The 115,343-nt window shown below is 57.5% G+C and carries 97 protein-coding genes, 1 tRNA gene and 1 riboswitch (2 of these 99 running past the window's edge); of the genes, 52 read left to right on the top strand and 46 right to left on the bottom strand.

From position 1 onward, the window contains the following. Positions 1-56: the 3' portion of a transglycosylase SLT domain-containing protein gene (locus tag ACYQ15_RS18190; RefSeq protein ID WP_459938913.1), read on the top strand. Its footprint begins 1,933 nt before the window's first position; 56 of the gene's 1,989 nt are visible here — the last part of the coding sequence; its start codon lies beyond the left edge, outside the window; the stop codon is at positions 54-56. 7 nt (positions 57-63) lie between these two features. On the opposite strand, the gene ACYQ15_RS18185 is transcribed toward ACYQ15_RS18190, so the two are convergent. The 9 genes from ACYQ15_RS18185 to ACYQ15_RS18145 form a co-directional block, all read right to left on the bottom strand. Beyond that, positions 64-294 carry a ferredoxin gene (locus tag ACYQ15_RS18185; RefSeq protein ID WP_459938912.1) on the bottom strand — a complete coding sequence of 77 codons (231 nt, stop codon included), beginning with the start codon at positions 292-294 and terminating at the stop codon, positions 64-66. A 510-nt stretch (positions 295-804) separates the two neighbouring features. Further along, a complete protein-coding gene (locus tag ACYQ15_RS18180) occupies positions 805-2,214 on the bottom strand; it encodes an aspartate kinase (protein WP_459938911.1) in 1,410 nt (469 codons plus the stop codon). A 231-nt stretch (positions 2,215-2,445) separates the two neighbouring features. Continuing rightward, entirely contained in the window at positions 2,446-3,507 is a 1,062-nt protein-coding gene (gene mqnE, locus ACYQ15_RS18175) for an aminofutalosine synthase MqnE (RefSeq protein WP_459938910.1), read from the bottom strand. 139 nt (positions 3,508-3,646) lie between these two features. Continuing rightward, the gene (gene sppA, locus ACYQ15_RS18170; protein ID WP_459938909.1) at positions 3,647-4,480 is read right to left on the bottom strand and encodes a signal peptide peptidase SppA; all 834 of its coding nucleotides are present in this window, start codon (positions 4,478-4,480) and stop codon (positions 3,647-3,649) included. 46 nt (positions 4,481-4,526) lie between these two features. Continuing rightward, complete coding sequence (locus tag ACYQ15_RS18165; protein ID WP_459938908.1) at positions 4,527-6,260, bottom strand: 30S ribosomal protein S1; 1,734 nt, start codon at positions 6,258-6,260, stop codon at positions 4,527-4,529. A 130-nt stretch (positions 6,261-6,390) separates the two neighbouring features. After that, positions 6,391-7,746: a 30S ribosomal protein S12 methylthiotransferase RimO gene (gene rimO / locus ACYQ15_RS18160; protein ID WP_459938907.1), complete on the bottom strand. Its 1,356-nt coding sequence runs from the start codon at positions 7,744-7,746 to the stop codon at positions 6,391-6,393. Between the two features lie 121 nt (positions 7,747-7,867). Then, positions 7,868-9,934 carry a PAS domain S-box protein gene (locus tag ACYQ15_RS18155; RefSeq protein WP_459938906.1) on the bottom strand — a complete coding sequence of 689 codons (2,067 nt, stop codon included), beginning with the start codon at positions 9,932-9,934 and terminating at the stop codon, positions 7,868-7,870. Positions 9,935-9,953: 19 nt separating this feature from the next. After that, a complete protein-coding gene (locus tag ACYQ15_RS18150) occupies positions 9,954-11,183 on the bottom strand; it encodes a D-alanyl-D-alanine carboxypeptidase family protein (protein WP_459938905.1) in 1,230 nt (409 codons plus the stop codon). After that, complete coding sequence (locus tag ACYQ15_RS18145) at positions 11,170-12,987, bottom strand: ABC-F family ATP-binding cassette domain-containing protein (RefSeq protein ID WP_459938904.1); 1,818 nt, start codon at positions 12,985-12,987, stop codon at positions 11,170-11,172. Before ACYQ15_RS18145 ends, ACYQ15_RS18150 begins: the two co-directional genes overlap by 14 nt. 353 nt (positions 12,988-13,340) lie before the next feature. On the opposite strand from ACYQ15_RS18145, the gene ACYQ15_RS18140 reads away from it, so the two are divergent. From ACYQ15_RS18140 to ACYQ15_RS18100, 9 genes are all read left to right on the top strand, one after another. Then, complete coding sequence (locus ACYQ15_RS18140) at positions 13,341-13,754, top strand: Fur family transcriptional regulator (RefSeq protein ID WP_459938903.1); 414 nt, start codon at positions 13,341-13,343, stop codon at positions 13,752-13,754. Positions 13,755-13,802: 48 nt separating this feature from the next. After that, positions 13,803-14,378: a rubrerythrin gene (gene rbr, locus ACYQ15_RS18135; protein WP_459938902.1), complete on the top strand. Its 576-nt coding sequence runs from the start codon at positions 13,803-13,805 to the stop codon at positions 14,376-14,378. Between the two features lie 416 nt (positions 14,379-14,794). Beyond that, on the top strand, positions 14,795-15,169 hold the full coding sequence (locus ACYQ15_RS18130) for a desulfoferrodoxin (RefSeq protein ID WP_459938901.1): 375 nt from the start codon (positions 14,795-14,797) through the stop codon (positions 15,167-15,169). 66 nt (positions 15,170-15,235) lie between these two features. After that, on the top strand, positions 15,236-15,442 hold the full coding sequence (locus tag ACYQ15_RS18125; protein WP_459938900.1) for a rubredoxin: 207 nt from the start codon (positions 15,236-15,238) through the stop codon (positions 15,440-15,442). Positions 15,443-15,483: 41 nt separating this feature from the next. Then, positions 15,484-15,642 (top strand): rubredoxin, encoded by a 159-nt coding sequence (gene rd, locus ACYQ15_RS18120; RefSeq protein WP_459938899.1) that lies wholly within the window; start codon positions 15,484-15,486, stop codon positions 15,640-15,642. A gap of 71 nt (positions 15,643-15,713) precedes the next feature. Next, positions 15,714-16,916, top strand: coding sequence for an FprA family A-type flavoprotein (locus ACYQ15_RS18115; RefSeq protein WP_459938898.1), 1,203 nt, complete (start codon positions 15,714-15,716; stop codon positions 16,914-16,916). Between the two features lie 869 nt (positions 16,917-17,785). Next, positions 17,786-18,790, top strand: coding sequence for a hydrogenase small subunit (locus tag ACYQ15_RS18110; protein WP_459938897.1), 1,005 nt, complete (start codon positions 17,786-17,788; stop codon positions 18,788-18,790). A gap of 2 nt (positions 18,791-18,792) precedes the next feature. Next, positions 18,793-20,493: a nickel-dependent hydrogenase large subunit gene (locus tag ACYQ15_RS18105; protein ID WP_459938896.1), complete on the top strand. Its 1,701-nt coding sequence runs from the start codon at positions 18,793-18,795 to the stop codon at positions 20,491-20,493. A gap of 115 nt (positions 20,494-20,608) precedes the next feature. After that, complete coding sequence (locus ACYQ15_RS18100; RefSeq protein ID WP_459938895.1) at positions 20,609-21,106, top strand: HyaD/HybD family hydrogenase maturation endopeptidase; 498 nt, start codon at positions 20,609-20,611, stop codon at positions 21,104-21,106. A 45-nt stretch (positions 21,107-21,151) separates the two neighbouring features. On the opposite strand, the gene ACYQ15_RS18095 is transcribed toward ACYQ15_RS18100, so the two are convergent. The 12 genes from ACYQ15_RS18095 to dnaE form a co-directional block, all read right to left on the bottom strand. After that, positions 21,152-21,466 carry a hypothetical protein gene (locus tag ACYQ15_RS18095; protein WP_459938894.1) on the bottom strand — a complete coding sequence of 105 codons (315 nt, stop codon included), beginning with the start codon at positions 21,464-21,466 and terminating at the stop codon, positions 21,152-21,154. A gap of 24 nt (positions 21,467-21,490) precedes the next feature. Further along, complete coding sequence (locus tag ACYQ15_RS18090) at positions 21,491-23,410, bottom strand: lytic transglycosylase domain-containing protein (RefSeq protein WP_459938893.1); 1,920 nt, start codon at positions 23,408-23,410, stop codon at positions 21,491-21,493. Between the two features lie 4 nt (positions 23,411-23,414). Continuing rightward, positions 23,415-24,821: a glycosyltransferase family 9 protein gene (locus ACYQ15_RS18085; protein ID WP_459938892.1), complete on the bottom strand. Its 1,407-nt coding sequence runs from the start codon at positions 24,819-24,821 to the stop codon at positions 23,415-23,417. Next, entirely contained in the window at positions 24,821-26,593 is a 1,773-nt protein-coding gene (locus tag ACYQ15_RS18080) for a CgeB family protein (RefSeq protein ID WP_459938891.1), read from the bottom strand. The genes ACYQ15_RS18085 and ACYQ15_RS18080 overlap by 1 nt, the downstream gene beginning before the upstream one ends. A gap of 8 nt (positions 26,594-26,601) precedes the next feature. Then, positions 26,602-27,330: an OmpA family protein gene (locus ACYQ15_RS18075; RefSeq protein ID WP_459938890.1), complete on the bottom strand. Its 729-nt coding sequence runs from the start codon at positions 27,328-27,330 to the stop codon at positions 26,602-26,604. 24 nt (positions 27,331-27,354) lie between these two features. After that, positions 27,355-28,101: a motility protein A gene (locus tag ACYQ15_RS18070; protein WP_459938889.1), complete on the bottom strand. Its 747-nt coding sequence runs from the start codon at positions 28,099-28,101 to the stop codon at positions 27,355-27,357. A 15-nt stretch (positions 28,102-28,116) separates the two neighbouring features. Then, positions 28,117-29,214, bottom strand: coding sequence for a FapA family protein (locus ACYQ15_RS18065; RefSeq protein WP_459938888.1), 1,098 nt, complete (start codon positions 29,212-29,214; stop codon positions 28,117-28,119). 10 nt (positions 29,215-29,224) lie between these two features. Then, on the bottom strand, positions 29,225-29,572 hold the full coding sequence (locus ACYQ15_RS18060) for an STAS domain-containing protein (protein ID WP_459938887.1): 348 nt from the start codon (positions 29,570-29,572) through the stop codon (positions 29,225-29,227). Between the two features lie 18 nt (positions 29,573-29,590). After that, on the bottom strand, positions 29,591-30,769 hold the full coding sequence (locus ACYQ15_RS18055) for a PP2C family protein-serine/threonine phosphatase (protein WP_459938886.1): 1,179 nt from the start codon (positions 30,767-30,769) through the stop codon (positions 29,591-29,593). 170 nt (positions 30,770-30,939) lie between these two features. Continuing rightward, positions 30,940-31,404 carry a D-aminoacyl-tRNA deacylase gene (gene dtd / locus ACYQ15_RS18050; RefSeq protein WP_459938885.1) on the bottom strand — a complete coding sequence of 155 codons (465 nt, stop codon included), beginning with the start codon at positions 31,402-31,404 and terminating at the stop codon, positions 30,940-30,942. Position 31,405: 1 nt separating this feature from the next. Then, complete coding sequence (gene queD / locus ACYQ15_RS18045; protein WP_459938884.1) at positions 31,406-31,819, bottom strand: 6-carboxytetrahydropterin synthase QueD; 414 nt, start codon at positions 31,817-31,819, stop codon at positions 31,406-31,408. Positions 31,820-32,009: 190 nt separating this feature from the next. Beyond that, a complete protein-coding gene (gene dnaE / locus ACYQ15_RS18040; RefSeq protein ID WP_459939617.1) occupies positions 32,010-35,495 on the bottom strand; it encodes a DNA polymerase III subunit alpha in 3,486 nt (1,161 codons plus the stop codon). 323 nt (positions 35,496-35,818) lie between these two features. Here dnaE and ACYQ15_RS18035 point away from each other — a divergent pair, with 323 nt between their 5' ends. The 9 genes from ACYQ15_RS18035 to ACYQ15_RS17995 all read left to right on the top strand — a co-directional run bounded on the left by ACYQ15_RS18035 (position 35,819) and on the right by ACYQ15_RS17995 (position 48,980). Next, a complete protein-coding gene (locus ACYQ15_RS18035) occupies positions 35,819-36,517 on the top strand; it encodes a class I SAM-dependent methyltransferase (protein WP_459938883.1) in 699 nt (232 codons plus the stop codon). 8 nt (positions 36,518-36,525) lie between these two features. Further along, on the top strand, positions 36,526-36,945 hold the full coding sequence (nikR, locus tag ACYQ15_RS18030; protein WP_459938882.1) for a nickel-responsive transcriptional regulator NikR: 420 nt from the start codon (positions 36,526-36,528) through the stop codon (positions 36,943-36,945). A 13-nt stretch (positions 36,946-36,958) separates the two neighbouring features. Continuing rightward, the gene (folE2, locus tag ACYQ15_RS18025) at positions 36,959-37,747 is read left to right on the top strand and encodes a GTP cyclohydrolase FolE2 (RefSeq protein WP_459939616.1); all 789 of its coding nucleotides are present in this window, start codon (positions 36,959-36,961) and stop codon (positions 37,745-37,747) included. A gap of 243 nt (positions 37,748-37,990) precedes the next feature. Then, positions 37,991-38,371, top strand: coding sequence for a flagellar basal body rod C-terminal domain-containing protein (locus ACYQ15_RS18020; protein ID WP_459938881.1), 381 nt, complete (start codon positions 37,991-37,993; stop codon positions 38,369-38,371). Beyond that, positions 38,368-39,279 (top strand): rhomboid family intramembrane serine protease, encoded by a 912-nt coding sequence (locus tag ACYQ15_RS18015; RefSeq protein ID WP_459938880.1) that lies wholly within the window; start codon positions 38,368-38,370, stop codon positions 39,277-39,279. Before ACYQ15_RS18020 ends, ACYQ15_RS18015 begins: the two co-directional genes overlap by 4 nt. A gap of 137 nt (positions 39,280-39,416) precedes the next feature. After that, positions 39,417-40,835, top strand: coding sequence for a pyruvate kinase (gene pyk, locus ACYQ15_RS18010; protein ID WP_459938879.1), 1,419 nt, complete (start codon positions 39,417-39,419; stop codon positions 40,833-40,835). A gap of 384 nt (positions 40,836-41,219) precedes the next feature. Continuing rightward, positions 41,220-43,127, top strand: a complete 1,908-nt coding sequence (locus ACYQ15_RS18005; protein ID WP_459938878.1) for a thioredoxin domain-containing protein — start codon at positions 41,220-41,222, stop codon at positions 43,125-43,127. A gap of 610 nt (positions 43,128-43,737) precedes the next feature. Continuing rightward, positions 43,738-44,754 (top strand): sigma-54 interaction domain-containing protein, encoded by a 1,017-nt coding sequence (locus ACYQ15_RS18000; RefSeq protein WP_459938877.1) that lies wholly within the window; start codon positions 43,738-43,740, stop codon positions 44,752-44,754. Between the two features lie 1,034 nt (positions 44,755-45,788). After that, complete coding sequence (locus ACYQ15_RS17995) at positions 45,789-48,980, top strand: tetratricopeptide repeat protein (RefSeq protein WP_459938876.1); 3,192 nt, start codon at positions 45,789-45,791, stop codon at positions 48,978-48,980. Positions 48,981-49,173: 193 nt separating this feature from the next. Here the strand turns inward: ACYQ15_RS17995 and grpE are convergent, their stop codons facing one another. The 4 genes from grpE to ACYQ15_RS17975 form a co-directional block, all read right to left on the bottom strand. Next, the gene (gene grpE, locus ACYQ15_RS17990) at positions 49,174-49,962 is read right to left on the bottom strand and encodes a nucleotide exchange factor GrpE (RefSeq protein ID WP_459938875.1); all 789 of its coding nucleotides are present in this window, start codon (positions 49,960-49,962) and stop codon (positions 49,174-49,176) included. A gap of 235 nt (positions 49,963-50,197) precedes the next feature. Further along, entirely contained in the window at positions 50,198-52,642 is a 2,445-nt protein-coding gene (locus tag ACYQ15_RS17985) for a tetratricopeptide repeat protein (RefSeq protein WP_459938874.1), read from the bottom strand. 44 nt (positions 52,643-52,686) lie between these two features. Then, the gene (locus ACYQ15_RS17980; protein ID WP_459938873.1) at positions 52,687-53,670 is read right to left on the bottom strand and encodes a bile acid:sodium symporter; all 984 of its coding nucleotides are present in this window, start codon (positions 53,668-53,670) and stop codon (positions 52,687-52,689) included. A gap of 438 nt (positions 53,671-54,108) precedes the next feature. Beyond that, the gene (locus ACYQ15_RS17975; protein WP_459938872.1) at positions 54,109-55,335 is read right to left on the bottom strand and encodes an aromatic amino acid transport family protein; all 1,227 of its coding nucleotides are present in this window, start codon (positions 55,333-55,335) and stop codon (positions 54,109-54,111) included. A 345-nt stretch (positions 55,336-55,680) separates the two neighbouring features. Here ACYQ15_RS17975 and ACYQ15_RS17970 point away from each other — a divergent pair, with 345 nt between their 5' ends. Together ACYQ15_RS17970 and ACYQ15_RS17965 are read left to right on the top strand one after the other, a co-directional pair. Further along, positions 55,681-55,908 carry a DUF4160 domain-containing protein gene (locus tag ACYQ15_RS17970; protein ID WP_459938871.1) on the top strand — a complete coding sequence of 76 codons (228 nt, stop codon included), beginning with the start codon at positions 55,681-55,683 and terminating at the stop codon, positions 55,906-55,908. Continuing rightward, positions 55,905-56,399, top strand: a complete 495-nt coding sequence (locus tag ACYQ15_RS17965; protein ID WP_459938870.1) for a DUF2442 domain-containing protein — start codon at positions 55,905-55,907, stop codon at positions 56,397-56,399. Before ACYQ15_RS17970 ends, ACYQ15_RS17965 begins: the two co-directional genes overlap by 4 nt. A 390-nt stretch (positions 56,400-56,789) precedes the next feature. On the opposite strand, the gene ACYQ15_RS17960 is transcribed toward ACYQ15_RS17965, so the two are convergent. Continuing rightward, on the bottom strand, positions 56,790-57,215 hold the full coding sequence (locus tag ACYQ15_RS17960) for an endonuclease domain-containing protein (protein WP_459938869.1): 426 nt from the start codon (positions 57,213-57,215) through the stop codon (positions 56,790-56,792). 720 nt (positions 57,216-57,935) lie between these two features. Here ACYQ15_RS17960 and ACYQ15_RS17955 point away from each other — a divergent pair. The 18 genes from ACYQ15_RS17955 to ACYQ15_RS17870 all read left to right on the top strand — a co-directional run bounded on the left by ACYQ15_RS17955 (position 57,936) and on the right by ACYQ15_RS17870 (position 79,838). Then, the gene (locus ACYQ15_RS17955) at positions 57,936-59,342 is read left to right on the top strand and encodes an ATP-binding protein (protein ID WP_459938868.1); all 1,407 of its coding nucleotides are present in this window, start codon (positions 57,936-57,938) and stop codon (positions 59,340-59,342) included. 437 nt (positions 59,343-59,779) lie between these two features. Next, complete coding sequence (locus ACYQ15_RS17950) at positions 59,780-62,539, top strand: sensor domain-containing protein (protein WP_459938867.1); 2,760 nt, start codon at positions 59,780-59,782, stop codon at positions 62,537-62,539. 755 nt (positions 62,540-63,294) lie between these two features. Beyond that, complete coding sequence (locus ACYQ15_RS17945; protein WP_459938866.1) at positions 63,295-63,477, top strand: Flp family type IVb pilin; 183 nt, start codon at positions 63,295-63,297, stop codon at positions 63,475-63,477. Between the two features lie 245 nt (positions 63,478-63,722). After that, complete coding sequence (locus ACYQ15_RS17940) at positions 63,723-64,274, top strand: A24 family peptidase (RefSeq protein ID WP_459938865.1); 552 nt, start codon at positions 63,723-63,725, stop codon at positions 64,272-64,274. 103 nt (positions 64,275-64,377) lie between these two features. Continuing rightward, a complete protein-coding gene (gene cpaB / locus ACYQ15_RS17935; RefSeq protein ID WP_459938864.1) occupies positions 64,378-65,253 on the top strand; it encodes a Flp pilus assembly protein CpaB in 876 nt (291 codons plus the stop codon). A 31-nt stretch (positions 65,254-65,284) separates the two neighbouring features. Beyond that, the gene (locus tag ACYQ15_RS17930) at positions 65,285-66,691 is read left to right on the top strand and encodes a type II and III secretion system protein family protein (protein ID WP_459938863.1); all 1,407 of its coding nucleotides are present in this window, start codon (positions 65,285-65,287) and stop codon (positions 66,689-66,691) included. Positions 66,692-66,772: 81 nt separating this feature from the next. Then, entirely contained in the window at positions 66,773-67,072 is a 300-nt protein-coding gene (locus ACYQ15_RS17925) for a hypothetical protein (protein ID WP_459938862.1), read from the top strand. A 51-nt stretch (positions 67,073-67,123) separates the two neighbouring features. Next, complete coding sequence (locus tag ACYQ15_RS17920) at positions 67,124-67,585, top strand: TadE family protein (protein ID WP_459938861.1); 462 nt, start codon at positions 67,124-67,126, stop codon at positions 67,583-67,585. 21 nt (positions 67,586-67,606) lie between these two features. Continuing rightward, positions 67,607-68,023: a TadE/TadG family type IV pilus assembly protein gene (locus ACYQ15_RS17915; protein WP_459938860.1), complete on the top strand. Its 417-nt coding sequence runs from the start codon at positions 67,607-67,609 to the stop codon at positions 68,021-68,023. A 17-nt stretch (positions 68,024-68,040) separates the two neighbouring features. Further along, positions 68,041-69,036: a pilus assembly protein TadG-related protein gene (locus tag ACYQ15_RS17910; protein ID WP_459938859.1), complete on the top strand. Its 996-nt coding sequence runs from the start codon at positions 68,041-68,043 to the stop codon at positions 69,034-69,036. 158 nt (positions 69,037-69,194) lie between these two features. Beyond that, positions 69,195-70,298, top strand: coding sequence for a CpaE/TadZ family protein (locus tag ACYQ15_RS17905; protein WP_459938858.1), 1,104 nt, complete (start codon positions 69,195-69,197; stop codon positions 70,296-70,298). A 95-nt stretch (positions 70,299-70,393) separates the two neighbouring features. Then, a complete protein-coding gene (locus tag ACYQ15_RS17900) occupies positions 70,394-71,785 on the top strand; it encodes a TadA family conjugal transfer-associated ATPase (protein WP_459938857.1) in 1,392 nt (463 codons plus the stop codon). Positions 71,786-72,196: 411 nt separating this feature from the next. Then, positions 72,197-73,168: a type II secretion system F family protein gene (locus ACYQ15_RS17895; protein ID WP_459938856.1), complete on the top strand. Its 972-nt coding sequence runs from the start codon at positions 72,197-72,199 to the stop codon at positions 73,166-73,168. A 51-nt stretch (positions 73,169-73,219) separates the two neighbouring features. Then, entirely contained in the window at positions 73,220-74,179 is a 960-nt protein-coding gene (locus tag ACYQ15_RS17890) for a type II secretion system F family protein (RefSeq protein ID WP_459938855.1), read from the top strand. Positions 74,180-74,722: 543 nt separating this feature from the next. After that, positions 74,723-75,622, top strand: coding sequence for a tetratricopeptide repeat protein (locus tag ACYQ15_RS17885; protein WP_459938854.1), 900 nt, complete (start codon positions 74,723-74,725; stop codon positions 75,620-75,622). Between the two features lie 252 nt (positions 75,623-75,874). Then, complete coding sequence (locus ACYQ15_RS17880) at positions 75,875-77,503, top strand: LytR C-terminal domain-containing protein (protein WP_459938853.1); 1,629 nt, start codon at positions 75,875-75,877, stop codon at positions 77,501-77,503. 177 nt (positions 77,504-77,680) lie between these two features. Continuing rightward, complete coding sequence (locus tag ACYQ15_RS17875; protein WP_459938852.1) at positions 77,681-78,424, top strand: Ig-like domain-containing protein; 744 nt, start codon at positions 77,681-77,683, stop codon at positions 78,422-78,424. Between the two features lie 778 nt (positions 78,425-79,202). Next, positions 79,203-79,838: a PEP-CTERM sorting domain-containing protein gene (locus ACYQ15_RS17870; protein WP_459938851.1), complete on the top strand. Its 636-nt coding sequence runs from the start codon at positions 79,203-79,205 to the stop codon at positions 79,836-79,838. 137 nt (positions 79,839-79,975) lie between these two features. On the opposite strand, the gene ACYQ15_RS17865 is transcribed toward ACYQ15_RS17870, so the two are convergent. From ACYQ15_RS17865 to ACYQ15_RS17800, 14 genes are all read right to left on the bottom strand, one after another. After that, positions 79,976-81,073: an FAD:protein FMN transferase gene (locus ACYQ15_RS17865; protein ID WP_459938850.1), complete on the bottom strand. Its 1,098-nt coding sequence runs from the start codon at positions 81,071-81,073 to the stop codon at positions 79,976-79,978. Positions 81,074-81,393: 320 nt separating this feature from the next. Then, complete coding sequence (locus ACYQ15_RS17860) at positions 81,394-81,882, bottom strand: hypothetical protein (protein ID WP_459938849.1); 489 nt, start codon at positions 81,880-81,882, stop codon at positions 81,394-81,396. 9 nt (positions 81,883-81,891) lie between these two features. Then, positions 81,892-84,129, bottom strand: a complete 2,238-nt coding sequence (locus ACYQ15_RS17855) for a DUF3536 domain-containing protein (protein ID WP_459938848.1) — start codon at positions 84,127-84,129, stop codon at positions 81,892-81,894. Then, positions 84,126-84,899, bottom strand: a complete 774-nt coding sequence (gene tsaB, locus ACYQ15_RS17850) for a tRNA (adenosine(37)-N6)-threonylcarbamoyltransferase complex dimerization subunit type 1 TsaB (protein ID WP_459938847.1) — start codon at positions 84,897-84,899, stop codon at positions 84,126-84,128. Before tsaB ends, ACYQ15_RS17855 begins: the two co-directional genes overlap by 4 nt. Before the next feature lie 16 nt (positions 84,900-84,915). After that, positions 84,916-85,980, bottom strand: coding sequence for an RIP metalloprotease RseP (gene rseP, locus ACYQ15_RS17845; protein WP_459938846.1), 1,065 nt, complete (start codon positions 85,978-85,980; stop codon positions 84,916-84,918). Positions 85,981-86,497: 517 nt separating this feature from the next. Further along, complete coding sequence (locus ACYQ15_RS17840) at positions 86,498-86,878, bottom strand: four helix bundle protein (protein WP_459938845.1); 381 nt, start codon at positions 86,876-86,878, stop codon at positions 86,498-86,500. A 79-nt stretch (positions 86,879-86,957) separates the two neighbouring features. Further along, entirely contained in the window at positions 86,958-88,199 is a 1,242-nt protein-coding gene (gene dxr / locus ACYQ15_RS17835) for a 1-deoxy-D-xylulose-5-phosphate reductoisomerase (protein ID WP_459938844.1), read from the bottom strand. 67 nt (positions 88,200-88,266) lie between these two features. After that, a complete protein-coding gene (locus tag ACYQ15_RS17830; protein WP_459938843.1) occupies positions 88,267-89,067 on the bottom strand; it encodes a phosphatidate cytidylyltransferase in 801 nt (266 codons plus the stop codon). Next, a complete protein-coding gene (gene uppS, locus ACYQ15_RS17825; protein ID WP_459938842.1) occupies positions 89,064-89,786 on the bottom strand; it encodes a polyprenyl diphosphate synthase in 723 nt (240 codons plus the stop codon). The genes ACYQ15_RS17830 and uppS overlap by 4 nt, the downstream gene beginning before the upstream one ends. A gap of 356 nt (positions 89,787-90,142) precedes the next feature. Next, positions 90,143-90,697 carry a ribosome recycling factor gene (frr, locus tag ACYQ15_RS17820; protein ID WP_459938841.1) on the bottom strand — a complete coding sequence of 185 codons (555 nt, stop codon included), beginning with the start codon at positions 90,695-90,697 and terminating at the stop codon, positions 90,143-90,145. Position 90,698: 1 nt separating this feature from the next. Beyond that, positions 90,699-91,418: a UMP kinase gene (gene pyrH / locus ACYQ15_RS17815; RefSeq protein WP_459938840.1), complete on the bottom strand. Its 720-nt coding sequence runs from the start codon at positions 91,416-91,418 to the stop codon at positions 90,699-90,701. Positions 91,419-91,431: 13 nt separating this feature from the next. Further along, positions 91,432-92,034, bottom strand: a complete 603-nt coding sequence (tsf, locus tag ACYQ15_RS17810) for a translation elongation factor Ts (RefSeq protein ID WP_459938839.1) — start codon at positions 92,032-92,034, stop codon at positions 91,432-91,434. Then, positions 92,035-92,850, bottom strand: a complete 816-nt coding sequence (gene rpsB, locus ACYQ15_RS17805) for a 30S ribosomal protein S2 (RefSeq protein WP_459938838.1) — start codon at positions 92,848-92,850, stop codon at positions 92,035-92,037. Between the two features lie 120 nt (positions 92,851-92,970). Further along, a complete protein-coding gene (locus ACYQ15_RS17800; RefSeq protein ID WP_459938837.1) occupies positions 92,971-93,279 on the bottom strand; it encodes a hypothetical protein in 309 nt (102 codons plus the stop codon). Between the two features lie 206 nt (positions 93,280-93,485). Next, positions 93,486-93,588, top strand: a riboswitch (TPP riboswitch). A 482-nt stretch (positions 93,589-94,070) separates the two neighbouring features. Here ACYQ15_RS17800 and thiS point away from each other — a divergent pair. The 4 genes from thiS to thiF are packed head-to-tail and all read left to right on the top strand — an operon-like array spanning position 94,071 to position 96,806. Then, positions 94,071-94,271 (top strand): sulfur carrier protein ThiS, encoded by a 201-nt coding sequence (thiS, locus tag ACYQ15_RS17795; RefSeq protein WP_459938836.1) that lies wholly within the window; start codon positions 94,071-94,073, stop codon positions 94,269-94,271. After that, entirely contained in the window at positions 94,271-95,077 is an 807-nt protein-coding gene (locus ACYQ15_RS17790; protein WP_459939615.1) for a thiazole synthase, read from the top strand. Before thiS ends, ACYQ15_RS17790 begins: the two co-directional genes overlap by 1 nt. Then, entirely contained in the window at positions 95,074-96,192 is a 1,119-nt protein-coding gene (thiH, locus tag ACYQ15_RS17785; RefSeq protein WP_459938835.1) for a 2-iminoacetate synthase ThiH, read from the top strand. The genes ACYQ15_RS17790 and thiH overlap by 4 nt, the downstream gene beginning before the upstream one ends. Further along, on the top strand, positions 96,189-96,806 hold the full coding sequence (gene thiF, locus ACYQ15_RS17780) for a sulfur carrier protein ThiS adenylyltransferase ThiF (RefSeq protein ID WP_459938834.1): 618 nt from the start codon (positions 96,189-96,191) through the stop codon (positions 96,804-96,806). Before thiH ends, thiF begins: the two co-directional genes overlap by 4 nt. 224 nt (positions 96,807-97,030) lie before the next feature. Here the strand turns inward: thiF and ACYQ15_RS17775 are convergent, their stop codons facing one another. The 6 genes from ACYQ15_RS17775 to upp all read right to left on the bottom strand — a co-directional run bounded on the left by ACYQ15_RS17775 (position 97,031) and on the right by upp (position 105,326). Next, complete coding sequence (locus ACYQ15_RS17775) at positions 97,031-98,539, bottom strand: ATP-binding protein (RefSeq protein WP_459938833.1); 1,509 nt, start codon at positions 98,537-98,539, stop codon at positions 97,031-97,033. Continuing rightward, positions 98,539-101,922, bottom strand: a complete 3,384-nt coding sequence (locus ACYQ15_RS17770; protein ID WP_459938832.1) for an ATP-binding protein — start codon at positions 101,920-101,922, stop codon at positions 98,539-98,541. Before ACYQ15_RS17770 ends, ACYQ15_RS17775 begins: the two co-directional genes overlap by 1 nt. Positions 101,923-102,212: 290 nt before the next feature. After that, positions 102,213-102,288 (bottom strand) — tRNA-Asn (locus tag ACYQ15_RS17765). Positions 102,289-102,390: 102 nt separating this feature from the next. Beyond that, positions 102,391-103,059: a TorD/DmsD family molecular chaperone gene (locus ACYQ15_RS17760; RefSeq protein ID WP_459938831.1), complete on the bottom strand. Its 669-nt coding sequence runs from the start codon at positions 103,057-103,059 to the stop codon at positions 102,391-102,393. Positions 103,060-103,342: 283 nt separating this feature from the next. Next, positions 103,343-104,584, bottom strand: coding sequence for a uracil-xanthine permease family protein (locus ACYQ15_RS17755; RefSeq protein ID WP_459938830.1), 1,242 nt, complete (start codon positions 104,582-104,584; stop codon positions 103,343-103,345). Positions 104,585-104,699: 115 nt separating this feature from the next. After that, a complete protein-coding gene (gene upp / locus ACYQ15_RS17750; protein ID WP_459938829.1) occupies positions 104,700-105,326 on the bottom strand; it encodes a uracil phosphoribosyltransferase in 627 nt (208 codons plus the stop codon). A 522-nt stretch (positions 105,327-105,848) separates the two neighbouring features. On the opposite strand from upp, the gene lysS reads away from it, so the two are divergent. The 9 genes from lysS to ACYQ15_RS17705 form a co-directional block, all read left to right on the top strand. Continuing rightward, positions 105,849-107,378 carry a lysine--tRNA ligase gene (lysS, locus tag ACYQ15_RS17745; RefSeq protein WP_459939614.1) on the top strand — a complete coding sequence of 510 codons (1,530 nt, stop codon included), beginning with the start codon at positions 105,849-105,851 and terminating at the stop codon, positions 107,376-107,378. After that, positions 107,375-108,604 carry a lipoprotein-releasing ABC transporter permease subunit gene (locus ACYQ15_RS17740; protein WP_459938828.1) on the top strand — a complete coding sequence of 410 codons (1,230 nt, stop codon included), beginning with the start codon at positions 107,375-107,377 and terminating at the stop codon, positions 108,602-108,604. Before lysS ends, ACYQ15_RS17740 begins: the two co-directional genes overlap by 4 nt. Next, entirely contained in the window at positions 108,597-109,280 is a 684-nt protein-coding gene (locus ACYQ15_RS17735) for an ABC transporter ATP-binding protein (RefSeq protein ID WP_459938827.1), read from the top strand. The genes ACYQ15_RS17740 and ACYQ15_RS17735 overlap by 8 nt, the downstream gene beginning before the upstream one ends. Before the next feature lie 23 nt (positions 109,281-109,303). Then, positions 109,304-111,991 carry an outer membrane protein assembly factor BamA gene (gene bamA, locus ACYQ15_RS17730; RefSeq protein ID WP_459938826.1) on the top strand — a complete coding sequence of 896 codons (2,688 nt, stop codon included), beginning with the start codon at positions 109,304-109,306 and terminating at the stop codon, positions 111,989-111,991. Between the two features lie 169 nt (positions 111,992-112,160). Then, positions 112,161-112,679: an OmpH/Skp family outer membrane protein gene (locus tag ACYQ15_RS17725; RefSeq protein WP_459938825.1), complete on the top strand. Its 519-nt coding sequence runs from the start codon at positions 112,161-112,163 to the stop codon at positions 112,677-112,679. Between the two features lie 7 nt (positions 112,680-112,686). Continuing rightward, complete coding sequence (gene lpxD / locus ACYQ15_RS17720; RefSeq protein ID WP_459938824.1) at positions 112,687-113,733, top strand: UDP-3-O-(3-hydroxymyristoyl)glucosamine N-acyltransferase; 1,047 nt, start codon at positions 112,687-112,689, stop codon at positions 113,731-113,733. Then, on the top strand, positions 113,720-114,187 hold the full coding sequence (fabZ, locus tag ACYQ15_RS17715) for a 3-hydroxyacyl-ACP dehydratase FabZ (RefSeq protein ID WP_459938823.1): 468 nt from the start codon (positions 113,720-113,722) through the stop codon (positions 114,185-114,187). Before lpxD ends, fabZ begins: the two co-directional genes overlap by 14 nt. Further along, complete coding sequence (lpxA, locus tag ACYQ15_RS17710; protein WP_459938822.1) at positions 114,187-115,008, top strand: acyl-ACP--UDP-N-acetylglucosamine O-acyltransferase; 822 nt, start codon at positions 114,187-114,189, stop codon at positions 115,006-115,008. The genes fabZ and lpxA overlap by 1 nt, the downstream gene beginning before the upstream one ends. A 29-nt stretch (positions 115,009-115,037) precedes the next feature. Then, a protein-coding gene (locus ACYQ15_RS17705; RefSeq protein ID WP_459938821.1) for an LpxI family protein crosses the window boundary here: on the top strand, positions 115,038-115,343 show its start. The gene runs 513 nt beyond the window's last position; 306 of the gene's 819 nt are visible here — the first part of the coding sequence; it begins with the start codon at positions 115,038-115,040; the stop codon falls past the right edge of the window.

Below are 115,343 nucleotides of genomic sequence, written 5' to 3'. Positions count from 1 at the left end.
ACGGATCAACCCAGGTGGCGGAGGGAAAAGAGGTGAGCGGGACAAGCGCGCACTAATTCGTCGCTACCAGTCCCGTTTCCACCCTGCCACCCGGATGCAGTCCTTGGGGCAGAACGCCGCGACCTGGGTCACCTGATCTCGGGGTCCGGTGGGCGACTTGAGTACTGGTCTGTCCAGTTCATCGTCCCAGCCGAACACCTCCGGACACATTTCCTCGCACGCCTGGCAGCCCGAGCAAGGACCCAGGTCCAATTCCAGGTCGGCCATTGTTTCCGTCCGTGTCGACTTTTCCATGTGAACATCCCCATCGCGGGCTTTGTTTTGGTGATTGGTATCTATGCAGCACATGCTGTGCATGACCATTTCCCAGCACTGGATTCCGGCTTTCGCCGGAATGACATCGGGGCATGCCATTTCAATATTGGTCATACCGGCGAAGGCCGGCGCTGACGCTATCCAGATTTTTTTCTGGATCTGCTGAATAGTTACGGTGATTGTAATTACTCAGCTGCGTTCCGGCTTATCTCGATTTTTCGGCATCGCAACTCCTTCGCCGGCTTCGTAACATCGAACCATTGCGTGATAAACAGCACTACGTGCTCCATGCGTCAGGCAATGGTTCGATGAACGAAACCTGGATCAGGCAGACAGGCGATGCCGAAAAATCGAGATAAGCCGGAACAATCCGGATCGTGTTGCGAAATGTGCCGAGTAGTTTACTGGTGATTTCAGATCGCTTGCACCTGCCGCCTCGGCCTCCCCAATAGCGATCACGAAAGCCGAAAGCGCCATTTTCGATCCGGATCAACCGGGTTGCGAAGCAGGTGCATCCAGGGCGCAGGCCGGATCAGCGAAAAAGGCGGAGTGAATGGCGGTGACGGCCTTGTGCAGGGTATGCTCCCGCACAATAAAGTACAGCGCCACCGGAGAGGGACCGAAGGCGATCATCTCGATGTTCACCCTGCAGCCGGCGGCCGCGCTGAAGCAGGCCGCGGCAATGCCCGGCTTGGTGGACAACCCCTTGCCCACCACGGCGATCAAGGCAATATTCTCGTTTTTTTCCAGCTTGCGGTACGGGCGAGGCTGCAGCGTGGCCAGAGCCTGGGCCGCCGGCTCCAGATCCCCGCGGGAAAGGAGCAGGCTGATGCAGGTCTGGGAGGTGACCACGGACTTGATGTTCACGCCCCGTGCGGCCACGGCGTTGGCCACTTCGCCAAGAATTCCCCGCCGGACGCCCACGCCTGAAGCATGAACCTTGAGGATGGCAATATCCGTTGTATAGGCCACGCTCTTGATCACGCCCGCATCCGCCTTGCCGCGGGCCGTGATCCGGCTGCCCACCTCATCGGGACGCAGCGTGTTCTTGATGGCGATGGGCAAGCCTTTTTTGCGCAACGGCTCCACGGTTCGCGGATGCAGGATCTTGGCGCCGAAGTAGGCCAGTTCCGCGGCCTCGTCATAAGACAGTTCGGAAATCAGCCTGGCCTCGGGCACGAACTTGGGATCCGCGCTCAGGAATCCATCCACGTCCTTCCAGATTTCCAGAACCTCGGCTCCGGAGATCGCCGCCATCACGGCCGCCGAATAGTCACTGCCCCCCCGGCCGAAAGTGGTCGTCTCCCCGGAGGCATTCACCCCGTAGAACCCGGGAATGATGGTGACCTGGCCGTTGCTGAGATGAGGTAGAAGCCGCTCATGGAAATGCTTTTCCGAGGGTGTCAGCAGGGCCGAGGCATCTCCGAACTTTCCGTCCGTGACCACGCCGATTTCCTCAGGCAGGCGACAGGACGCCTTGCAACCGCGCGCGTTCAGGATCGCGGCAAGCAGCTGGGCGCAGATCCGTTCGCCGAAGCTGCTGATGGCGTCTTCCATTTTCGGCGTGATGTCCCCGGTATAGTGCAGGCCGTAGAACAGCCTCTCCAGTCTGGCCAGGGATTTGCCAAGCTCCCGGGCATAGGTCCGGATGTGCTGCTCTTCATGGATCAGGTGCCTGGCCACGAGCATGTGCTTGTGTTTCAGGCGGTCCACGATCCGGCACACGGCCTCCTCCTCGGCCACGGCCTGGGACATGGCGGACAGCAGCAGGTCGGTCACGCCGCCCAGCGCCGAGACCACGACAATATTGCCTCGACCCCGCGTGACCAGCAGGTCCAGGATCGCGGCGATGGTCTCCTTGCCGTTGAGGCAGCCGCCGCCGATTTTAATGACTTTCACGGTTGGAGTGCTCTCTGAAGGGACTGATGCAAGAGGTGATGCGTTTCCATGAGAAAAAACCGTAACTACTCAAAAATGTCGGGCACGGCCTGCTTGTCGCCTTCCACCTGGATTCCCGCTTTCGCGGGAATGACTTCATAGAGAAGGAATTTCCAAGCACGTCATACCCGCGAAGGCGGGCATCCAGGCCATGCTTGCCGCAATTTATCGAGCAGTTACAAAAACGCTCGGCTACTGAACCGCCTCGAAATGGCTGGTCCGTTCGATGGGCGTGAAGCCGGCTTGAACTATGGCCTGGGTAATCTGGTCCCGGGTCATGCCTTTCGGCGACGTGGCCCCGGCGGCATGCCCGATGCGTTCCTCGACAATGGTTCCGTCCAGGTCGTCGGCGCCATACCACAAGCCCATTTGGGCCGCCTTGACGCCGGTCATGACCCAGTACGCTTTCAAATGTGCGAAGTTGTCCAGAAAAATTCGGGAAATCGCGAGCATGCGCAGGATGTCGAGTCCGTCCGGTCCCTTGGCCCGAAGTTCATTATGATGGGGCTGGTACGGCAAGGGGATGAAGCACAGAAAACCTCCGGTGCGATCTTGCAGGTCCCGCAATGCCAGAAGGTGTTCCAGGCGGTCCCGCCACGTTTCCACATGCCCAAAAAGCATGGTGGCATTGGAAGGAATGCCCAGCTCATGGGCCAGTTGATGGATTTCCAGCCACTGCTGACCTGATATTTTTTCCGGGCACAGCTTTTGACGCAACGCCGGCGAAAAGACTTCCGCGCCACCGCCGGGCAGGGCGTCCAGGCCGGCCTGACGCAGGTCTTCCAGAACCTGGCGCGGGGAAATGTTGCCGCGCTCAGCCAGAAAAGCCACTTCCACGGCGGTGAAGGCCTTGACCGAGGCGGCGGGACGGGCTTTTTTCACGCCCTGCACGATTTCAGGATAGTATTCGTAGGGGAGATCGGGATTTAATCCACCGACAATATGTATTTCCCGGATTGGATCGTCGTGACGGGAACTAACCCGCTCCACGGCCTCGGACACGCTCAGCGTATAGGCGTCCCGGTCTCCGCTTTGACGGCTGAATGCGCAGAAACGGCAGGCGTTCTGGCAGATGTTGGTGTAGTTGATGTGCTGGTTGTAAACAAAATAGGCTTTCCGGCCATGGCGAGCAGTCCGGCGGGTCAGAGCCACACGTCCCAGGCTATGGATGTCGGCCTCCTGGGCCAGAGCCAGGGCCTCGTCCAGCGTCAGCCGTTCCCCTTGCGCGGCCTTGTCCAAGATTTGCGCCGACACGTTGTTCGTCCTTTCAAACATGATTTGTAACTGTGAACTCAGTTCTCATGCAAGCATGAAACAGGTCCGGGTTGCCTTGATCTTGCGGATTTGCAAGATCAAGGCAACCCGGACCTGAGTTACGTAGTTACCTGATTTGTTACTTGAATACCCATACCGGTCCCTGAATCCGCAATTCATCCTCGACCGACCCGAGAATGCGCTTCCAGATCGGCCGTTGCCGTGTCGGATCCTCGACCAGTTCAAATTGATCGTCAATTCCGGCCAGTTCACGAAGCAGGTCCAGGGCTTCCTCCCGACCGCCGAGCACGTCCACCAAACCGTAGTCCAGAGCCTGCAGTCCGGTCATGATCCGGCCGTCGGCCACCTTTTCCACGTCTTCCAGCGTCAGGTCTCGTCCCGCGGAAATGGCCCGCACGAACTGGGCGTGCATGTCCATGACCACGGCCTCCAGGTAGGCGCGTTCCTTCTCGGTAAGTTCCTCAAAGGGCGATCCGGTTGTCTTGAATTGCCCGCTGGCGATGGCATGGCGGCGAATGCCCAGTTTTTCCATCAGCCCTTGCAGATTGGTCAATTCCATTCTGACGCCGATGCTGCCGGTCAGCGTACCGGGATTGGCCACGATTTTGTCGCCGGCCACGGCTATGTAATACCCGCCGGATGCGGCGACCGCCCCCATGGAAACGACCACGGGCTTTTTGTCCCGCAACCGCTCAAGAGCGCCGTGCAGCTCCTGGGAGGGCCCCACCACGCCGCCGGGCGAATCGACCCTGACCAGAACTGCCTTGACGCGGGGATCTTCCCGAAGCCGCCGAATCCAGTTCAGGGTGTCCGTGGCGTCGACAATCATGCCCTCGACATGGACCAGCCCGATCTTCGGCTTGCCGAAAGACAGGAAAGACTCAGGGTGCTTATCGGTATAGGAACGCCAAACGGCCATGACCCCCGAAAAGAGGGCCACGGCCGTAAACATCAGCAATAATCCAAAGAGGAACGGATGACGCTGACTGAATCGAGGCTTACTCTGTTCCATCCTCAATGTTCTGCCGAATCAAGTCGCCAAGGTTGGTGCTGGCGGCCTGGGTGGTCGCACCGGCAGTTCCATGGAACTCACGTCCCTTCTTCAGTTCATCTTCCTCAAGCGCCTTGATGGACAGCCCCAGACGTCGCTCATCCGCGCTGACGTGGATGACCTTGGCCTGAATAACCTGGTTCTCCTGGAACAGTTCGCTGGGCTTCTTGATCTTCTTGCGGCTGACCTCGGAAACGTGGACCAGGCCTTCAATACCCTCTTCAACCTCGATGAAAAGGCCGAAGTCCGTGATGTTGGTCACTGTTCCGGAAACCGTGGAGCCGACCGGGTAGCGGGTCGGAACCAGAGACCAGGGATCCTCGTTGAGCTGCTTAATGCCCAAGGTGAATTTCTCGCTGTCCTTGTCCACGGTGAGCACCTTGGCCTGGACAATGTCCCCGACCTTGAAAATCTCACTGGGGTGGCGGACCTTCTTGGTCCAGGAAATGTCCGAGACATGGATCAGGCCGTCAATGCCGTCCTCGATGCCCACGAACATTCCGAACTCGGTGATGTTCTTGATGGTTCCTTCAAGCACGGTTCCATCGGGATATTTCTCGCCCACCACATCCCAGGGATTGGGCGCAACCTGCTTCATGCCCAGGGAAATGCGCTTTTTCTCCTGATCCACGCCCAGGACGATCACGTCCACGGCATCGCCGACCCGGACCATCTGGGAAGGATGGCGCAATTTCCGCGTCCAGGACATTTCAGAGATGTGCACAAGGCCCTCGACGCCGGGCTCCAGTTCCACGAAGGCGCCATAGTCCACCAGGTTGGTGACCTTGCCCGTCAAACGTGTGTCCTCGGGAAATTTCGCGGCAATGTTGGTCCACGGATCCGCAACCAATTGCTTCAAGCCAAGGGAAACCTTCTGATGCTCCTTGTCGAAATTGAGGACCATCAGCTCCAGTTCGTCGCCGATCTGAACCATTTCCTTGGGATGGCGAATGCGCTTCCAGGCCATGTCCGTGATGTGCAGCAGGCCGTCAAGCCCGCCCAGATCGACGAAGACGCCATAATCCGTAATATTTTTGACCTTGCCCTCGACCTTCTGACCTTCCTCGATGTTCTGCAGCAAGGTTTGACGCATACTGTCACGCTCTTCTTCCAGAAGGACACGGCGGGAAACGATAACGTTGCTGCGGCGACGATTCACCTTGAGAACCCGGAACTCGAATTCCTGCCCTACCAGGGCGTCCATGTCCGGGACCGGCCGTAAATCCACATGGGAGCCGGGAAGGAATGCTTCCACCCCGTCCACGTCCACGTGGTAACCGCCCTTGATGCGTTTGGTGATCTGGCCGGTGATGACTTCATTGGAATCCAGGACCGCTTCAAGCTTGTCGAAAAGTTGCATCCGCTTGGCTTTTTCCCTGGACAGCAGAATCGAGCCTTCGCCTTCGTTCTTCTTGATGACGTAGACGTCGATCTTGTCGCCCAGAGCTACGGTCACATTACCCTCGTGATCCTTGAACTCCTGGGCGGGAATCTGGCCTTCGGACTTGAAATTCACGTCCACAAGGACGTAATCTCCATCAATCTTGACCACTTCCCCTTGGACGATGCAGCCTTCATCGACATCTCCAAAATCATCTTTGAGATACTGCTCCAGCTCTGCCTCGAAGTCGAGTTCCATCTCCTCGGCAAATTGATCCTGCGTTTCAGTTGTGTTGTTCATTCTGTTCCCCCTGAACCTTGTCCTAACGACAAATAATTTTGCAACCTCCCTAGCAGATCGCAGCGACAATGACAACTGTCTTCCGGCAATCCGACAATTTTTGGATGATTGAGAATCGCCCTGTCCGCAATCAGCGCAGCGCCACGAGATCGTATGTCTTGGACTCGACAATGGCGGCCCGGACCAGGTCGCCGGATTGGATGTCCGCACCGCTGACGTACGTCATGCCGTCCACCTCCGGTGCCTGAAACCAGACCCGCCCTTCAAAGAGCCCCGGCCACTCCGGGCTGGGGCGTTCCACGAAGACCTCCATCTCCTGATCCTGGTATTGGGTGAGAATCTCGGCGCTGATGCCGGCCTGCAGTTCCATCAGCCGGTCTCGGCGCCTGGCCTTGGTCCGCGGCCCCACCTGGCCGGACAGGGTTGCGGCCCTGGTTCCCGGTTCGGGGCAGAACCCAAACACGCCCAGATGATGGAAACGGGTCTCGGCCACGAAGTCGAACAATCGCTGAAAATGATGGGGACGTTCCCCTGGGTAGCCGACAATCACGCTGGTCCGCAGGGCAGCACCGGGAAAATGCTCGCGTACCCGCTGCACGGTTTGGCGCGGATCCTTGGCAAAGGGCCGTCCCATTGCCCGCAGGATGTCCGGATGGGCATGCTGGACCGGAATGTCGAAATAGGGCAGCAACGGCGGCCCAAGTTCCGCCATGAACCGCAGCAGGCGGGGCGTCAGTCCGGCAGGATAGAGATACATCAACCGCAGCCAGTGCAACCCGGACAGCCTGACCAATCTGCCAAGCAGGGTTTCCAATCCGTGGCGCAAGTCCAGATCCCGGCCGTAGGAGGTCAGATCCTGGGCAACAAGGATCAGTTCCCGGACGCCTTGGTCCAGAATCGTCTCCGCCTCCCGAACAACCGCGTCCAGGTCCATGCTCCGTCGCGGCCCTCGAATGGATGGAATCGTGCAGAAATGGCAGCGGTGATTGCACCCTTCGCCGATTTTCAGATAGGCAAAGACAGGCTTCGTGCTCAAGGCACGCAGGGCGGGCAAGTCCTGAGCGGGCAGTTCAAAATCGACCAGGGGGCGAAGCCGGGGCCGCAGTTCGCGCTCCTCCTCCACGGCCAGCCACAAGTCGACCTCGGGGATGGCCGTGCGCAGTTCGGATCCATGGCGCGATACCAGGCAACCGGCCACCACGAGCAAAGGCCGCGGAGACAGCTCCTTGATTTGATCCGCCGTCTCCAGGATGACCCGGGTGGATTCCTCAACAGCCGGGGCAATGAATCCACAGGTGTTGATCAAAACGATCCGGGCCTGTCCGATGTCGTCCACCGGCCGAATGTTCCCCAGATCGCCCAGCATGCGTTCGGTATCCACCCGGTTTTTGGGGCACCCAAGGCTGATGCAGTAGATGGCCGTCCCTGCGCAAGATTGCCGGGTTTGGGGCGGATTTCCGGATTGAAAAAGCGTGTTCGATGTCATTTGAGATTTCCGCGTTAAATGGAACGCCGTTATTCAGCACATGCGGTGCATCACCATTGCCCAGCACTGGATTCAGGCTTTCGCCGGAATGACGCATCGGAGCAAGCGGTTTTCATGTCAGTCATACCGGCGATGGCCGGCGATGGCCGGCGCTATCGCTATCCAGATCATTTTTCCGGTTCTGCTGAGTAGGTGCAATGGAATGATCGAAAGTCTTGGGCAGGGAGACGATCAGGTGGGTTCCATGTTCTTCGGAGCTGGTGAACCGAATATCCCCCTGGTGAGTCCTGGCAATGAGCATGGCGCTGTAGGTACCGATGCCGGTGCCGTGATTTTTTTCGCAGGTTACGTAGCGATCGAAAAAATTATGGCGGATCTGTTCCGGAATGGCGCCGAAATTGTGGATGTCGATTTCATGATGGTTCTTTGTGGAGCAAACGGCAATGGTAATGGTCGATCCATGAGGCGCGGCATCCACAGCGTTCTGGATCAGATTCGCGAACAACGATTCCAGCAGAATCGCTTCCCCGGAGATCTGTCTGGAATCCTCCCAGGTCAGGGGCCTATTCTCCAGCAGATACTTGAATTGCAATGCCTTGGCTTGGGCGGAAGGTTGAAATTCCTCATGCAGGGAACGCAGCAGCTTGATCAGATCAAAAGGCTCGGGCTGCAACCTGTACGTCTGTTCCTCCATCTTGAACAGGGCCATGGAATGGCCGATCATGTGCAGCAGTTTCATGGCGCTTTGATAGATCGTGGCCACGATCTCCCGCTGCCGGTCCGGAAGGTCGTCCCGAAGCATGAGCTTGGCAAGACCGCCGATACCGGTCAGCGGAGATTTCAGGTCATGGCGAATCATCCGTTCCACATCGGCGCGCATCAGTTCCATGCGCTTGATCTCGGTGATGTCCGTGAGCATGCCGTTCCAGAGAATTTGTCCATCTTTCCCGACGGAGGCCAGGGCGCTGTTCTTGAACCATTTCTTCCCATCACCACTGTCCAGGGCGAACTCGAACTCGACAAGGCTGGCCGAGGGTTTGGTCGCGGTCAGGGATCCGGAGAATTGGTTTCGGACATCCGGGCCGGCCATGGAGAAGAACGGTTCCGGATCCTGGATTGCTCGTTCCGGCGGCAGGCCGAACAAACTCCGAAGTCCGTCGCTGATAAAGGTGAACCGCCCCTGGCCGTGCGGGTCGGCGCTGTACTGGTAGACCACGCCGGGAATGTTCGCCGTCACCTCGGTCAGCAGCTTCTTGCTGGCCATGAGCGCCTGCTCGGCGCTGGTCCGTTCCGTGATGTCCTGGATGGTCTCGATGGCTCCGATCACCCGGCCCCGTTCGTCGCGGCATCGGGCCGCCAGAAAATAAATGAATCTGGGCTTGTCCTGGATGATCAGCCGGTCCGTTGCCTCGAATGCCTCGGGAATAAAAGAACTGGGCCGCAGGTTCTTGTCCTTGTACAAGGCCTGGATCGTGTCCTGGTCCATGTCCAGGACCAGATCCGCCAGTACGGGCCTGACAGCACCGGAGTAGAAAATTCGCGAGTCCACCGGCTTGCCCAGGCATTGGGCCTTTGGAACTCCGGTCAGGATTTCACAAGCCCTGTTCCAAAAAATGACCCGGTGACTGGTGTCAATGACAAAGGTGGCGATGGGATTTCCGTCAAGCAGCACGGCAAGCTGCTTGCGGCGTTGCCGCAGCAGATTCTTGGCCTGCCTGCGCTGGGTGATGTCCTGGATGACGACCAAAAAGGCTTCCTGTCCATTCCAGGTTGTTTTTTTCAACGTGACTTCCACCGGAAAGAGGCTGCCGTCGAGACGCTGGGCGACCCAATGGAAATCAATGGACTGGTCCGTGTCCAGACGGAGTTGAATTTCAGCGAATTTTTCCAGAGGCCCGCGCGGGCGAAACAATTCCCGGCATAAATTCAGCTTCTTGAGTTGTTCCTTGGGCGCCTGAAACAGCTGCGTCGCGGTTTGATTCAGGTCAATGGTCTCCTCTACCTGATTAATAATGAAGATGGCCTCGGGCGCATCTTCGAACAAAGCCCGTAGATTTGCCACGGAACCCCGCAAGTCCTCCATGGCGCGGCGATCCTTCCCATGGCGGGAGACAAGGCGGGCGATCTCGGCATTTGCGGCATCCAGTGCAGCCTGCAAACGGGTGACTTCATCCTGTGGAGTGGGCATAACATGACCAAAAAGTATTTTATGGAGTCTTCGCCTGCAGAATATTGTTGCGAAGCAGCATCAGACGCACCGTGTCGACCATCTGGCCCCAAAAACCCGCCTCTTCTGCTTCGGAAAACGCAAACAGATCCCGTTCCGCAAGCACTTCTTCCCCCAGAGCCACATGCAGCGTGCCCACCTTCTGGCCGCGGAACACAGGTCCGAAGACCGGATCGGTCAGGTACAGGGAAATGCGACGATCCAGGTAACCAAGCTGTCCTTTGGGGATGGTGATGAAAATATCGTCCATGATCCCGTAGGAAAGTTCCGATTGGCGGGTTTTCCAGAGTTTGAGGGCCCCGAGGGGTTCATCCCGGGCATACAGCCTGTGGGTTTCATAGCGGCTGAATCCGTACTCCAGCAACTGCTGGTTGAGCCGGGTCCGGGCCGCCACCGAATCGCAGCCGAGAACAACGGCAATCAGACGCATTTCGCCACGCTGGGCAGAGGTGGCCTGGCAATATCCCGCGGCCCGCGTAAAGCCCGTCTTGATTCCGTCCACGGAAGGATCGCGGTGAAGCAGGCGGTTGCGGTTGGCCTGCCTGATGTTGTTGTGTTCAAATTCGCGGATGGAATGCAGGCTGTACAGGTAGGGGTGCTCGTGCATCAGGGCCAGGGAAAGCCTGGCCAGATCCCGGGCCGTGGTATGGACGCCCGGTGCGGGCAAGCCGGTGGCGTTGGCAAAATTGGTTCTGGTCATGCCCAGGTCCTGGGCAGCCTGGTTCATCATCTTGACGAACTCGCCCTCACTGCCCGCGATATGTTCAGCCAGGGCCACACTGGCGTCATTGCCGGACTGGACGATGATGCCGTGCAGCAGCGCGGCCACGGAGACCTCGGAATTCAGGTCCAGAAACATGCGCGAGCCGGTCATCCGCCAGGCGTTGCGGCCCACCCGGACCATGTCCGTCATGAAAAGCCGACCCGCGTTCAGTTCGCGGCCGGCAACGTAGACGGTCATCATTTTGGTCAGACTGGCCGGTTCACGCAGCGCATCGATATTGTGGCTCACCAGGAGCCGACCGCTGTGGGCGTCCATGAGCAGATAGGCTTCGGCGCCGCCGCTGGGCTTTGCGACCACCGGCTCCTGAACCAGGTCCGTCTGAGCCCAAACCACGGACAGGGGCAGGTTGAAAAGCAGCATGGCCCAAATCACAAGGCTGAATACAGCCATCTTTAATCGCAACGTCCAGCAGTCATATCGCGGCATTTTCATATTCCTGTCGTTTGGTTTCCAGTTCGTCCCAGCGTCGATACAATCTCGCCACTTCCTCCTCTGCCTGCCGCAACTGATCGGCCAATGTCGTCAGCTTTTCCGCGTTGCATGCAATTTCAGGATCTTCAAGAGCTTTCCGGACCGTCAGCTCATCTTCTTCGGCTCGGAATATCATTTCTTCCATGACGTCCAATTCCCGCTGTTCGCCATAGGACAACTTGTTCTTCCGTGGTTTGGGCTTGGTTGATTTCGCCGCGGGCTTGTCGTCCGCCTTTCCGTCAGCATTGCGCGCCGCCAGCCACTGGGCATGATCGGCGAACCACTGGGCCTCCCCCGAACCGTCCAGGGCCAGCAGTCGGTCGCACAAGGTATCCAGCAGATACCTGTCGTGGGTGATCAGGACAATGGCGCCGGGAAATTCCCGCAGCCCCTCTTCCAGCACCTCGAGGGTCGGGATGTCGATGTCGTTGGTGGGTTCGTCCAGCAGGAGCACGTCCGCGGGCGTGCGCATCAGGCGGGCAATAAGCACGCGGGCCCGTTCTCCGCCGGACAGCATGGAAACCGGCAGACCGAGCTGGTCGGGACGGAACAGAAAGCGCTTGGCCCAGGTCACCACGTGCAATGCCCGGTCCTGGAAGACCACGGTGTCCCCGGTGGGCGCCAGGGCCTGGCGAAGCGTATCGTCCGGGTTGAGCTGCTCACGTTTCTGATCAAAGAAGACGACCTTCAAGTCGTCAGCCCGGCGCAGCGTGCCCTGATCCGGTTGCAGCGTTCCGTGCAGCACGTGCATCAGACTGCTCTTGCCCGCGCCGTTATGGCCCATGACGCCTAGCCGGGTGCCCGGCGACAGCAAAATGTCCAGGTCTGAAAAGAGCTTTCTGCCGCCCAGGGTCAGTCCCAGGCCCAACCCTTCCAGCAGCCGTTTGGTTTTCCGCCCGGTGGCGTCGAAACTGATGCCCACCGTCTGTTTCATGGCATTGCGGGACTTGACCTCCGCCAACTCGCTCTGGAGCTGACCGGCGCTGTCAATCCGGGCCTGGGCCTTGGTGGTTCTGGCCTTGGGGCCGCGCCGCAACCATTCGATCTCCCGGCGAACCTTGTTGGACAGCACCTGTTCCCGGACCTCCTGGGCCGCGAAGCTGGACTCGCGCTTGTCCAGAAACGTGCTGTAGCTTCCCTCGACCCGAAGATACCCCTCCGGATAAACCCGGTTCAGCTCCACGATCCGGTTGGTGACGTTCTCCAGAAAAACCCGGTCGTGGCTGACGAGGACAAAGGCGAACGTGACGCCGGACAGAAGCTTCTCCAGCCACAAAATGCCTTCCAGGTCCAGGTGGTTGGTTGGTTCGTCCAGGAGCAGCAGGTCCGGCTCCTGAATCAGGGCGCAGGCCAGGGCCAGACGCTTGCGCCAGCCGCCGGAAAGGGTACCCGCCGTTGCCGCGGTATCCTCAAATTCCAGCTGACTGGCCATTTTCTGGACCCGCTGGAAGCGATCGGCCCCGGGCACATCTTCCGGCAATGCGGCCAGGAGGATTTTCTCGACGGTCAGGGTCGGATCGAAGCGTTCCTCCTGAGGGAGGTAGACAATACGGATGTTTTTGCGCTGATGGATCTCGCCCTGATCAGGATCCTCGACCCCGGCGATGATCTTCAGCAAGGTGGATTTTCCGGAGCCGTTTGGCCCGATCAGGCCCATGCGCTCACCTTCGGAAAAACCGAGTGAAATGTTCGTAAACAAGGGCTGCGCGGTAAAGGTTTTGCTCAAACCCGTGATGGATGCAAGAATTGTCGCGGACATGGCGCGGATGCTACACGACATTGCCCCGCACCGGAAGAGTCGGATCGACGGCGGCGCAGCTGAACACCTGGTGATTTCCACTCGCGCCACAGCTGGTAATTATTCAGCATAGCCAGTGCATGCTCCTCGTCCAATCGCAATCGCAATCGCAATCGCAATCGAAAAAATAGATAATGAAACGATTTCGATTGCGATTGCGATTGCGGATGCGGTTTCGATTCGGACACCATGTCAAGGTGAATCAATACCATCTTTCCGAGACGACCCGGAAGTTGAGCAACTCCGCCAGGCTTGACAAGCACCCCTCCCCTTATTAGGAATAATTATCGTTCTTTGTATCACCGGGAGCACCAATGCCGAATTCACGTTTACGTTTAACGCCTCAGCGCAGAATTATTCTTGAGGAACTGCGCAATACACGCTGCCACCCCACGGCGGACGAGGTTTACGATCTGGTACGAAAACGTCTGCCCCATGTGAGCCTGGGAACCATTTACCGCAACCTGGACTTTCTTCATTCCCAGGGCTTGATTCTCAAGCTGGACAAGGTGGGAACGCAGATGCGTTTCGATGCATCTATCGAACCGCACCTGCACATCAGTTGCCTTCAATGCGGCAAGGTGGCGGATCTGCCCTCGCATGCCGCCACGGTAACACTGCGTACCGAAGGTCTGGCCGATTCGGAGGCCGGATTTCAGGTGACGGGTCATTGGTTGGAGTTGTACGGCGTGTGCACTGATTGCGGAAAACAAGGTAGCTGTGGATAAATAAACCTATTTTTGGAACCAAACCTCAAAGACACAGGAGAAGACTTCATGAGCAGACTGAAGGGAACGCAAACCGAAAAAAACCTGCTGATCGCATTTTCCGGAGAATCACAGGCTCGCAACAGGTACACCTATTTCTCCAAGCAGGCCAAGAAAGAAGGATATGAACAGATCTCCTATATTTTTGAAGAAACGGCCAATCAGGAAAAAGAGCACGCCAAACGGTTGTTCAAGTTCATGGAGGGAGGCGAAGTGGAAATCACGGCTTCCTATCCGGCCGGTGTCATCGGTTCCACGTATGACAACCTGCTGGAAGCCGCGGAAGGCGAACATTACGAGCAGACTGAAATGTACCCGGATTTCGCCAAAATTGCCACTGAAGAAGGTTTTCCCGAGATCGCCTCGGCCATGAAGGCCATTGCCATCGCGGAGCGCCAGCATGAAAAACAATATCGAGAATTGGCAGCGAACCTGAAGTCCAACAAGGTCTTTGCCAAGGACGCCAAAGTCACCTGGCGCTGCCGCAATTGCGGTTATGTCGGCGATGGAACCGGTGCGCCCCAGAAGTGTCCCGCCTGCGACCATCCCCAGGCCCACTTCGAGATCCTGAAGGCGAACTGGTAAACCGACCGCTGAAATGCACGCGAATGGACTGGAGGCCTCAGAAGCCTCCGGTTCATGTTGTTGTCGGATCGTCTGCTTCGGACAGGCATATTTTCAAGATTTTATCGAGTTGTCCAAATCCTGTCTTACGATCATGGGTTGACTGAAGTTGCGAAAATTGCACATGATTTCATGTAATTGCTCAACAAACTGTGGCAGGCATGGTCCGGATGCCCGCCTTGGCGGGCATGATGTGCCTGGAAAAGCGTTTGCATTGAAGCCCTTCCCGCGAAGCTGGAAGCCGGCTTCAAGGTAATGCGCTGTCCGTGCCTGACCTTTTTGAACAGTTCCGGTTTCCTTTCGCAATGAATTGACGTCGTTGAATCCCATAGCTAAAGTTCCAAAACATTCTCAATCAAAGCCCACGAGGAGATTTTATGGCGCAACAGCATGACGTGTACAAATGTGATCAGTGTGGCAACATAATTGATGTTTTGCATGGCGGCGGGGGCGAACTGGTCTGTTGCGGCGAACCAATGAAGCTGATGACCGAAAACACCGTGGATGCCGCCAAGGAAAAACATGTGCCGGTGGTCGAAAAGACTCCTGACGGGTACAAGGTCATCGTGGGCAGCGTTCCCCACCCCATGGAGCAGAAGCATTACATTGAATGGATTGAAATCATTGCCGACGGCAAGTCCTATCGGCAATTCCTGTCACCCGGCCAGACGCCCAGCGTGGAATTCTGCATTCAGGCGGAAAATGTCACAGCCCGGGAATACTGCAATCTCCACGGTCTTTGGAAAGCTTGATCTTCCAGCGACCACCCCGCCGATCTGGTCGTTCTTGCCGACAACTGCACATCCAAAGGAGGTGCCATGGCGAATCCCGAAGAAATGTGGCAATGCCAGACAACAAATTGCGGTTATGTCTATGATCCCGATCGCGGCGACAAGCGAAAGAAAATCCCGCCCGGAACGGCGTTTAAAGACTTGCCCGAAGATTGGAAATGTCCTGTCTGCGGTGCCGGGACCAAGGCTTTTCGGCCATTGGCAGGTCCCGGATCGACTTCCGAACAGACCTGAGTCCCCCCAAACAAATTTTCCATCTCAACAAGGAGGCGACAATGCGTTACGTTTGCAGTATCTGCGGCTATGTTTACGATCCGGCCGAAGGCGATCCGGATAGCGGTATCGAGGCCGGAACGAGTTTTGACGATCTCCCCGCTGACTGGGTCTGTCCGGTCTGTGGAGCAGCCAAGTCAGACTTCGAACCCGAAAGCTAATCACTTTATCAGCAACAAAAGCCCTCTCCACTATTTTGTCGGCAGAGGGCTTTTTTTGTCGGGAGAACAATATGTTGCCTGTAGAAATCAAGAAAGACATTTTCTGGGTTGGTTCCGTGGATTGGAAACTTCGTGATTTTCACGGTTATTCCCTGGCTCGGCACGGCACCACATACAATGCCTACCTTGTCAAGGATGAAAAAATTTCTCTTTTTGACCTTGTCCCATCAAGTTGTGTGGACGAATTTCTGAACTGCCTGAAAATGACGATCGATCCGGAACAGATCGACTATTTGTTCGTCAATCATGTCGAACCTGATCACTCCGGTGCACTTCCTCGGATAATGGACATCATCAAGCCGAAAAAAGTCTTCTGCTCGCCCATAGCCCGGCAGGCCCTGGTCAGTCATTACCACCGCGATGACTGGCCCTATGAAGTTGTCGGCACCGGGCAGACCGTCAGCCTGGGCAAACGCAATGTGACTTTTCTGGAAACCAAGATGCTCCATTGGCCGGACAGCATGTTTTCCTACATCCCGGAGGACAAGCTGCTCATTTCCAGCGATGCCTTCGGCCAGAACTGGGCCACAAGCGAGCGCTTCGACGACGAAGTGGATCAGAGCATGCTCTTCAGCCTTGCGGCCAATTATTTTGCGAACATTATCCTGCCGTTTTCGCCCCTGGTCCAGAAGGTGTTGGCCCAGGTCGGCGAGGTTGGCTGGGACATCGACATGATCGCACCGGATCATGGCCTGATCTGGCGCAGCCACATTCCCGAAATCCTTGCCAAGTACAGCGAGTGGAGCGCCCAGAAGCCCCAGCGCAAGGCCGTCATTTTCTACGATACCATGTGGAAAAGCACGGAACGCATGTCCCAGGCCATTACCGAAGGCCTGCTCCAGGAGGGGGTCAGCGTCCGCGTTCTGCCGCTCAAAAGCGCCCATCACAGCGACGTGATGCCGCATGTCATGGAAGCCCAGGCCGTGATCGCCGGCTCATCCACTCACAACAACGGCATGATGCCGCTGGTCGCGGACATGCTCACCTACATGAAGGGTCTCAAGCCCCAGGGCAAAATCGGAGCGGCCTTCGGCTCCTACGGCTGGAGCGGCGAGGCGCCCAAGCTGATTTCCGAATTTCTGCAGACCGCCAAGGTGGAAATCGTGGCCGACCCGCTGCGCATCAAAAATGTCCCCACCGAACAGGATCTGTCCACATGTCGTGAATTTGGACGCAAGATCGGCCGTGAAGTCATTCAGCGAGTTGACGCATAATCAATAGTGGTTGCCTGAATCGTATTCCTGCGATACGCTGCACGCCATCAAAACAAAAAGGACGCTCCCCGGAGCGTCCTTTTTGTTTCTCTTTCACTGCCTGGAAATGAATTCAAGGTGACGCATGTCCATTCAATGGAGAGTAACTACTCAGCACTTTTATGACAAACTTGGATTGTTCCGGCTTGTCTCGATTTGGCATCGCCTGTCTGACTAAGCCAGGATTCGTTCATCGAACCATTGCTCAACGCCTGAAGCGCCAATGGGTGTTTATTCGAGCAATGGTTCGATGTTACGAAGCCGGCAAAGGAGTTGCGAGGCCGAAAAATCGAGACAAGCCGGAACAAAGCTGAATAGTTACAATGGAGGTAATTATTCAGCACACTTTATGTGAATCTACCTCCGGCAATCGGGGTCGGAGTCGGTATCGGAATCGCTTTCGAGAATGTTGAAGCTCCCTCCACTCGGCTTCGCTTCCGATCCCGATCCCGATACCGACAGCGAGCCGAACTGGGCAACGGCAGCTTATGCTGAGTAGTTACCAAAGGAGAAACCTAATCAACCACATCCATGACACAAATTTTATATTAATACGCAATTTTTAAAATAAAAGAATTATTGTGACTAACTGACCTCCTGTTGACATCTTGATATCAACAGGACTAATAATTCATTAGACTTTGGAAGAACATCGCATGACCATGTTTTTTTTTTCACAGACTCAAGCCTCGGAATCAAGAGAACAAAACGACGGCCCACATCAATTAATATCTTTAAATTCAAACCCATATCGGTTTATGGATTTTATTTTTTTCGGCACGAACACGGATCTGTGTCTTTTTGTTTAACCATCTAGACGGAGGTGGATTATGAAAATTAGTGTTGGCCTGGCGAAGGAAGGGGCCATAGAACGGCTCGAACAACGCGGCGTCAGCCGGCGTGACTTCATGAAGTTTTGCGCCGCTGTCGCGGCGGTGATGGGCATGGAGGCCTCGTTCGCCAAACAGGTGGCTGCCGCACTCACCAGTCCCCGCAGGCCTTCCGTGGTGTATTTTCACTTCGCGGAATGCACCGGTTGCTCCATGGCAGTGGTTCGCACCACCAATCCCTATATCGACGAACTGCTCCTGGACACCATATCCATGGATTATCATGAAACATTGATGGCCGCGGCCGGCGACGCCGCCGAGGACGCCCTGGAGCAGGCCGTCACTTCGCCCCATGGCTTCATCGCCGTGGTCGAGGGAGCCATCCCCACCAAGGACAACGGCGTTTACGGCATGGTCGGCGGACACACCATGCTGGAAATGGCCGAAAAGTATCTGCCCAAGGCCCAGGCCGTGATCGCCATCGGCGCCTGCGCCAATTTCGGCGGCATCCAGGCAGCGGCTCCCAATCCTACGGAATCCATGGGCGTGAACGAACTGATGAAACACCTCAACCTGCCGGTGCAGGCCATCAACGTGGCCGGCTGTCCGCCCAACCCGTACAATTTCGTGGGCACCGTGGTTCATCTGCTGACCGAAGGCATGCCTGCCCTGGACAACTTGAGCCGTCCGAGAATGTTCTTCGGCGAGTCCGTTCACGAGCTGTGCGAGCGTCTGGACCACTACTTCAACTACGAGTTCGCCATGTCGTTCGACTCCGAAGAGGCGCGCAACGGCTGGTGCCTGCTCGAAGTGGGCTGCAAGGGGCCGGACACGTACAACAACTGTCCCAAGGTCAAGTTCAACGAGACGAACTGGCCCGTGGAAGCCGGGCACCCATGCATCGGCTGCAGCGAACCGAAGTTCTGGGATCAGCTGACTCCGTTCTATGAGCCGGTTTTCAGCATGGTATCCGATAATTCAAGCAACAAACGAAGGAGGACATAAACATGTCTGGCCGTAAGCCCGAAACTGTGCCGGCTGCTCCGGCTACACCCCAGAGCAACTACTCTGGACCAATCGTCGTCGATCCGTTGACCCGGATCGAAGGACACCTGCGCCTGGAAGTCGAAGTCGACAACGGCAAGGTCGTCAATGCCCGGTCCAGCTCCCAGCTGTACCGCGGCCTGGAGACCATCCTCAAAGGGCGCGACCCTCGTGATGCGCAGCATTTCACGGCTCGCGCCTGCGGGGTCTGAAACTACGTACATGCCCTGGCATCCACCCGATGCCTGGACGACGCCGTGGGCGTCGACATCCCCGACAATGCGCGCATCATTCGCAACCTGGTTCTGGGTTCCCAGATCATGGCCGACCACTTCATCCACTTCTACGTCCTGCACGCCTTGGACTGGGTGGATGTCACCAATGCTCTGAAAGCCGACCCGGTCAAGGCCGCCAAGCTTGCGAACAACATCTCCCCGCGGCCCACTACCGCCGCCGATCTGAAGGCCGTGCAGGAGCGGCTGACCGCTTTCGTCAATTCAGGCCAGTTGGGCATTTTCACCAATGCCGACTTCCTGGGCGGTCATCCGGCCTACTATCTGCCGCCGGAAATGAACCTGATCGCCACGGCCCATTATCTGGAAGCCTTGCGCCTGCAGATCAAGGCCACCAGGGCGATTGCCGTCTTCGGCGGCAAGGTTCCGCATACTCAGTTCACCATCAGCGGCGGCGTGACCTGTTACGAGTCCCTGCGTCCTGAAAAACTGGAGGAATACCGCACCCTGAACAGGGAGACCCGCGAATTCATCGAACAGATGTACATTCCGGATCTTCTGGCCGTGGCCTCCTACTACAAGGACTGGGCCGGCATCGGCGGCTGTTCCAACTATATCGCCTTTGGCGAGTTCCCCTTTGACGAAAGGGACTTGAACGCCCGCTGGCTGCCCCAGGGCGTGATCATGAACCGCGACATGGCCAACATCCAGGATGTCAATCCCAACGAGATCTACGAACACGTGGCCGCCAGCTGGTACGAAGGCAACGAAGCCCGCCATCCCTTTGAGGGCGTGACCGAGCCCAAGTACACCAACCTGGACGACCAGCAGCGCTACTCCTGGATGAAGGCTCCGCGATACATGGGCCAGCCCATGGAAACCGGACCGCTGGCTTCCGTACTGGTCGCCTATGCCAAGGGACATCCGGAAACCGTCGCCGCCGTTGATACGGTGCTCGGCCATCTGGGCGTTGGACCGGAAGCCCTGCATTCCACCCTCGGCCGCACCGCGGCTCGCGGAATTCGGGCCCTGACCGTGGCCCAGCAGACCGAGACGTGGCTCGACGAACTGGTGGAGAACGTCAAAAGCGGCAACACCAAGCTTGCCAACGATCACCCCATGCCCATGGAAGCCGAAGGCGTCGGTTATGCCGACGTGCCGCGCGGCGCCCTGAGCCACTGGATCAAGATCAAGGACGGCAAGATCGAGAACTTCCAGCTGGTGGTGCCCTCCACCTGGAACCTGGGGCCGCGTTGCGACCAGGGCAAGCTCGGTCCCATGGAAGAGGCGTTGATCAACACGCCCATCGCCGATCCCAAGCGCCCCGTGGAACTGCTGCGCACCGTGCACTCGTTTGACCCGTGCATTGCCTGTGGCGTGCACGTCATCGACTCGAAGACCAACCAGGTTCACGAGTTCAAGATTCTGTAACCCCCATCGACGGGCCGCGGGCGGTCCTTGAAAATCGTCCGCGGCCTCTCAACCGAAAAAGAAAGCGAAGTGATCTTCCAAGGTCCTTCGCTTTCTTGTATTCTACAAGGCGAACATGACTGACAACAACAAGAAAATTCTGGTTCTGGGCGTGGGCAACATTCTGCTCAAGGACGAAGGCATTGGCGTGCGTACCGTGGAAAAGCTGCAGGCGGAGTATGCGTTTTCGCCGAACGTGCAGCTCATGGACGGCGGCACCCTGGGCATGGCGCTGATGGATCCGATCATGCAGTGCGATCGTCTGATCGTGGTGGACGCCGTGGTCAACGGAGGCGATCCCGGGACCATGTACCGTCTGGTCGGCATCGAGATGGGCAAAAGCGTGGCCTTCAAGAATTCCATGCACCAGACGGATCTGCTGGAAACCCTGGAAACCTGCAAGGTGCTGGGCAATTGCCCGGAAACCGTCGTAATCGGCATGGAACCGAAGGAATTCGATCCCTGGGGCACGGAACTCACCCCCCCGGTCCAGGCCAGACTGGCGGATATCTGCCAGGCCGTACTCGCCGAAATAAGGGAAAGCGGCGGGGAATTTTCACCGATTTCGGCGTAGGAGCGCGCCTTCCGCGAACTGTTAATCGCCCTTCTCCACCCGAAATCACAGCATCTTGCGCGACAGCTTTGATTCTTCGTTCAGGACGCACGGTCCGAGAACGTAGACCCGAATCTTCGTGCTCCGGGGAAATTCCTTGCGCAGCAGGGTCTGCAGCAGTTTGCGCAGCTTATCCGTGGCGATATTCTCGTGGATATTTTTTTCAAAGCCATCCTGGAACGCGCTCCACTTGTCTTCGCCGTCCCTGCGGAACTGGATCCGCCGATTGCGCTTGTAGGTCCTGATCTCCAGACAGTCCCCGACGGGAAGCTTGCCCAGGCGCTCCAGAAGCGAGGGTATTGCTGAATTCTTGTCGATCATGTCCCAGGATTCCCAGGATGAGGTTCAGCGCCCGATCAGGCAGATACTGATCTTGTCCAGCTCGTCTTGCCGCACCCAATCCCACTTTTCACGAAACAGGCGGTCACTGCGGGAAAAATTGTTTTCAGCGTGGCGGGTCAAATAGCGTTCCAGCTGGCCTGGGCCGCCGTTGTACATCGCGTAAAGCATGCCCACCTGCAGATCAGGATTCCAGTCTCTGTCCTGTTCCCTGCGCATTCTGGGCTGGGCGTACTTGGTATGGTAGAGATCAAGAATTTCCGCTCCCACCCTGGCGTTGTAGGCCGTATCCCAGCGCAAACGGGTCTGATCGTACAGGCCGCGCCAGACTCGTTCGTTGATCTGCATGACGCCCACCGAAGTGTTGTTGTAGGATCGCAGGTACACGATCTCTCCACCGGAGAGCTTGAACTGCCGGAAACAGCTTTCAATCCAGGCCGTGGCCAAAACAAGATCCTGGAAAAATTCATGGTGCCCTGACGAGTTCCCGGACTCGCCGATGACTTTTGCTGACTGTTCATTGAGCAATTGAGTCATCCTGGCCATATACGTATCCAGATCGACGCCGCGAAAGAGCCACTGCTCCAGCTTGTCCCGGAGTTCCGCCGGCGGAGTATCGGCTCGCGCCTGGGATGTGGAGAGAAAGTCAGCCGCCGCTTGCAGGATGTTGCGGGCCCAGGACCAGGGGGATTCCGCGGGCGGCGAATCCGGCGCCCGCGGGCCGAGCAGGCGTTGCAGCTCCGGAATCAATCCCGGTCCATACCCCAACAGATCCTCTGAGTCCTCGTCCAATAGCCTTGCCAGACGCAGCAGGCCGTCCCGAGTAATCTCCAGGTCCAGCGCCGAGCCGAGGTCGTTCAGGGTCAGCAGTGCGTCAGAGGCGGAGAAAAAAGCAAAATACCCCAGCAGGGACTCCGACTGTGTCTTCATCAGATGGCCGCGGAACAGCGGGCCAAGGGCTGTCCAGACCTCGACAAACTGCGCGCGGACCAGATCCTCATGCATCACGGGATCATCCAGGCGGGCCGTAAATTCATGGCGCGTCCGCAGCAGCATGTCCAGAAGCAGCCACTGCTCCTCCTCGCTCAGCGGCTGGCCTGCCAGGATGGTGATCATATGCACCAGAAACGCATCCCATGCTTCCCATTCGGCAATGAATGTTTCCAGTTCCTCCACTGAGAAAAAGACTCCACCAGGGTCCGGTTCGGACCGGTACAGCGCATCAAAGGCAGCCATGGTATTGTTCAGCGTCAATCCATGGCCCAGCACCTGAACTTCGCCCGGTTGCATTCCCCTCAGCATTTCCAGAACCTCCTGGGGATGATCGTCCGGAAGCACCAGGGCCAGAAAGGCCTGCAGTTCCTCCCTGGGCATGGCGAGATTGACGGAGATATCCGCCATGGACTTCAGGACATGGCTCTCGATCAGGCCCCAGGCCAGTGATGCCAGGCGGGCCGGCTCCCCGTCCAGAGTCCGGATTTCGGACCCGGTGGGAATGAAGCGCAGGCTCCAGTCCTCGGGGCGCACAACCGGTATCTGATTCAGGACCAGGGTTCCGTCGAAGGTTACCGGCAGTACGCAGTAGCTGCCCATGCTCCGGCCATAGCGCAGCTGGACCTGGATCTCCGTGAGCAATTCTCCGGCTTCCTGTCGAAATTGCGGGGCAGTGACCACCACGGCCTGACACCCGTCCTGGGCATAGTAGAGTGTTTTGTGCGTCCTGGCCTCGTTCACGCCCGCTGCAGCCCCACCGTCAAGAAACGTGTCGCTTACCAGGGCGTTCAGCAGGGTATATTCGATGGTCATGGGCAGGGAGATGCGTTGCGCTTCGGCATGCCCCCCCACAGCCGTCACAACAACAGCCGCCAAGGACAAAAGCAGGCAGCGCAGCCATCCACTGCTCATCACAAGAAAACGTTTGATCATGATCTTATTCTTCTCCGGATACAATTCGCAGCAATTCTTCCGTGACCTTCAGCGCTTCACGCTCGCTGTCCAGGGAGAACCCACCATTTTGGAGCACGATGTGCACATGGCTGAACAAAGGCCGCAAGAGCGGCGGTCCCTGGCTCCAGAAGGACGACTCCCGAGCATGACGCAATTTGCGGTGAAAACCAACCAGAAACCGTGCAAAGGCCCCGGCCAGGGCCGGATGCTCCCGGGCCAAGTCCATCCAGGATGTCAGGGTCTTGTCCCGTCCCCACAACCCGAAAAGCTGGCCCCAGAAGAGCGACCAGAATTCGGCCAGCCTTTCCCTGGCCGTTGGAGATGCCTGGTCCCGTCGGATAGGACACAGACGGTACAACCCCTCCCCGGTTCTGGAAGAGGCAAACAGTTCCAAACCCGGCCAACGCAGCTTTTGCGACGATATCCCGGCGGACGCGACCAGGGCGTGCGCCAGCTGGGCCACGCGCCGGGGCGAAAAGTGTTCATGGCACATGGGCCGGCTTCCGGCACGGGAACATTGCCAGCACCCCGAGCAGCTTTGCCTGGCCCGCAGTATGAAGTGACCCGGCTGATAGGGGCCGGTTTCCCATGGATTGACGGGCCCCAGTGACAGGTTCAGCACCCGCAGCCCGCTCCAGGAAGCCAGATGCATCGGCCCGGTATCCGGTGTGATCAGCAGTTCCAGCCCCTGTCCAAGATGGACGAACTGTACCAGGCTCAGACGATTGGTCAAATCCAGGACCTGCTGGTCAAGACCCTTCCGGACGGCCCCGGCCAACGCCGTCTCACTCGGTCCGCCAAGCAGGATCGGGCGCAAATCCCGGTGCAGCAGTTCCCGGGCCAGCCGGATCCAGAAGTCGGCATCCGGATGCTTCGCGGATTCACTGGCGCCCAGGAAGAGTCCGATCCGCCGCCGGTCTCCCAGGCAGGATCTCGGTTCGGACCAGTGCGTGGACCGGATTCGGGTCAACGGGATGCAGTCCAGGGCGTTGAGGTCCGCCCAGTGATACCGATTGTGTCGGTTGGCATGAACCAGACCCGTTCGGTACAGTTGCCAGTTGCCGTAGACATGGCGCACCCCCTGGTCGGACTGCACCGCCCCGACGTGCTGCTCCGCCTGCACCTCTCCGGCCAGCACTGCGGCCTTGGGATCATGGCTCAAATTGATGCACAGGGTGAACGCTTGCCTGCGCAATTTCGCCGTGTCAGTCCAGGGAAAATACGACGCCGGGGGGCTGAGTTGCAGCAGTGCGTTGTAGAAGCGCGGCTCGCCCACCACCCACAGAGGATGGCCCGGATACTCACGCTGAAGCCACAAAAACAGGGGAAAGGACAGAATCAAATCCCCCATGCGCTGCATCTGCAAAACGAGAATCGGCTTTTTGGACATCACCCGTAGACCGCGACCATGGTCTTCAAAAGCCTGGTCATTCGGTGATCGTAGGTATGTTCCCGCATGATTCGCTTCCGGGCCGCCAGACTGATCCGTTTGCGGGCATCGGGCTTGCGCAGGTAATGGCGCACCAGATCGGGAATCTCTTCCGGAGAGCTGTAGGCCACCACCTCCTGGCCGGGTTCGAACAGATGATCCATCTGACGGCGCTGATCCGTAATCAGGAATCCGCCGCATGCCGGCACGTCGAAAACCCGCTGGTTCACCGCGCCCTTCATCTGCATGCTGGTGCAATTGAAGCTGATCGCCGAACAGGGGTAGAACCGGGGCAGGTCCGCATAGTAGTTCAACTCCGGATGCCAGCGCCAGGATTCGGCGCTGTCGCGCAGGGCGCGCTTCCAGTACCTGTCTCCGGCAATCAGCGGGCTGAAGGGCAGAATTTGGCGAATGCACCCGTTGCGGTAGATTCTCGTGGCTTCCCAGGTGATCGCGGTTTCATAGGCCAGACGGTCCTCGATGCTGGGCAGGGACTGAAAATCTTCGAAAACATTCGGGAAATCGGTTTGCAAATGCTCCCGAACGCTGTCGCTGGAAGACTCCCCGAACGAACGGGCGATTTTCCTGTAGGCCAAAAGCATGGTCCGGGGGAACCGGCCGGCCTTGAGCCGTGCCGCCACCTTGGCCGCCATGGAGTTGCCCACGAAGGACACCTCGGCCCCCCAGCCCCGCGGACAGGGCGAAGCAGCGGCGGAAGGCGGACGAAACCGGTGCACGTCCGTGCCCAGGGGCAGGTAATGGACATGTTCGAAGCCCAGACCGTGCAGGGAAGCCACGTTGTCTGCGTCCCAGGTGAAAATGGTCGTCCAGGGACTGGCCAGATTGTTGTAGACGTAGAGCACCAGATGGGGATTGTCCACGAACCAGGAGGCCAGGGGCAGACGGCATTTTTCCAGGAGATCCATGAGCACGCCTTCCCGGTCCACCCCCAGGTGATTGATGGTCAGCACGCAGTCCGGCTTGAATTCCAGAATGGCCGTGAGCAGTTCCTGAACGAACTCGGTCCGTCCTGTCTCCCGGGGCGTGAATTCCAGAAGCCTGTGGGGGATGTCCAGGCGCTTGAATGCACTGACCACCTCCCCCAGCAGGAAATACTGGCTGGTCAGCAGAAGCACCCGGGGCGGCCATTGCCGGCATTTGGGATAGCTGGTCCGCGCCCAGATGTCGAAGCGGGCGCTGGCTTCCAGGTGGGCCTGGACAACCTTGTAGTATTCCGGGTCCAGGCGGGCGTAGAGGGGCATGACCAGCGGTCGAAGCGGCAGGCCCCCGTTGTCCATCTGCCACCGGGTCAACGCATCCAAAGCCTCCTGGGGCGTATCGCCGTCCACCCAGAGAATGCGCGGATTCGCGGCCAAATCCCGACAGCCCGTAACCCGCTGGATCTCCAGTTCTTTGTCCACGATGGCAATGGGACCGGCGGTGCCGGCGAGAAGCTTCCGGGCCGCCACTCCCAGACCGCTGCCCAGCAGCACGGGCAGTCCCTGGGCTTCCGCTTCCGAGGCCAACGACTCCTCACGCTGCCTGCCGTTGCGACCCCAGAGATGCCATTGGCGGCCCGAATCCAGGATGATGCGCACATCCTCCGGATCGGGTTTTGCGTCGAATTGTGAATCCTGAGCCGGGCCAAGCGCCATGGCCCTGTAGGCAGCACGGCCTTTTGCCTGCTGAGGCGAAGCCGGGCCAGGCGGACGAGGATTTCGGACATCGACCATGTGCAAACTCACCAGGACTGGGCATCGGGAGAGTGATAGTAGAATTCCACTCTCCGGTTTTTCTGCCGGTTTTCTTCCGAGGTGTTGGGAACCAGCGGCCGACTGTCCGCGTAGCCCACGGCCCGCAACCGGGTGGGCGATATACCGCCGTGTTCCATGATGTAACGCAAGGCGGCCGTGGCCCGGGCCGCCGAAAGTTCCCAGTTGGAGGGAAACTGGGCCGAACGCACGGGCACGTCGTCGGTATGGCCGCGAATGACCAGATTCATATTGTAGTTCCGGAGAATCCTGATCACGGCATCCAGAGCCGGCTTGGCTTCCGGTCTGAGCTCAGCCGAGCCTCTGTCGAACATGGATGCGCTGTCCACCCGCAGAACCATGCCGCTGTCGTCGGCCTCCACGCCGGCGCTTCTCTGAAGCGATTCATCATCCTCCATGATGGTGCGCAACTGAACCACCATGCTCAGAATCTCCTCGTTCTCCTTACTCATTTCCATATCCTTGCGCTCGAACTGGGAGGGCGAAAAGGCCACGTAATCCGCCTCCCGGCGCTGCACCTGCACGCCGAAAGCCGTCTGGATGGAGCCGAGCATATCCCGGAACCGAACAATATCCATGTTCGCGAAGGAGAGCACCAGGATGAAAAAGGTCAGCAGCAGGGACATCAGGTCCGCGAATGTGACCATCCATGTCGGAGCGCCTTCTTCTTCCGGTGGGGGAGTGTTCCTGGACTTCATGGACATGTGCGAGAAATAAAGCGGTTATTGGCGCATCGCAGGCGGCAGGAACGATTCCAGCTTTTCCTGGATCAGCCTGGGATTTTCTCCGCGCAAAATGGACATTACGCCTTCCATGGTCATTTCCATCTTGGACAGTTCTTCCTGGGAGCGCGCCTCCAGTTTCTTGGCAATGGGGATGAACGCCAGATTGGCCATCAACGCCCCGTACAGCGTGGTCAACAAGGCCAGGGCCATGCCGGGCCCGATGGCCGTGGGATCGTCCAGCACCTGGAGCATGTTCACCAGGCCGATGAGGGTACCGATCATGCCGAATGCCGGGGCCATGGTTCCCATGCCCTTGAATACGCCCTGCCCTTGGCGGTGGCGGAGCTGGGTGAAATTCAGTTCGGTCTCCAGGATGTTGCGCACGAGGCGCTCTTCCGAACCGTCGGCAATCAGCAGGATTCCCTTGCGCAGAAATTTATCGGTCACCGTGGCCCGTTCCAGAGACACCAGGCTCTCCTTGCGGGCCTGATTGGCCAGGGCGACCACCTCGTTGATCACAAGCCGGGGATTCGGGCTTTTGGAAAAAAAGGCCTTGAGGGCGACCTTGAAGGAGCCCAGAACCACGCCCATGGGGAACATGATGAAGGTTACGGAAACAGTGCCGCCGATAACGATCAAGGCCGAGGGAGCATTGAGAAAACCGAGAAAATCACCGCCCAGCATGATGGCGATGAAAACAAAGAGCATGCCGCTGATCAAGCCCAGTAGGGTGCCGATATCCATGATTGCCAGAATCCTTTATTCCGCCGGCGTGGCCAGATGAATTTGATCATTTTGCAGTACGATCCGGACATTATAGACGTAATCGGAAATGGACTGATAGAATTGCCCAATGCTCACTTCCACCTCCGGGCGAATCTCGCCCGGCACGATCACGGCGCATGAGGACAGATCATCCGCGGCAATCTGCTCGGTCCAGAGAATCCGCTTCTTTTCCAGGACGGACAGCCGGTGTTCAAGGTCCTGCCGAAGCTGGACATCGTGACTGGTTTCGATGGTCTGGACATCCAGCGCGTCCCTGCGAAGCTTCAAGGAATCAATAGTGGTTTCCAGCTCCGAAAGCCTCTGCATCAGGAAAGGGTCATATCCCAGGTTGATCGAAGTCATGGTGCTCAGTCCGCCCCCCAGTTGCGCACGAACATGCACCATCCGTCGACAGGACGTTTCGCCTCCGATCAACTTGTTTCGCACCGCCAGGGCGTTGCCGACAAAAAGTTTGCAGTGCAGGCACGAGCCCTCCACCAGCAGATTCTTGCCCGCGCTGATCATGGCGTTTTCGCAAAACTTGACCTTGATGCTGCCCTTGGCCCTGAGAACCGCCCTGTTGTCGCCCTTGACGCCGGCTTCCACGTGGATGGACTGGGAGGCTTCCAGCACGGCGCCCTCCACGGGCCCCTTGACCAGAATGTTTCTGGCCTTGACCTTGAACCCGGACCGCACGGAGCCATGAACCACCACATCCCCGACAAAGGTGATGTTTCCGGTGGCGTAATCCACATCCCGGCGGACATTGAGCAGGGTTTTGACCGCGATCTTGCCGTTTGGATCGTAGTAGACGTAACCGTTGGCCGTGGCCAGCAGCAGACCGGGGTTCCGCGGATCGATCCGGGTATTTTGTCCCATGGGGAAAACCGACTGCTCCAGGATGAATCTGGAGTCGTACCTGCCTTCCTCATGCCCGGGAACTTCCACCAGTTCGGCCAGAACCTGTCCGTCCACGACATTGTGCACATAGTCGCGGTTCAGGTGATCCACCGGTTCATTGCCCAGCGCCTTGGTTTTGATGTCCAGATGGTCGAAATCCGGATCAAAGTGATGCTTCAGAAAATAACTCATGTTCAAAGACTTACGCGGAAGTCCTGGCGATCAAGTCACATTCATCGACAATGATTTCAAAAAAGGAGGTCAACTGAACCAGATCCAGTGTTTTCAAGACCACGTCGCTGGGCTGATAAAGGCAGCAGCCTCCGCCTTTCTGGTGCATCTTGTTGTTCATAAAAACAAGGAAACCGATGCCCGAACTGTCCAGAAAGGTAACCTGACTCAGGTCGCAGATCAGCATTGAGCCTTCACCCATTTCCAGAAGGCGGTCTTCGACTGCTCGCTTCATTTTCTGGGTAACTTCGTAGGTGATCTGTCCGGAAAAGACCAACTTGCTCCATGCGCCAAAGGATTCGAACCGCATCTCAGCCATTTATCCTCCAATATGAGTTCAGGACTCGACTTTCCCCAGTTGAACCCGGAGCGCGCTGACGTCGTCGCGGATGTCCGGCGTACTCGCACAGCCAAGATCCCGAAAAATGTCGTCCAGCACGTGGTCCGAACGCCCCACGAAGGAGGCCGCCTGGTTCCAGAACCGTTCCAGGCCCAGAACTTCACCCGGCGCGACTTCCCACTCGTAACAACCATCGGTAAAGAGAAAAAGAACGCTCTCGGCTTCAAGAGAAACCTCTGCTGTTTGCGCACAACATGCCATGACTCCCAATGCAGGCATGGCCGGACGCAGCCTCAGCGGGGACTCCCCGCGACAAAGCAGCATTCCCGGAGCATGACCGGCATTGACGTAGACCATGGAAGTGAGGTCCGCGCGAATATCCGCGGCAAACAGGGTCACGAAATCACCTTCCTCGCCGACGTACAACCGCAACTGTTCGTTGATCAGTTCGAACAGTCGGCCCAGGCTCTCGTAGTTGCCGGAAAAGCGAACCATGGTCCGGACCATGGACATGATGAACGCCGCCTTGGCGCCGTGGCCGCTGACATCAGCCATGACCACGCGAAAATCCCCGTTGGGCAGGAAAAAGTAGTCGAAATAGTCGCCGCTGGCCTGCGCCGACGGCAGGTACAGGCTCTGGATTTCGATTCCCGGATGTTGCGGACTGGAAGTGGGCAGCAAACGCCGCTGCAGCCTGGCTATTTCCTCAATTTCCCGGGACATGGCCGCATTGGCCTCCCGCAGGCTGCGGGTCAGCCTGACCTGGCGCTCCGCCACCCGGACCCGGGCCAGGAGTTCCAGCGCATCAAAAGGCTTCACCAGGTAGTCGTTGGCGCCGAGATGCAGTGCCTCGGACTTTTGCTCCGAAGTGTCATCGGACGTCAGGACCAGGATGAACAGATCCTGGTCGCCGAGAACCCGGCGCACATGCCGGATCACCTCCAGACCGTCCATGCGGGGCATGTTCATGTCCAGCAGACAGATTTCCGGACGCGCCTCCTGGTACGCCTCCACGGCCTCCACCCCGTCGCGACAGGTCAGGATCTGGTAGTGATCACGAAGGATCTCCTCAAGATAGTTGCGAACCGTCATGGAGTCGTCCACAACCATGACGCTGATCGGGGTTGCATCGATATGCACGGCGGGCATGGATGTCCTTGAGTAACTATTCAGCATACGTTCTTCTCCGGTAACCAGAATCGGGATCGGGGTCGGAATCGGAGTCGGAACGACAACAACGGATGCTCTTCCACATGACTTTGCTTCAATACCGATCCCGATTCCGAGCCAAACGGCAACAGCATGAGTACAGCTGAGTAGTTACGTCCTTGGAAGGGTGTTCATGTTCACAATGTTTGGGAATCCCACCACAGGGTCAACGGACCCCAGTTGTGGAGGATGACGTCCATCTCATGGCCGAAGGACCCGGTTTGCACCCGGCCCGGAATCAGGCTTTCCAGCTCCATGGCAAAGGCGTCGAAAAGCCGAGCTGCACGTTGCGGTTCGGCGGCATCGTGCAGGGAAGGCCGGCGTCCCTTGCGGCAGTCGGCATGCAGGGTGAACTGCGAAACCGCCAAAACCTGTCCGCCCACATCCGCCACGCTCAGATCCAGCCTGTCCGCCTCGTTGGGAAAGATGCGGACCTGCACCAGCTTGCGGGCCATCCGGGAGAGCAAAGCTCCCGCGGCCGGCGTCTCCTCGTCCTCCTGCCCGAAACCGACCAGGACCAGGATGCCCTGATCAATGGCGGCCACCACTTGGCTGCGGACTTCCACCCGCGCGAATTTCACCCGCTGCAGCACCAGGCGCACGTCAGTCCTCCATGTAGATGGCCACGGAATTGGGGCCTTCGGCAACGGAAACGCTGTGCATGGTCACCTCCGGCCCTGCTGGATCCGACGGACCGGACGGACCGGGCAGCAGCGCCTGGAGACGCTGATATATGTACCTGGCGATATTTTCCGAGGACGGATTGATTTGGCTGAATTCCGGCATTTCGTTCAAATTGCAATGATCCAGCTCGGCCAGGACGGTTTTGAGCAGGGTCTTGAGTTCCTTGAAATCCATGACAATGCCCAGTTCCGGCTGCAAACGCCGGCCCTGGACCTGAACCTGGACCGCGAAATTGTGCCCGTGCAGACACTCGCATTTTCCCTGATAATGTCGCAACTGATGGGCGGAACTGAAATGATCGGCAACCATCAACCGCCAGAGCCCGTTACCCATGACAATGCATCTCCCTGAAGTAATTAAAATTATCTTTCGCAATCGAAATCGCAATCGGTATCGAAATCGGTATCGAAGTCATGTCATCTTCAACCGGCCGATTACGATTTCGATTTCGATTTCGAAAGTGAAACATCATCATGACAGCATTCGAACAAAAATTAACAGACCAGGATGGTCCGGCTGAGGGTTACGATTGTCCCGCGCTGTGCCAGGCGGTGACGTCCTTCCAGAACTGCGGGCATGGCAGAACCTGATGTTGCGGGCCAAGTTGCAATGTGCACCGGCAGTCGGGCAGGTCCAGGACCACGCGGACCGGAGTCTGTCCCGGGTGTTTCTGGAACAGGTTTTTCAACGCCGACACATCCTCCCGGCTCAGATCGTCCCGCTCGATCCGCAGGTGCACCGGCTGGTCGCTGCGGGAGCAGGCTTCGCTCAGCGGGCTGACCTGCACCACTTCCAGCTTGAGTTGCTGGGGAACGTTTTCCGCGCCGTTGCCGTCCATCCGGCCCTCATAGTCGCTGATTCGGGCTTCCATCAGCAGCGGCCGGTCGCCGTGAAACAATTCCTTGGCCGGAGCGTACACGTCGCCGAAGGCCGTGGCCTCGGCCATGCCGGTCAGGTCCTCGATCTGGCAGAAGGCCATCTTGTCCCCTCTGCGGGTCATGAATTCCTTGACCCCGGTCACCAGCACCGCCAGGCGGATCTCGCTCTTCTTGGGCAGATCCTGGCAGTCCGCGAGGGTTCGCAACCCCAGCCGCGCGGCCTCTTCCCGAAAAGGGCGCAAGGGGTTGCTGGTCAGGAAAAAGCCCAGGGCTTCCTTTTCATACCGGGATTTTTCCTCATCGCTCCATTCCAGTCCCGGATCATCCGGCCCCAGATCCATCCCGCAATCCGGCGCCATGCCGGACCCGTTCTCACCGCCGGGCACACAGGCGAAAAGAGACATCTGGGACCGTTTTTTCTCCTTGGCCTTCTTCTGGGCCGCGGCCATGGCCGTGTCCAGACCGGCCAGCAACCGGCCCCGGCTGGGGTGGATCGAGTCAAACGCTCCGCTCTTGATCAGGTATTCGAGGGCACGCTTAGTTACCTTGCGGGTATTCACCCGCTGGCACAGGTCGGATACGCTCCGGTAGGGCCCCTGGCTTCGGCCCTGGATGATCTCCCGGATGGCCTCCTCGCCCACGTTCTTCACCCCGGACAGGCCGAAGCGGATCTTGTCCTCCTGCACGCTGAACCGGGCCTGGCTGTGATTGACGTCCGGAGGCAGGATGGAAATGTCCATATCGCCGCAGTCGTTCAGGTACCGCAAAATCTTGTCCGCGTTGTCCACTTCCGAACTGATCAACGCGGCCATGAACTCCACGGGATAATGAGCCTTGAGATAGGCGGTCTGGTAGGAGATCAGGGCGTAGGCTGCGCTGTGGGACTTGTTGAATCCGTACCCGGCGAACTTCTCCATCAGGTCGAAAATCTGGGCGGCCTTGGCTTCGGGCAGCTTGTTGGACTTGACCCCCTGCATGAACCGGGAGCGCTGCTGGGCCATGACCTGGGGATCCTTCTTGCCCATGGCCCGGCGCAGGATGTCCGCCTCGCCCAGGGAATAGGCGGCCAGGTCCGAGGCGATTTTCATCACCTGCTCCTGGTAGAGGATCACGCCGTAGGTTTCCTTGAGGATCGTTTCCAGCTCGGGCAGCAGATATTCCACGGGGGTCTGGCCGTGCTTGCAGCGGATGAAGGTGGCCACCATCCCGCTTTCCAGCGGTCCCGGCCGGTACAGGGCCAACAGCGCAATGACGTCCTCGAAGCAGGAAGGCTTCAGATCCGTGAGCACCCGGCGCATGCCCGAACTTTCCAGCTGGAATATGCCTTCGGTGCGGCCCTCGCAAAGCAGGTCGAAGGTTTGCTGGTCGTCCAGAGGCAGATGGGCCATGTCCGGCGCGGGCTTGCCGCCCTCGCGGACCAGATCCACGGCATCCTGGATCACGGTCAAGGTCTTCAAGCCCAGAAAGTCGAACTTGATCAGACCGACGCTCTCCACGCACTTCATGTCCCACTGGGTGACCGTCTCCTTCTTCTTGCCCAGACACAGCGGAACATGCTCCACCATGGGCCGGTCCGAGAGCACCACCCCGGCGGCATGAGTGGAGGCGTGCCGGGCCAGACCTTCCAGGCGCAGGGAGGTGTCGATCAGCCGCCCCACAGTGGGGTCCTCATCGGCCAGCTTGCGCAGGTCCGGCTCCTGCTCCAGGGCCTTGGCAATGGTCATGCCCAGGGAGCCGGGAACCATTTTGGCGATCTTGTCCGTCTCGGACGGCTTCAACCCCAGAGCCCGCCCCACGTCGCGCACCGCGGCCCGAGCCTTCATCCGGCCGAAGGTGATGATCTGGGCCACATTGTTTTGGCCGTACTTCTCGGCAACGTAGCGCAGCACTTCCTCGCGCCGGGTAAAGCAAAAGTCCACGTCGATGTCCGGCAGGCTGACCCGCTCGGCGTTCAGGAACCGCTCGAACAGCAGGTTGTAGGGGATGGGATCGAGATCCGTGATCCGCAGGGCGTAGGCCACCAGGCTGCCCGCGGCGGAACCGCGCCCGGGACCCACGGGAATGTTTTGAGCCTTGGCCCAGTTGATGAAGTCCTGCACAATCAGGAAATAGCCGGCAAATCCCTTGGAGCAGATCACGTCCAGCTCCGTGGCCAGACGCTCATCGTAGACCTGCCGCGCCGCGCCGGGCTTGATCTTCGCCAGCCGCTCCTCCAGTCCCGTGTGAGCCGCCCGGCGCAGCTCCTCTTCCAGCGTCATCCCCGGAGGCAGGCTGTAGGCCGGAAAATGAGGCTTGTTGAAGGTCAGCTCCAGATTGCAGGCCGCGGCGATCTCCGCCGTGGCCGCCAGGGCCTGAGGGCAGTCCGCGAAGGCCGCCTCCATTTCCTCGGGGCTGCGGTAATAGAGTTCCCGGGTATCGAAACGCATTCGCTTCCCATCCGTCTCACAGGCATTGGTCTGGATGCAGAGCAGAATGTCGTGGGCGTTCACGTCGTCGGCGCCCAGGTAGTGGCAATCGTTGGTCGCCACCAGAGGCAGCCTGGTCGCTTCGGCCAGTTCCCGCAGCCGTTCGTTGAGGACGAGCTGATCTGCCAGGCCGTTGGCCTGCATTTCCAGGTAAAACCGGCCTGGAAAGAGTTCGGCGTAGAACCGGGCCGTTTCAAGGCCCACGTCAAAGCCTTCCTGCATCAGCCTGTACGGAACTTCGCCCTTGAGACAGGCTGACAGCGCGATCAGTCCCTCCGAACACTGCGCCAGAAGCTCCCGGTCCACCCGCGGTTTGTAGTGAAACCCCTCCAGGTGTCCCTGGGAGACAAGACGGATCAGGTTTCGGTAGCCGGTTTCGTTCTGGGCCAGCAGGACCAGGTGATACCCGGCCTGGGAAGCCGAACGGGCGTCCCGGTCCAGCCGGCTGGCCCGGGCCACGTAGACCTCGCAGCCGATGATCGGCTTCAGCCCGAAGGATTTGGCCGTTTTATAAAAATGGATGGCCCCGTACAGATTGCCGTGGTCCGTGATGGCCGCGGCGCCGAGGCCGAAATCCTTGGCCCGGGCGCACAGCTCCTTGATCCGAATGGCGCCGTCCAGCAGGCTGTACTCGGTATGGCAGTGAAGATGAACAAAGTCTGACATAAAGACGGGGGAAGAGGTGGGTGATCTTGCGAAACGGAAGACGCCCCGCGACCGGCTCATGGACTCTCATGTTACGAGGCCGACGAAGGAGTTTCGGTCCGGGCAAAACAGGGTTAACCGGCCGGAGGACAAATCCGACCTGGAGAACCGCGCGTCAAGCATTGCCAGAAGCAGCCCCGATAGATATATATTAATGTTTTAGAACAATCAAAACCGCATCGGATCGGGTTTGCTTCATTCTCAAGCCCGTGAACAATGCAGGATTTGGAAAAAATCGGCAAGAACAACTTCAGAGTCATGAACAAGAACCTGGGAATCTCCACTTGAGCCCCTGGACGTGCCCTTTCCCACCCGGAGAGCATGCCGCCCTGCTCGCCTCGGCGCAATGCCTGGCCATCGATGCGCCGGACCGGCAATGGAACATCTATCGTCCCGCCGATCTTGAGGAATTATGGCAACAAATGGGCGAAGCCGATTTCGGCCCAGATGAACGTATTCCCTACTGGGTCGAGCTGTGGCCGTCCAGCCTGCTGCTTGTGGAATGGCTGGCCTCCAATGCCGCGATGATCCAGGGCAGGACCTGCCTGGACGTAGGATGCGGCCTGGGACTGAGCGCCTGCACGGCTTCTTCCGTCGGTGCGCGGGTAGTGGGCTTGGATTATGCGTTGGAAGCATTATATTATGCAGGAGTGAACGCTCGCGAGAACCAGGTACCGGAGCCGCTCTGGGTCCAGATGGACTGGCGCTTTCCCGGTTTCAGAAAGCATGGTTTTGATTTTATCTGGGGCGGGGACATCTTCTATGAAAAACGGTTTGCCGAGCCCCTGATCAGCATGTTTGAGCATGTCCTGACCCCGGGAGGACGCATCTGGCTGGCCGAGCCCGAACGCAGCGTCTCTTCCGGAGCGTGGCACATGTTGCGGGAATCAGGTTGGAATGTTCACCGCGCGGCGCAAAAGGCCGTGCCCACTGAAGGGTACGTCGTCAACATCAACATTTGGGAAGCACAAAAAAATCTTTGAGGTGAAATATGGGTAAGACAATTCGTTTCGGCGTATCCCTTGATTCGGATCTGCTGGAAAAATTTGACGTTCTTTGTGATGAGCGCTCCTATCAAACGCGCTCGGAGGCCATTCGGGATCTGATCAGAAACATGCTGATCCAGAAGGAATGGGAAGATCTCGGAGGAGAAACGGCCGGCACCCTGACCATCGTCTATGATCACCATCATAGCGATCTGGCCCAAAAGCTCACGGAACTGCAACACGATTATCTGGACATTATCGTGGCCTCCATGCACGTTCATCTGGACCACAGCAACTGCATGGAAATCCTGGTGCTGCGCGGCACCGGCGAAAAACTCCGGGAACTGGGCGCTAAAATGACCTCCACCAAGGGCGTCAAGCACGGCACCCTGAACCTGACCACCACCGGCAAGAATCTTGAATAACTTGAATTACCGGATGCAAGACGTCCAGAACGACCCGGCTTCGGTTCCGGTGGACATCGACCGGGTCGGCATCAGGCATGTTCATTTTCCCTTGATGGTTCTGGACCGGGCCCAGGGCCGGCAGCACACCGCGGCCCAGGTGGAGATGGGGGTCGATCTGCCGGCCTGTTTCAAGGGCACGCACATGAGCCGATTCGTGGAAGCCCTGCAGGACTGGTCCGGGATTCTGGATTATGCCAATCTGAAACATCTCCTGAACGACGTCCAGGCCCGACTTGATGCCCAGCGGGCCTGGATCAGCTTCAGCTTTCCTTTTTTTCTGGAACGGGCGGCCCCTGCCAGCGGCAGCAAGGCCAGGATGGACTATCACTGCCGCGTTGCCGGAGAATTCCAGGGCAGCCGTCTGCTTTTCAGTCTGGAGGTGGAGGTGCCGGTGATGACCGTCTGCCCCTGTTCCCTGGCCATCTGCGACCAGGGCGCACACAGCCAGCGGGCCGTGGTCCGCGTACAAACCAGGAACAAGGGGCTGATCTGGCTGGAAGACTTGATCGAGCTGGCCCAGGAATCCGCTTCCTCGCCGGTGTATGCCCTGCTCAAGCGCGAGGACGAGAAGCTGGTCATCGACAATGCCTTCAAGCGGCCCTGCTTCGTGGAGGATGTGGTGCGCAACGTCTCCCATGAACTGGAAAAGCTGACGCAGCTCCTCTGGTACCGAGTCGAGGTGGAAAGCCAGGAATCCATCCACAACCACAGCGCCTACGCCTGCATCGAACGAACCTTGGCCGGAGATAGCCTGAAATAAGTTCAATTCGAAAAAAATAGTGCGCATGCTCATTTTCCCAATCGAAATCGAAATCGAAATCGGAAAAACAAACAGATGATGAAAAAAACGATTTCGATTGCGATTGCGATTGCGATTTCGATTGCTTTTCAATTGCTATTGCGATTGCGATTGTGGTAACGATTTCGATCCCGATATCAATGCCAAGTTGATTCAAATCCTATCTTTCTGAAAGCAAACTGGAATCGTGGCAAGGAGTTGATCATGAATATTTCTCACAACATCCAGGCTCTGCACGCCATCGGCTTGTCCCGGCAGGTCGGGGCGAACAATGTCGCGAATATGAACACGCCGGGATTCAAGGCCTCCCGCCTCTCCCTGGAGACCGGGCCGGAAGGAATGGGCGTTCGCCCTCAGGCCATCGAGCAGGACCCGACGCCCGGCCCCCTGGTTCCGGCCCTGAAAGGCGTCCCGGATGAAGACGGAAACCTCACCACGGTCTGGGGAATGGCCGAAGGCAGCAACACCCAACTGATCACCGAAATGGTCAACTCCATCCGCGATGAGCAGGCCTTCAAGGCCAACGTGTCCATGGTCCGCACCTGGGATGAACTGACCGGAACGGTACTGGACATGCGTGCGTGAATGATTTCAGTTCCCGGGATGAACCCCGCGTCATCCTGGAAAACCTGACTTCCGACCAGGCGGATCAGTTTGCCCTGGTCCTCTCCTCGGCCGACATCGACTACCGTTTTCGCCGATCCCGCTGGGGCTGGTCCCTGGAGGTCGCGGAATTCGACGCAGCCCGGGCCATGACCCAGATCGAGCAGTACCTCCGGGAAAACCCCGACGCAACGGGTTCCTTCTCCATTCCCACTCTTCCTGTTCAGCCGGCTCCGCCCACCATGACCGGCTTGGCCGCGGCCCTGCTGCTGCTGGCCTGCCACATCGCCACCAGCCGGGACGGCGCGCACCAGAACATCATCCTGGAAGCCGGAGCCCATGCCGCACGCATTCTCGAAGGGGAATACTGGCGCACAATCACCGCCCTGACCCTGCATGCCGACTCCCGCCACCTGGCTGGAAACATGCTCGGCATTGCCGTGTTCGGGACGTTCCTCTGCCGCCGGGTTGGAGTGGGCGCGGCTTGGCTGCTGATCCTACTGGCCGGGGCCGGGGGCAATCTGGTCAATGCCTGGCTGCACCAGAGCGGCTTCCTGTCCATCGGTGCCTCCACGGCGGTTTTCGGAGCCGTTGGCCTGCTCGGAGGCGTTCGTGTCTTTCCCGCCGAAGGCTCGGACGACAACCGGCCGAGGTCCTGGATTCTCCCCCTGGGCGCGGCCCTGGGCCTGCTGGCAATGCTCGGCAGCGACGTGCAGACCGACATCGGCGCGCACCTCATGGGGTGCCTGGCCGGTTTCTGCCTGGGCATCGGATATACGGTCCTTGGCCCCCGTGACCTCAGTGAAACCCGGCAAAATCACCTTCTCCTTCTCACCCTGGCCATCCTCGCCGCATCCTGGTGGCGGGCATTGACAGGAGGTTGGACTTAGACTGTGATCTTCGGAGAGGCATGGCCATCTCGCTGGTGCCCACCAAGACGACGGAACCTTCCTCGACAATCACTCGTTGAATTCCTCGAAAAATTCTCGAAACAACCCTTACCAATCAGATAAAGAAGGAGAGCGTCATGCATTGCAAGATCATCGCTACCCTGGGCCCGGCCTCATTGGATTACGAAGTGATGAAGGCCATGGTGCAGTACGGGGTGCGGATTTTTCGATTGAACTTCTCCCATGCCGATGCCAAGTTTTTCGTTCCGGCCATGGAAATGATCCGCCGGGTGGAGGCGGAGTTGGACATGCCGTTGACGGCCATGGGCGATCTGTGCGGACCCAAGGTCCGCATCGGCGAGGTGGAAGGCTCACCGCTGCAGGTGAACAAGGGCGGCCATGTGCTTCTGGGACCGCTGGAGCGCAAGGAGTCCGGCAAGACCCCGTTCATCAGCCTGGAAATCCCTCTCCTGCTCCAGGGGCTGCAGGTGGGCATGCCGGTCAATCTCAGCGACGGCATGCTGCAATTCAAGGTTTCCCGCGTCATCGTGGAAAACGAGCTCTATGAACTGGAAGCCCAGAACGCCGGATACCTCTCGTCCCACAAGGGCATCTCCTTTCCCGGCAAAAGCCACCCCATCAAGGCGCTCACGGAAAAAGACCGCAAGGACGTCCGCGAAGCCCTGGAGATCGGCATCGACGCCCTGGCCCTGTCCTTTGTTCAGGACGCCTCGGACGTGGCGGACCTGCAGGAACTGATCCGCGATCTGGGAACCTGGGTTCCGGTAATCGCCAAGCTGGAGCGTCAGAATGCCGTGGAGAATCTGGAGGCCATCCTGGCCCTGGCCGACGGGGTGATGGTCGCCCGGGGCGATCTGGGCCTGGAGTGCCCTCTCTCGGCCCTGCCCGTGATCCAGAAAAGGATCATTCGGGCTTGTCGGCACGCCCAGAAACCGGCCATCGTCGCCACCCAGATGCTTTTATCCATGGTCAAGAACCCCGTCCCCACCCGGGCCGAATGCACCGACGTGGCCAACGCCATCATGGACGGCGCGGACTGCATCATGCTGTCCGAGGAAACCGCCATCGGCAACTATCCGGTGGAAACGGTGCGCAACATGAACGACATCGCCCGGGAAGCGGAACAGTATTATCTGGAACGTCTGGGTGAGCCCTATTTTCCGAAAAAAGAGAAAAATCCCGGCAAGTATCTGGCCTACGCCGCCTGTCTGCTGGCGGAAAACGCCGAGAGCAAGGCCCTGGTCTGCCACTCAACGTCGGGCATCACCGCCCGAATGCTCTCCTCCCGTCGGCCGGCGCGGCCCATCTATGCCCTGACCACCAACGAGAGAGTGATGCGTGCGCTGAATTTCGTCTGGGGAGTGCATCCTCGCCTGGTGGACGCGGAGCCGGAAAGCCACATGGCCCGGGCCGCCGGGTTCATCCAGCGCTTCGAAGATTTCAAGCCCGCCGACTGCCTGATCATCACCTCCGGCCAGAAAACACCGGGACAAAAGGACATTTCGACGAATCAGATCAAGATCTATATCAAGTGACGTCAACTCATCAGGCATTTTACATGAAAGACGTAACTACTCAGCTCATCTGAGCAAAATCGGACTGGATACCGGCCTTCGCCGGTATGACTGAACTTGGAAAGGACTTGGTACGATATGTCATTCCGGCGAAAGCCGGAATCCAGTACAGGTTAATGACCAAACACGGATGTGCTGAGTAACTACTCAGCAACCTAATGCCGTTGCCGAGTTTGGCTCGGAATCGGAGTCGGTATCGGTATCGGGGTCGGTATCGGAAGCCATGTATAGGGGCATTCCGTGTTTTCGAAGCCGATTCCGATTCCGACCCCGGTACCGATTACCGTAGAAAGAACGTGTGCTGAGTAGTTATTGTGCTGAATAGTCAGAAATAATGGGGGTTTTATGCAGCCTGGTCACCAACCGAATCGGCTTGCAAAAGAAAGCAGCCACTATCTGCTCCAGCACGCCCGCAACCCGGTGAACTGGTTTGCCTGGGGCGAGGAGGCCTTTGAACGCGCCCGGTCCGAAGACAAGCCGATCCTGTTGTCCATCGGCTATTCCACCTGCCACTGGTGCCATGTCATGGAGCGGGAGTGCTTCGAGGATCAGGCCGTGGCCGATCTGATGAACCGGCATCTGATCAGCATCAAGGTGGACCGGGAGGAGCGTCCGGACATCGACCAGGTCTACATGAGCGCCTGCCATGTTCTCGGGCAGCGCGGGGGATGGCCCCTGACCGTGTTCATGGGCCCGGATGGCCGTCCCTTCTTCATCGCAACCTATATCCCCCGCGAATCCGGCTTCGGGCGCATGGGCATGCTGGACCTGATTCCCCGGGTCGCGGAAGTCTGGAACAGCCAGCGCAAGGACGTTCTGGCCACCGGCATTCAGCTTGAAGAGGCCCTGCGAGCCGCCCAGGAGCAGGAGTCCATGGCCGGAGACCCTGATCCGGAACAGGCGGCGCATCAGGCGTACAACTTCTTTGCCCAGCGCTTCGATTCCGATCACGGCGGCTTTGGAACAGCGCCCAAATTTCCGTCCCCGCACAACCTGCTCTTCCTTCTCCAGTACGCCCGCGAGCACAATGTCCCCCAGGCCCAGGCAATGGTGGAAACCACCCTTGAGCGAATGCGCCTGGGCGGGCTGTTCGATCATGTCGGATTCGGATTCCATCGCTACTCCACCGACGTCAAATGGCTGCTGCCTCACTTTGAGAAGATGCTCTACGATCAGGCCATGCTGCTGATGGCGTATACCGAGGCCTGGAGAGCCGGCGGCGATCCGCTGTGCCGGCGTGTGGTCGCGGAAATCATTGATTATGTCGTGGATCAACTGGCTACGGAAGAAGGCGGTTTCGGCAGCGGTCAGGATGCGGACAGCGAAGGGGAGGAAGGCCGGTTCTATGTCTGGACGCGGGATGAATTGCTTGCCGTTCTCGGCCCCGAGGACGGCGAATGGGTCTGCCGCAAGTTCCAGATCCAGCCCGGCGGCAATTTCCAGGAGGAAGCCACGGGCAAGTACACCGGCGCGAACATTCTCCACCTTGACCAGGACATGACCGATCCTGTGGAGCAGGAACGCTGGGCCGTGCTGCGCATCCGCCTGAAGATGGCCCGGGAAGAACGTCCTCATCCTCTCACGGATGACGGCGTGCTCGCGGATTGGAACGGGCTGCTCATGGCTGCCCTGGCCAAAGCCGGCGCGGTGTTCGATCAACAAGGTTGGCTGGAAACCGCCCGCGGCTGCGCAGAGCTGGTGCTGACCGTGATGCGCGACGACAAGGGACGAATCCGGCACCGTCTTCGAACCGTTGCCGCGGACCAGCCCGCCGGCGCACCGGATTCGTCACATCCGACACCAGCAAGTAGTCCCACACGCCATCCGGCAAGCCAACCTACACGCTATTTGGCCGCGCAGGGTTTTCTGGAGGACCAGGCCTTCGTGGTCTGGGGCCTGCTGGAACTGTACGAAGCGGACCAGAATCCGCGGTGGCTCAATGCCGCGGAGGAGATCACCAGGGCTCAGTTGCGTGATTTCGGTGACGAGGCCAATGGGGGCTTCTTTCTCACCGCCCGGGACGCCGAGCCGCTGCTGTTTCGGCCAAAACAGGCCGCCGAAGGCGCCCTGCCCTCCGGCAACGCCGTCAGCGCCGCCAACCTGCTGCGGCTGGCCACGTTGACCGGCAACCAGGACTATGCAACCCAGGCCCACAAAGCCGCCCACGCCTTCGGCAACCTGATCAACACCCAACCCCACGCCTGCACCCACTGGCTGACAGCCCTCTCTTACGGCCAACATCCTGCAAAGTAATGAACCGCCCGCTAGGCTTAAGACACCAAGGACGCAAAGGGGTAAACACTTTTTGAAAGCAGGGAAAGGACTGCTTTCCAAAAGGTTTGCCTCTTCCCGCGGAGAAAAAATTTTTCTTGGAGTCCCCTGCGCCTTAAGCGAAGCGGGCGGGTAACTACTCAGCTCATCCAAGAATAATTCGGACTGGATACCGGCTTTCGCCAGTATGACTGACTTCAAACGACAGTGAAATGTTATGTCATTCCGGCGAACGCCGGAATCCAGTGCTGGAGAATCGTCACGTCCCGTATGTGCTGAATAGTTACGCGGGCGGTTCATTTACCATCCTCAGTCAAACTTCACGACATAAAATTCCAATTCGTACTTGACTTTGCGTCAGTTTGTTGACACGAGATTCCATATTTTGTACGCGGCACCAAAGGGCACATTTCGATACTGCGGCTCCCGCGGAATCGCCACGAAACATGGATATCAACGATGGAACAAACCAGATGAGAATCCGCACCGGAACCGACTGTAACCCTGGATTTTTTCTCCCCAGCCGTCCGAAAACCATAAATTCCTTTCCTTGCGCCATGAAACTGCTTCCCGGACTGATCAGGAGTTTTTCATGACGAACATCGATCGAAACGGAATCATCGGCCAGAGCCAGTGTCTGCAACAGGTTTTCACCGTCCTCGCCAAGGTTTCCCCCACGGACAGCACCGTGCTGGTTACCGGAGAATCCGGCACCGGAAAGGAACTGGTGGTCCGGGCCCTGCACGCCAACAGCAGGCGCAAGGGCAAGCCCTTCGTACCCGTGAACTGCGGCGCCATTCCCAGGGACCTGCTGGAATCGGAACTCTTCGGCCATGAAAAAGGCGCATTTACCCATGCCATCCGCACCAGGACAGGCCGCTTTGAAATGGCGGACGGAGGCACCATCTTCCTGGATGAAATCGGTGAACTGGATCTGCCCCTGCAGGTGAAAATCCTGCGCGTGATTCAGGAAAAGGAATTCGAGCGTGTCGGCGCCACCTCGACCACCAGGGTCGATGTCCGCATTGTGGCCGCCACCAACAGGGATCTGGAAGAAGAAGTGGCCCAGGGCCGGTTCCGCGAAGACCTCTTCTACCGCCTGAACGTCATTCCCATCCACCTCCCTCCGCTGCGCGAACGCGAAGACGACATCATCCTGCTCGGCAAGCACTTCCTGAATGTTTTTTGCACTCAGAAGCAGCGCCCCTTGCTCCGCTTGTCCCACAAGGTCCAGGACCTGCTGACCCTCTATCCCTGGCCGGGCAACGTTCGTGAACTGGAAAACTTCATGGAGCGAATCTCCATCCTCTGCGAGAACGAGGATGTCATGCCCGCGGATCTCCCGGCCAAAATCCTCCAGGTCGTCGGCATGGACGACGTTCCCGAACGCATCGTACGGAAGAACACCCACGGCTTTGAATGGCCCACGCTGAGCGACCTGCGGGCCCGGGATCAAGGGCTGAAGGATTTCATGGATGAGATTGAGGAGCGGCTGCTCCTTGAGGCATTGCAGGAAAGCAGCGGAGTCAAAAATCAGGCGGCGGAACTGCTGGGAATCAAGCGCACCACCCTGATCGAGAAACTGAAGAAACGCCATATCAACTTGTAATTTTACATTATAACACCACACTCCATCCTGTCCGTCCTTGCAAGCATGGTTCTTGCTTCGGGGTTTCAATAGTTCCGAAGACGCGGCAGCCAACGCCCTGCAATCTGAGTCAGTCACCTCCGCCAAAGAGGACTGCCCCGCAAGGAATCGGCAATCCTTATGGAAGCAACTCTTTCCCCGCTTTCCAAAATGTTTTCCTTGGCGAACCTGGCGCTTTGAATGAGTCGGGGCGGTTCAAGTTGTAACGGCTCAGCACTTTTATGACAAAACTTGGATTGTTCCGGCTTGTCTCGTTTTTTTGGCATCGCCTGTCTGACTGAGCCAGGATTCGTTCATCGAACCATTGCCCAACGCCTGAAGCGCCAATGGGTGGTTATTCGAGCGATAGTTCGATGTTACGAAGCCGACAAAGGAGTTGCGAGGCCGGAAAATAGAGACAGCCGGAACGCAGCTGAATAGTTACTTCAATTGTATCTATTCAGCAAAATCCGCGAAAAAGATCTGGATACCGGCGTTCGCCGGTATGACTGTATAGATGCAGCTTGCCACGATAAGTCATTCCGGCGAACGCCGGAATCCAGTGCAGTTGAATGACCACCCTCCGGATGAACTGAATAGTTTACCTTCAATTTTAGAAAACTCTACTTGTAACTATTCAGTTCATCCTAGAAAAATCGGACTGGATACCGGTCTTCGCCGGTATGACTTAACTTGGAAAGGACGTGGTATGATACGTTATTCCGGCGAAAGCCGGAATCCAACTCTGGTGAGTGACCACAGAGTATGTACTGATAGTTACCTCTACTTCAGCCGAATGGACCGGGACATGTTGCTGACAGGTGAGAGTTGGCACGGTTGCGATTGCGATTTAGATTACTATTTCGTTGGAAGATGAACGATTCTGTTCATCCCAAATACATAGAGGCAATGCACATTTGATCATGCCCCGATTTTGGCGCGCGTTCCGCGCATCGTTTACCGGGATACTTCATCGCTCCCCGGCGTCCTCTTCGAAACTCCTTCCGGTTTCGGTCTTGACCGTATTTCTCCTGCTGTTCTGCTGTGTCGAGGCCTTTTCCGCCCTGGATATTTCCTTTCAGCGATTCCCCAATCGAGAACAGCTGCAGTTGCGCCTGCCGCCGGACAGTCCTCAGCCGGAGGTCCAGCGGATTGCAGCACGCGACGTTCTTGTCCAGCTCCCCATGCCGGTTTCCGGGGACAACGCCGCTCCGTACCTGAGTGGCTCGACTCTTCTGGATGCGGTTGCCCTGGGCCGCGAAGGGCTTCAGGTCCGGACGACCACGGATGCCTTTGGTTTTGTCGGCCAGTACGATGCCTCAACAGGTCTGCTGCTGGTCAGCTTTTTTTCCGATCCCCTGGGAAGCCGCTGGCAACAAAAAGTTGTCCCTCAAGGACCCGAACCGTCCCCTCCCCCGCCGGCCCGCGTGTCCCAGTCGCCCGTGACGCCGGCATCCCCCGCTTCCCCGCAGCCTGTATCGCTCCCGGAACAAAACCAGGAACAGAATCAAGCTCGGGATCAAGTGCCGGAACCCACCGCGGAACAACCCAACGAGGCGGATCGTCGACTCCCGCTCCAATCTCCATCCGCCGCGGAGTCTTCACCCCCGCCCCTGCCGGCCGGCCTGCAGACCTTCGCCGGATTGCGCCGGAGCATCACTGATCCGCCTTCTCCCGCCGTGGAGCCTGAACAAATCCGTGGCCCTATTCCGGCGCAAACCGCCCCGCAACAGTTTACGGAACCTTCCGGCCAACCCAATTCGACTCCGTCCCAGAGCATGATCCGGAGCCCGATCCGGCGCGTCAGTCCTGAAAATGCACAACCCGTTGCCCCTTCCCGGGAGCAGCCGGAACCGGAAATTCCCCAGACGCCACAACCGGCCGCCACGGCGTCCCAGGAGGCGGTCGACTCACCTCAGCCTGCCATGGTCGTCTCACCGGAACCGGACGTCTCTCCGGCTCAAACTCCGGTCATTCGGCAACGCATCGAACCGGGTCCACCGCCAACGCCGACGTCCACGCCGCCAATCCAAGAAGACACACCCACGCAACCCGTTCTTCCGGAAGCCCCGGCTCCAGATCCGGAGCCGGAGCCGGAGGCCGTGAACCAAACCGCTCCGGTTCAGGATGATCCCGCCCCCCAGCCCGTGCAGGCGGATCAGCCATCCCCGGAAGCAGCGGACAGCGAGCAGACACAGCAGCAGGTGGAACAAGGTCAGGCGGAACAAATCCAAGAGGAACTACAGCCGGAGGAAATACAGCAGGAGAGCACCCCGGACCAGCAGTATCGCGGACTTTTGGCCACGGCCAGGGCAGCCTTGATGAATGCGGAATTCGATGTGGCCGTCGAATCATTGCGTACCCTCTCCAACGTGCAAGGGCTTTCGGATTCCATGCGCGAGGAGATTCTCTACAACCTGGGCGACGCCTTGTTCGGCCTGCACCAAAACGATCTGGCCAACAACTTCGCTCTTGTCGCCCAGGCCTATGAACGGGCCATGCACCTGAACCCGACCTCCACCCGCGCGGCCCTGGCGCTGCGCAACCTGGGAGTTCTGCACCTGAGGGTAAACAACCTGCCCGAAGCCAGGGCCTACTTCAACGTGCTCCGCCGGGACTACCCCCATGATCCTCTGGTGCCCACCACGGAATATTATCTGGGACAATACTTCCTGGATCGCGGCGACTACAATCAGGCCGCCGACCATTTCCAGCGCGTGGTTCAGAACCATCCGGAACATTCCATTTCCCAGCAGTCGTCGGTGGGCCTGGCCAGGGCCTTGAACGCCCTGGGCCATGACGAGCAGGCCTTCCAGATCATGGACTTTCTGGAGAAACGCTGGCCCCGCTACTATATCGACGATCCCAGCCTGCTGGAACTGGCCGGGATCATCGCCTTGCGCGTCAACGAGCTGGAATCGGCCAAGCAACGCCTCTTGACCTACTACAACCTGGTTCCCGACACCCCGAACGCGGACATGGTCCTGGCCCGGATCGGCGACATCTACCTGCTCACGGGCCAGCCGGATCCGGCCAGACGAATTTTTGAAAAAGCGGCCCGCAAGTTTCCGGATCAGGAAGGTGGGCTGATCGCCAAGATGCGCCTCGTGGAAGGTGGAATCCACGACGAACCGAGCCTGGAGGACATGTTTACAACCCGGCGCGCCGCGGACGTCTATTCGGAAATCATCACCAAGCATCCGGACAGTCCTCTGGCCGCCGTGGCCACCATCAAGCTGGCCATCTGGCAGATCTGGAACAAGCGGCTCGAGGACAGCCTGATGGTCGTCAGCGACTTTCTCGCGGATCATCCCCACCATTCCCTGCGGCCCAAGGCCCTGGAAGTGGGCGAGGAGGCGTTCACCCAGCTTGTGCAGCGCAACGCCGCGGACGGCCGCTATGCGGAAACCCTCGAGCAGTGGCGCAACAATCCTTTTCTGCATGCATTGCTGGAGGATTTTTCTCCTGCCACGCGGCTGGGCCTGGCCATGGCGTTCTGGAAAACCGGAGATTTCGAGCAGGCCGTCATCCTGGCCAGACCGTATCTGACCGACGCGACGCCGCGCCAGGTTCAGATCCCGGCTCTGGAGATGATTCTCGGCATCTATCTGGAACAGCAGAAGTGGGAGCGGATCGTGGAACTGGCGCCGCTGCGTGATGATTTGCCCGAGCCGCAGCAACGGGAGCTGTCCTATTCCGTGGCCCTGGCCCTGGAAAATCTGGGACGCTCGGAGGATGCCCAGCCGCTCTGGCGCAGACTGGCCGAAGACCTGAACCTGAGCCATGCCCAGCGTGGTTACGCCCTCTACTTCCTGGCCCGCAAGGCCATGCAGGACGAGAATTTCGAGCGCGTCTACCTCTATGCCCAGGAATCATTGAGTCTGTTGCTCGTCGACCGGGAAGATCAGGGAAAGATCCGGGACAACGTGCTCTGGCTGACGCAGGTCACCGAACGCACGGGCCGTCTGCAGGAGTCCCTGGCCTGGGCTTTGGAACTGGATCAACTCATCGACCAGTCCGACCCGGAATGGACCATGAGCCGCTACCGCCTAGCCCAGCTCTACCAGCGCAACCACGATCACCAGAATTGGCAGGCCGTGCTCAAGGACCTCCAGGCCAACGACCCCCGCGGCCTCTACGGCCGCCTGGCCGCCTCAGCCCTGCAAGGCCAAACCCTGGAAGATAGCGCCAGCCGGTTCAGGCCATGAGGATTCGGAAGATGCGGAAATGATGGGAAGAGGGGATGAAGAGATGAAGGAATGAACCGCCCGCTTCGCGCAGGCTGTTCAAAAACCTCGATGGCAAGGCGCAAAAAAAGTTCAAGCCCGAAGCGTATTGGTCATACGTGAGGGCTTGAACTTTTTGCAGCAACGCAGCCAGCGGGGATTTTTCAACAGCCTGCTATCCGTTGACCACGACCTCAGCCGTCCGTATGGCCTCGCCGCGACGCTCATACCCGCTGCGCTGTTCTTCCAGGACGATGTTTCGGGCCCGGCCCGGCTCCAGGCGACGGCCGGCGACGACCATGGTCTTGGGGTCAAACATGTGCCCCACGGTGGGCACCTTGTAGATGCCCATCCGGTCCAGGGCCCGGTCCAGACGGAGGATGGCCGCGTCGTAGCCTGCCACGGCTTCATCCAGGGCTGCCGGAGGCCGGCGCAGGAAGGATTTTTCCTCGGCAGCCGCCTGGGCCGCGGCCTGACCGCGCACCAGGACGTCCCGCAGGGAAACAAAGTTCAGCACCACGTCCTTTTCCACGGTCAGTCGAATGTTCTCGGCAAGCTGTCCCAGTCCCTGGGTATTCTGCTCGTAAACCCGCGAGGCGTCCTGGAATGATTGCAGCAGGTCCTTGATACAGGCCGTGGTCTTGTGCTGTTCCTGGTTCTGCATCACGATTTCCTGCCGCAGCGTGGCAAACTCCTTGAGCACCATCATGATTTCATTGCCCTCGAAGGGGCCGTCCTCGAACCTCGGCTTCTCGTCGGGCAGCTCGCCGACCCAGATCCGGAAATCCTCCACAGCCTCGGACTTCCACGGTTTCATGACCACCTGTTTCTCCGCCTTCGCGGCATTCACCCGACCCATCATCCACCGACCCAGAACCCCCATGATCGGCAGAATAATGTAATGGTCCAGGAACCTTCCAACAGCCTTGACGGCTCTCCACAACGCCGCAAACACATTTTGCATGACCTCTCTCCTTGCTCGGGGAATATTGTCAGGACATTGTCGACAGCTTCATAATAATCCGGCGTATCTCATTGCTCTCATTTCTTGCCCCCTGGGACCGCCGCACCCCAGTGCGGCAAGTTGCGGGCTTTCGCGCCACTTGGGATGTTCGCGTTCAACCGGGCCGCACTGGGGTGCGGCGGTCCCGGGAGTCTGCGGCTCAACATCTCCATGCCATTATTGGACCATAACCCGTTCAATTCGTTCGCTCCCGAGCCAGCTTGGCCTCATCATTCCGGCCCTGGCTTTCCAGTGCCCGTGCCAGAACTTCCCAGAACGACTGCTGTTCCGGCCACAGGGCAACGCTTTGCCGGGCCAGGGTTTCCGCGATTTCCGGGTCTTCGCCCTGTTCCAGGTACATCTTGGCCAACAGGTGCATGGCCAGGGCGTCTCTTGAATTGTGCACCAGGGCTTGGTGCAGGTGTTCGCGGGCGGCTTCGAGGTCGCCCTGGCGCAGGTCCAGGCGCGCCAGATGGCGATGGGTCAGCCCCTCGCCGCCGGGCATGGTTTTGGCCTGGTCGAAATATTCCCGGGCCGCGCCCAGATCCTCGTCCTGCTCGGCCAGCTGTCCCAGCCGGATCAGACTGAAGACATGCTTCGGATCAAGCTCCAGGCAGCGCAGGAACGCCTGTCTGGCCTGGTCCTGCTCTCCCAGTTTCAGAAAGGTGTGCCCCTGATTGTAGGAGGCCATGATGTCTTCGGGATTCTGGCGGACAATGGTGGTGAACTGGGTCAGGGCCTCGGAATACTTGCCCAGCCTGGCATAGCAGACGCCCAGGGAATTCCTGGCCAGGTGATTCATTTCATCCGCCAGCAGCGCCGTCTTGTATTCCTCCAGGGCGGAGTAGATGTCCCCGCTGGAGAAGAAACGGTCCGCGCTCACGGTCAGGGACGTGGAACAGAACTCCACGGCGCTGGGCTCGGGGAGCATCATGGCATGTTCCAGGGCCTTGCGGCAGTTGCCCAGAACATCCGCTTTGGCGTAGGCCAGAAAAGGATAGGCGGCCATACCCGCGTACACGGGGCAGAGCAGCACCTCCCCGGCTGCCCGGATCAAATCATTGGCCGCCGGTCGCAGCTCAGCGGCGCTTTTCTCCGGAATAAGGCAGGCCAGTGTGCTGAAGCTGAACCGCCCCATGATCGGCCGCGGTCCGAGCTTGTCCGACGCAAGGGAGGCCAGGGCAAGCATCCTGCGCTCCACGTCTGCGTGATCGATGCGTTCCGTTTCATTGGAAACGCCCTCCAGGTGCAGCAGGATCAGGGTGAACCGCGCATACTGCTGCCGCAGATCCACCCATTGCTTGATGAATTCCCGGGAGGTCATCAACTGCAGTTCCAGGACCGCATCCCGAAACGCCTGGTCCTCCACGTCGTCGACGGCCTCGTTGCGGGATCCTGTGCGCAGAATGGACAACTGGTCTTCAGGCTGGATGCTGCAGCCCGGATCGTGCAGCAGGATGATTTCGGCCACCGAACTGTCCCCGCGAACCTCCACCAGCTGCACCTCCGCCTTGCAGACCCTGGGCATTCCCTTGCGGCCCGACGGCGAGGAAATCTCCGGCAGCGCCCGGTTCGCGGGATCGAGAACCGATGACCAGACCAGAAATCGCTGCCCTTCCCGGGCATCCACGGACCGGCCCAGACTGACCAGAATCCGGTTCATGGGCAGGATCTCCAGCACCACGCCGCTTTCCCGCAGGATGCCCGAAAAAGCGCGTATCCGGCCCGGCCCCTGTTCCTGGGCATTGTGCAGGGCCCGGGAGGCTTTCTCCAGCATCAAACCCGTCTGCTCCCGCACGGATTTGCGCAGCTGGCGACCGTGAAAGTCCTGGGGGTAGGTGACATATCCCTGGCTGATGGACAAGGGAATCTTCTCACCGTTGATCCTGTTTTCACACTCCATCTTCCCGACTTCCCGGAGCAGGTCCGAGGCCAGCTCCTGGCACTTCGTGGTCGTGGCGCCGGAAAAGCAGATCGCCAGAGTATCCTCCTGAAGCCGGGCGCAAAGCGCCTGCTCCGGTGCAATCCTGGCCACCACCCTGGCCAGTTCCCGGAGCACCGAGTCCCCGAACTGGTACCCCCACAGCTCGTTGATCCGGGCGAATCCGTCCACGTCCAGGCAGATCAGCCCCACGCTGGCACTGTATTCGAAAAAACCGTCTTCCAGGCTGATGGGAGTGTCCGGCCAGAGACCGCGATGCACGAGCCGGATCTCCCGGCTCAGGGTCTCTTCAAGGCAGGTCCGATTGGCCAGACCGGTCAGCGGGTCTGTCCGGGTCCTCTTGTGCATCAGCAGATTGTCCATGATCTGCCCGCACAGGCAGGACCACAGGTGGAGCATGGTCTTGGTCACCCGCCCGCCAACGCCCCGGGCCACGAAAATACCCAGCAGCTCGCCGTGCCGGTGCAGGGGCAGCAGGGCTTTTTTCTCCTGGGCATGGTAGACGGGAACAATCTGGTGCCCCCCTTTGCTATCCGCCACCAGCATGTCCGTCGGCAGACTGGCCGGGAAATAGAGGCCATAGGAGGAAAAAGACAGAAAGCGGGCCATGCCCGACCGCAACTCGGGCTCAAAGGTGATCAAATCCTGCCGCTCAAGCCGCATGGATGTTTCCGTCGCATCAAGGGTGTTGAAAATCATGATTGCAAATCCTGATCGATAGTTGCAGCAGGGCCGGCGATGCGTCAACCACCCTGCCGTTGTCCTGCCCGTTCACGGAACCACTGGGCCACGAACGTATCCATGATCATCTGCACCACGTGATAGATAATGCCTGGAACCATGGCCAGAGGGAAGAGATGAGCGAAATAGCCTGCCCAGACGAGATAGGAGATGGTCAGGGTTTTTTGCGAGGTATGGATGGTAAAGGCGGCCGTGGAAGGCTCATCCAGCCGGATGGCCTTGGAAATGCCGAAATTCAGCGCCAGGATGACCACATGCAGAAAAATCATGAACCCAAACAGGCCCACCAGCCCCAGGCCCAGCGAACCGATCGCCCCCACGGAACTGGAAACGGCATTGAAGATGATCAACAGAACCACGCACTGCGAAAAAATGGAAAACGCCTTCTTGTAGGCCGCCACCTGCTCCTTGAGCCAGGGCCGCATGATCTGCCCCAGAACCGTGGGCACGAGCACGGTCAGACCGAGGGTGATCAGGATCTGTCCCACCGGCAAGGAGATGGCCTGCTCAAAACGCAGCATGTGCTCCATGAACCCCAGCAGCCAGTTCAGAACCAGCGGGATGGAGATCAGGGAAAAAAGGTTGCAGAGCACGCAGATGAACAGGCTCAGCGGGACGTTGCCCAAGGCCATGGCGGTCATCACCGTGCCCGAGGCCACGGTCACCGGGGCCGCGGCAATGATGATCGAACCGATGATGAAATCCGTGTTGTCGCCGAAGAACAAGGTGGCCAATACCGCGGTGATGATCGGAATCAACACCAGAGCCGAAAGCAAGGACGCGGAGAGCACGCGGACATTCCTGATCTGCTCCAAAACACTGCGCGTATCCAGGCTCAGACCGGTGATCAGAAAGGTCAAAAAGATGCCGAAATTGAGGATCTTGTATTCCTTGACAATGACGCCAAGCTGCGGAACGGCAAACGCCAAAGCCGAAACCACGGCCATGCCGAAGAAAAACCAGTGTTTTTTGAGGAAGGGGAGCATTATGGTAGTGGGTAAGGGGTAAGGGGTAATGGGTTATGGGTAATGGGTTATGGGCTATGGGTTATGGGCCATGGGACAAACACCGGCCATGGAACGTTGGCTTAGCTAAGTATACGCCACCGGCTAAAGACCGGCTTTAAACGGAATTTGTGTTGGGGGCAATGTGAGGGGCTGGGGGTCGGGCTTGGAAATGTGCTGTGGCAAGTATTCGGGCGATGCAGCGGGTTTGCAAGAATTTGAACCGCCCGCTTCGCTCAACGCGCCAAGGACGCCAAAAAGGACTTCACGCCTGACGGCGATTTTTGGCATCACCCTTCAGGGGTGAGGCAATCTTTTTGGAAAGCAGCTCTTTCCCTGCTTTCCTGCTTTCCAAAAAATGTTTCCTTGGCGTCCTCTACGCCTTGAGCGAAGCGGGCGGTTCAATGATTTATCATTCAATCAAGGTACTATCGCCCCGTCCACCCAAGGCGTTATATGCAGATAACCGGTGCCTTTCATGACCTCCAGTCCCAGGATGCTCAGGGCAAACAAAAACCCGACGGCGCAGATCAACCGGAGGGTCGGGTGGCGGTTTTTGTCCAGCATCACGATTAAGGTCGGCAGAATGCCGAACAGAACGACAATCCCCACTCCGCCCACGATGTCCAGGGCCTTGAGGAAGATGTCCGGGTAGATCAGCCCGGTCAGCAGGGGCGGGACAAAGGTCAGGGCAATGACCAGGGGGCGGCTGTCCAGGCGGAAGGTGTTCAGCGTCAGGTCTCGAATGAAGCTGAGCAGGCCCAGGCCGTTGGCCAGGAACGAGGTGCAGATGGCCACCAGGGCGAAGAACGAAGCGAACAGGGTGAAGGCCGCGCTCCGGATGATCTCGCCCATGGGCACCGTGGCCGGGGTGCTGGTTTTCCAGGCCGCGAGGATGCTGGTCTCGCCGGTCAGAGGGATCACGCCGATGCCCACCGTCACCCAGAGGGCGTTCATCCCGAAAGCCAGAAGCATGCCCAGCAAGACCGCCCGCCTGAACGTGACCATGTTCCATTTCAGGTCCGCGCTTACTGTGGGGATGATGTTGTGGAAATGGAAGGCGGTGACAATAATCGGCAGCGTTGCCGGCAGAAAGGCCCAGTCCGCGTAGCGCATCCGCTCCACGTGCACATGGCCGCCGCCCATGAAGACCAGCAGGAGAAACGTTCCGGCCAGGATCACGACCAGCATCGTGTTCAGGCGCTGGATCAGACTCAAATTGATGCACGTCAGTAAAATCAAGGGCGCAGCGAAAAGAAGCGTGACGATCGCCTGCTGGTCCTCCATGCCCAGGAGGCCGGCCACGATCTTCGCGCCTCCGGTGAAATAGGCCGTCAGCAGGCCGTAGAGAATGACCATGTTCGCCGCAATGGCCGCCCACTTGCCCACCTTGCCCAGCACCGACTCGTACAGTGAAGGATAGTCGAAAGTCTCGCTGCGGCTCCGGGCCGCCTGATCGCCCAGGATCACCGCGGTGAGATACATCATGGCCCCGCCGGCCGTCATGGCCAAAAGCGACGGCCCCAATCCCGCCAACCCGGTATTGATGGGCAAACCCAAAATCCCCGCTCCCACAAGATTCCCCGCAATCAAGGCCGCGGCGGCAACAGTCACCCCAAAACCCGTCCTGGACGAAACCTCCTGCATTATAACCCCTCTTTTTCCTCATATTATTTCCGTACAACTCCCCTGCATCACAAGAAATCCGCCTGTACACGAAATCAATCTGATCATCCACACCCACCATCTAAATCCAAATCGAAATCGCAATCGAAATCGAAAGAAAAAAAGGTTTGTGGATCGGACAGCTGCATTTTTCAGCCGAGAAAGAATTCGCGGGAAAGTATATACGCTCGCATGAAGAACGATCGGTCTTCCAAAGCTACATTGTATTTTGATTTCATATTGACGAGCGAAAGCCGAATGTAAGCCAGCAACTCAGCTCCCGTACAAACCTTGCAACAGTGAAACGATTGCACTACCTTCACTCCTGTGCCGACCTTGAAGCGATTCTCATCCTGCCGTGTCCTGATCTTCAACGGCGACCACCCGCCGCCGCACGTGCATGTCAAACTGAGCAACGGGCGGGATTGCACGGTTGAGCTTCATTCCTTCGAAATCAAGGGAAAGGTCGCCGAACGAGACATTCGTGAGGCATTGGACTGGATCCGATCCAACCAGAATTTTCTATTTGATGAGTGGCAAAGGAACAACCCATGAGCGAATATTTTTTTCCGCAATTAGAAGGTGTCGAAGCCAAGGCGCCTTATCTTTTACGCACAACGTGGAGCACCGGCGAAGTGCTGCATGTCGATGTCGAGCATATCTTGCGTCGAATTCCCCTGCTTGCTCCCATTCTCGATCCCAAAGTCTTTGCCGGCGTCCGCCTCGGGGAGGGAGGCGGTTATATCGAATGGATTGATTCGGAGTTCGGGGCGGACAACGTCTACGCCTGGTGCAAGGAACAAGCTGGAGAAGTCAGTCATGAAATGTTCGACACCTGGATGCAGCGCAACCGCCTCTCGCTGACAACCGCCGCCGAGGCCCTTGGGATCAGCCGGCGCATGGTCAGCTACTATCGCACCGCCCACAAACACATCCCGCGTGCAATCTGGCTGGCCTGCCTAGGCTGGGAAGCCACCAGGCCACGCCCCTACGAACTTCCGCGTAATCTACCCACCATTCAGGAGTATACCACCTTGCATGGGTGATCTCGTGCTGCTCGCACCTGCATGGGTTACTTTTCACATATCATAGGTACCACCCCGTCAGGCTTCGCCTGCCACCCCTCCGGAGGAGGAGAACCACCCCGCCCTTCGGGCACCCCTCCGGTGGAGGGGAATTCGTCAGGCTTCGCCTGTCATTCACCAGAGGAACATAATTCCGCCGGACTTCACTCTCCGAACTCTGTTCCACACAAGGGCACGCGACTGTTAATTCCCCTCCTTTGGAGGGGTGCCCGCAGGGCGGGGTGGTTAATTCCCCTCCCCCGGAGGGGTGCCCGAAGGGCGGGGTGGTCAATTCCCCTCCCCCGGAGGGGTGCCCGCAGGGCGGGGTGGTCAATTCCCCTCCCCCGGAGGGGTGCCCGCAGGGCGGGGTGGTTAATTCCCCTCCTTCGGAGGGGTGCCCGAAGGGCGGGGTGGTTTACGATTGTTCATCAATGCCTCATGATGATGTAAAAAACCAAGCACCCCTTCCATGTTCTGTAAAATGTCCTTGGCCGATATTCGAATCACTGTCAGCCCCAGGGATTTTAGATACTCGTCTCGTTGCGCATCGTAGCCCCCGCGATCTTGATGCGAGACGCCATCGGCTTCGATTACGACGCCTTTTTCTGCACAGAAAAAATCTACGATGTAGTTGCCGATGATTTTTTGTCGGTCGAAGTCCAATCCTTTGAAGTTTTTCCGCTTGAGCTGATTCCATAACAAGACTTCATGCAGAAGACCGGCCTTGCGTAATTCCCTGGCGCGCTCTTTCAGCTTTGGGTTGAAGGGCAAGGACATGTAGCGTTTTGTACTTCTCATAAGTACCACCCCGTCAGGCTTCGCCTGCCACCCCTCCGGAGGAGGGGAATTCCATCAGGCTACGCCTGTCATCCACCAAAGGACCGGAATTCCGCCGGGGCTCGCTCTGCGGTCTCTGGTCCACACAAATGCACAAGGATAAAATTCCCCTCCTTTGGAGGGGTGCCCGAAGGGCGGGGTGGTTTTTGTCGGTCGTCAATGCCTCTTGAGGTACTTCTCAAAAACACCACCCCGTCAGGCTTCGCCTGACACCCCTCCGGAGGAGGGGAACCACCCCGCCCTTCGGGCACCCCTCCGGAGGAGGGGAATTCCGTCAGGCTTCGCCTGTCATTCACCAAAGAAGCGTAATTCCGCCGGGCCTCGCTCTCCGAACTCTGATCCCACTCAAGGGCTCCAAAGATATAATTCCCCTCCCCCGGAGGGGTGCCCGCAGGGCGGGGTGGTAGCATAGCCCGCTTCACTTCCCCCCCCAAAGACAGCACCTCTCCGGCAAAATTATTGCATACCGAACAAGATCTGATGCCGGAATCATCAGGCATAGCGAATACAAATTCTTCGTCGCGTAGCATCATTAGCCTGCACTTACAACTGAATCACCAATTGCGGCCGAGGGTTAATCTAGCGCTTGCCCAGTTTTCCCGCGGGAAAAAACTCTGCCGTATGTGTCAATCTCTGTGGTCTGTGGGCAAAATTTCCAAGGCAAACAAAGAGAGGAAACAAATGCTTGATCAAACTCTTCTGGGTTCGCGCCTGATGAAAAAGAATCTGGTGACCGAGGAGCAGTTGGAGATGGCTCTGGAGCGGCAGCGGATGTCCGGGGGGCGGTTGGGGTACAATCTGGTGACCCTGGGCTTCATCGACGAAAAGGATCTGGCCGATTTCTTCCGCAAGACGCCCCCGCCGCCGCGCACCGTGGAGGACACCGGGCTGTCCATGACCTTCATTGTGGATCTGATCAACAAGCATGTGGTCTTCATGGGGGAGTTCACGATTCCCTCGGTGGCCGAGAGCGTCAAGCTGCCCATTCCCATAGTGGATGAGGCCATGGAGATTCTGCGCCGGGAGCAGTGCATCGTGGTCAAGGGAGCGGAGCATCTGACCAAGACCTCCTACAAGTTCGGGATGACGGACATCGGGCGCAACCGGGCCAATGAGCTGTTGAACGTCTGCCGCTACACCGGTCCCGCGCCGGTGCCCCTGGCCGAGTACAGCAAGCAGATCGAGCTGCAGACCGTAATGAACATCGTGATCAGGCCGGAGCACTTCAACAAGGCCTTTTCCCATCTTGTGGTCAGCGATTCCGTGCTGAACACCTTGGGCCCGGCCGCCTGCTCCGGACGGGCGATTTTCCTGTATGGCCCGCCCGGCAACGGCAAGTCCACCATTGCCGAAGCCATGGGCCGCGCTCTGCCCGGCGAGGTCTACGTGCCCCATGCCGTGATCGTGGCCGGGGAGATCATCACGGTCTACGACAAGGCCGTGCACCTGCCCGTGCCGCCTTTACCGAACACTCCGGCGGACCAGCGCTGGGTCCGCGTGAAGCGGCCCACGATCATGGTCGGCGGGGAGCTGACCATGCGCACCCTGGACCTGGATTTCAACCCCATTGCCAAGTATTACGAGGCGCCGCTCCAGGTCAAAGCCAACAACGGCCTGTTCATCGTGGACGACCTGGGCCGCCAGGAAATGGACATCCAGACCCTGCTCAACCGCTGGATCATCCCCCTGGCCCGGCGCATGGACCTGCTCACCCTGCACACGGGCCGCAAGTTCGCCGTGCCCTTTGACCAGCTGATCGTCTTCGCCACCAACATCGATCCCAAACAACTGGTGGACATGGCCTTCCTGCGCCGGCTGCGCTACAAGATCAAGATCGACCATCCCTCGCCCTTCGAATACCGGCAGATATTCATCAAGGTCTGCAAGGCGAACAACGTCGAGTTCCGGGAAGACGTGTTCGAGTACCTGATGGACCAGTACTACAAACGCATGGATGTCCGCCTCTCCGCGTGCCAACCCCGCGACATCATCGACCACATCATCGACGAAGCGTACTACCACGGCCGCCATCCCGAACTGACCGAAGAAAAGATCGCCATGGCCTGGGAAAACCTGTTCGTCGCGTAGCACCAGGGACCGCTGGGACCGCGCACCCAGTACCCCCCCGAGAACGCCGCCCCAGTACGGTCCCCAGGACCGCCGCACCCCAGTGCGGCCCCTGGGATCGCCGCACCCCAGTGCGGCCCGTCTCAAGCATCCGCCAAGTCTTCGTCGGCATCTCGCAACATGGGATTCCAAATACATCCCATTTCCTCCAAGCTTCCATTACGGGGCCGCACTGGGTGCGGCGGTCCCGGCTCGTCGTTTTCCAAGCGATATATTATCTCAGCTTGTAATACTGGTCGCACGGATATTCGGCGGCCCTATAGGAACCAAAACATCGAACCTACTCAGGCATACATGTTGCTAAGCAACATAAACATATCCTGTTTTCAAAGAATAGCTCACAAAATAATACACTCCGAAAAAACAAGACAACATCTTCACACCCAAGTCTGATAACAATGGACTCCACGCTCACCACTGCCAAAGCGGACGCAAAACCGGCGCAACGGGTTCCGGCCCTGGCGACGGTGGTGTTGTTGATCGTGGTCTGCGTGTTGTTCTGGGCGTCCTCCTGCCACCGGCCGCAAACCCAACCGGACAACTTCATCGACCTGTTCCTGACAGCCTCAATTCTCCTTGGCCTGAATCTCAAATCCGCGCTGGGGTTGTTCTTCCCCGGCATGGGCAGACGAAAAGAGAACAAGAACAATGAACTCGAAGACATCATCCGTTCCAACCCCCACCCCACCCTGATCTGCGACCCCTCCGGCAAAACACTGATCTTCAACGATTCCTTCGCCGAGCTGATGGGGCTCGCGCCGGACGAGGATTTTGCCGTCGTCTCCGATCATCGCACCACGGACTGGGACCTGGCCGATGTCTTTTCCAGGGTCCGCCTGGGTGAAACTAAGGTCCTGCCCGAGACATGGCGGGAACTGCCCGGGGTGCATCCGGAGCCGGCTTCCAAGAGCGTTTACCTGCGCGTGACCTTTATCCCGGTGCGCAACACCAACGGACTGGTGGAAAAGGTTTTCGTCAAGCTGGAGGATTTCACGGAGCACAAGCGGGCCGAGGAGACCATCGAACATGACCAGAAGCGCTTGCGGGCCGCCCTGGAAGGCGCCCGCCAGCTGGTCTGCGAGATGGACATGACCTCCTACAGGATGGTGGTGGATCTGCCCGGCGATGAACGCGAAGACTCCCATTCCTCCGCAAAGCTGAAGCACCACGCCGCCTTTGACAGCCTGGTCCATCCCGAGGACTGGAAGCAGCTCCAGGAACAGGTCCGGAAGTATGCAGCCAACAATGGCGCGCACTTCGAGCACCGCTTCCGGATGAAATCCGACTCCATGGACTGGCGGTGGATCCGGCTGCGGGGCAAGGCCCTGAACTACAACGGAAACGGAAACCTGATGCTCGCCGGAACCATGGCCGACATCACCGAGGAGCATGAGGCCGAGGCCAGGCTGCGCCAGTCCGAGGCCACCTACCGGGCCCTGTTCGCCCATGCCCCGGAAGGCATGTACCTGACCAGGGCCGACGATACCGTGATCTGCGTCAATCATTCCTTTGCGACCATTCTCGGTTACGACTCGCCCAGGGAATTCGAGACCGAAAACCACACCGTCCGTTTTTCAGAGATCTACCTGATCCCCAAAGTCCGGGAAAATCGCCATGTTGCCTTGCGGAACAGGGGCGAGGTCCAGCAAATGGAGACCCTGATCCGGCGCAAGGACGGCAGCCCGGTCTGGATTTCCGAAAACGCCCGGGCCGTGCGGGATGAGCAGGGCAACATCATCCAGTTCGCCGGCAGCATCACGGACATCACGACCCGCAAGCGCAACGACGAACGCCTGATGCGCCAGGCCCTCTACGACCAGCGCACCAACCTGCCCAACCGCTCCTACTGTCTCGAAAAACTGGAACAATCCCTCAAAAAGGCGGCCGAAGACTCCAACCATCATTTCGGGCTGCTGGTGTTCGATCTGGACGGCTTCGGCACGGTCAACGACACCTTCGGACACTTTGTGGGCGATCGGATGTTTCTGGAAATATCCCAGCGGGTCCAGGACCAGCTCCGCCCCACGGACACCCTGGCCCGTTTCAGTTCGGATGAATTCTGCGTGATCACGGAAGACGCCCTGCCCGGAGAAACCGCGGCCCTGGCCGAGACAATCAGGAAACAACTGGAGGAGCCCTTCCAGGTAAGCGGCCAGGAGATATTCATTACCGCCAGCTTCGGCATTCTGGCCTACAATATGACCTACACCCGCGCGGACGACATGCTGCGGGACGCGGAACTGGCCATGCAGCAGGCCAAGCAGCAGGGCAAGAACCGCTGCGCAATCTTCCAGTCGGAAATGTATCAACGCAAGAGCCGGCGCACGATCATGGAAAAGGATCTGCGCCGGGCCATGGATCGCGACGAGCTGTTCATCAACTACCAGCCCATCGTGAAGCTGGAGACCAGCGAACTCAAGGGCCTGGAAGCCCTGATCCGCTGGAAGCACCCGGACAACGGCCTGATCTCTCCGGCTCTGTTCATTCCCCTGGCCGAGGAAACAGGACTGATCGAGCCCATTGGAGAATGGGTGCTCCAGCAGACCTGCCGCCAGATCGGCAAGTGGCGGCAAAGCAATGCATCGTTGATTCTGAACGTGAACATCTCCGGCAAGCAGCTCGCCAAATCCGGACTGGAAGGCCGGATCTACCAGATCCTGCAGGAACACAGCCTGGACCCCGGGTGCCTGAATCTGGAAGTGACGGAATCCATGGCCATGTCCGACCTGGATGCGAACATCCGCACCCTGAAGCGGCTCAAGTACATGGGCGCCCGGCTGAGCATCGACGACTTCGGCACCGGCTATTCCTCCCTGGCCCACCTCCAGCGCTTCCCCCTGGACGAACTGAAAATCGACCGCGCCTTCATCAACACCATCAACGCCAACCCCGCCAAGAACCGGATCATCCACGCCATCGTGGAAATGGCCCATGGGTTGAATCTGGAAATGGTGGCCGAAGGCATCGAAACCCAGTTCCAGTGCGACCTGATCAAGACCTACAAATGCCACTACGGCCAGGGCTACCTCTTCGCCAAACCCATGGATCCCGTGGAAATAGAAAAAACCTGGATCCACCCACCAAAAGCCAAATCCATCACCGCCCCCCAATACATTACGCAACCCGAACCTGTGCAATCTGTTGTGTTAGTTCAGTAGCTGGCTGTTGATATAGTGGGTTATGGCAGTCGAGGCGGGATTAAGAAAGTTTGAACCGCCCGCTTCGCTTAAGGCGCAGGGGACGCCAAGAAGAAGATCTTTGTCTCCTGCTGGAAAGATGCAGGAGACAAAAGGGCTTCACGCCTACGGCGATGTTTATCGCCCGCCAAGAAGAGGCAACCTTTATGAAAGCAGCTCATTCCCTGCTTTCATAAAATGTTTTTCCCTTGGCGTCCTTGGCGGCTTGAGCGAAGTGGCATGCCCCGCCCTCACTTTGCTCAAGTTGGTGGTCAGTTTCTACGGATTGCCAGGACAAAGTGAGTGCGGGGGCGGTTCAATTCTCTCATCTTTTCTCCATTACTACCTTAGAACTGGCGAGAATACTTACTACTTCTAAGCAACATTATGCCAAACCAAACAATTCACATGCCTTCCAAATTTTCAAGACAAAATCATGCTAAAAGACTGAAATTGTCCATAAAAAATGGAACTAAAACTACTAATTGTAATCACTATTGACCCTTTTTCTCGATCAAAAAGCCCAATGGGTATCTCCACATAAACACAGGCCAACACCAGGAGCAGACTATCTTTTAAACTTATAACATTATTTCAGATTATTAGCCACAAAGTGCAACCTTTGGCCCGGATCTTGATAGAAAGGGTTCATCTCAGATCTGAGACGAGATCAAATTTTTGGCAGGGGAGTCCTAAAACTTCTTAACTTTTTCAACCACATTATACAGGAGGACAACATGGACAAGCTGATGAATTTCTTGAAGGACGAGGAAGGGGCAACGATGGTGGAATATGGTTTGATGGTTGCCTTGATTGCGGTTGTTGTTGGGGTTGCAGCTGGTACACTTGGAGGATCAATATCAGATCTATTTGGCAGGGTAGAAGGTTCACTGGACGAAACGCCACCCGTCGTTCCATAATAATAAAAAATTATGCCTTAAAAAAAGGGGCAACTTTCATGGTTGCCCCTTCTCGAAAATTATTGAAATGAATGGGATCATGATATTAGCGTTCTTATAGTTTTTTCATGATGATAAAGGTGTGACATTAACCGGATATGGTGCTGATTATCTTGATCGCATTGTCACTGCTGTAGGTGTCGGAATTCTTAGAATGCTGTCGCCAATCTTTTCCAGACTGCCATAACTCAATCTAATTCCTCTCCATGTATAATCATTTAGTTTTTATTTCCATGTTCGTTTTGATCATGTTGTTTGCAGCGATTTATGACTTAAAATACCAACGTATTCCAAATTATCTCAATTTTTCCATAATGGGTATTGCCCTTGTCTGCCATACTTTATTTTCCGGGCTGGACGGATTTCACTTTAGCGGCGCAGGATTGCTGCTCGGCATAGCCCTATTTCTCCCCTTATACATTATAGGCGGTATGGGTGCCGGCGACGCCAAACTCATGGGAGCCGTGGGAGCGGTTGTGGGTGCCAAAGGCGTTATCATTTCCACCATATATACTGGCCTCTACGGCGGTGTGTATGCCCTGCTACTCCTAGCCATCCACCCCCAATACGGACGAGTCCTGATTTCCCGGACATGGCCCGTACTAAAGACCTTCCTCCTGACCCGCCAGTATGTGCCCGTTACCTCTGTCCCGCCCATCGAAAACAAACCGAAACTCTGCTATGGCGTGGCTATTGCAATGGGCACCATTACCTATCTGGTACTGAACCATCTCGAATACAATTTTCTTGGCTTCTGACAATATCAAGAACTAGATTCCCGCCTGCACGGGAATGACCTGAAAAATTCATTTCAAATTTACATTTCAAGCTTAAGTTTGGATTACCAATCCAGGAGGTTTTATGGGCAGGTGGAAAGCTTTTTTACCTATCACTCTCGCCATGTTCATCGCGGTGGGGGGTAGTCTGTTCATCTACAACTGGATGCAGCAGCAGACATCGGGCGTACCCGCGCAAGTGGTCGAGGAAATCCAGAGGGAACGACCGGAGATCGGGTATGTGGCCGTGGCGACTTTTGATCTTGCCGCCGGCACCAGACTGTCCGGGGAGATGATTACCAGTAGGGAGCAAATCATAAAGAACCTGCCGGCGGGACACTTCCGGGAACCTTCGGATCTGGTCGGCCGGGTGGCGGTTGTGCCCATGCGAGCCGGGGAGACGATTATCGAGCACCGTCTTGCGCCCATTGACATCCGCACTGGCGGAGTCTCGGCCATTCTCGGGGAAGGCAAACGGGCCGTGGCCGTGGGTGGGGACAAGGTGATCGGTATTTCCGGATTCATCCACCCCGGCAACAAGATTGACGTGCTCGTGACCTGGAAAGATCCGGACAATGACGAAGACATTACAAAGATCATTTTGGAAAACGTCACCGTCCTGGCCACGGGAACAGTATTGCAGGAAACGGAAAAAGGGACCACTGCTCCTGTGGATGTCTATACTCTGGAACTGACTCCCGAGGAAACCGAAATCCTGACCCATGTCCGGAATCAGGGCCGGCTCCAGTTCGCCCTGCGTAGCCCCATAGATGGCCTTCCGGCGGCAACCAGGGGAGCCACGACCAGGCACGCCATGAACTATCTCAATCCCCAGCCCGTACAGCTCGCAGCCACCCCAGCGCCCCGGATCAACAATCCGCGTCCTGCCCCGGTACGATCGGAATTCACTATGGAAGTGATCCAGGGCAATAATGTCGAGCAGTTCAAGTTCATTCAGTAACCATCTCAACAAGCAAGGAGAAGGGTTATCCATGCATGCCACCATCAGATCCTGGAAAACAGCAGCAGTTCTTTTGCTCTTGGCGTCATTGACCTGGTTGCTCCCACTGGAAAGCCACGCCCGGAACATTCAGGTGATTCCCGATGAAGTCGTCGTGGACATGGATCAGCCCCGGCGCTTGCAACTGGAGTACGGACGAGCCGTCATTCTCAGAACGCCCAGGGAAGTGGACCGCGCTCTGGTGGCCGATCCGGATGTCGTCAGCGTCCGGGCCATCTCCGCCCGGGAGGTCTACCTGCGACCCGTTTCCGCGGGCACGACCAATCTGATGCTGTGGCAGGACGATGAAATATCCGCAATCTACGAGCTGGAAGTCCAGTACGAGATCGCCCGGATGAAACAACGCATCAATGAAGTTTTTCCCAGGGAAACAGACCTGCGCATCCTGTCCACCAACGATTCCGTCACCTTGTCCGGCCGGGTATCCAACACATCAACCCTGGACCAGATCCTGGCAATGGCAGGAGCCTATGCCCCGGAAGACAGAATCCGCAATCTCGTCCAAGTGGGCGGGGTGCACCAAGTGATGCTGGAAGTGAAAGTGGCTGATGTTTCCAGGAATTCAATGAAACAGCTCGGGGTGAATTTCAACTTGGTGAATGAAAGCGGACGCCTGGCCCTGGGATTTCTGGGCGGGCTACCAGCCGGCGGCCTGTTGGATTCCGCCGGCACCTTTGCTCTCCGATCCGCTCCGGGGGATTCAATCCAGTGGCAGGGCATTTTCGACATTCTCAAGGAAAGCGGCCTGGCTAAGATCCTGGCCGAACCATCCCTGATCGCCCTCAGCGGCCAGACCGCCAGCTTCCTCGCCGGTGGCCAGTTCCCTATACCGACGTTGGAGCGCGAAGGCGAGATAGGTGGTGTTGAGTTCAAGGACTACGGCATCCAACTCTCCTTCACGCCCACTGTGCTCAGCAACGACAGAATCGCCATCGAGGTGGTGCCGGTGGTTTCCGAACTGGATCCAACCACGGGTGCAGTAATTCGTGGAACGTTCATCCCCGGCCTCGTTGTCCGCCAGGCATCTACCACAGTCGAACTCGGGGACGGACAAAGCTTCGCCATCGCCGGCCTGCTCAGCGAATTCTCCCGCGAAGCAGCATCCCAGTTCCCAGTCCTGGGCGATCTGCCCATCCTGGGTGCCTTGTTTTCCAGCAAACGCTACCAGGCCAGAGAAACCGAACTGGTCATCCTGATCACCCCGCGCCTGGTCAAACCCATCGTAGCCGCTGAACAGACCCTGCCCACGGACTTCTACATCCCGCCGGATGACGCGGAATTCTATCTCTGGGAAATCTTCGGCCAATCCCATACCCACAACCTGCCGCATAGAACCGCGGTATTCGACGGTCAATTCGGGCACGTTATTGTCCGATGATTCTCTGGTGGAGACTGGTTCAACCGGCAGCGAAAGAAGTTCGTAACATAATTCAAGACAACCAAATCAGGAGAGGCGGGAATGAACAAGAGTATGGCAATCTGCGTTGGTTTGATTCTTGCTGTAAGTACCATGATATGGGGCTGCGCCGGAAACCTCCCGGAAAGCCAAAGAATATACTATCTCCAGGACAACTGGGGAAGATCCGTCCAAACCGCCAACTACAACCAAACCCTCAACCCCACAGCCAGCCTGACCAAGGCCCCCGTGGAAGGCATCGACCCCCAGGCCGCGGCACTGGCCGTGGAACGATATCGGAATACCTTCAAAGAAGGGGTAGAACGAGAGCAGGTGAGTCCGATAATTATAATGGGAAATTAGCATATTTCAAAGAATTTTTAATGTTTTCAACATTAACAAGAGTGCAAACTTATGTTCGAAGATCCCAATTACGATAAACAGTGCGGAGTCGCAGCACTCGAGTTCGCCATCGTCCTGCCGCTGCTTATACTATTATTCCTGGGCATTACTGAATTCGGCATAGCCTATTATAACAAACAAGTTTTGACCAATGCCAGCCGGGAAGGTGCCAGGGCGGGGATGAATAGCGCAATTAAAGTAAACAGTATTGAACATATTGTTGAGAACTATACAGACAGACTAATTAATTTTGGAAATGGAGAAATTAAAGATTATTTAAATGTAGAAATTGGTAGACACAATGCTGCATTTTGTCCTGGGGATGAATCATGTAATTGCAATGGAAACGAATATTGCCTGGTAGAAGTTAATTTTGAGCATTCTTATCTTGTACTTTCAGGATTTCGATTCTTTGGTGCTAACTTTGGCCAGACAACAAATATTGGTGCTTCAACATCAATGAAAATGCTGTAAATGCCATACGGATCGAAAATTATGACATCAAATCAAAAATTAAAACCAAAATCAAGTAAAAAAAATCAAATAGGTGCCACAGCGGTAGAATTTGCTATTGTGATACTAATATTTATCACGATAATTTTTGGCATAATTGAATTTGGTTTATTGATGTATAATCAACATATTGTGACTAATGCTGGAAGAGAAGGAGCGAGAGTAGGCCTGGTGTATCGTACTACTGGTAATAGAATATCAGAAATTGCTATCAAAAACAAAATTATTCATTGGAATGACCATATTATTACCTTTGGTGAAAAAAAATGGGACGTCATCGTTACACCTTGCGTAGCATCAGCAAGCAATATTTCCGTTGAGATCAAATATAATTATGACTTTCTTTTTTTACCGTTTCAACGTGAAATAACATCTATAACAAAAATGAGATGCGAATAGGGTAAAGGAGATAGAACATGAAATTTAAAACTACACAAAAAAAAGTTAATAATGAAAATGGAGCAGTATCTGTTATCACTGCTGCAGTCTTAGTAATTTTTATTGGAATTGCAGCATTAGCAATCGATATTGGACGACAGACTTCTGCAAAAAATGAGCTCCAAAACGCAGTTGATGCATCGGCATTGGCTGGGGTAATAGAGTTGGCAAAAAATGGAAACACAAATGTTACTATTAAAGCTGTTGAAGCAGCACAACAAAATTTTGTGGACAAGAATGCGCCGACTCCTACAAGTGTTAAGCTTGGAAGATGGTCTGAGTGGACTGATCCTAAATTTACTGAGAATTCAACCCCATATAATTCAGTAATGGTTACTGTTGCAAATTATAATATCGGATCTTTTTTTGCTCCTATTTTAGGAACTACACAGAGTGTCAGCGCAATTGCCACAGCAGTTGTAGGTCCAGCTAGCGGAATGGAAAGACTACTTCCAATAGGAATACAAGAAGATAATTATTATGAATCAATAAATGACCCAAGCGATCCAGAATATCGTATTATTACACAAGATAACTTTGGAAGTATTGGACCTGGCAACTGGGGCTGGGTAGACTTAGCTGAAGCTCACGATGAGAATGCAAGCACTAATGATCGACTTGAGTGGATAATAAATGGTTACCCAAAAATGATTTTTATTGGAGATGAGGTTACAACCGATACTGGTGCCAATCTTACCACACCTGCAAGAACAGATGTTCACAACAAGTTAACTGAATACATAAACAATGAGACTGTTCTTTTTATACCTATTATTTGCAATACATGGTCATCTGGACAATCTGCTACCATAACTATTAGAGGTTTTGCTCCCTTAATTATAACAGGTTATGGTGGTCAAGGCTCTGGATTTTGGATAACAGGTCGTTTTCCTGAAGATCCTCATTTGGTTTCAGGGCCAATAGATTTTGACGCAACCGACTTCGGAGTTAAAAGTATTGTTCTAGTAGAATGATTAATGTACCACATTTTGCAAGCAACATTCTTACTTAACTACCCATACGTTAATATTAGTTCAATGTTCAACTAGCCTTTTCAATACCTAACATCACATGAGAGGGTCAAATGCCCGCAGGTACATATCAAATTCGTATCCAGATGCAAAATCTTGCAATGCGAAATCGATTTGAAAACCTAGTTAAAAAACATTCTGAATTTGATATCCAAGATGACGACTCTACACGAGCTGACCTGCTGATCATTGAACTGAGCAACGAACCTGATATTACTTTTGAACTGATCCACAACCTTTTGAACGAAGGTGAGGTCGGCGAGATATTCCTTACATCCAACTCCACGGACCAGACCCTGCTCCTGAATGCCATCCGAGCCGGGGCCAGGGAGTTTTTCGGTCCTGATACGGATGACGCGGAAATCACTGCTGCCCTGGAGCGCTTTGCCGTTAGACACGGCAAGATCAAGGCTGGTGAAAACCCGAAACGCAACAGCCGGATTTTTTCCGTCATGGGGAGCAAAGGCGGCGTGGGTACGACCACCTTTGCCGTGAACCTGGCCGTGAGCTTGGCTGAAAAGCACGGCGTAGAATCCGTGGCCCTGCTGGACCTGAATCTCTTCGGGGACATTCCGCTGTTTCTAGAAATCGAACCCTCCTACACCTGGAAGGAAATTACTAAGAACATTTCCCGGTTGGATTCCACCTTTCTGAGGAACATCCTGGCCGCGGACCCTTCCGGAGTCCGGGTGCTGCCATCCCCCGGCTATCTGGGCAGCCAGTACATGGCCACGCCGGAAATCATCGAACGCCTGCTCAACGTCATGCGCAAGATGTTCGATTTCATCGTGGTGGACCTGGGCCAGCACATGGACGACAACGCGCTGAAGGTCCTCGAACTATCCGACACCCTGTTCCTGGTCTCGGTCCAGAGCCTACCCTGCCTGGCCACCACCAACAAGTTCCTGCGCTCGTTCCAGGATATCGGCTACCCTGCTCCTGAGAACATCAAGGTCATCCTGAACCGGCACCTAAAAAACGGCAGCATCGGCATGGATGACGTTGAGGAAGCCCTGAGCAAAAAAGTCTTCTGGAAAATCCCCAACGACTACCAGACCACTGTTTCGGCCATCAACAAGGGCAAACCCCTCTCCCGCTTCGCGCCTAAAGAGCAAATTACCAAAAATTTCAGAGAGCTGGCCGACGCTCTGGTTGTGAAGGCCGATGTAAAGGAACAGATTAAGCGGAAGTGGTGGATATTCTAGGTCATGGTTTCAAAGATTTTTTAACCGCAGATTACGCAGATTGACACAGATTTAAGAATTTTATGGTAGCACTTCAAACTGCATGAGGTGAAGAAATGCTTTTCAGCAGCAAGAAAAAGGTCGAAGAAGCGCCCAAGCCGGCGCTCAAGCTGGTGGATAAAAAACCCATTCCGCAGCACCGCAACCAGCAAGCTCGGCAGCTGTCCGATGAGTTTTTCCAGCTCAAGAACAGAATCCATTCCCGACTCCTGGAAATGGTGGACCTGACCCTGCTGGATTCTCTGGACCAGAATATTCTTAAGTCTCAGATCCGATCACTGGTTCAGCGGATTCTGGAGGAAGACGGCGGCAAGGTTCCCCTGAACATGACTGAACGTGATCGCCTGATCTCGGACATTGAGGACGAAGTCATGGGTCTGGGCCCTTTGGAGCCGTTTCTCAAGGACGACACCATTGCCGACATCCTGGTGAACACCCATAAGCAAATCTATGTAGAGCGCTTCGGAAAACTTGAACTTTCCGAATCCACCTTCAAGGACGACGCCCACTTGATGAAGATCGTGGACAAGATCGTTTCATCCGTAGGCCGGCGCATCGACGAATCCTCTCCCATGGTGGACGCCCGTCTGGCCGACGGTTCCCGGGTGAACGTGATCATCCCCCCCCTGGCCATCGACGGCCCGGTACTCTCCATCCGCCGCTTCGGCCGTGATCCCCTGATGCTGGACGACCTGGTCATGCTCAAGGCGCTCACGCCGGGGATCGGCGAAATCCTCAAGGGTGTCGTTCACTGCCGCCTTAACATCATTATTTCCGGCGGCACGGGCAGCGGTAAGACCACTCTCCTGAACTGTCTGTCCCAGTTTATCCCTTCGGACGAGCGCATCGTCACCGTGGAAGACGCCGCGGAACTGCAGCTCAAGCAGGATCATATCGTCCGCCTGGAAACCAGGCCCCCGAACATCGAGGGCAAGGGCGAGGTCACCTCCAGGGATCTGGTGCGCAACTGCCTGCGGATGCGACCGGACCGGATCATCGTGGGTGAGGTGCGTGGGGCCGAGGCCTTTGACATGCTTCAGGCCATGAACACCGGCCACGACGGCTCCCTGACCACGGTCCACGCCAACACGCCCCGGGACGCCCTGATGCGTATCGAGAGCATGGTCTCCATGGCAAATTTGGACATCCCCCTGGAATTCATGCGCCGCTTCATTGCCTCGGCCATCCATATCATCGTCCAGGTTTCCCGGCTCTCTGACGGCACGCGCAAGATCACCAGCGTGCAGGAGATCACCGGCATGGAAGGCAACGTGATCACCACCCAGGAACTCTTCTCCTTCATTCCCACGGGAGTGGAGCCAAGCGGCAAAATCAAAGGCCACTTCCGGTTCCAGGGCGTCCGGCCCCGCTTCGTGGACAAGTTCGTCCAGCATGGGTTGGAGGTGAACCGGGAGATTTTTAATCCTGATGTGGTTTATGAAGTATAGGATGTAAGAAATGATTGAACCGCCCCCGCACTCACTTTGTCCTGGCAGTCCGTAGCAAATGGGACAACTCACCTGAACAAAGTGAGGGCGGGGCATGCCGCTTCGCTCGAGACGCAGGGGGCGCAGAGAAAAAGTTTTGGCTTCCGCTGGAAAGATGCGGAAGTCAAAAAGGCTCCACGCCTGACGGTGATTTTAAACATCACCCCGGCAGAGGTGAGGCAAGCTTTTTGAAAACAGCTCTTTCCCTGCTTTCAAAAAATGTTTCCTTGGCGTCCTCTGCGCCTTGAGCGAAGCGGCATGCCCCGCACTCACTTTGTTCAGGAGAATGATCATTTGCTTCGGATAGCCAGAACAAAGTGAGTGCGGGGGCGGTTCAAATTCTTAAATGCAAATGCTCAGGAAGGTTAATCTATGAACATCTACATGGTCGCCATACTCATCTTTCTCACTTCGATCATTACCATCGAAATTCTGCTCTATGGCCTGCGCACCTTCAAAGATCCCGATCGGGCCAAGATTCGCAAGAAGCTGCGCAAGATTACCTTTCACCAGCAAAACCTAGAAGACGCGCCGGATATTGAGCGCAGGATCAAATACAGTGACATCAAGGGCCTGAACGACTTGCTCCGACACTTCGCTTTCGCGGATCGATTCCACAAGCTTCTGTACCAGGCCAACGCCAAGCATTCCGTCGGGTTCTACATCATGCTGTCCGTGTTGCTGGGGCTTTCGGCTTATATGGTCTTGAGCTTTCTGAACTACGGTTTGCTTGTTGCCCTGCCCGCCGCCCTGCTCTTCGTGGCAAGCCCGTTCCTATACCTTAAGAACATGAAAAAAAGAAGAATGGCCAAATTCCAGAAGCAATTGCCCGAAGCTCTGGGCCTTGTGGCCAGATCTCTAAAAGCCGGCCATGCCTTCAGCACGGGACTGAAGCTAGCCGCGGACGAATTCGAGGATCCCTTGGGGCCGGAATTCGAAGTCACCCTGGACGAAATCAACTTCGGGGTGGCCGTTCCCGATGCCCTGCGCAAAATGACTGAGCGCGTGGACTGCCTGGACCTGAACTTCTTCGTGGTTGCGGTAATTCTGCAGCGGGAAACCGGCGGTAATCTAGCCCAGATCATCGAGAACACCGCAGCCCTGATCCGGGAGCGGTTCACCTTCTACGGCAAGATCAAGATCCTGGCTGCTGAAGGTGTGCTCTCCATGTGGGTGCTCATTGCTCTGCCTTTCGCGATAGTCGGTGCTCTGAAGTTACTTAATCCAGAGTACATGAGCCTCCTCTTTGAAGAAACCATCGGCCATTACATGATTGGATACGCCCTGGTGACTATGGTTATCGGCTATTTCGTCATGCGCAATATGGTAAAGATCAAGGTGTGAACTTGTGAAGACGAGAATTCAACGTGACTTTTATCCTGGAGGGTAAACGACATGCCGCCCGAATATATGCCTCTGGCCATAGCCTCCATATTCTTTCTGACTTTCATGCTGCTATTGGTCGGCATCATCCAAGTGGTGCGCACGGCTACCCAGAAATCTGAGCTGGTGCAAAAGATCCAGTCATCCGGTAGGAGCGCGGCCGTCGCCTTTCAGCCGACTCCCTTGGCTGCGCCCGGCGCGAAAAACAAGGTGCTGGGAGTTCTTGGATTGTTGGGCAAGAGCATGGGCAAGGACAGCCTGACCGAACATGCCGCCATGCGCCCGAAATTCCTCAAGGCCGGCATCCGCTCCGAAAGTGCGCCCACGGCTTTTTTTGGGGCAAAATTGGCATTGACCGTGATCATGCCCATGGAATTTCTTCTTTTCCGGCTGCTGATGCCCGAAGTGGTCATCTCCACCACAATGTCCCTGGTGTTCATCACCTCCCTGGCCGTGGCCGGGTTCTATATTCCGGATCTCTGGCTGCTGAACAAGACCCAGAAACGTCGGCAGACCATTCTGGATGGTTTCCCGGACGCCCTGGATCTGCTGGTGGTCTGCGTCCAAGCGGGCATGGGCTTAGATTCGGCCATCAGCAGGGTAGCCAAGGAAATCCAGTTCACCTGCAAGGAACTGAGCGACGAACTGCATCTCTTCAACTTGGAAATGCGTGCCGGCATGCCTCGCCAAGACGCTCTGAAGAACCTAGCCATGCGCACGGACCTGGAGCAGATGCAGAACATGGTAACCCTGCTGTTACAAACCGATAAATTTGGCACCAGCGTCAGCCAAGCCCTGGAAGTCTTTTCCGACAGCATGCGCACCGAACGTATGCAGCGTGCGGAGGAAAAGGCAGCCAAGATCCCCATCAAGCTCCTCTTTCCAATGCTCTTCTTTATTTTTCCATCCATGTTCATCGCCATTCTCGGTCCAGCGGTCATCCGCATTTCCCAGACCCTTCTCCAGATGTAACGCAACGCCTCATGCAACGTTACACGCAACATATATCCAACATAAAATCCTCTTCAGGGCAGCCTACATGGTGTCATGAGGAGGGCTTGAAAAGCACGGGCAACCGCATTTCCCTTCCCACCACACCACACCATCACGACCACACAAGGCACCTCCAACGTCGCCCCCAAATATCCCGCAACAGCACATCCCATAGGGGTGCCACGTTATCGCATTGAGAATATTTGGCTACCTAAAAATATGATCGCCGCGATAGCACGGACTTGTAGGGGCTCCCCTCGCGGGTGCCAAGGTGAACGCGGTATTAAATATGCATCGCCGAATGGCACGGATGTTCAAATCAAGCATAAAGATCACGATATGTGGAAATTCGGTATTTCAACTCGACGATCAGTACCAACGCAGCAACACCAGGGCTACCGAAAGGATAGCCCTACGAGGATGAGGTCTCGCGCTGAATTTGGCGTCCAAATGAAATAAACCGCCGCGACAGCACGGAACCGTTACACGGGACCGTGCTAACAACAGGTGAAGGATCGAATCATGAGACATGACAGGGCTGGAAAGTTCGGGGTTGCAACGCGATTGGCCGCGGCATTGTTGTTCCTCTGCGCGGGAATGGTTTCCTGCACGGCCAAGCATTCGGGATCCCTGGTCCGGGATGACGGGTTGACCATTACCAGCCGGGAACACGAAAGGCTGGGCGACCATCTGCTGGCAGGCGACAACCTGCAGATGGCCCTGTTCCAGTTCGACCGCGCCCTGGAACGTGATCCGGGCAACCTCAGCGCGAGGTACAAACGGGGGCTGGTCTTTCTTCTCGGGGAGCACAACCAGGAAGCCATGGCCGAATTCCAGACGGTCCTGGCCAAGGACCCCGATTTCGCCCTGGCCCACGAGGGCATGGGGCGGGCCTGGTTCCAGTCCGGCAACCTCGATCAGGCCCTGCTCAGCCTGCACCAGGCCCTGCGCCTGAACCCGGATCTGTGGCGAGCCCGCGCCTACCTGGGAATGATCCACGATCGCCGGGGCGAAACCGCGCTAGCCGTGGCCGAGCACCAAAAGGCTATAGCCCTGCGGCCGGGAGAAGGTTCATTGTACAACAATTTGGGCGTATCCTACACCATGGCCCGAGATTTCGAAAAAGCCGTGGCCGCATTCAACAGAGCCCTGGAACTAAATTTCCAGCATCACCGCGTCTACAACAACCTGGGCCTGGCCCTCTCCAACCTGGGACACTACCAGGCCGCCCTGGAAGCCTTCCGCAAAGGCGGCACCGAATCTCAGGCCTACAACAACCTGGGCAGCGTCTACCTGAGCAAGAACCGCTACGAAGACGCCATCAGGACCTTTGAAAAGGCAATCGAACACGAACCGGGCTTCTACATCATGGCCGGGGAGAATCTGAAACGGGCGAGGTTGGGGTTGGAAAAGGAGCAGTAGGAATGTTGAACCGCCCGCTTCGCTCAAGACGCAGGGGTCGCAGAGAAGAAGTTTTGGCTTCCGCTGGAAAGATGCGGAAGCCAAAAAGTCACCACGCCTGACGGCGATTTAAAACATCACCCCGGCAGGGGTGAGGCAACCTTTTTGAAAGCAGCTCTTTCCCTGCTTTCAAAAAATGTTTTCCCCTTGGCGTCCTCTGCGCCTTAAGCGTAGCGAGCGGTTCAATAATTTTGAAAAACGGGCAGGTAAATCATGGGAAACGGCTTGGGCAAGCATTTAAAACAAATCAGCATTCCGGTCTGTGTCGCTTTTGGATTGGTCTCCTTGTCGGGTTGCGCCTTGTGGGACAGACATCATGAACCTCGGCCCTGGGGCACGAATCACCGCACCTCCATGACCGACCAGGAACTACGCCAGCTCGTGGCCTCGGCCCGGCCGTTCATCCGCAATCCGGAAATGCATTTCCGGCAGGGCCTGTATTTCCAGGCCCGTGGGCAGCACAAGCTGGCCGTGGATGAATTCGCCAAGGTGCTCCTGCTCAAACCCGACCACATCAAGACCCTCAACGCCATGGCCGTTTCCTGCGACAACCTGCAGGACTACGAACAGGCCGTGGCCCTGTACAAGCAGGCCCTGAGCCTGGACCCGGAACAGGACTACATCTACAACAACCTCGGCTACTCCTACTTTCTCCAGGGCAACTACACCGCGGCTGTCGAGGCCTTCCAGAAAGCCGTGGCCCTGGACGAGAGCAACAAGATCTTCCTGAACAACCTTGGCATGGCTTATGCCCAGAAAGGCCTTTTTGACAAAGCCCTGGCCGAATTCCAGCGAGACGCCGCCCCCGCTGATGTGGTGGAGATACCCGTACCCATGGAATCGACGCAGTCCATCACCCTCGCCCCGGAAAAAACAGTCCCACCCCAGGCATCCAAACCAGCCGGAGTTGCCATTGAGGATGCGAATCCCCTTTCACCTCTCCACGAGTCGGTCCCTACCCCGGACCGGCAGGTTGATATAGCCCAGTCCGAACCGGAGTCGCGACACTGGATCCGCAAGCCGATGCCCGAAAATCCTGGCCAGGAAACTGACCCGGCGCTTCCCGACCCCAAGGGGCTGGAAGAACCGTTCAATACCTTTGAACCTGAGCGGCCTCATGAATTTGAAATACCCAACCGACCTGAACAATTTCAAAAACCCCGAGAGATCGTCGTTGTTGCGGACTCTCAAAACCAAAATCCCGCCCCACCAGCAGAACCATCCCGGCCCGAGCCCGCCGGGGCGCACTCGAAGCGGGATCATCAACCCGGCCTTCAGCCTGACCAGCAAACAACCCGACCAGACGAGCCAGCACATCAGCCCCAACCCACCGCTCCAACCCCGGCCCCGCTGGTCGCTGAGCTTCAATCTCCAACCCACCCCTCACCATTCGATTCACCCTCGGATGCCACCCTGAGCCGGCAGCAACCCGCAAGGCATCATGATTTCCTGAAAGCCGTTCCCGTGGAAGTGCTCAACGGCAACGGCATCAACCGCATGGCGCATCAGGTCGGATCATATCTGGAAGCCAACGGCTTCCGGGTAACCCGGAAAAAGAATGCCGACCATTTCGATCACCCTCGAACGACCATCCACTACGAAATCGGTTATTTCCCTGCCGCGGAACTCCTGTCCCGCCAGTTATCGGGCGTATATCTCCTGAAGGAAGAAGCATCCCTGAACAGGCATGACGCACGCATCCGGATTACTGTCGGAAAGGATCTGGATCACGACAAGATGGCGGTCCTCGGGCGCAGACAAGACGAAGACGCAACCCAACTCGCAGCATCCGGCCAGGAAACGGTGATCAGCCGCGGACCGGATTCCGTAGTGCGCCCGTGAAGGGTAACCGACGAACATTTTGGACCTGGGAGCGCCGCGCCCCAGTGCGGCAAGTCTGGAATGTTCACGTCATATTTGATGATTCGCGCTCATATGTTGCCGCACTGGGGTGCGGCGCTCCCGGGCTGAACGGCATTCAATCACACAATCACATTATCAATTCAAAGGAGGAATTGCATGAAAAGGGTATGGTGGCTTGTTGCGTTGATCGTGGTGGCTTTGTTGTCGATACCAGGGTGCGGTGGTGGAGACGGTCCGGGACCGGGTGAAATACGGATGGATTCGTTTTCAACGGATTTCCTGCCCATACCTACCAAAATTGTCCGAGCCACGGTTCGGAACAAGGATAATCAGATGATGGGCGGCGTGCTGGTCAGTTTCAGCACCAGCGCGGGCCAGTTGTGCGAAGAGGTGGAAGTGGATGCCAGAGAATTTACCATGGAATGCATTAACACGCCGAATGGCCCATCCATTGAGACGAATGCCAACGGTATTGCCGACATCTATCTGATACTTGGCTCCTTCCCCAGCGCCACGGTCACAGCCATGGCCACCGGATCGCATCAGCGCGAAGATGTGCCCTGGCAAGACAGCGTGGGTACCGGAACCATATCCGCCTCCATCCAGGTCTACCTCGTGGAAAACATCCGCCTGTTCAACATTGAAGCCGGTCCCACGGCGGATACAAAAACCCTCCGGGTCCTGGTCACCGGTCCGCGGGAGACTCCCCTGGAAAACGTCGCCGTGCGGTTCCACAGCAGCGGCGGGCAGTTCGTGGACCATCACGGCAACCCCGCCCCGATCCCCGAAGTACGGTCCAACCGCCACGGCATCGCAGTCATCAACCTGAAAAGCACCCACCCGGTCACCGTCACCGCCCGAGCCGACAACAAGTCCACCCAGTTTCCGGTGGAATTCTAGGTCCAGGCACGTCTATAAAGAATAAGAAGGTCTCTCGCCCGGCCCCAAAGCGGGCCTAGAGAAAGCAGAGAGCGCTGAGCAGAGAAAGATGACATGGCCATAGGCCTGGGAACCATTTGCAAGGCAGGAGAAGGACCTGCTTTGCAAATTCTTTCTCTCTCAGCGACCTCCGCGACTCGAGCGAGTCTTCGAGCGGGCGAGAAATTCCCCCTCCCTCAAATATAATGAGTGCATCCTGGCGGTTGCACTCATTATTATATCCACCCAGTGCGAAACCTCTTCCCCTGGGACCGCCGCACCCCAGTGCGGCTTCTTATTCAGACCCCGCTGCAATCACCTGAAATTTCCCCCAATCTCCGCAGGACCATCCCGTGAGGGCGTATCCTTGAAGACCCCATGCCTGTAAGCTGGAATATCACGGCATAGAGCGTCAATCCGATCGAGGGCTGACACAGCTGTTTTCATGTCGACAAAGTTAACAGTCATTCGATTTATTTTACATTCTCCAATCTGGCGACGACACATAACCCGCAAAAATAATACTATTATTTATTCTGCACCGGCTTTACCATGCCGGGAAATTTTACATCTTGTTATTATCCAATGACGGGACTTACTGAAAAATTAATGCAAAAATGGTCTTAGTATTAAAAATAAAAATCCTTGAAATTCGGACAACTATCTACAACACCCCAAAAACCAGCGGGCATTGGCCGACTTCTTGCTAAAGACATACCATCTTATGTTTCTCATAGTCATTCAAACAGGAGGTAATGTCATGAGGAAAACAATATTTATTCTAATGGTGGCGTGCTTGTTGATGGTGGGATTGGTGGCCAAGGGTATGGCTTTAACCTTGGAAACATTAGACAAAACAAATACAAAACAGGAGCCTTATGGTGGGTTCTTATACGCAGAACCCGAATTCGATTTAACCGGCTATGAACTCGGAGACTACATGGGCAGAGGTCTACATACTGAGTTGCCCGCTGGCAAACTAGAAGATTTATTCATATATGACGGTTCCCCTTACACAGATGTTAAGATTTTGGACGAAGAAGATGACGTTATATGGACCAAGTACATGCTTAAAGAGAACGAATTAGATGAATATATTGCTGGAACGTGGAAACTAACAGACGAAGCTATAGATGACAAAAAGTACGTGACTTTTTTGGTGGTCTCAGGAGGAAGTTATTTCTCGGTACACCAATACGACTCTGCTCTTTTTGGCAAATGGGACACCGGCTGGCTGGAGTCTGGTATGAGCGGGAACCCATATCCTGGAATCTCCTACGTAAAAGCATTCCAGGACGGCAACGGCACTCCTGATGTCCCGGAACCGGGCACCATGCTCCTCCTCGGTTTTGGCTTGGCAGGGCTGGCATTAATGCGCAGAAAATTTTCAAAATGATGGACGAAAAGATCATCAATCACGCCAAGGGCGGGGACTCGTTCCCCGCCTTTTGTTTTTGTGATATTAAGTTTTTTAGCGGCAAAGTTTACAGTTGCATCCATGATCGTCTTGATCTTTAAAACTCAGCGGGCGGTTCAATATTCAGGCGACAGCCCGGCAGCCAAATCAAATCCCGAGCTGCGACGATCCGCAACCTGATCCTCGAATTCCCGGACCAGGAACAGGGCTTCCACATCCGGCAAAGACTCCACCAACTCCAGACCGGCATCCGCTCCCATAACCATCAGGCCGGTGGACAGGGCATCGGCGTACACGGCGCTTTGGGCGATGACCGTTACGCTGGCAACTCCGTTATCCACTGGCCGGCCGGTGCGCGGATCCAGGACGTGGCTGAAGTAGTGGTCGTCATGTTGAAAGTATTGGCGGTAGTCTCCGCTGGTCAGCACGGCCTTGTTGTCCGGGCGCAGCACCAGCAGCGCCTCGTTGCCGATCATGCCCCGGTCCGGCTGACTCAGGCCGATCCGCCACGGCTCGCCTGCCGCGTTGCGGCCTGACACCAGAACGTCCCCGCCGATGTCCACCAAAAAATCCGCCAGTTTTCGCCCTCGCAGCATCTCGGCCACGGCGTCCACGGCATAGCCCTTGGCGATGCCGCCAAAATCCAATTGCACCTGGGGATGAAGCTTGCGTGGTTCACCCGGCACGGAAATGTCGATCCAGCGCAACCCGACAGCCTCCAGAGCCTCGCGAACCGCTTCCATATCCGGCGGCTGATCGTCATTCTCGGCGGACGATCCGGGACCAAAGCCCCAAAGATCCAGCAGCGGTTTGACCGTGGGATCGAACGCTCCGTCCGTCAGCTCATGAACCAGCACCGAGGTCCGAAGTACATTCCAGAAATCATCACCAACAGCCACGGAATGGGAGGCATCGAGAGAGTTGAACCGGGAGATCTCGCTGTCCGGGCGATACACGGACATGCTCGCGTTGATCTCCTCCAGGCGGGCGCGGATTTCCGTCTCCAGTCCGGATACCGCCCGCGACGAAACACCGACCACACGCACGGTATAGACCGTGCCCATGGTCATGCCCGTGAAGACATGCTCCGTGGGTTGTCGACAACCAACAGACATGGCCGCCAGAATGGCCGGAATGAGGATCAAGAAAAGGGAGAGAAGGGGAAAGGGGGTCAGGGGCAGTGTTCTGTCGTGAGCGGAAGAATTGGTTGGCATGGCAGTTTGGGAAAGGTGGTCCGCCACGGCGGACGTTGACTAGCCTTCTCATGGAAGGCGCAGAGGACGAAAGGGATCTTTTTTGGTAACGTAACTGCTCAAAAAGGTCGGGCGGTGAGGTTTGCCGTGAAGGAGTGTCTCCGGGATGGAGTTTCGTGATTCAGCTACTGGGGCCATGCTCCAACCGAAACTTTTCCTGAGTGCGTTACACCGCTGCCGCACTGGGGTGCGGCGCTCCCTGGATTTATCCTCTTGATTGCCTCATTTTTTTTTGAGCAGTTGCTTTCTTTTAATTCTGACAGGACATCAGGAGGAAGTCGCTAATTCATGTACCAGCCTAGAACCCGCCAGGTTATCCGCCCCGCCTCGTCCACATTGTACTCCAGCCACAGATTGCCGCGCACGTGGCCGTCCTCGAAACCGGCCAGGACCCAGCGATCCGTGAGGACGTAGGTTTCGGAGGTGTTGATGTACATGGTGCCGCCAAAAAAGGCTTCGGCGGGGATCAGTTCGGGGCGGGAGGCCAGGTCCTGGACCAGTTCAAACACCGGATTGGCCAGTCCCTTGCGCTGCAGGCGGCGCAGTTCGAACTCGCTCAGGCTGGGCTGGACTTCACGCTGGATGGAAAGGAGCGGCGCCATGTTGGCCACGTCGAGCTGTTCCCGCAGATCCTGGTTCTGCGCTTCGCACAGACGCAAGTCCTCCCGGGATTGCAGCAGCTTGCCGTAGAAGGTCAGACAGACAACGGCCAGGGCGAGGACCGCGAGCCACGGCAGGGCATGATGAGGTTTGAACAGTTTTTCCGACATGGCAATGCCTCATGATTCCCGGAATCCGAACAGCGGGGCCAGAGCCTTGACTTCTGGAAGATGCCGCATTTCCCAGAGCCGATTTTCCACGGGCCACAGGTTGATCGGCAGGCCCAGGGTCCGAATCCGACCAGCCATCAGTTCCAGAGCGAGCCAGTCCGGATCTTCATCAGCCAGCAGGCTCAGGAGATGGGCGGCAAGCCGAGCGTCAAACTCCTGGTTCGGTTGCCAATTGCGCTGGAGAAAAAGCCGCGTCTCCTCTTTGGCGACACTGGATTCGGCGGATACGATAAAAGTCCAGGCCAAGGCGGGCAGATACAGCCGCCAGACCTCCTCCCGGTTGGGATGGTGCTGGTCTTCCTGCCATTCCAGAAAATGAACCGCGGCCCTGGATGCGAAATCAAGCTGGCTGTTCCACCAGCTCTCGGCCTGACGCTCCAGCCAGGCCAGGGTGATCAGCTGCCGCTTGTTCCAGGCCAGATCCGCAACCGTGCAGAAGAATTCCCCCTGCCCGTCCACGACGACATGCACCGCGTCCACATTGTCGTCCGGCGTCTCCCCGTAGGTCCAGTGCCACGTGAATTTCTTGGGCGCACCATTTTCAGCGCCGGTGAGCAGCCCGTGACCCTGGCTCTGCGTAGGGGCGGACTCCCGGACATGCAGTTCCAGATCGGCACTACGCAACTCCAGCCTCAACCTGCCCTGCTCCGGCTTGCGGTCGCGGGCTTGGCTCAGCAACAGGCCGAGCAAAGTCCAGGTGGCCGGATTCATGGATCGGGGCAGGACATGACTGCACCACAGGTCCGCTCCGCTGCCCTTATCCGGGAGGTTGGAGCGGATTTCCGCCAGCACGGCGGTGAAGGAGTCGGTCCAGTCTTCGCCGCCGCAGGCCCGAGCCAGTTCCATGGATCGCAAGGCGTAGGCCATGGCGTTCAGCGGCTCCACCCGGCTGATTTCGTCGAAAAACCAAGCGCAACTGGCCAGGGAGCACATGGCCCATTCCTGCATGGCCAGCAGGTCGAAGGCCGTGTGCTTCGTCTCGGGCGACGAGCCGGGCAGGCCGTACCGCTCCAGAAAAACGCGGCGATCCAGGCTGCCGGCCAGAACTCGGCCATATTCCAGAAGCGCCTGGCGCGGATCAGTGAACCAGTGCTGCCCAGTGTTGAAAAAGAGTTTGTCCACGCGCTGCTTGTTTTCGGTCAATGCCCGGCGCAACGGTTCGCGCCAGTGCTGATTCCAGCCGGGATGACCGCCGTCGGTGCATCCGCAGTCCGAGCGCCATCGCTCCACGCCGTGGATGCAGCTCCATGAGGAAGGTTCCTTCAGGTAGACCCGTCGTTGTGGTGGATTGCTCGCAAGGTACGCGCCGTAATTGGTCAGCTCCAGCCCGTCTCTCCCCTGCACGACCTGTTCCAGGAAATAAGCCAGAGCCATTTCACCAAAGGGAAAGTGGTGGCCGTAGGTTTCCCCGTCCGTGGCCAGGGAGAGCAGTCCGCTTGAGGCGGCCTGATTGACGCGCTGCCAAAACCGCTCCCCGTCCTCCAGGAGCCGCTCGAAAGCCACGGCCTGGGAAAGCGGGCCATGGTAGAAAAAGACGGCCAGGCTTTGGCCTGAGGGCAGCAGTGCGGCATAGGGCTCTCGGATGTCCAGGGTGGACTCATCGACCTGAATGCGGTGCGCACCGTTCAGATCCGCCACGGCCAGAGCCTGGCGCGGCGCCAGGATCACGAACCGGAAACCGGCCCGAGCCACGGCCTCCAGTGTCGGTGTGTCCACGGCGGCCTCGGACAGCCACAAACCCTCGGGCATGCGGCCGTAGCGGGCCTGAAAGTCAGCCGCGGTCCAGGCCAGCTGAACATCCTTGTCCAGTTCCGAGGCCAAAGGCATGATCATGTGATGATAGCACTGGGCCAAGGCGTTGCCGTGGCCCCAGCGTTCCAGGCTGAGGCGGTCGGCTTCCAGGATCCGGGCGTAGCATTGGGGGTCGTCGTGTTCGAGCCAGGAAAGCAGGGTCGGGCCGAAATTGAAGCTGACCCAGGCATAGCAGTTGACGATGTCCGTGATCCGGCCGTGACCGTCCCTGCGCCGGGCCCAGGCCAGGGGGGCATAGGATTCCTGAAGAATACGCCGGTTCCAGTTCAATCCCGGTCCCGCGCTGCCTTCGGGCAGCAGTTCCCGCATCCAGGGATCCGTGCGCGGAGGCTGATAGAAGTGACCGTGAATGCAAAGTTTGCGTGTTGCGCTCACGTGTCTCCCTCCATGGCCAAACGCAGCTGGTCCCGGGCCTCCTGGGGGCTGATGCCGCGCTTGGCCGCGAAAACTTCCAGATTCTCTTCGGCGTCGCAAGGCCGCAGATAGAGCGGTTCAACTGGTTCGAAGGAAAAACGGGCCGCGAGAGTCTGGCGGATCAGGACGTCAGGACGGGGATTGTCCCAGCAGGAATCCAGAATCCTGGCTTGGGGAAGCAGATTTTGCAGCACATCCTGATTGCGGCGGACACCACTGCCCAGGATATACAGCGGGCTCGAAGCGCCCTCCGCGAGGGATCCCAGAAGGGGCTCCAGGGAGGCAGAATTATCCAGAGCCATGGTTTCGGGCTGAGTGAGCGGGGTCATGTCCGGAACCCGGAACAGCTGGCAATTGATCTGATTGGAGCGGGCATGGGTGAGGACGGCCAAGCGGCCATGGAGCAACGGCCCGGGTCCGGCGGCCAGGGTGGGCAGATAATCCAGCCCGGCCATGGGCAAACCGGCGCCCATGGCCAGCCCATAGGTTGTGGCCAGACACAACCGCAGCCCCGTGAAATTGCCCGGCCCACGCACGCAGGCAATACCGGTAACGTCCTGCATCCGCATTTCCAGCATGTCCAGGGCGTTTTCCAGAGCAGGGACCAGAAACCGCATCACCCGGGCCGGGGCTGCCCATTCCTGATGCAGGATCAGGCTCTCTCCGCGGGCCAGGACAATCTGGACCCGCTCCTCGGCGCCGTTGAGCACCAGGAGGAGCTTGCCCGTCATGTTCTCCGGCCTAAGGTCATTGGAAAAAGCGTGTGATGTCATTGAACACGGCAAAGGTCATCAACGCGATCAGGAAGGCGATACCGAACTTGTAGGCGAGCTCCTGAGCCCGGGCGTTGAGCGGCTTTCCCTTGATCATTTCGATCACGTAGAACAGGATGTGTCCGCCGTCCAGCACGGGGACGGGAAGCAGGTTCAGCAGGCCGAGATTGATGCTGATCAGGGCAGTCAGAGCCAGCAGGTTGGTCATCCCCTCGGCGGCCTGTTCGCTGACCAGCTGGGCGATGAGAATCGGCCCGCCGATATTGTCCGCGGGAATGATCCGGCCGATGAGCTTGATGATGCCCTGGACGGTCAGATTGACGATTTCCCAGGTCTGTTCCGCGCCGGCGATCAGGGCTGTCCCCGGCCCCAGGGCAATGGATTGGGTTTCCCCGGCAGCGGTAATGCCGAGCATGGCCACCCGAATGTCTTCCCCGAAAATGTTCTGACGGGTCGCCACCTGGGGTTCGGCCGTCAACTGCACGACCTGCTCGTTACGCAGGATCGTGAGGTGCATGGCTTGGCCCTCGGACTCCTGAATCTGCTCGGACAGATGACGCCAGTACTGGATTTCCTGGCCGTTGATGGCCACAATCCGGTCCCCGGCCTGAATATCAGCGGCTTCGGCGGCGCTGTTCTCCTGCACCTGACCCACTACGGGCAGGAGTTCCTGCTGGCCGTGGTACCAGAACAGCCCCCAGTAGATGAATACTGCCAGGAAAAAGTTGAAGAACGGCCCGGCCCCAACCACCAGGATCCGCTGCCATGGCGGGCGCAGGCTGAAACTGGACTCCGGGGGAACCTCCGAGGGCAGATCCTCCTGGGAGCTTTCGCCGGCCAGCTTGACGTATCCGCCCAGGGGAATGGCGGAAAGCCGGTATTCCGTTCCACCGGAAACGAAACTGAACAGCTTCGGCCCAAAGCCAAGGGAAAAAACAGGAACGCCGATCTTGAACAGCCGGGCCACGATAAAATGCCCCAGCTCATGAAAAAATATCAGCACCCCAAGCACAAGAACAATGGCAATAACACTCTGCATTTGTAGCTCGATGGTTAGTATATCAAATTAAAACAGCAAATAATACCAAGTCAGCACAATCCTATCTCCATCGAAATCGCAATCGAAATCGATTTTTAAATCACTATTCTGGTAACTGCTCAATAATCTGGGTAAGTGGACCACACAAAAACACCTGTAACTGCTCAATAAACTGTGGCAAGCATGGTCTGGATGCCCGCCTTCGCGGGCATGACGTGCTTGTAAAAGCGTTCTCATTGAAGTCATTCCCGCGAAGGCGGGAATCCAGCTTCAAGGGTAACGCGCAGTCCGTGCCCGACCTTTTTGAGCAGTTACAAACACCTGGACCCCGGCCTTCGCCGGGGTGACGATCGAGAAAGCTCGTTATCGATGTACTCCATTCCGTCATACCGGCGCAGGCCTGTATCCAGGCAGCACGGATCCGAGGTGGTTGGTTGCCCTGCCTTATCGAGCAGTTACCTATGTTGTTCGATTGCGATTGCGATTTCGATTTCGATTGCGAAAAAAAGAACACCCATCAACAATACTCCTCGCCGCACTCCTCCGCGCAATACCCTCTGCCGCCCAAGCGACTGTGCATCAAAGCCATTCGGTTCAACTCGCTTTTACGTTCGCGGCTTTCAACCTCGTCCAGCGCATTTCCGACGACCAGAACATCCTGAATAGCAGCACCCTCCAGAGCCGAGCCACGGGCAATCTCGAAATATCTTCTGCGATCCGCGGAAGCGGTTTTTCCATTGCTTTCGGCAATGTTCAGCGGGATCGACTGGCTGGCTCGAAGCCATTGATCCCGGGCATTACGGTGGATTCCCGCGAGAGGTTGGCATTTTTTGAAAACCCAGGCGACATAGCTGATTGAGAGGCGGTAGACGTCGAGGTTTTCGTGTCCGAGGGTCATTTTTCGATTTCGATTGCGATTTCGATTTCGATTAAGAGATAACTTGATTCAGCCGCACAAAGATAAGCACAAATCCGGATTAAGCAACTTCTCTGCCGATGGACCAGTTGAGGGCGTGGGACTGGGTGCGAGCGCTGAGGTCCAGGATGGATTCCAGGGAGTCCACAGGTTCTCCGGGATGGTCGTCCAGGCAGTGGCGGATCAGCGCGGGAATATTCATGAAGGACAATTTTTCCTTCAGGAAGAGATCCACCGCGGTTTCATTGGCCGCATTGAGCACCACCAGGTGGCTCGGTCCGGAAGCAAAGGCCTGACGGGCCAGGTCCAGGCAGGGAAAAAATTCAGTCCGAGGGGCTGAAAAGGTGAGTGTCGAGGTCTGGAGCAGATCCAGGGGAGCGAGGCTTTGCAGACCCAGACGATCCGGGAATCCGAGACAGTAGGAGATGGGCACCCGCATGTCCGCAGGTCCCATGTGCGCCAGCAGGGAACGGTCCTCGAACTCCACCAGGGAATGGACGATGCTTTGCGGATGGATCAGTACCGCAACCCGCTCCAGTTCCACGCCGAACAGCAGGCAGGCCTCGATAACCTCCAGTCCTTTGTTCATCAAAGTAGCAGAGTCCACGCTGATTTTCGCACCCATGGACCAGTTGGGATGGGCCAAAGCCTGGCGCACCGTGACCCCGGTCAAATCGGACCCGTCCAAATCTCGAAACGGGCCGCCGGATGCAGTCAGGATGATCTGCTTCAGGCTGGATGATTTTTCGCCGCGCAGGGATTGGAACACGGCGTTGTGCTCCGAATCCACGGGCAGAATCATGGCCCCGGACCGTCGACAGGCTTCGCGGATCATGTTCCCGGCCAGGACCAGGGACTCCTTGTTGGCCAAAGCGATGACCTTGCCGGCCCGGGCCGCGGCCAGGGTAGCCGGAAGACCCGCGGCTCCGACCTGCGCGGAAATCACCATCTCGGCTTCGGAAAGCGTGGCCAGGTTTTCGTAACCGTCCTTGCCGTGAACGATCTCCGGGGAGTAGTCCGTGGGCAGCAGTTCCGCGAGTTCCCGGGCCAGGGAAGCGTCCAGGACGGCCAGCATCTTCGGTCGCCACTGCCGGGCCTGTTCCGCCAGAAGGCGGATATTGCGTCCACCGGCCAGGCCAAGAATCCGGAACTGCTCCGGATGTTCCCGGATTACACCCAGGGCGCTTTGGCCGATGGAACCGGTACTGCCCAGGATGGCAAGCCGACGCGGATTATCCGTCGCGATTGAAAACCCGGTTTCGGGGACGGTGCTGATGTAATTGAAACCATTGGGCATGGGCATGAAGCGATCTTCAGGAAAAATGGTTGCGGAGATAAGAATATGGCGCCGCGCCAATCCGGATCACCGGTTATCCGAAGAACGGATGGAGGTGGCTGAGTGCGGCGTATGCGGGAAGCGCGAAAAGGAGGCTGTCGATGCGGTCCAGAATGCCGCCGTGACCGGGCAACAGGCTTCCGGAATCCTTGATGGCCCTGGAGCGTTTCAGCGCGGATTCGAAAAAATCGCCGAACTGGGAGGCCACATTCAGGACAATACCCAGTACCACCAGGGCCGTTATGCCGGCTGTTCCCCAGATCAGGCCGATGATCACGGTGGACACGATGCAGGCGGTCATTCCGCCGGCACTGCCCATCCAGGTCTTTTTGGGGCTGATGGTCGGCCAGACATGCCGTTTGCCCCACATCGACCCGGCGTAATAGGCGCCGGTATCGGAAATAAAGGCCCCGGCCACCACCAGAAGCAGTGCCGGCCATGGCATGGCCAGGGCGAAATGCAACAGCAACGGAAGATAGCAGACACCGAGAAACAGGATCTGGGCATCCTGGTACCGTGTGGAATCCGGCTTCTTGGCATATTCCGCGACAAAAAGAACCCCGGACAGGCAGAAGAGCACGGCCAGCAGAATCGGGGCCGCTGCCGGAGAAAAATACACACCGATGAGAAACAGTGAGCCTGCCGCAATCCCGAGGAATTTCTTAAGGATCTGTTCCTTTTGCCAGAACATGGCGTAGAATTCCCACTGTCCCAGGGCGGACAGCGCGATCACCAGCAGCAGCAACGGCCATCCTCCGATATATAGCACCCACAGCAGCAGGGGCAGGGGCAACAGCCCGGTCAGCAGTCGCTTGTGGTGAGATGTCAGGATCATGTCTCGCTCGCGTTGGTTCCGGTGGATTGCGGCTCCAGACCGCCGAAACGGCGGGATCGCCCGGAAAACTCATCCAGGGCGGCCTGCAGGTGGGATTCATCAAAGTCCGGCCAGAGGACCGGCGTGAAGTACAATTCGCTGTAGGCGGCCTGGTAAAGCAGGAAGTTGCTCAGGCGCTGCTCGCCGCTGGTGCGGATGATCAGATCCGGGTCGGGCTGCCCGGCCGTATCCAATTGCGCGGCAAAACTGCTTTCAGTGATCTGGTCCGGTACAAGCCCCTGTTCAAAAAGTTTCTTGCAGGCCCGCAGAATTTCCTCGCGCCCGGAATAGTTCAGGGCCAGGTTGACGACCATGGAACGGCAATGGCTGCTTCGGGAGCAGACATGGCGCAGGATCTGGCGCAGGGAAAAAGGCAGGTCGGACCACTCGCCCAGGACCTGCAACCGGATGTCGCGCTCAAGCAGGGAGTCCATCTCGTCCTTGAGATACGCCTGGAGCATATCGAAAAGAAACGAAATTTCCTCGCGGGGGCGGGACCAGTTTTCCTTGGAAAAGGTGTAGAAGGTCAGATGCGGAATGCCAAGCTTGCGACAGTAGGTGACGACCTTGCGAGCCGACTGGGTGCCGGCCTTGTGGCCTTCGGTGCGGGGCAGCCCGTGCTGCTCGGCCCAGCGCCCGTTGCCGTCCATGATGATGGCGATATGTTTCGGAAGTTCCATTTCTAATCAATATTTTGCGTAACTATTCAGCACACACTCTGTGGTCACTCGCCAGAGCTGGATTTCGGCTTTCGCCGGAATGACGTATCATACCACGTCCTTTCCAAGTTAAGTCATACCGGCGAAGGCCGGTATCCAGTCCGATTTTTCTCGGATGAGCTGAGTAGTTACTATTTTGCTTTCTTAATCGAAATCGAAATCGCAATCGAAATCGGCATCGAAAGTCATGCCAAGTTCATCCCAACGATTTCGATTGCGATTTCGAACCCCGATAATGCAGCGCCATCCTCAATAACAGCGTCATTTTTGCGCCGGAAAAACTTTGTCGGATACGAACTGGTTAAAATAAAACCGGCTCAGATCTCCATGATTTCCTTTTCCTTGGCCGCGAAAACCTCGTCAGTCTTGGCAATGAACTCGTCCGTCAGTTTCTGGACGTCATCCTGGATCTTGCGCAGTTCGTCTTCGGTGATTTCTTTGCTTTTTTCCTGCTTCTTCAAGGTGTCGTTGGCATCGCGACGAATGTTGCGAATGCCGACTTTGGCGTCCTCGGTGAACTTCTTGGCGATCTTCACCAGTTCCTTGCGGCGTTCTTCGGTCAGCGGCGGAATAATGATCCGGATTGTCTTGCCGTCGTTGACCGGGTTCAAGCCGAGATCGGACTTGAGAATGGCCTTGTCGATATCCTTGAAAGCGGCCCGGTCCCAGGGCTGGATGGCGATGGTCCGGCTGTCCGGGATGGATACGGAGGCCAGCTGCTCCAGAGGGGTCGGGGTGCCGTAGTAATCGACGCGAATGCCCTCCAGCAGGGCCGAGGAGGCCCGACCGGTACGCAACCGCTTGAATTCCTTGTCCAGGCTCTGCAGGGTTTTCTCCATGCGCTCTCTGTTGTCTTTCAATACGGAAGCCATGTTATTCTCCTCCTGTGACCAGCGTTCCCGTGTCTTCTCCCAGTACGACCCGCTTGATGTTGCCCGCGGTGAACAAGTTGAACACGATGATGGGCAGATTGTTGTCCATGGCCAGGGAAATCGCCGTGGAATCCATGACCTGCAGGCGCTTTTTCAATACGTCGATGTAGGAGATGTGCGTGAACAACCGGGCGTCTTGATGCTTTTTGGGATCCTTGTCGTAGACTCCGTCCACCTTGGTGGCCTTGAGAATCGCCTGAACCTTGAGTTCGGCGCCCCGCAACACGGCCGCGGTATCCGTGGTGAAAAAGGGATTGCCGGTTCCCGCGGCGCAGATCACCACCCGTTTCTTTTCCAGATGCCGGATGGCCCGGCGGCGGATGTAGGGTTCGGCGACCTGCTGCATGGAGAACGCGGTCATCACGCGGGTGGACAACCCCAGCTTTTCCAGTCCGTCCTGAACCGCCAGGGAGTTGATCACCGTGGCCAGCATGCCCATATAGTCGGCGCCGGCCCGGTCCATGCCCTGGGAAGCGGCGGAGAGACCGCGAAAAATGTTCCCTCCGCCGATCACCAGTGACAATTCGATGCCCAAGTCGGCAACGTCCACGATCTCCTGACAAAAGGTGTCAATGGTCTCGGGATCGATTCCAAAGGGCTTGGGCCCGGCCAGGGCCTCGCCGCTGATTTTGAGGAGTACCCTGGGGTATTTCAGATGCATGACGTTTCGGCAGCTATGCCGCCTCCTCGCCCAGGGCCAGACGCACGATCCGTCCGACCTGGATGTTTTCGCCGAGCACGGCGATGGTCTCGGTGATCAGATCCTTCACCTTGCGGGAATCATCCTTGATGAAGGCCTGTTCCAGAAGGCAGACTTCCTGCGCGAACTTCTTCATTCGACCGTCCACGATCTTGGGGATGATGTTCTCCGGCTTGCCTTCGTCCCTGGTCTGCTGGGTGAAGATCTGCCGTTCGCGTTCCAGAACCTCGGGATCGATGTCCTCGGGCGCGACGCACAGCGGAGACGTGGCAGCGACCTGCATGGCCAGATCCTTGGCCAGCTCCAGAAACTTCTCGTTCTTGGCAACAAAGTCGGTTTCGCATTTCAGCTCGACCATGACTCCGATCTTGCCGTTGGAGTGGATATATGAACCGATGAAGCCCTGAGAAGTCGCTCTGCCGGACTTCTTCTGGGCCTTGGACAAGCCTTTTTCACGCAACCAGAGCACGGACTTTTCCTGATCGCAGCCGCACTCTTCCAGCGCCTTCTTGCAGTCCATCATGCCTGCGCCGGTTCGCTCGCGCAGTTCCTTTACCAAACTTGCGGAAATTGCCATTTACTTCTCCTCCGTAGCGTCAAGTATTCTGTCGTCGTCCTTGCTGACCGCCGCATCAACCGCGGGCTGCTCGGCGCCCTCGTCAGCGCGTTTTTCGTCTTCCATTTTCTGCTCCGCGCCGGCCGTGTCACGCATCCTGGCGGCTCCCTCGAGGCAGGCATCGGCAATGCTGCCGGCAAACAACTTGATGGCGCGGATGGCGTCGTCGTTGCCGGGGATGATGAAGTCGATCAGATCCGGATCGCAGTTGGTGTCCACCACGCCGACCACGGGGATGTTCAGCCTGCGGCATTCCTGGACGGCGATCTGTTCCCGGTTCGGGTCGATGATGAAAGCTGCCTGGGGCAGATCATCCATGTCCTTGATGCCGCCCAGAGCCAGATTCAGCTTCTCCACGTCGCGCTGCATGCGTACGATCTCTTTCTTGACGAAACGGTTGATGGTTCCGTCCTCGAACATGCCCTCCAGCTTCTTCAATCGGTCAATGCTGCTGCGAATGGTCTGGAAGTTGGTCATGGTGCCGCCCATCCAGCGATGGGTTACGGAATACATGCCGGCCCGCGCCGCTTCCTGCTTGATGATCTCCCGGGCCTGGGGCTTGGTGCCGACAAACATGACCTTGCCGCCCTGGGCCGCGGTCTCAGCGATGAAGTCGTGCGCCTTCTGGAACATGCGCACGGTCTGCTGCAGGTCGATGATGTGGATTCCGTTGCGCGCACCGAAAATATAGGGCCGCATCTTGGGATTCCAGCGCCGGGTCTGGTGACCGAAGTGCACGCCGGTCTCCAACATTTGCTTCATTGTCACATACGCCATGATAATGCTCCTTGAATCGGGTTTTTCCTCCACCCTCCGTCAAAGCGCCCGCTCACTCCCGTCCCGGACGAGAGACCCTCAGGCCATTCGGAGGATGTGCGAATTTTGAACCGTGTTTAATTAGGCCATAATTTCTCCCCTGGCAAGCAAAACCTTATCCCCGCGCATTCCATCCGAATCCAAATCGAAATCGAAATCGAGCGTCGTATCAATTGAGGATTGATCGTTCCCACGCTCCAGCGTGGGAATGCAGCTCCCGACGCTCCAGCGTCGCGAATTGAAATCCGGTGAAACGCCGCTCTTCGGATATTCACAAGCATTGGCAGTTTCATTACGCGGAATTTCTTCCGGACAGCCTTGGCTGACGTGAATTGACTGATCACTCTGTGCCCAAACGGGGCGCTGGAGCGCCCAAGGCTTCGTTCCCACGCTGGAGCGTGGGAACGATGGGAAGTCGAATCGAAATCGAGCGTCGTGTATTCATTGAGGATGGCGTTATAATTTTAAATATTTCTTTCCGATTTCGATTGCGATTGCGATTTCGATTGCGATTTCGATTTTGATAGATGAAGGCGGGCAGCTTCGAGTCCTCGCGTTACCGATCCTTTACACCCGAATTCTTTTCCGATACGTAATCGGAAAGCTGGGGGAGCCGTGAGGCTGAGAGGGGACGCATTGTCCCGACCCTTGGAACCTGACACGGGTCATGCCGTCGGAGGAAAGCAGCCAAGCACTTGTTTTGCAACAAGACCGCCTTTTCGGACCAGCTGCCACCCGGCTCCGGAAAGGCTTTTTTTATTGGAACGCAGTAACTACTCAGCGATACTAATGCTGTTGCCGGGTTTGGCTCGGTATCGGGGTCGGTATCGGGATCGGGATCGGGATCGAAGCGAAGCCATGTGGAAGGGCATTCCATTTTTTTTCGATACCGATTCCGACCCCGACCCCGATTCCGATTCCGATTACCGGAAAAAAACGTGCTGAATAGGTAACTACTCAATAACTCCGGGCAGTGAACCTTAGAAAAAACACCTGGACCCCGGCTTGCGCCGGGGTGACGACCGAGAGCACTCGCTTTCGAGATACGCCACTCCGTCATACCGGCGCAGACCGGCGCGTTCCGCTATCCAGGCAGCACGGATACGCGGTGGTTGGTTGCCCTGCCTTATTGAGCAGTTACCTGAATAGTTACGAAACGCAAACCTATCCTGGATTCGCCAATGCATATTCACATCAACGGAAAGAACGAACATTTGACAGCTCCCCTGACGCTCCAGGAACTGATTACGAGCAAGGGGCTCGACCCGGCCGCCGTGGTCGCCGAATTGAACCGGGAAATCATTCCTGGGGAACGATTTGCCGAAACAACGCTTCAGGATGGCGACCATCTGGAGCTTTTGCGATTCGTAGGAGGCGGATGATGCTGGACGAAGATCTGCGCATCGGCACGGAAACACTGCACAGCCGGTTGTTCATCGGCACGGGCAAGTACGGCGACGACGCCGTGATCCCCGCGGTTTGCGAGGCGTCGGGATCCGAGGTGATCACCGTGGCTCTGCGCCGGGTGGATCTGGACGCCGCCACGGGCAATGTCATGGACCATATACCTTCCCGGATGCGGCTTCTGCCCAACACCTCCGGCGCGCGCACAGCGGATGAAGCCGTGCGCATCGCTCGGCTGGCCCGGGCCATGGGCTGCGGGAACTGGATCAAGATCGAGGTCATCGCGGACAACAACCATCTGCTTCCGGACGGCTACGCCACGGCCCGAGCCACGGAAATCCTGGCCCGGGAAGGATTCGTGGTTCTACCCTATGTCAATGCGGATCTCTACGTGGCCCGGGACCTGGTTCAGGCCGGAGCCGCTGCGGTGATGCCCCTGGGCGCGCCCATCGGCACCAATCGAGGCCTGCAAACCAAGGAGATGATCCGCATCCTGATCGAGGAGATCGACCTGCCCATCATCGTGGACGCGGGTTTGGGCCGTCCTTCCCATGCCTGCGAAGCCATGGAAATGGGCGCAGATGCGGTGCTGGTGAACACCGCCATTGCCACGGCGAACGATCCGGCGGCCATGGCCCGGGCCTTTGCCGACGCAGTGCGGGCCGGACGCATGGGATATCTGGCCGGTCCCGGCGCCCAGCGCCTCAAGGCCGCCCCGTCCTCTCCACTGACGGGCTTCCTGGATCAGCAGCCCGGCGAAGACGCCGCACTCCCCCTCCCATGAGCTTCCAGAGCCTGATCGATCAGTATCGCGGCCTGAACGTGCCCGCTGCCGTGCAGGCCTGTACGGAGCAGGACGTCAACCGCGCCCTGGGCCGCGACCGGCTCGGACCCGACGACCTGCTGGCCCTGCTTTCCCCGGCCGCGGACACCATGCTGGAGACCCTGGCCCAAAAAGCCGCCGAACTCACGTTGCGTCACTTCGGCCGGGCCGTGCAGCTCTTCACCCCGCTGTATATTTCCGACCACTGCACCAATCGCTGCGTCTACTGCGGATTCAATGCCGACCAGGTCAACTCCCGTCGGCAGCTGTCCCTGGAGGAGATTCGCACCGAGGCGCAAGCCATCGCGGCCACGGGCCTGAAGCAGATCCTCGTACTCACCGGGGATGCCCGCCGGAAAGCGCCTCCGGAATATTTGGAACAAGCCCTGGGCGTGCTGCGGGAGTTCTTTCCCAGCCTGCTTTTGGAGGTCTATGCCCTGACCACGGCGGAATATGCCCGGCTCATCGCGGCCGGGGCCGAAGGCCTGACCATATATCAGGAAACCTACGATCCGGGACTGTATGAACAGGTCCATCTCCGCGGCCCGAAGCGCGATTACGCCTTTCGCCTGGACGCCCCGGAACGTGGCTGTCGCGCCGGCATGCGCTGGGTGGGGATCAGCGCCCTGTACGGGCTTGGCGACTGGCGCGTGGACGCCTTCTGGACAGCCATGCATGCCCGCTGGCTCCAGGATCGGTATCCCGGCACGGAAATCGGGCTTTCCCTGCCCCGAATGCGGCCCCATGCCGGTGGCTGGCAACCGGACCAGCTCGTTTCCGACCGCGAACTGACCCAGATTCTCCTGGCCCAGCGCCTCTATCTGCCCAGGGCGGGGATCACCCTGTCCACAAGAGAATCCGCGAAGCTGCGGGAAAATCTGCTGCCCCTGGGGGTGACAAGACTGTCCGCCGGGGTTTCCACCTCCGTGGGCGGTCATGGCTCGTCAGATGCCGGAACGCCCCAGTTCGAGGTCAATGATCCCCGCGGCGTGGCGGAAATCACCGCCATGCTTCGAAGCAAGGGCTTTCAGCCGGTGTTCAAGGACTGGCAGCCGCTGGACATGAGGGCGGCATGAACATCACGGAACAAGGAATCGCCAGTCATATCGGCGCCCAAGCCCTGGATCGGCTGCAACAGGCGCGCATTGGCCTGGCCGGGGCTGGGGGATTGGGCTCCAACTGCGCGCATTTCCTGGTCCGTGCCGGGTTCAAGCGCTTCGTGCTGGTGGACTTCGACCGGGTGGAAGCCTCCAATCTGAACCGGCAATTCTTCTTTCCGGACCAGATCGGCCGGCCCAAGGTGGCGGCTCTGACCGCCAACCTCCTGCGAATCAATCCCGACCTGGAGATCCACCCGTACGAGACGAAGATCAGCAGCCGGAATGTTCGAGAACTGTTTGCCAGCTGCACCACGGTGGTGGAGTGCGTGGACGATCCAACCATCAAAAAGCTGCTGGCTGAGTCCATGATTCCGACAAAAAAACTCTTCGTCGCTGCGTCAGGAGTGGCCGGATACGGTAATCCGGACAGAATCCGCACCCGCGAAGTCCGCCCCGGCTTCCTGCTTGTGGGCGACGAAACCTCCATCTGCTGCCCGGCCACCCCTCCCCAGGCTCCCATCGTGGCCCTGTCCGCGGCCAGACAGGCTGATGCCGTACTGGCCTGGCATCTGACGTCAACATCTTCCTGATCCGTAACGACTTAGCTTGATAGACCGGAATTAGGTTCTCGTTCAAAAATTGTGGCAAGCATGAGCTGGATTCCCGCCTTCGCGGGAATGACTTTGTTAATTGTTATCGGTTATTTGTTATCAGTTATCAGAAAAAATCCAGATAACAAATAACTGATAACCGATAACTGATAACCTGGTTTGCGGGCAAAGCCCGCGTCAGTCGCCTTCCGATGAGCCTGACTTCACCTGCCTTCTTCCTCGCCGACCTGTTCCGGCAAGGTAAACGGCAGGACCACATGCACTGAACTGCCCTGGCCCGGTTCGCTTTCCACGGATATGTTCCCCTGCATCAATTCCACCAGACGCCGGACCAGGACCAGCCCCAGCCCTGCTCCTTCGTATTTGCGGGTATAGGAGCCATCCGCCTGGACAAAGGGATGAAAAAGCTTGCTGAGGGCATCATCCTCAATGCCGATGCCGGTATCCGAAACCGTGAACAAGACCGGCAGATCACCGTTGTTTTTGACCGGCATGAGCGACATGGTCAGACTGACCCGTCCTGTTTCGGTAAATTTCACGGCGTTGCCGATCAGGTTGAACAGGATCTGGCGCACCCGGACCTTGTCGCCGACGAGCATGGCTGGAACCAGGGGATCCAAATGGATTTCCATGGCTATACCCTTTTCCCGGGCCGCAATCTGAAACAATTCCAATACGCCGGAACAGGTTTCCCTGATCTGGAATTTGTAGGCTTGAATTTCCGCATTCCCGGACTCGATGCGGGAGAGGTCCAGAATGTCCGACAGCAGGCCGGTCAATCGCCTGCCGACCTGGATGCCGTTTTGGACATAGTGCTGCTGCTCACCATCCAATCCGGTCTCCAACAGGACCTGGAACATGCCCATGATGCCGTTCAAGGGCGTTCGGATTTCATGGCCGATATTGTTCAGGAATTCGGACTTGGCCCGGCTGGAGGCCTCGGCCTTTTCCTTGGCCTGAGTCAGCGCCCGTTCGGCTTTTTTCTTGTCCGTGACATCCCGGACAATGGCCAGAAACCGATCCTCGTCCATGCAGGTGACCCGGGCCTCATAATAACCGGATATACCCCCGATATCCAGAAAATACTCCACGACCTGGATCTGCCTCGTCTCAGCGGCCCGACGAAACGATTCCAGAAAAAGGTCAACCATTTCCGCTGGAAAGAAATCCCGGAAGGACTTGCCTGGCAGCTGTTCCCGGGGAATCGGCAACGGCGATTCTTCAGGTGCATGGACTTCCAGATATCTCCCCTCCCGGTCAAGGACAAAGATCATGTCCGGCATGGCGTTGATGATGGCGAAGTTCCTGGTCTCGCTCTCCCGCAACAGATGCCGCAGTTGGAGATGGGTCTCCACTCTGGCCAGGACTTCCTCCGGCTGGAAGGGTTTGGTCACATAGTCCGCACCGCCCAGGGCGAATGCCCGGATCTTGTTCTCGTGTTCATCCATGCCGCTGATAAACAGGACCGGAATGTCCCGCAGGGCCTTGTCCGCCTTGATCAGGGCACACACCTCGAACCCATCCATTTCCGGCATCCGAATGTCCAGCAGGACCAGATCCGGAGGATGCCGCACGGCGGCCGCCAAGGCCTGGGGACCATTGGTAAAGGCCACCACACGATGGCCCTTGGCAAGCAGAAGCTCCAGCAGCAGTTTCAGGTTGGTGGGATTGTCGTCCACGATCATGATAGAGGACTGTTTTTGTCTGTGCACTATTGATCTCCTTGTCCGACCGGCTCGGCCCGAACTTCCCCGCCTCTGGGCGTCTTCATGAATTTTTTAATCCCCTGATAGTCAAAGCGTTCCGCCATGTCTTCCAGTATCCGAGCCGCCGCTGGATCTTCCTGGAAGACTTCCCTGATCAGGGATTGCAGGCCGACTATATCGCCCCTGTCGGCCACATTCAGAACAGCCTGGACCGTGGCTTGCGTCAGGTGATGGGATCCTGGTGAAGGTATTTCGGAATACGACGTATCGCCTGACCGCTGCCCAGATCCGGAATCGAATTCTTCAGCGTAAACATATTGCAGCCCAAGGCCTTGCTCCAGGACAGCAAACAGCTCTTCCGCCTGATATGGCTTGGCCAAATACGCGTCCACGCCGGCATCCATGATCTCCTGGCGGGAGTCCATGAAGGCTCCGGCCGTGACGGCCACCACAAATGCGGATTGGCCGGCGGCGCTGGCCTTGATCCGCCGGACCGCCTCAAACCCGTCCATGACCGGCATGCGCATGTCCATCAATACGGCGTGCGGCGACCAGGTTTCAAATATCCGCAACGCTTCGGCGCCGTTGGCCGCCTCCCGAACCGCGAATCCCACGGGTTGCAGCAGCGATGCGATCAGGGCCAGATTTTCGGGTTTGTCGTCCACGGCCAGAATTCGCCACGCGTCAGCTTCCCGGCCCTCTTGTGCAGCAGGCTGGGCATTCGGTCCGAAAGCCAGGCCGACCACTTCCCGCGGCCGTGGTTTGGCTTGAAACTGCTCCGCCGCTTCCCGGACCTGAATCCGGAAGCGAAAGCAGCTTCCCTGCCCCTTTCTGCTTGTAAAGGTCAGGTCGCCGCCCATGAGCCGGGCATACCCGCGGCTGATGGAAAGTCCCAGTCCGGTGCCGCCGGCCTCGACCCCGGTAGCGGTTTGATGAAATGGATCGAACAACTGTTCTGTTTCCCTCTCGTCGATTCCCGGGCCCGTATCCTCCACCTCCCAGACAAGGTTGATGACCGGGCTCTCCTGACCGTGTGCGGTCGCTTCGACGGCACACCGCAGGATGATCACTCCCTGCCGGGTAAACTTGACGGCATTGTCCAGAAGGTTGATCAGGATCTGGGCAAGCTTGTTCTGGTCGCCATGCACGACGGACGGCAGGTTCCGGTCCGATTCCATCCTGAAAAACAGCCCCTTTGCGGAAGCGGCGGGGCGGAAAAGATTATCCATTTCGCGCATCAGCGCATTCGGGCTGAAATCTTTCGCAACAAGAACCGTGCGGCCGGCTTCGATCTTGGCCATGTCCAGAATGTCGTTGATCAGCCGCAGCAGGTGCTCTCCACTGCGCAGGATGGTCCGCACGTGCTTGGCCTGGGATGGAGTCAGGGAGGAATCACGCTCCAGAACATTGGCGAAACCGAGAATGGCGTTCATGGGAGTGCGGATTTCATGGCTCATGTTGGCCAGGAATCGACTTTTGGCCAGGCTGGCTGCCTCGGCGGTTTCCCGGCTGAGTTGCAAGGCCTTTTCCACCTTCCCTCGGTTGCGGACGTTCACCAGCATGAGCGCGAAAATCTGCAGCAATCGAATGATTTCTTGAGCATCCAGGCTGAACTCCCGGGAAAAATCAAATCCGACAAAACCCCGGCATATCTCTCCGTCCATCAGCGGTACGGTGAACAGGCTGCTGATGCCCTTATCCTTCAGCAATTTCCGAAATTCCGAATCCGGCGGCAGGGCCCGGACATCGTTAATGAACAAAACCCGGCCATCCTGATGCGCCTCCACCATTTCCGGGACCATGGTCAGGGGAACCTCCTGCAGCGACTCGATTCGGGAAGCAATTCCCTCAGCGCACCATTCATGGGTGTTGATGCAGATTCTGCTTTCGAAATCATAATCAAAAAGATATGCGCAATCCGCTCCAGCCAGTCTACCCAGTTCGCCGAGGGACGTCTCGATGGCTGAATTAAGACGTCCAAGGGGAAGATTGATGTAGGTCGAAGCGATTTGCATCAACAACTCCTGCAGTCGGGTCTGGAGCAGCAACTTCTCTTCGCTACGCACGCGCTCCGAGAGTTCGCCCTGAACCCGCTCCTTCACGGCGGTGGTGTCGATCAGGGAGCGAACGTTCTCATTCAGGGCCACCTCCATGTACATCAATGCGGCGGCCAATCGTCCCACTTCGCATTTGTGCCGATCCGGAAGACGCGCGATCTCCGGCCGGACCTCAAGCGGGCCGGAGAAATCTCTCCCAGGCAATGCTTTGGCATAATTGGCCAAGGCGTTCAAAGGCTTGGTGATCCGCGTTGTCAACACCAGCCCCATGCCCAGGCTGGCAAAAAAAATCCCGGCAATGATCAAACTCAGCCGGGAAACAACGGACTTGGCCGGAGCTCCCACCTCCTCCACATCAGCCACCGTGGCCACATACCAGTCCAGAGCCCGGAAATAGCCGACAAAGGCTTCCTGCTCCTGGATCTGGTCAAATGCTGCATGTTCTACAGGCGTCTGAAGGGCAAACCGGATCGACTCACGGTTCCTGTTGTCCGCCGCGTCCCGGAAGTCTTCCAAAAGGAATCGACCGGTAAGGAGGTTCACCGCTTCACCCAGATTCCACTCCAGGCCATCCGGATGGATGAGCATGTCTCCATGCGCATTGAACAGCAGGACAAAACCATTTTCGGCAATGCGGATCCTGGCGAAATTGTGTCGAAGATTCTCCAGAAGCTCCTGAAGCTTGCGCTCGCCCTCGCGTTCCAGTTCCTCGATGTCCACGGAAATGCCGATGATCCAATCCATGGGCGAGTACATGAGAAAAAACCCGAACCGCTTATGCTCCACACCACCGTGCCCCGGCCAGTAAAAGATCGAAGAGGCCTCTCCTTGACGCAGGATGCTGCTGCGCACGGAATCGGCCAGGGGTGCGCTCTTGAAATCCCGGAGTTGGTTCAGATCGTAGCCATGCAGGGCATTGCCGGGATGCCCGACAACCTTGCCCTGTGCATCGAAAACAAGAAACCGCAGTCCTTCGCCAAAAGGCACGGTATCCAGCCAGGTCATGGCGACCCGAACCGCCTTGTCCTGGTCGATGGCGGACTGATCCGTCAGAGCCAGCATGGAGTCCAACCCATGCGAAGCAATCACGGCCATCTCCCTGAGAGTTTTGCGATACGCTTGCACCGCATCCACCCTGTACTGCACCAGGTTGTTGTGACCGCTCCGGATGTTCAGTTCCACCAAATCCAACACATTGCGCGCACTGCGCTGCTCCGCCCGGAACATGGCATCTTCAACGTCCCGGTGCGTGAAATACAGCACCAGCATGGCAAGCAGCCCGAGAACGAGGCAGATCAGAAAAAAGATTCTGGCTTTGAGTGAATGAAACACCGCTATTTCCGTTCGGGACAGACAGGGTGAATTGTCAGGATTTGGGACCGCTCATTTCATTGGCGGAAGATTTGGATATCAATAACAGCGACGGAAAAGCAAGAAGAAGGCTGATGAGATGTAGAGATGTGGCAGGCCTTCTCTCCTGGACGGAAATTTAGGAGCCGTAAGACTTGTCGTGAGGGCCGAAAGCAAAGAATTGAATACGCGGCACGCCCTGTATCAATTACGGCAATTCCAGCAAGAAGGCACAAAAAAAGCCTCGCTGAAAGCGAGGCTTTTGATGTCTTTGGCTCCCCGGGACGGATTTGAACCGCCAACCTAGTGGTTAACAGCCACCCGCTCTGCCGATTGAGCTACCAGGGAGTGCGGCGAAAGAAATACTATCTATTCAATCTTACTGTTCTCGTCAAGAACTTTTTTATTCTTTTTACCAAATCCGCCTAACATATCGAAGCAAATAGCTTTTTAAGCCTTGATCCTGCCTTCATGATCAGCAATATGGTGAACCATGGCCGTCAATGTCACGGCGGCCACCAGAAACAGGTCATGGGCCTCGGCTTGCATTAACCGGGCCTCCAGTTCGCCAATCCACGGCAGAAGGACCTGAGTGGCGAATGAAGAGGCTGAATCGCTGGTTGCGATCTGCGAATGATCCGAGGTCGAATGGTTCGTCAGCAGCGACATCAGGCAGCCGATCTCGATGCTGACGTGGTCCGGCGGCAAAGCATCCGCAACCTGAAGTCCGGCCTGATCCAGGCGGCGGCGCATGTCTTCCGCCGCCGTTCCCATGAGCAGCTTGTTCTCTCCGTAGCAGGACTGGCACAGAGGAACACCCAGCCCGCCCAGGCGGTTCACGAACAGGCGAACATACTCGGCCTCCAGTTCCTCAGGCGCCATAGCCGGCTCCGCTGCCGCTCCCGCGGCCGCCGCATGAATTGCCTCGGCCTTGTCCAGCGCTTCACCGCCGACAAGTCCGCGCGATTCGAGAAAAAGAAGAGCGCCGGCCAGACCAGGCAGGCAATCGCGACCGACTTTCTGCCATTGGCCGCCCTCCGCTCCCCGGAAAACCCAGGACACCGCTTCCAGCCCCCAGAGCAGCGTTTTGCGTTCCTGATCCGATTCAATATTGTTCATGTGTCACAACTCAGCTTGAGCAGGTAAAAGATGACTTTTCAAAATCTTGTGGCAAGCATGACCTGGATCCCCGCCTTCGCGGGAATGACTTTTTGCAATGCCGTCTCTGGATTCAGTCATACCCGTGAAGGCGAGTGACCAGTCGTTTTAACTCGAATGAGCTGAATATATACGTTCATGTAATCCTTCTGCACCCTCTGCACTCAGGCTGCAACCGTCCCAGCCGCGTCATTGTTTGTTCATGTGCTTTCCAGGCGACCTTCGGCTCATCCCAAGATGAATCCTACTGCTTGCGTTCAGGCAGGATCAGGTTCAATACGATCCCGGCGACAGCGGCCAGACCGATACCCTTGAGCATGAATTCCCCGGTTTGGAAGGCCATGCCGCCCATGCCAAAGACCACGATCACCGAAATGATGATCATGTTTCTGGGCTCCATCAGGTCATGCTTGGCGCGGACCAGGGTGTTCAGGCCGACCACGAAAATCGCACCGAACAGCAGCACCAGGATACCCCCCATCACCGGCACCGGAATGGTCTGGAGCAATGCTCCGAGCTTGCCCACGAAGGCCAGGACAATCGCGGAAATGGCCGCCCATGTCATGATGGCCGGGTTGAAGGCCTTGGTCAGCGCCACCCCGCCGGTGACTTCGGAATACGTCGTATTCGGCGGGCCACCCAGGCACGAGGCCAGGGTCGTGGCCAGGCCGTCCCCCGTCATGGTGCGGTGGATGCCCGGATCCTTGACGTAATTCTTGCCCGTCAGACTGCTCACGGCGAGAATGTCCCCGAAATGCTCGATGGCCGGGGCAATGGCAATGGGTACAATAAAGATGACGGCCTGCCAGTTCCACTCCGGAAGCACGAAGCTGGGCACGGCCAGCCACGGCGCTTCCCGCACCGGCGTAAAATCCACAATGCCGAACAGCAGACTCAGCACATAGCCGACGAAGATGCCGATCATGATCGGCACCAGCCGCAGAATTCCCTTGCCCAGGAGGGTGGCCACGACCGTCGCGGCCAAGGACGCCAGGGCGATAAACATGGCCAGATTTTCACTGACCAGCTGGATCGCCCCGTCGCCTGTGCGGCCCATGGCCATGTGCACGGCCACCGGGGCCAGGATCAGCCCGATGACCATGATCACCGGCGCATAGACCACGGGGGGCAGGACGCGTTCCAGTATTGCCGGCCCCTGCCAGCGGATGAACATCCCCAGGAGCACGTAGACCACGCCGGCCGCGGCCAGCCCGGACATGGTCGCCGGGATGCCCCAGGTCTGCACGCCAAACATGATTGCTGGAATGAAGGCAAATGATGAAGCCAGAAAGACCGGCACCCTGCCTTTGGTGATGACCTGAAAGAGCAGTGTTCCGACGCCGGCGGTGAACAAGGCCACGTTGGGATCGAGTCCAGTGAGCAGCGGCACGAGCACCAAAGCGCCAAAGGCGATGAACAGCATCTGCATGCCCAGCAGGCTGTCCCTGAAACGAAAATTGTACTCTGGCGTGGAAATTGTCGACATTGTTTCTCCTCTCACGGGAACGCCTCCCGCGGTTGTTGCCCATGGCGTCCGCCTGCTCCACGGATATCGGACAGGAGCAGTTCCTTGACCTTGACCGTGTCGGTTCCGGATGAAACTACTTTGTGCCGAAAATCTTGTCTCCGGCATCCCCAAGACCGGGAAGAATATACCCCTGGGCGTTGAGGCGCTCGTCCACGGAGGCCAGATAGATCTCCACGTCCGGGTGGGCTTTTTCGACCCGCTCCAGTCCTTCCGGCGCCGCCACGAGAAAAACGCCCTTGATCTTCCGGCACCCGGCTTCCTTGAGCAGATTGATGGTCTCCAGCAGCGTGCCGCCCGTGGCCAGCATCGGATCCAGGATCAGGGCCATGCGCTGTTCGATGTTTCCCGCTATCTTGACGTAATACCTCACCGGGTCCAGGGTTTCCTCATCCCGGTAGATGCCGATCACGCTGACCTTGGCGCCTGGAATCATGTCCAGGACGCCGTCCAGCATGCCCAACCCCGCCCGCAGGATGGGCACCACGGTGACTTTCTTTCCCTTGATCCGTTCCACCTGAACCGAACCGCTCCAGCCTTGGACCGTCTCGGTCTCGGTCTCCAGATCCTTCGTAGCCTCATACGTCAACAACCTGGCCAGTTCCGAAGCCAATTCCCGAAAGTCCTTCGTACTCACGTCGTGCTGGCGCATGACCCCGAGTTTATGCTGCACGAGTGGATGGCGAACCACATGAACGGACACAGACACCCCCTGAGCTGAATGGTTGCAAAAAATCGACAACTATTCAGAAACTAATGCTGTTACCGAGTTTGGCATCGGAACGGAGTCGGAATCGGGGTCGGTATCGGAAGCGAAGCCATGTTGAGGAGATCCCAATTTTCCGAAACCGATTCCGACCCCGACCCCGACCTCGATTGCCGGAGGAAGAGCACTGAACAGTTGCGTGACCTGAATGGTTGCAAAAAATCTTGAATTTCTAAACCGCATTGAATTCTCTGGTCAAGTTGTCTAGCGTAGCCGATGCATTTCGCCGGGAGCATTCGGCGGCATTCTTGACGAAAGCCTTGCAGTTGGCATACGCAAAGGCGTTGCGATTTTGCCCATATCGCATAGCCGTGCCCCAACCGTTGTCGAACCGCCACAGGTTGCGCAACAAGTATCCGCTCATTTTCAGGGTATTGCGGCACCATGCGAAATCACCACGGCAAGAAAATGCGGGAACAGATCGCAATCTCCCGACTACACCTTTCATGGTCAATCCCCATGAAGACCCAAGGAATCATCTTGAATACCGAGCAAACTCCCAGCCTCAGCCAGCTCCAAAAACAGCGCCGCGAAAAATTCACGCAGCTCCAGGCAGCCGGCGTCGACCTTTATCCCAATTCCTTCGCCAAGAATGCCGATCTGGCGCACATCAAGACCGCCTACCACGACCATGACGAGGAACAACTCGCCGGTCTGAATCAATCCTTTGCCGTGGCCGGGCGGGTAATGAGCCAGCGCTCCTTCGGCAAGGCGGCGTTTCTCCATGTTCAGGACGCCACGGACCAGATGCAGGTTTTCGTCCAGCGCGACGTTGTCGGGGCGGAAAAATACGCCCTGTTCAAGAAGTTCGACATCGGCGACATCGTCGGTGTTGTCGGCGTCTTGTTCCGCACCAAGACCGGCGAACTGACCATCAAGGCCGACAGCGTGGACCTGGTGAGCAAGTCCCTGCGCCCCCTGCCCGAAAAGTATCACGGCCTGAAGGATGTGGAAGTCCGCTATCGACAACGCTACGTCGATCTGATGGTCAACCCCAGGACCCGGGAAATCTTCCAGCGCCGAACCCAGATCGTGCGCTTTTTGCGCACCTTTCTGGACACCCAGGGCTTCATGGAAGTGGAAACGCCGATGATGCAGCCCATCCCGGGCGGTGCCGCGGCCCGGCCCTTCACCACCCACCACAAGGCCCTGGACATGAAGCTCTTCTTGCGAATCGCGCCGGAGCTGTACCTGAAGCGACTGCTCGTGGGCGGATTTGAGCGGGTTTACGAAATCAACCGCAACTTTCGCAACGAAGGCATTTCCACCCAGCACAACCCGGAATTCACCATGCTGGAGTTCTACTGGGCCTACGCCACCTACCAGGACCTGATGGACCTGACCGAGAAGATGTTCGCCGCCCTGGCCCGGGAGATCACCGGCAGCGAGGTGATCACCTATCAGGAGGAATCCATCAATCTCGGCGGATCCTGGCAACGGCTGACATTCCATGAGTCATTGCGGACCTTGGGGGGGCTCGAGCCGGCCCAGTATCAGGATTACGACCAAGCCAGGAATCTGGTCTTCAAGCTGGGCGAAAAAGCTCATGTCGGTGAAAAGCTGGGCAAACTCCAGGCCAAACTCTTTGATCTGCTGGTGGAGCCCAAATTGATCCAGCCCCATTTCATCTACCATTACCCCACGGACATTTCGCCCCTCTCCCGGCGCAACGAGGCCAACCCGGACGTTACGGACCGTTTCGAACTGTTCATCGCCGGGCGGGAAATCGCCAACGCCTTTTCCGAACTCAACGACCCCATGGACCAGCGCTCCCGGTTCGAGGAACAGGTCAAGGAGAAGGAAGCCGGCGACGAGGAAGCCCACTTCATGGACGACGATTACATCCGGGCCCTTGAGTACGGCATGCCCCCGGCCGCGGGCCAGGGCGTGGGCATCGACAGGCTGGTCATGCTGCTCACGGACAGCCCCTCCATCCGTGAAGTCATCCTGTTCCCGCTGCTGCGCCCTGAGGTCAACCCCGGACCATGAGATTTGAGCGCTTTATCGCCCTGCGCTACCTGCTGACCAAGCGCAACCACGCCTTCATTTCCGTCATTTCCTGGATCTCCATTCTCGGAGTCGCCCTCGGCGTCGCTTCCCTGATTGTCGTTTTGGGCGTGATGAACGGCTTCAGCAATGAACTTCGGGACAAGATCCTGGGCGTCAACGCCCACATCGTCGTCACCAGCCTTGAAGGCACGATCCGCGACTACGAGCCCCTGACCCGGCAGGCAGCCCAGGTACCCGGCGTGGCCGGCGCAATGCCCTTCATGTATACGGAAGTGATGCTCAGCACCACTTTTGGCGTGAAGGGCGTGGTCCTGCGCGGTATCGACCCCGAACTCTCCCACGACGTGATTACTCTCTCCGGCGATCTGATCATGGGCGACGTCCGGGATCTCGTGGACGATGCCGACGGCTACGGCATCTTCATCGGCTCTGAACTGGCCGGTCGTCTTGGCCTGCGTGTCGACTCCAACGTAAATCTTCTCTCTCCGGCCGGACAGCGTACAGCCGCCGGCTTTGCTCCCAGCGTGAAGAATTTCGTGGTGCGCGGCATCTTCCGCACCGGAATGTACGAGTACGATTCGTCCCTGGCCTACGTGACCATACCGGCCGCGCAGTCCGTGATGGGCTTTCGCGAAGATCTGGTCTCCGGGCTGGAAGTGCGTCTGCAGGACGTCTACGCCGCACCGCGCGTAGCAAGGGATTTGGAGACCGCACTGGGCGGGTTTCCGCTGCAAGTGCGCACCTGGATGGAAATGAACCAGAATCTGTTCGCCGCCCTGAAGCTGGAAAAAACGGCCATGTTCGTCATTCTGGTAATGATTGTTCTGGTGGGGTCTTTCAGCATTATCACTACCTTGGTCATGCTGGTCATGGAAAAAACGCGGGACATCGCGATCCTGGCCTCCATGGGCGCGGGGCCGAAGCGGATCGGACGGATTTTCATTTTCCTGGGCACGGTGATCGGCGCCCTGGGCACGTCCCTGGGTTTCGCCATCGGCCTGCTGCTCTCCTATCTGCTGCAACGGTATCAGTTTATCCAGCTGCCCATGGACGTCTATTACCTGGACCACCTGCCCGTGCAGTTGCAATGGTCGGATCTGACGATCATCGCCGTGGCGGCCATGGGCATGTGCTTCCTGGCCACGCTCTACCCGGCGCGCCAGGCGGCCCGGTTGCAACCTGCCGAGGCTCTGCGCTATGAGTGATCCGCTGTTGTACGAGGTGCAGGGGCTGAGCAAGACGGTCCAGAGCGCTGCCGAGCAATTGACCATCCTGAAACGGATCGACTTCACCCTGCGGCCTGGCGAATCCGCGGCCATCATCGGGGCTTCCGGATCCGGAAAATCCACCCTGCTGCACATCCTGGGCACGCTGGATCAACCTACCACCGGAAAAGTGTTGTTTCTCGGAGAAGATCTCAGCCGGATGAATCAGTCGGAAAAGGACAGCCTGCGTAACCTGAGCATCGGCTTTGTCTTCCAGTTTCACCATCTCCTGCCGGAGTTTACCACACTGGAAAACGTGGCCCTGCCCGGATTGATCGCCGGCCGCTCCCACGGCTGGGCCCGCCGGGAAGCCTCGGATGCGCTGGAAATGGTCGGCCTCGGGGACCGAAAACAGCACCGGGTGACCACGCTCTCCGGCGGAGAACGCCAGCGCGCGGCCATTGCCCGGGCCCTGCTGCTCAAGCCCCGGGTTCTTCTTGCGGACGAGCCCACGGGCAACCTTGATGAAGAAGCCGGCAGCATCGTCAAGCAAATACTCCTGCACCTGAACCAGACTTTGGGAACAAGTCTGGTCGTGGTGACCCATAATCGAGAACTGGCTCTGGCCATGCGGCATCAGTACGAACTGCGTGGCGGCGAACTGTTTTCCTTGTAACCCCGCACCGTGCGAGGAATGTCATGACATCCAAATTCCGACCGTTTTCGCTGATGTTGATCTGCGCATGTCTGTTCAGCTTCCTGCTCCCAGGCGAGCAACGTTTTGCCCACGCCCAATCCGGGCAGGCCATCAAGCTGATCGTGCTTCCCTTTGAGATCAATGCCGCGCCCGACCTGGAATATCTTCAGGAAAGCCTGCCGGAACTGTTGCGGGATCGCCTGCGCGACAACGGCTTCGAGGTCCATCCTGGGGATCAGACCCTCCAGTTGCTCAGGGCCCAGGAACTGACCCAGCTCGATTTGTCCTCGGCCCGGGACATGGCTCTGCTCTCCGCATCCGCGCACAGCATCTACGGCAGCTTCAACCAGATCGGCGAGAACATCAGCCTGGACGTGCGCATGGTGGAAGCCTTCGGTCTGCGTCCCGCCAAATCTTTTTTTGTCGTCCGGGAGGGGCTGATCAACCTGCTTCCGGCAGTGGACGAACTGGTCGAGCGAATCACACGTGAGCTGCGCCAGGTTGAAACCATCGCCCGGATCGAGGTTGAGGGCAACCAGACTCTCGGCTCCGATGTCGTCCTGCTGCGCATCCGCAGTCAACGAGGTGACATTTACGATCCGCAGGTTGTCAACGAGGATGTCCGCCGGCTTTTTGACCTGGGTTTTTTCGACGACATTTCCATCCGGGTCGATGACGGCCCTGAAGGCAAGATTCTTACCTTCGTCGTGTCCGAACGCCCGCGGATTCAGGCCATCAGCATTCTCGGAGCACAGCAGATCAAGGAAGCCGACATCCTGAAGGCCATCACCACCCGAACGGGCAGCATCATCAATCCCCGCATTCTGGCCGACGACCTGGGCAAGATTCGGGAACTGTACCGCCAGAAAGGATATTACCTGGCCCAGGTGGACTATTCCCTGGAACAGACCGACCCGCGCCAGGCCAGACTGAACATCACCATCGACGAAGGCAACAGGCTTTTCATTCGGGACATCCGGATTGAAGGCGCGAACTCCCTGAGCGAGCGGGAACTCAAAAGCGAGCTGGTCCTTGGGGAACGCGGCCTGTTTTCCTGGCTGACCGGCAGGGGCATTCTTCGCGAAGAACTTCTGGAGCGCGACGCCGCGGCCCTGGAAGCCTACTACGCCAATCGCGGCTTTCTCGACGCCCGGGTGGGCCAGCCGGAGGTGGAATACCTTGAGGAAGGCATCCGAATCACCTTCAAGGTTGATGAAGGTCCGCGCTACCGCGTTGGAACAATTTCCTTTCGTGGAGACCTGCTGGAACCGGAAGAGGATTTGCTGCGACTGATCAACCTGGACGACCTCCAGGCCAGAAACGCCTTTTTCGACCGTTCGGTCCTGCGCCAGGATCTGCAGAGGCTGGCCGACCATTATACTGAATATGGCTATGCCTTTGCCCAAAGCGACGCCCAGCTGGACATCCAGCGGGACGAACTGCTGGTCAACGTGGTCTACGTCCTGGACAAGGGCTCCCTGGTCTACATCCGCCGGGTTTTGATCGAGGGCAACACCAAAACCCGCGACAACGTCATCCGCCGGGAAATGCGCCTTGGCGACGGCGATCTTTTCAGTGGAACGCGGTTGGCCAGATCCAATGAACGTCTTGTCCGGCTGGACTTTTTCGAGCTTGTGGACATCGAGACCCTGGCGACGCCCAACCCCAGCGAATTGGATCTGAAGGTTACGGTGAAGGAAAAACCCACCGGCATGCTCAGCGCCGGCGCGGGCTATTCCAGCCTGGACCGTCTTTTCTTTTCCGCCACGGTGCAGGAACGCAACCTTCTCGGCAGGGCCTACAACCTGGCCTTCCGGGGAACCTTCAGCGGCCGGAGCACGGCCTACGACATCAGCCTGACCAACCCCGCATGGCGGGACAGCCTGCTCAGCGTCGGCTCGGACGTCTATTACTGGACACGGGATTACAAGGACTACGATCGCAAGGCTGTCGGAGGCCGCTTCAGGCTGTCCTATCCCGTGGGCGAATATACCAGGCTGTTCTGGAACTACCGCCTGGAGCGGTACACCATCTCCGACGTGGCGGATAATGCCGCCCAACGAATCCGGGACGCTGAAGGCACGAAATGGGCAAGTTCCACCTATGCCGCCATTTCCAGAGACACCACGGACCGCCTTTTCAACCCGTCCCGGGGGACTGTGAACACCGCATCCATTCAATACGCCGGCGGGCTGCTCCAAGGCGACGACGACTTCATCAAGACCATTTACGACTCTCATTTCTATTACCCGCTCTTCTGGGACACCGTCTTCCATTGGCGCGGCCAGGTCGGCTTCCTGTTCGAGAATGAGGGCAAAGAAGCCCCGGTTTTCGAGCGGTTCTACCTGGGCGGCATCGACAGCGTCCGTGGCTATCCGGGCTGGGAGATCTCGCCGCGGGATCCGGCCACCAACGACCGCATCGGCGGCACGCAGCAGTTTTTCACCAATTTCGAGTATCTCTTCCCCCTGAACAGGGACATGGGGCTTGTCGGGCTGCTCTTCTTCGACGCCGGCAACGTCTGGGACGACGGAGATTCCTTCGGCTCCAAGCTCTACAAGAGCGTCGGCACGGGCATCCGCTGGTATTCGCCTTTGGGGCCCTTGCGCCTGGAGTATGGATACGGCCTGGATCGCCTCGATGGAGAAAAGCACAGCGGGGTGGAATTCTCCATCGGCCAGATTTTCTAGCCCGCAATGCCTGCCATCTCGCCTGACGGATCATGATGTACTTCGCGTCTCGACATGATTATAATGAATGGTTGGTCCAAGACGGGGTGGCAATTTGTAACGCCGACCATTTGTTTTGCTCGTTATCCTCAACCCAAACAGATTCAACAAGTCACAGTAAGGAGTATTTATGCGTTTGTTTTTGAGTGCCCTTCTTTGCATCGCGCTGCTTTTGCCCGGTGCGTCCTGGGCTCAGGCTAAAATCGGCATTGTGGACATGCAGACCGTCATCTCGGATTCGGTTCCCGGTCAAGAAGCCATGCAGGAGCTGCGCACCCGCTTCGAGGCCATGAAAGCCGAGCTGGACAAACAGAACGAAGCCATCACCAAATTGCGGGACGAACTGCAGCGCCAGAGCATGGTGCTGAGCCAAGAGGCCAAGCAGGACAAGGAACTGGAGTATCGCCGGGTCGTTCGGGATTTCCAGGATCAGTTTCAGGCGTTTCAGGTGAAGATGAAATCCGAGGAAGATCGCCTCAGCGAGCCAATCCTGGAAATGCTGCTGAACGTAGTCGACAAATACGGCAAGGCGAACAACTTCAGCATGATCATTGACGGCACCGCGGCAGGACTCGTCTATGCCGACGAGTCCGTGATCATCACCCAGCCCATCATCCAGGAGTTGAACAAAGCCTGGCAGGCGAAGTAGCCGGGCCATGGGGCATACTCTCTCCGAACTGGCCAGCCGGCTTGGCCTGCCCATGCATGGGACGGACACGGTCATTCAAGGGGTTGCCGGTCTGGAACAGGCCGGCCCCCAGGAACTGAGTTTTCTTGCCGAGGCAAAATACGCGCCCTTGCTGAAAACTTCCCGAGCCGGCGCGGTCATCCTGCAACAGGAGTTTCTCGACGGCGTCGGCTCCGCTCTGATCAGCGCCAATCCCTACCTTGACTTCACGCGGGTGTTGCGCCTGTTTGCAACCCCCCAGGGTTGTCTGACCGGACAAAGCGACATGGCGTACATCCATGCTGAATCATCGGTGGATGACTCTGTGACAGTGTATCCCTTTGTCTTTGTCGGCAATGGCGCTCAAGTCGGCAAAGACAGTACGCTGTTCAGCGGCGTCTACGTGGGCGAGAACTGCCGGATCGGCGAACGTGTCGTCCTGTATCCCAACGTCGTTCTGATGTCCGGAACCTCCATCGGCAACGACGTAATCGTTCACCCCGGCACCGTGCTCGGCAGCGACGGTTTCGGATATACGCCCGGTGCATCGGGTTTGGAAAAGGTTCCGCAGATCGGCAACCTGCGCATTGACGACCATGTGGAAATCGGCGCCAACAGCGCCATCGACCGGGCGACCCTTGGCACCACGCATATCGGCGGCGGAACGAAAATTGATAATCTGGTCCAGATTGGACACAACGTCGAAGTCGGGGCGCATTGCATCCTGGTTTCCCAGGTCGGCGTGGCGGGCAGCTCCAGGCTGGGCAACAGGGTCACCTTGGCAGGGCAGGTCGGCATCGCGGATCACCTGCAGCTGGGTGATGACTGCCGGGTAGGAGCCAAGTCCGGAGTGAACCGCTCCCTGCAGGGCGGCCAGGACTACCTGGGCATACCAGCCGTGGAAGCGAAAAAATTCATGCGTATTGCCGCGACCTGGAATCGCCTCCCGGAAATGGGCAAACGTCTCGCTGCGCTGGAAAAGGAATTGGCATTGTTAAAAAAGCAACTGTCAGAGGAAGAAAATGAGCAACAGTGACCCCTTGCATATTGATATTCGCGGCATCATGGATCTGCTTCCGCATCGCTACCCGTTCCTTCTGGTGGACCGGATCCTGGAATTCGTGCCATTCACGAGCATCCGAGCCATCAAGAACGTGACCCTCAACGAGCCGCATTTCCAGGGCCACTTTCCAGACTACCCTCTCATGCCGGGCGTGCTGATCATCGAATCCCTGGCCCAGACGGCAGGTCTGCTCTTGTTGAAAAGCCTGCCTGCCGGAGAACTCAAGGACAAGCTCTTTGTCTTTACCGGCCTGGAAAAGGTCAAGTTCCGCCGCCAGGTCATCCCTGGAGATCAGCTGATTTTGAACATGAATCATGTCCGGAACAGGATGAACGTCTGGAAAATGACCGGCGATGTCCACGTCAACGGAAACCTGGTAGCCGAGGCCACGTTGAGCGGCGCCTTTGTCGATCGGGAGCGAACGTAATGGCCACGCAGATTCATTCCACGGCCCTGGTCGATCCAGGAGCCGAGTTGGGACTTGACGTCAAGATTGGACCGTACTGCATCATTGAGGCTGATGTTGCCATCGGTGACAGGACCCGGATCGACGCGCATGCCCGGATTCAGGCCCACACCAGCCTTGGCGCGGACAATCATGTTCATTCCTTCTCCTTTCTCGGCGGCGATCCCCAGCATGTCAAATACAAGGGTGAGCCGACACGACTTGAAGTCGGCGAACGGAACCTGATTCGCGAATACACCACGATGCACAGGGGAACGATGGATGCCGGGGGCGTGACCCGCGTCGGCTCTGACTGTCTGTTCATGGCGTATGCCCACGTTGCCCACGACTGCGTCATAGATGACAAGGTTATCATGGCCAATGCCGCAACATTGGGCGGCCATGTCCATGTCGGAACAAAGGCTGTGCTCGGCGGCTTGTGCGCCGTGCATCAGTTTGCCCGGGTCGGCGCTTATGCCTTTATCGGCGGCAAGGCCGGGATCAGCCTGGACATCCCGCCGTACATGATCGCAACGGGAACCCCGGCCAAATTGTATGGTCCCAACGTCATCGGTCTGAAGCGCCAGGGCTTCACCAGCCAGGCCGTGAGCCAGATCGAAAAAGCCTACAAGATCATCTGGCGTTCCGGGAAAAAGCGCCAGGACGCCATTGCTGAAGTCCAGGCCGCCTACCCCGAATCTTCTGAAGTCGGTTTTCTTATCGATTTTCTGCAATCCACGGTCCGCGGCGTCTCCGCTGACAATCAATTGGCCGTGAACGGTCAGGATATCCCGGTCTACTAGGCTGACGGTCACCAGGATCTGCCCCGGGCATGACAGCAATATCCAACGAGACACTGGCCATCATCGCCGGCGGAGGACACTTGCCGCAACTGGTGCTGGAAGGCGCCAGAAACATGGGGTTGCGGGTCGTGGGCGTGGGATTTGCCGGTGAGACGGATCCCGCACTGGCCCACGGCGTGGATGCCTGGCAGTGGCAGAATCTCGGCCAGTTGGGCAAGCTGATTGCGTTTTGCAAGAAACAGGGTGTGGGCCGGATCGTGATGGCCGGCAAGATCCACAAGGCCCGGGCCGTTGATCTGCGGCCGGACTGGCGGGCTGCCAAGCTGCTTTGGAAA

The organism is Desulfonatronum parangueonense (genome assembly GCF_054656975.1).
This window is presented reverse-complemented; position numbering and strand designations above follow the sequence as displayed.

Excerpts from the sequence above, each read along its gene's own strand:
- lpxA (WP_459938822.1), top strand. The coding sequence starts at position 114,187 with ATGGCCACGCAGATTCATTCCACGGCCCTGGTCGATCCAGGAGCCGAG.
- ACYQ15_RS18130 (WP_459938901.1), top strand. The coding sequence starts at position 14,795 with ATGGCGCAACAGCATGACGTGTACAAATGTGATCAGTGTGGCAACATA.
- ACYQ15_RS17985 (WP_459938874.1), bottom strand. The coding sequence starts at position 52,642 with ATGATTTTCAACACCCTTGATGCGACGGAAACATCCATGCGGCTTGAG.
- ACYQ15_RS18085 (WP_459938892.1), bottom strand. The coding sequence starts at position 24,821 with ATGTCCAAAAAGCCGATTCTCGTTTTGCAGATGCAGCGCATGGGGGAT.
- ACYQ15_RS18065 (WP_459938888.1), bottom strand. The coding sequence starts at position 29,214 with ATGAGTTATTTTCTGAAGCATCACTTTGATCCGGATTTCGACCATCTG.
- ACYQ15_RS18110 (WP_459938897.1), top strand. The coding sequence starts at position 17,786 with ATGAAAATTAGTGTTGGCCTGGCGAAGGAAGGGGCCATAGAACGGCTC.
- ACYQ15_RS18090 (WP_459938893.1), bottom strand. The coding sequence starts at position 23,410 with ATGATCAAACGTTTTCTTGTGATGAGCAGTGGATGGCTGCGCTGCCTG.
- ACYQ15_RS17875 (WP_459938852.1), top strand. The coding sequence starts at position 77,681 with ATGAAAAGGGTATGGTGGCTTGTTGCGTTGATCGTGGTGGCTTTGTTG.
- ACYQ15_RS18145 (WP_459938904.1), bottom strand. The coding sequence starts at position 12,987 with ATGTCCGCGACAATTCTTGCATCCATCACGGGTTTGAGCAAAACCTTT.
- folE2 (WP_459939616.1), top strand. The coding sequence starts at position 36,959 with ATGCAAGACGTCCAGAACGACCCGGCTTCGGTTCCGGTGGACATCGAC.
- ACYQ15_RS18000 (WP_459938877.1), top strand. The coding sequence starts at position 43,738 with ATGACGAACATCGATCGAAACGGAATCATCGGCCAGAGCCAGTGTCTG.
- ACYQ15_RS18100 (WP_459938895.1), top strand. The coding sequence starts at position 20,609 with ATGACTGACAACAACAAGAAAATTCTGGTTCTGGGCGTGGGCAACATT.
- ACYQ15_RS17755 (WP_459938830.1), bottom strand. The coding sequence starts at position 104,584 with ATGTCGACAATTTCCACGCCAGAGTACAATTTTCGTTTCAGGGACAGC.
- ACYQ15_RS17915 (WP_459938860.1), top strand. The coding sequence starts at position 67,607 with ATGACATCAAATCAAAAATTAAAACCAAAATCAAGTAAAAAAAATCAA.
- ACYQ15_RS17960 (WP_459938869.1), bottom strand. The coding sequence starts at position 57,215 with ATGAGAAGTACAAAACGCTACATGTCCTTGCCCTTCAACCCAAAGCTG.
- ACYQ15_RS17910 (WP_459938859.1), top strand. The coding sequence starts at position 68,041 with ATGAAATTTAAAACTACACAAAAAAAAGTTAATAATGAAAATGGAGCA.
- ACYQ15_RS18075 (WP_459938890.1), bottom strand. The coding sequence starts at position 27,330 with ATGAAGTCCAGGAACACTCCCCCACCGGAAGAAGAAGGCGCTCCGACA.
- rpsB (WP_459938838.1), bottom strand. The coding sequence starts at position 92,850 with ATGGCGTATGTGACAATGAAGCAAATGTTGGAGACCGGCGTGCACTTC.
- ACYQ15_RS17865 (WP_459938850.1), bottom strand. The coding sequence starts at position 81,073 with ATGCCAACCAATTCTTCCGCTCACGACAGAACACTGCCCCTGACCCCC.
- ACYQ15_RS17890 (WP_459938855.1), top strand. The coding sequence starts at position 73,220 with ATGCCGCCCGAATATATGCCTCTGGCCATAGCCTCCATATTCTTTCTG.
- ACYQ15_RS18115 (WP_459938898.1), top strand. The coding sequence starts at position 15,714 with ATGTTGCCTGTAGAAATCAAGAAAGACATTTTCTGGGTTGGTTCCGTG.
- fabZ (WP_459938823.1), top strand. The coding sequence starts at position 113,720 with ATGAGCAACAGTGACCCCTTGCATATTGATATTCGCGGCATCATGGAT.
- ACYQ15_RS17885 (WP_459938854.1), top strand. The coding sequence starts at position 74,723 with ATGAGACATGACAGGGCTGGAAAGTTCGGGGTTGCAACGCGATTGGCC.
- ACYQ15_RS17980 (WP_459938873.1), bottom strand. The coding sequence starts at position 53,670 with ATGCTCCCCTTCCTCAAAAAACACTGGTTTTTCTTCGGCATGGCCGTG.
- ACYQ15_RS17860 (WP_459938849.1), bottom strand. The coding sequence starts at position 81,882 with ATGTCGGAAAAACTGTTCAAACCTCATCATGCCCTGCCGTGGCTCGCG.
- tsaB (WP_459938847.1), bottom strand. The coding sequence starts at position 84,899 with ATGACGGGCAAGCTCCTCCTGGTGCTCAACGGCGCCGAGGAGCGGGTC.
- dxr (WP_459938844.1), bottom strand. The coding sequence starts at position 88,199 with ATGCCCATGCCCAATGGTTTCAATTACATCAGCACCGTCCCCGAAACC.
- grpE (WP_459938875.1), bottom strand. The coding sequence starts at position 49,962 with ATGCAAAATGTGTTTGCGGCGTTGTGGAGAGCCGTCAAGGCTGTTGGA.
- ACYQ15_RS17840 (WP_459938845.1), bottom strand. The coding sequence starts at position 86,878 with ATGACCCTCGGACACGAAAACCTCGACGTCTACCGCCTCTCAATCAGC.
- lpxD (WP_459938824.1), top strand. The coding sequence starts at position 112,687 with ATGGGGCATACTCTCTCCGAACTGGCCAGCCGGCTTGGCCTGCCCATG.
- ACYQ15_RS18055 (WP_459938886.1), bottom strand. The coding sequence starts at position 30,769 with ATGCTGAATAGTTACTCAAGGACATCCATGCCCGCCGTGCATATCGAT.
- ACYQ15_RS17790 (WP_459939615.1), top strand. The coding sequence starts at position 94,271 with ATGCTGGACGAAGATCTGCGCATCGGCACGGAAACACTGCACAGCCGG.
- ACYQ15_RS18005 (WP_459938878.1), top strand. The coding sequence starts at position 41,220 with ATGCAGCCTGGTCACCAACCGAATCGGCTTGCAAAAGAAAGCAGCCAC.
- ACYQ15_RS17950 (WP_459938867.1), top strand. The coding sequence starts at position 59,780 with ATGGACTCCACGCTCACCACTGCCAAAGCGGACGCAAAACCGGCGCAA.
- rimO (WP_459938907.1), bottom strand. The coding sequence starts at position 7,746 with ATGACATCGAACACGCTTTTTCAATCCGGAAATCCGCCCCAAACCCGG.
- pyk (WP_459938879.1), top strand. The coding sequence starts at position 39,417 with ATGCATTGCAAGATCATCGCTACCCTGGGCCCGGCCTCATTGGATTAC.
- thiS (WP_459938836.1), top strand. The coding sequence starts at position 94,071 with ATGCATATTCACATCAACGGAAAGAACGAACATTTGACAGCTCCCCTG.
- tsf (WP_459938839.1), bottom strand. The coding sequence starts at position 92,034 with ATGGCAATTTCCGCAAGTTTGGTAAAGGAACTGCGCGAGCGAACCGGC.
- ACYQ15_RS17940 (WP_459938865.1), top strand. The coding sequence starts at position 63,723 with ATGTATAATCATTTAGTTTTTATTTCCATGTTCGTTTTGATCATGTTG.
- ACYQ15_RS17955 (WP_459938868.1), top strand. The coding sequence starts at position 57,936 with ATGCTTGATCAAACTCTTCTGGGTTCGCGCCTGATGAAAAAGAATCTG.
- dnaE (WP_459939617.1), bottom strand. The coding sequence starts at position 35,495 with ATGTCAGACTTTGTTCATCTTCACTGCCATACCGAGTACAGCCTGCTG.
- ACYQ15_RS17900 (WP_459938857.1), top strand. The coding sequence starts at position 70,394 with ATGCTTTTCAGCAGCAAGAAAAAGGTCGAAGAAGCGCCCAAGCCGGCG.
- ACYQ15_RS18070 (WP_459938889.1), bottom strand. The coding sequence starts at position 28,101 with ATGGATATCGGCACCCTACTGGGCTTGATCAGCGGCATGCTCTTTGTT.
- ACYQ15_RS17920 (WP_459938861.1), top strand. The coding sequence starts at position 67,124 with ATGTTCGAAGATCCCAATTACGATAAACAGTGCGGAGTCGCAGCACTC.
- thiH (WP_459938835.1), top strand. The coding sequence starts at position 95,074 with ATGAGCTTCCAGAGCCTGATCGATCAGTATCGCGGCCTGAACGTGCCC.
- ACYQ15_RS17735 (WP_459938827.1), top strand. The coding sequence starts at position 108,597 with ATGAGTGATCCGCTGTTGTACGAGGTGCAGGGGCTGAGCAAGACGGTC.
- ACYQ15_RS18080 (WP_459938891.1), bottom strand. The coding sequence starts at position 26,593 with ATGGTCGATGTCCGAAATCCTCGTCCGCCTGGCCCGGCTTCGCCTCAG.
- ACYQ15_RS17975 (WP_459938872.1), bottom strand. The coding sequence starts at position 55,335 with ATGCAGGAGGTTTCGTCCAGGACGGGTTTTGGGGTGACTGTTGCCGCC.
- bamA (WP_459938826.1), top strand. The coding sequence starts at position 109,304 with ATGACATCCAAATTCCGACCGTTTTCGCTGATGTTGATCTGCGCATGT.
- rbr (WP_459938902.1), top strand. The coding sequence starts at position 13,803 with ATGAGCAGACTGAAGGGAACGCAAACCGAAAAAAACCTGCTGATCGCA.
- ACYQ15_RS17880 (WP_459938853.1), top strand. The coding sequence starts at position 75,875 with ATGGGAAACGGCTTGGGCAAGCATTTAAAACAAATCAGCATTCCGGTC.
- ACYQ15_RS17830 (WP_459938843.1), bottom strand. The coding sequence starts at position 89,067 with ATGATCCTGACATCTCACCACAAGCGACTGCTGACCGGGCTGTTGCCC.
- nikR (WP_459938882.1), top strand. The coding sequence starts at position 36,526 with ATGGGTAAGACAATTCGTTTCGGCGTATCCCTTGATTCGGATCTGCTG.
- cpaB (WP_459938864.1), top strand. The coding sequence starts at position 64,378 with ATGGGCAGGTGGAAAGCTTTTTTACCTATCACTCTCGCCATGTTCATC.
- pyrH (WP_459938840.1), bottom strand. The coding sequence starts at position 91,418 with ATGCATCTGAAATACCCCAGGGTACTCCTCAAAATCAGCGGCGAGGCC.
- ACYQ15_RS18165 (WP_459938908.1), bottom strand. The coding sequence starts at position 6,260 with ATGAACAACACAACTGAAACGCAGGATCAATTTGCCGAGGAGATGGAA.
- ACYQ15_RS18155 (WP_459938906.1), bottom strand. The coding sequence starts at position 9,934 with ATGCCCACTCCACAGGATGAAGTCACCCGTTTGCAGGCTGCACTGGAT.
- ACYQ15_RS18140 (WP_459938903.1), top strand. The coding sequence starts at position 13,341 with ATGCCGAATTCACGTTTACGTTTAACGCCTCAGCGCAGAATTATTCTT.
- frr (WP_459938841.1), bottom strand. The coding sequence starts at position 90,697 with ATGGCTTCCGTATTGAAAGACAACAGAGAGCGCATGGAGAAAACCCTG.
- ACYQ15_RS17760 (WP_459938831.1), bottom strand. The coding sequence starts at position 103,059 with ATGAACAATATTGAATCGGATCAGGAACGCAAAACGCTGCTCTGGGGG.
- rseP (WP_459938846.1), bottom strand. The coding sequence starts at position 85,980 with ATGCAGAGTGTTATTGCCATTGTTCTTGTGCTTGGGGTGCTGATATTT.
- ACYQ15_RS18095 (WP_459938894.1), bottom strand. The coding sequence starts at position 21,466 with ATGATCGACAAGAATTCAGCAATACCCTCGCTTCTGGAGCGCCTGGGC.
- queD (WP_459938884.1), bottom strand. The coding sequence starts at position 31,819 with ATGGGTAACGGGCTCTGGCGGTTGATGGTTGCCGATCATTTCAGTTCC.
- uppS (WP_459938842.1), bottom strand. The coding sequence starts at position 89,786 with ATGGAACTTCCGAAACATATCGCCATCATCATGGACGGCAACGGGCGC.
- ACYQ15_RS17925 (WP_459938862.1), top strand. The coding sequence starts at position 66,773 with ATGAACAAGAGTATGGCAATCTGCGTTGGTTTGATTCTTGCTGTAAGT.
- ACYQ15_RS17870 (WP_459938851.1), top strand. The coding sequence starts at position 79,203 with ATGAGGAAAACAATATTTATTCTAATGGTGGCGTGCTTGTTGATGGTG.
- ACYQ15_RS17930 (WP_459938863.1), top strand. The coding sequence starts at position 65,285 with ATGCATGCCACCATCAGATCCTGGAAAACAGCAGCAGTTCTTTTGCTC.
- ACYQ15_RS18150 (WP_459938905.1), bottom strand. The coding sequence starts at position 11,183 with ATGCCGCGATATGACTGCTGGACGTTGCGATTAAAGATGGCTGTATTC.
- ACYQ15_RS17945 (WP_459938866.1), top strand. The coding sequence starts at position 63,295 with ATGGACAAGCTGATGAATTTCTTGAAGGACGAGGAAGGGGCAACGATG.
- ACYQ15_RS17740 (WP_459938828.1), top strand. The coding sequence starts at position 107,375 with ATGAGATTTGAGCGCTTTATCGCCCTGCGCTACCTGCTGACCAAGCGC.
- ACYQ15_RS17895 (WP_459938856.1), top strand. The coding sequence starts at position 72,197 with ATGAACATCTACATGGTCGCCATACTCATCTTTCTCACTTCGATCATT.
- lysS (WP_459939614.1), top strand. The coding sequence starts at position 105,849 with ATGAAGACCCAAGGAATCATCTTGAATACCGAGCAAACTCCCAGCCTC.
- ACYQ15_RS18185 (WP_459938912.1), bottom strand. The coding sequence starts at position 294 with ATGGAAAAGTCGACACGGACGGAAACAATGGCCGACCTGGAATTGGAC.
- ACYQ15_RS17905 (WP_459938858.1), top strand. The coding sequence starts at position 69,195 with ATGCGAAATCGATTTGAAAACCTAGTTAAAAAACATTCTGAATTTGAT.
- ACYQ15_RS18020 (WP_459938881.1), top strand. The coding sequence starts at position 37,991 with ATGAATATTTCTCACAACATCCAGGCTCTGCACGCCATCGGCTTGTCC.
- ACYQ15_RS18125 (WP_459938900.1), top strand. The coding sequence starts at position 15,236 with ATGGCGAATCCCGAAGAAATGTGGCAATGCCAGACAACAAATTGCGGT.
- rd (WP_459938899.1), top strand. The coding sequence starts at position 15,484 with ATGCGTTACGTTTGCAGTATCTGCGGCTATGTTTACGATCCGGCCGAA.
- ACYQ15_RS17725 (WP_459938825.1), top strand. The coding sequence starts at position 112,161 with ATGCGTTTGTTTTTGAGTGCCCTTCTTTGCATCGCGCTGCTTTTGCCC.
- ACYQ15_RS17965 (WP_459938870.1), top strand. The coding sequence starts at position 55,905 with ATGAGCGAATATTTTTTTCCGCAATTAGAAGGTGTCGAAGCCAAGGCG.
- thiF (WP_459938834.1), top strand. The coding sequence starts at position 96,189 with ATGAACATCACGGAACAAGGAATCGCCAGTCATATCGGCGCCCAAGCC.
- sppA (WP_459938909.1), bottom strand. The coding sequence starts at position 4,480 with ATGTTTACGGCCGTGGCCCTCTTTTCGGGGGTCATGGCCGTTTGGCGT.
- ACYQ15_RS18060 (WP_459938887.1), bottom strand. The coding sequence starts at position 29,572 with ATGGCTGAGATGCGGTTCGAATCCTTTGGCGCATGGAGCAAGTTGGTC.